Origin of the sequence: Campylobacter aviculae (genome assembly GCF_005406215.1) — a bacterium.
In the GTDB taxonomy this organism is placed as follows: Bacteria; Campylobacterota; Campylobacteria; order Campylobacterales; family Campylobacteraceae; genus Campylobacter_D; species Campylobacter_D aviculae.
On sequence record NZ_NXMA01000002.1, the window covers coordinates 57,672 to 165,025 of the forward strand.

The following is a 107,354-nucleotide window of genomic DNA, read 5'->3' on the forward strand; positions in this document are numbered from 1 at the left end:
TGTAAAACCATTTTTAACATCTTTCCATTTTTTAATTACATAAGAAAATTCATTATCATATCCATCTAAAATTTTATTCATAGATACAAAAGATACATTTACCTCATCATTAATTTTATTTCTAGGATTAATTTCACAAATCTCACCTAGGCTTTTCCATTCCCAACCCTGTGGGAGTTGATAATTTTCTTTAGTATCGTCTTTTAAAGGGTTAAAGGCTTTTTGCAACACACTTTGCATCAATTCATCTAAATTGAGCAAATCTTGCTCTAAAATTTTTATACTCTCATCGATCTTTGCAAAACTCTCATCTAAAATCCCTACTATCCTTTCTTGCTCTTTTAGCAGTGGTATAGGAACTTCAATTTGTCTAAGTTTTTGTTGATTAAGTTTTTTAACAGTTGCCCCTGTAATATATTTTTCTAAATTAGAAAAGTTTAAAAAATAAACCAAAAATCTACTTATCAATATTTCATTGTTTGGCTTTAAAATATGTGCATGATTATTAACCCAATATTTTCCATTTGCGATAAAAGCTGAATTTTCAAAAGCACCCCATTTTGCTCCATCTTCTCCAATTAATACTAACTCTTCATCAAATATATATTTATCAATATAATCAACAATTCCTGAAGCACCATAATAAGGATAAATTCCGCTTATTCTATCTTTTTGTGAAATTGGAACTCTTTTATTATCTAAAATTTCACATACTTTTTCTAATTTATTTATTTTCCAAGTTTTAGTTTTCATTATATCTTAACAGATAGTAAAATCTGAAGCGTATACGCAACCAAGATTTATTGGATTATATTTTATTTTATCAATATTTTTTAAAACATTAGAAGAGGAAATATCTTTACTAAATCTAATATGTTTAGATATAGTGTTAAGACCTATGTTGCATAATTTTGATGCCAAACAAACAGGTCTTCCTAGCCAAATTTCTTTATTTTCACCTCTTTTTCCTGCTTTTTTCACATATACTGTTTCACAATCTATGCCTATCCTAATATTCATATTTAATTTTTTATTGAATAATGTGTTTATCATTGCAGCTGCATATACCCCATTATGTTTAGAATCGTTTCCATCGAATAATGCAAATCCACCATCACCTTGTATATCAATATATTTAGCATTATATAATTGAAAAATTTCTACCAAAGCTCTTATATATGGTATTTGAATATTTAGTGCCTTTTTAATTTCACCTATAGCCATTTTTGTCGAATTTTCCATATCTACAAACACACAAGTAACATTATCTATAATAGCAACTTTATTAGTTTCTAATTGGATATTATCTGTATTTATGGTGTTATATTTTTCAAATTCAATATTTTCAGAATTTCTTATTTTGTTATATAACTCATTTATTTTTTTTTCATAATCTATACCCATTCTTGCTCCTTTTTTAAAACATTTTTATTATGGAAAAAATTTCTATAATTATAATAATAAAAAAACATATAAATAACAGCACTATATAAAAAAGTGAATTTGAAAAGCATTTATGTTTATTTAAGGTAATTAACGATAATACACAAATTTGATTTAGCAAATCATTGATAAATTTATCATTTTGAATTTTTTCTTTTTCTGTGTTATCTTCTAAATCTCTAATAACAATCTCCATTAATTCCTTGCTCTTAATTTTTGCCAAATCTTTAAAGAAATATATATTACATAGTTTGGAGTTATTTCGTGTTTTATTAAAATACTTGTTGTATATGCGAACTAGAAAATTATATTTTTTCTCCTTATTGTTTAAAATTGGCTTAAAAGATAATATTAATTCCCAAGCAGCGCATAATAATATTATTAATATACAAATCATAACCACCTTAATACCTATATTGCCATTATTTGAAGATTGTAAAAATCTAACAATCATAGCTATAAAAGCTACAATAAAGACTAATAAAATATTATTTTTAGTTTCTGCAAATTTTAGTTGTTCAAAGATATGCTTATGAATATCTAAAATTCTTGAATAAATTTCTTTGTGTTCCATTTTCTCTCCCTTAATTTAAATAAATCTCCCTTTGCAAGTCATCAAAACTTTGCTTTAAATTTTCTAAACTTCCAAATTCATCGGCCAATTCTCTAGAGCTACCCAAAGAACTAAGCTCTATAAGCGGTTTTAAACCCTCATCAAAATCTTTTATGCCGTATTCTTGATATCGATTCAGTAAAAATTCTATAAATTTTATAGCCTTTTCTTTTTGAAAGCGTTTCAAAAATTCGCTATTTTCTACTTGCAAAACACGTTCTTGCCTTGTTTTGATCTCGCTATTAAAACTTAAATGCGCCAAAACATCATATATATCACAATCTTTCTTTTCAAAAATTTCACTCAAATCTTTTAAGGCATCCTCATCCACTCCATCTTTTGCAAGAGCTTTTAAAAAATTCTCTCTATTGCTTTGGACACTCCAAATTTCACGTAATTTTTTCTCATCATCATAATACTCACTCAGCTTGCCTATCAAAAATTCCAAAAATTCCTTAGTGCGAAGTGGCTTACCCTCTAATCCCACATAACTTGTCACGATATCTAAAACTTTAAGTTTTGTCCCTACAAGATGCACAGTTACTCTTTTTTTCTCTTTGCTTTCTTCTTTTGTTTTCTTTATCTCTTTGGTGATTTTTCTTTCTTTTTCTTGCTCTTTTTCTTTGATTTCTTCTATTTTTTCACCATCCCATTTTGGATCGTAAAAAAGCTTAGTAGTGCCAACAAAATCAAGTATGGTAAAAAAGTCTTTACCTTCATACACTCTAGTTCCACGCCCAATAATTTGCTTAAATTCCACCATAGAACCTATATTTGCTAGTAAAACGATATTGCGGACATTTTTAGCATCCACGCCTGTTGTAAGCATTTTAGAACTTGTAAGTATGACAGGAAAGCTTTTATCATTGTCTTGAAACTGCTTTAGATAATCAATCCCTATTTTACCTTCATCGCTCGTTACCCTTACACAATAATCATCTTCTTTAACGCTTTTGTATTTATCTATAGCTCTTTTTACTTCACTTGCATGGGCTTGATTGACACAAAAAACGATAGTTTTATCCATAGGATTTATAAGCTCTAAAATTTTCTTAGCGATAAAATCATTATATCTTGGTAAAAATATATTTCTTTCAAATTCACTTTGCTTGTAAAAACCTTTTTCAAGATCCCCTTGTATCAAATCATTAGGATTATAAACATAACCATCACTCAAGCTTGTTTTGATGAGTTTGACTTTATAAGGTGTTAAAAAGCCATCTTCAATACCACTTTTAAGACTATAATCATAAACACTTTCGCCAAAATATTCATAAGTATCTATATTTTCTTCTTTTTTTGGAGTAGCGGTTAAACCGATTTGAGTCGCGTAAGAAAAATACTCAAGCACCGCTCTCCAACTTCCCTCTTCATTGGCTCCACCTCTATGGCATTCATCTATAATGATAAGATCAAAAAAATCTTTTGGATATTGAAGATAAAATTTGCTCTCTTGTTGTTCTTCGGTATTTTCTTGTTCTTTCGAATTTGAAGCTAAACTTTGATAAATTCCAAAAAAGACATTGGCATTTGTTATAATTTTTCCACCATTTTTCTTTATCTCTTCAGCGCTAATTGCCTTGCAATCACCCTCTATAGGATTAAATTCCCCTAAAGCTTGATCTCTTAAGGTAATCCTATCGCATAAAAATAATATTTTAGGTTTTTGATCTTTATTTTCTTTATTCCATTTTGCTTCCAATAAACAATAACATAAAGCAAAAGCTATAGTTGTTTTTCCTGTACCCGTAGCAAGAGTAAGTAAAATTCTATCTTTATCATTTATAATTGCTTCTATGACTTTATCAACCGCTATTTTTTGATAATACCTTAACTCTTTTTCTGGTATATACATCGGTTTTTGCGTTAAAAGTTTGTATTGCCACTCTTTAAGATTGCCATAAATTCGATCAAAAAGCTCTTTTGGAGTTGGAAATTTATCTATGTATTCTCCCTTAGAACTTCTCATATCGTATTCATAAATTTTTTCTCCATTGGTGCTATATACAAAAAATACATTTAAATTTTTTGCATATTCTATGCCTTGAGATAATCCATCTAAAGCATCTTTACTAAGTTTTTTAGCTTCGATTACGGCAAGATTTTTTCCTTCATATGTGAGCAAATAATCCACAAATTTTCTTTCGCCTCTTTTACCACCTAAAAGCTTTCTACCTGTTGTAAAATAATAATTTCTACGAATATCAGCTTCACTCCAAGAACTACTATAAAGCTTAGTATCTATAAATTTTACTCTAGTATCATCTTCTGAAAGAAATTGTCCTTGCATAATATTTTCCTACAAAAATATAAAATTGCAAAATTATAGCAAGACAAAACAAATTTTAATCAATTAATTGCTTTAACTTATCTAAACATTCCTCAATGATTCTATCAATCTCTTCCTTGCTTAACTCTTTTTGTGGTTTGGGGATAAAAACATAATTTTTATTAAAAGTTGGCCATTGCACATCATCCTTATAAGGATATAAACCTATACTTGGAATTTCAAGATTGGTAGCAAGGTGTATCGTTCCTGTGCTAGGACTAATCAGACATTTAGAGTAATTAAGCAAGGCGACTAAATTTAAGATATCTTCATTATTTTTAAAGATAAAAATTTGTTTATTTAACAAAGTATCTAAGCTATTTATTTGCTCCATAAATTCTTGATGGACTGCTTCATAGGTAGGAATGATAACTTTTTTCATCAAACTGGCTTTACAAATTAAAGTGATGTAATCTTGAATGCTTAGATTATATGAAGTTGTGATAGCAAAAGGGTTGATCACGATAAAATCTTTTTCTTTTAACTTGTAAGAATTTAAGAAATTTTGAATAAAAATTTCATTCTCGGCTGAAATTTTGATTCTAGTATCAAAGGATAAATTTTTAATTTTTTCATCAAAAAGTTTTGGATTGATTTTTCTTATACAATATGGCATTCTTGTTTTTATACTTTTATTTCTAAAAAATCGCTTCTTAAAACTAAAAGTGATGCAACGCGGATGAAAAAAACTTATCCATTTAAGCCTAGCAATGATATACTTAGCATTACTTTGCAATAAGAATTTAATTTCAAAAGATCTAGAATGATATGGAATAATATAATCAAAATGATAAGAATTAATTTTTTCTAAAATCGAAGTTAGATTTTCACTTTTAAAAGGATTGATCACTTCAAATCCATCAACAAAATCTAAATTTTCTACAAGAGTTTGGATATTTTTTCTACAAAATATAATCACCTTGGCATTAAAAATTGCTTTGAGTGCATAAAGCATTTTTAAACTTGCAATCATATCTCCTATAGCATAAGGGCAATAATACCCTACGCAAAGTTGCTTATACCCCCCCCCGTAAATCTATACTTTTCATTATTTATCTCCTTTTCTTAATTGATACATTCACATAAAAACATTTCACTTGTATCATCTTTAGCAATTCTTTTGTCAAAAGAAGAATATATAAAAAAGCACTCAAAGTCAAGCTCTTGTAAAATATTTTTTATTTCTTTTAAATCATAAAGATGAATTTTAAAATCCATAGTTTCACTTTTTAAAAGCTTATCTTTATCGTATAATTCATAAATTGAAGGTGAAAATTGAGTCTTTGTAAGCTCATCATAATGATTTTTACTTTTCAAAAACAAGTCAAAATTTTGCTTTGTTTTAACACTAACGCTTATTTTATAATCCTCATCATCTTTACATTTTGTCGCTATAGTATCAAGCGCAAAGACCAATCTTCCACCTTTTACCAAAAAAGATTTTAGTTTTTTTAAAAACTCTTTACACTCATTTACATCACTAATCAAACAAATCGAACCCGAACTTATAAAAATATAATCAAAACGTTCATGAGTAAAAAAATCTAAAACATCACTCTGCATAATCTTTGCGTTTGGCTCTTTTTCTTTTAGTTTTTCCAACATAAAAATAGAATTATCTACCCCGCTAATATCAAAACCGTGCTCTATAAAAGGGAGTAAAAAACGTCCACTTCCGCACATCATTTCTAAAATTTTATACTCTTTTTTAGCATAAGAAAGATAAAAATTTAATTCATCTTCAGGAGCCTTTGTATGCAAAATTTCATACATTTGCGTACATAAAACATCGTAATAATTTGCTTTCACTCTAAAACTATACCTTCATTGATCACAATTTCACCGATGATAAAAGCGTCGCTTGCCTCTAAAACCTTACTTACATTTGATGGATCAACTACCATCACTAAACCAACACCCATATTAAAACTTCTATACATTTCGCTTTCTTCAACTGCCTCGCCTATGGTATAGAAAATTTCAGGGGTTTTTAGATGATGTTTTCGGATAATGGCTCCCATTCCACGCGGTAAAACACGCGGTAAATTTTCAACCAAACCCCCACCGGTAATATGTGCTAAAGCATTGATAAAAGGTTTTAAAGTAAGAAATTCACGCACATAAATTCTTGTAGGCTCCAATAAAACATCGATTAAATTTTTCCCTTCTACTTTATCATCAAACTTCATCTTTAAACTTTCAAAAAGCACTTTCCTAGCTAAAGAATAGCCATTAGAATGAAGTCCAGAACTTGGAAGTGCTAATAAAATATCACCATTTTTTACAAATTTGCTTCGATCGATTTCATCTTCTTCAGCCATACCCACAGCAAAACCAGCAAGATCAAAATCATCTTTTGCATACATTCCAGGCATTTCAGCAGTTTCACCGCCGATTAAAGCACAATTTGCCAACTTACAACCCTTAGCGATCCCTTTAACAACGACTTTTGCAACATCCACTTCTAATTTAGCTGTAGCATAATAATCCAAAAAGAATAAAGGCGTAGCAAAATTGCAAATAAGATCATTCACGCACATTGCAACCAAATCTTGCCCTATGGTGTCGTATTTCTTTGCATCTATAGCTAAGCGAAGTTTAGTCCCAACTCCATCTGTAGCACTTAACATCACAGGCTTTTTAAAGCCACTTGGCATTCTAAAAGCACCTGAAAAAGATCCTATGCCACCGATAACATTTTCATTAAAAGTTTCTTTTACGAGTGGCTTTATAGCTTCAACAAAAGCATTACCATTATCTATACTCACTCCAGCATCTTCGTATGAAATTTTCATTAATTTTCCTTTAAGAAATAAAAAGTTATTTTAACGAAAAAAGTTTTAATAAGGCATAAGATGAAGAATGCTTTTTTTGTAACCGCTTCAATCGCTTGTGGCAAAAGCACTTTTATACAAATTGCAAATTCTATGGGATTTCAAAGCATCAGTGCAGATGAAATCGCTCATGAAATTTTAGATCAGCACTCTTTAGAACTTGCACAAATGTTTTCAAAATTCAATACAAAAAATCAAAAATTATTAAAAGAAAACAAAAAAATCGATAGAAAAGTTCTTGGCGATATTGTCTTTAATAACCAAAAAGCAAAAAAAATATTAGAAGATTTTACCCACCCAAAAATTAGAATGCAAATTTTAGAGCAAATGCAAATTTTAGAAAAACAAAATAAACCCTATTTCATTGAAATTCCACTTTTTTTTGAAAGCAAGGCTTATGAGAATTTAGGCAAAGTGATCTTGATATATTCCCCTAAAGAATTAAGTTTAGAAAGACTTATGAAAAGGGATAATTTAAATTTAAAAGCTGCCAAAGAAAGGCTTTATTCTCAAATGGATATCGAAGAAAAACTTAAAAAAGCGGATTTGATTGTAAAAAATACTGGCTCTTATGCCGATTTTGAAAAAGAATGTATCCAAATGATACAAAAAATATCCAAAGGAATAATTTGAAATTTTATAAATATTGTGCCAATGGTAATGATTTTATCATTACAAATGCTGATAAAAAAGAAAATAGAAGTGAGTTAGCTAAAGAAATTTGCGATCGCTACAAAGGCATAGGTGCGGATGGTTTTATCGTGATTTTACCTCATGAAAAATACGATTTTGAATGGGAATTTTATAACAATGATGGCTCTTATGCGAGTATGTGTGGCAATGGCTCAAGAGCTGCGGCACATTTTGCACATCATATCAATAAAACGCCATCAAAAATGACTTTTTTAACTGGAGCAGGTGCGATCAAAGCTGAAGTTGAAAATGATTTGGTAGAAATTTCATTTGGACAAGTTAAAAATATAAAAAGCCCATTTGAAGAATTTGGAAAAACTTGGCAAATTTGCGATACTGGAGTGCCACATTTGGTGCATTTTTGCAAAAATTTAGATAAATTTGATATCATACTCTGTGAGAAAATGAGAAAAAAATATAATGCAAATGTCAATTTTGCAAAAATTATAAATCAAAATTCTTTAGAAGTTCGCACTTTTGAACGCGGTGTTGAAAATGAAACTTTAGCTTGTGGAACGGGAATGGGAGCTTGTTTTTATCTTGCTTTTTTAGAACAAAAAATTCAAGATAAAGCTAGTGTGATTCCAAAAAGCGGAGAAAAAGTTGATTTTAGATTAGAGCATGAAAAATTGTTTTTTAAAGGAAAGGTAAGATACTGTTTTGAAGCAAATTATAATTTTTCTTAGTCTTTTTTTGAGTCAAATTTTTGCTACATCAAATTTAGAATATGGCTTTGGGGAAGATTATTATAATTTAAGTACAGAAGAAAAAAGGAAAATTTTTTTTGTTAAAATGAATGCAATGTTTGATGAAAGCTTTAAAGAAATTGCCAAAGAGCAAGATTTCATCAATGCATTTTTCAAATATGAATTTCAAAATGGTTTTAGATTGACAAATCAAGAAACTTTAGATAAACTCTTAGAACTTAGAGAAAAATATCGCGTAGAAAATCTCTTTGATTTTCATGAATATAAAAAAAGAATTGCTCTTGTTCCTAAATCTATGGGTATAGCACAGGCTTTAGTCGAAAGTGCAACCGGCACTAGTCGTTTTGCAAGAGAAGCAAATAATCTTTTTGGGGAATGGACTTGGGGAGATAAAGGCTTAATCCCTGATTCAAGACATCCTAATAAAAAACATAAAATTAAAATTTTTGATTCCTTGCAAGATAGTGTCAATTCTTATGTTTTAAATTTAAACAGACATTTTGCTTACGCTGATTTTAGAGAAGCAAGATATAAAGATATGAAGCAAGGTAAAAAAATTCAAGGTTTAGAGGCTATAAAAACATTGCACGCCTATTCTGAACTTAAAGGACATTATATAAAACTCGTTACAAAAATTATAGATAAATACAATCTTGAAAAATATGATAATTTAAATTTCAAACCAAGCTCAGAACTTTTTAAAACTAAAAACTAAGTGCGAATTTATCAAAAGGCAAAATTTCGAATTTAACCCCTTGTTCGAAAAAACTATCTTCACTCGAAAGGGTGATAAATATCACATTATAAATTCCTAATTCTAAAGCCTTGGAAAGAATTTTTCTAGCACGAATTTTAATCAAATCAATATCCAAAGTCGGACTAGAAATATAAGCGATTTTTAATCTTTTATTGAAAAAATGAAAATATTTATTGTAAAAAAAATCTTCTTGAAATTTAAATAACTCATTTAAAATTACATTTTCAAATAAATGTGCAAAATCCTTATAAATACAAAGATTATTCCTTAAACCAAAATCCCTAAAATAAATCTTTTGAAGTTTTTTTTCACCATGTATAATAGGATAAATGATATAGCGATTTTCAAGCTCTTTTATAGTATGATAAACACTATCTTTTGAAGTTTTTATTCTCGTTTTAAGTTCTAAAAATAATTTAGCAATGCTGATTTGCTGCCCTAGATTTTTGGCTAAATATTTTAAAATTTCAAGCTCTAAAAAATTAAAACTTTGTCTTAAAAGCTCATTTTTTTGACTCAATTCACTGCGTCCAGTTTGCAAAAAAAGCCCTACTAAGTGATTGATGGGTAGATTTTTTTTATTGATACTTATAAATTCTTCAAAATCAAAATAATCAAGCCAAAGTTCTTTAAAATCTTTAAAACGCAAATCTTTTTTATCTGTGCTTACTATAATAGGAATTTTGACATCTTGCAAATCCAAAGTAAAATCGATACCATAAAGGCAAAGAATTTTGATTTGATGATGATTTTGTAAAAAAACTCCAAGTTGTTTTAAACTCTCTTTTTCAAAACGTATATCACTTAAATTTAAAAATAAAATTTCTTCGGGTTTAAATTGGGATAGATAATTAAAAATTAAGGTTTTTTTACCTGATTTTTTAGGGCCTTTGGATGATATTGGCTTGTGAAATTTGCACCTTTCTTTCATAGCTTATTTCAAATTTGGGTGCATTTTCATAGAAAAAATTCAATACTTTCATTTTTTTCCTTTTAAAAAGGATATTATAATAATTTTTTCTTCATAAAAGTTTTAAAACTTTATAAATCATCACTAGACAAAGTCTTGGATGATGCAACCTTGTTCCTAAATTTAACACGATCTTATTTCCATTCTTAGAGTGTAAAGCTTGGACAAAATTAAAATGATGCCAAAAAATTTGCTCCTTGGGCAAATGATGCGTATAAAAATGATAAGAATTATTTTTTGTATGTAAGCTGTTATTTTTTATATTTTTAGAAAGTCCAGGAGCTTGAAAGGTATAAATTCTATCTACAGCAAATCCTAAACGTGCTATAAAAATTTGCGCTAAATATCCGCCTAAAGAATGTCCTACTAGAGTGATTTTTTTAAATTGAAATTTTGATTTGAGTTTTTTATAAAAAGAGCAAAGGGATAAATATTGTGCTTTGGGAATTTTATGATTTAAAATTAAAAAATCACTCCAAATATCTCCAAGATCAAATTTAATCGGCCTTAAATCACTCCCAGCAATGGCTAAAATAAATTCTTGAGTGTTTCTATCTTGAAACAAACTCGCTCTAAAACCACCTTTAGATTCTAAGAAATTTTCATTAATATGAGCGAGTAAAACGAAATTTTTTATAAAATAAAATGCTAAAAAGGATCAAATTTTCCTATGGCTATACCATTTTTATAAGAAAAATTTGTTAAAACCCTAAAGAGTTCTTTTTGGCTAACTTTAACAAAGATATCTTTTAAATCTAAATTCAAATAAGCAGCATGAGAAAGCAAAGAATAATGATACATTTGGATTAAATATTCTTTATTTTCTTGAAATTTGGAGTGTAATTTTTCTTTAGAATTTAATTCTTGAAGAGTTAAAGATTTTTGAGATGATAAATTTAAAAAGGTATCAAAATCATAAAGGGGTAAAAACCCCTTTTTAATTACATTTTGCAAGTGTTTTGTAAAGTGGAGCTAAGCATCCAAAGATTTTTTTCATATTTTGCAATATTTTCCTGTGCAAATGCAGCCGTAGTTGTATCTCCTGCTTTTTCTGAAGCCTCATTTAACTTTTTAAATTCAGCCAAAAGATACTCATAATCTTGTTTGATTAACTCGATCACTTCAGTTGGTGTAAAGCAATCTTTACCTACTTTAGGACTTTTAGCATTTTCCATTAAAACTTTTTGGCAAGTGATCGCTTTTTCACCAAGTTGCAAAACCCTTTCAGCACAATCATCAAAAAGCTCTGCCATTTCTTCATAAGCCTTTTCTGTGTATTCGTGGATTGAAAAAAATTGCAAACCTTTTACATTCCAATGATAATTATGGAATTTAATCCATAAGTGATGAGCGTCCGCTTGCATTTGTAATAATTGTTTAACTACTGACATTTTAAACTCCTTTTTTAATTTTTGAAAATTATAACATAAAATTCTTAAATAATAATTATTATTAGTTAAAAATTTATATCATAAATTTATCTAATAACTATTATACTCTTTTTATTTAAAAAATGGTTAGGATTTTAAAATATTTTTTAAAATCAATTTCCCCACTTCAACACCAGGCTGATTGTAGGTATTAATACCTAGCATTATGCCACAAGCTGAGGCAAAAAGCTCATAATAATACATCAAATAACCCGCATGCCAAGCATCAAGTTTTTCCATTTCTATAACATCTACGCTTAAATTTTCAGAAATCAAAGCATGCATTGTCGTATCACATTGTGCGTTTAAAAGATCGTGTAAATTGACTTTATTGCTCAAAGAATCTAAAAATTTAAAATGAATATCAGGAATTATAGGCGATTTTTCATTGTCTTTTACTTTTAAAAAAGTAATGGTTTTATTTTTTGGGCCATCCATGATTAATTGCAAGAAACTATGCTGATCCCTTGCACCTATTAAAGCAATGGGCGTAAGTCCTATGCGTTTATAACCTTGCTTTTTTCCAAGACTTTCTGCGATTAATTGAATATACCACTCATTAAAACCCTTAAAAACATCATCATAGGAAAAAAGTACATTGATATTTGCATTTTTATGCGTGCAATAATGATAAGCCTTTTGTAAAATTTCCTCTTTTTTATGGATAAAAAAATCATCAAAACAAGCCTTAGCACCTTCTAAAAGAGCTTTTACATCATAGCCACAAAAACAAAGTGGCACAATACCAACAGCTGAAAGAACACTAAAGCGTCCTCCAACATTTGAAGGAATAAAAAAACTTTTAATGCCTAAATTTTCACCTTCTTGATGCAATTTAGAATTCTCATCCGTAATAAAAACAAAATATTTTTTTAAATTAGAAATTTCAATCTTAAAATAATCAATGATCAATTTAAAAAGCGAAACAACCTCTATAGTGCTACCTGTTTTACTTGTGATTAAAAATAAACTTTCTTCTAAATTGAGTTTTTCCAGTACAGAAAATAAAGAATAAGTACTTGTATTATCAAGGATAAAAAGCTCTTTATCCTTGCTTTTTTGATTTAAAAGCATATCTTTTAAAGCCTTAACCCCACAACTTGATCCGCCCATTCCAATCAAAATAATATTTCTAACATGATCTTGTTTTTTGATAAATTCTAAACTTTCTTCAATGAGTGGCAAACTCGTATTAAAAAGATGATAATACCCTATTTCACCGCTTTGAACCTCATCATTGATGCGATAAGCATAAGAAGTAATGGTAGAAAATTCTACTTTTTTAAAAAAAATCGAATTTTTTAGCATTTACTCTTCTCATAAAAATAATTTGTCGCCTCGACAAAACCTTCAACACTACCGCAATCAAAACGCCTTCCCTCAAATTTATAAGCCAAAACCATACCATTAGTTGCTTGCGTTAAAAGTGCGTCGGTAAGTTGAATTTCTCCATTTTTACCCGCGTTTGTATTTTCTAAAATTCCAAAAATATCCGGAGTTAAAATATATCTTCCAATGATAGCTAAATTACTCGGAGCTTCATCAGGATCAGGCTTTTCTATCATAGAATTTACCATGATCAAATTCTCCTCTACTGTATTTCCAGCGATCACTCCATAATTACAAACTTGTTCTTTTGGTACCTCCATAACCGCTATAACAGTACAACGATATTTTTCATAAATCTTAACCATTTGTGCCATTACATTTAAGCCGTTTTCATTCACGCATAAATCATCAGCTAAAATAACCCCAAATGCTTCATCTCCGGTTAAAGGTTTTCCTTTAAGCACGGCATCCCCTAAGCCACGCATTTCATTTTGACGTGTAAAAGTAAAGGTACATTGATCGATTAAAGATCGTATGTCTTTAAGTAAGTATTCTTTTTTTGTCCCAGAAATTTGATGTTCTAATTCATAAGAAATATCAAAATAATCCTCTAAAGCTCTCTTACCTCTTCCTGTGACAAAGCCCATATTATCCATTCCAGCTTCTAAAGCCTCATCAACTCCATAATGGATTAAGGGTTTAGTAAGTATAGGCAACATTTCTTTAGGCAGACTTTTTGTAGCAGGTAAAAATCTAGTCCCATAACCAGCCGCGGGAAAAATACAAGTTTGAAGCATAATAATCCTTTAATTTTTAACTAAAAAATCTTTAATATTTAAATTAAAATCGTTTTAATCTTAAAACAATGATTTTACAAAATTTATGTTAATCTAAAAAATAAATAGCATCTTGATTAAACGCAAGAAGAATTTCGTCATACAAATTTAAACCGCTTTGGCTAAATTGATCTTGATTTAAGCCAAATTCTAAAATTTTATCTTGAGTTTTAATACGTACAAAAACAAAATCTTTTCTAGTTCTTAAAGCTATAATTAAACATTTATCAATTATAAAATCAAAAGCATAATCTAAATTATCTTTTTCTTTTGCAAAAGAAATTTTATAAGGATTTATGGCTATTTTGCTTGAATTTTTTTTCATATAAGGGCTAAAATCCATAAAACGATCAAAATAAATTCCCTTATTTTCAAGATCAAAAACATTAGTATTTTCAAATTCCAAAATTTCACCAGAATGCAAATAATATCTTTTTTGCGCTAAAGAATCTAAAAAAACTTTATCATGACTTGCAATTAAAAAGCCACTATTGTAAGTTTTTTGCATAAATAAAATTGCTTTTTTAAACAAAATGGCTGTTTTTTGATCTAAAAAAGCGCTAGGCTCATCCAATAAATAATACTTCGCACGAACACTCAAAGCCAAAGCAAAGGCAAGTTTTTGACTTTGTCCTGAAGAAAGTTCATTGGGATGTTTTTTAAGTAAACTTTTATCAATCTCAAGCAAATTAAAAGTTTCATCGATACGATTTTGACTTTCTTTTAAATCGATTTTATAAGTTTTTAAAAGAAATAAAAAATTTTTTTCAATACTGCGATTGAGAAATATAGGTTCTGGAAAAAGAAGATAAATTTGACGCTTTTCATCTGAATTTAAATGCGTTTTTCCAAAATAAGAAATATTTTCAAAATCCCCTTCAAGAAATTTAAGTATTCTTAAAAGCGTGGATTTTCCACTCCCATTTAAACCCATTAAAATACTGATTTTGCTAGTATCTAAAACTAATTTTTTAATATTTAAAATATTTTTTTGATCATAGCTAAAGCTAAAATTATTAAGCTCTATCACTCAACGCCTTTTAAATTTATAAATGATGCAATTTAAAACAAAAGCAATTGAGATTAAAACCAAAGCAAGGGCAATACCACTGGCAAATTCGCCTTTATTGGTTTCTAAAGAAATTGCCGTTGTAATCGTTCTTGTATCGTATTTGATATTTCCACCTACTATCATAGCCACACCCACTTCAGCTACAATACGCCCATAAACTAAAGCTATAACACTGATAAGAGAAAACCTTAACTCATGGATGATAATCATGATAAGCTTTATAGAATTTAAATGAAACGATTTAATAAGCAATAATTGCTTTTTACTGATATTTTCAACTAAATTCGCAAAAAGAGCTATTGCTATAGGCAAGGCGAGTATAAATTGGCCTAAAATTAAAGCTTTTATGGTAAAAAGTAAGCCAAGCTCCCCTAAAGGCCCACGATTTGAGATCAAAGCGTATAAAATCAAACCCACCGCCACGGTTGGAAAAGAAAGGCTTGTATCGATCATAAGCCTTAAAAAACGTTTAAATTTAAAATTAAAAAATCCCAAAACAAAACCCAAAGGAAAGCCCACCACTAAAGCTAAAACTACAGATATACTAGAACTCAACATGGTTGTTTTTATGGCTGAAATCACACTATCATCAGCGTTTAATAACAATAATAAAGCTTGTTTAAAACCGTCAAAAATATATTCCAAATTCACAAGTCCAGAAAATAAATTAAGAAATTTTAGCATAATTTATGTTAAAATCTTTCTACATTATATTTTGTAAATTTTTTTAAAGGAAAAAGATGAAAAAAACGATATTTCTAGGATTGTTTTTGGCTTTAAACATTCAAGCAGCAGAATTAAGAATGGCAACCACAACAAGCACCGACAATACAGGCTTACTCGATGGCTTACAACCTCTTTATAAGCAAGAAACAGGCAATACTTTAAAATGGGTTGCTGTTGGCACAGGCGCAGCCTTGAAAATGGGTGAAGATTGTGATGCAGATGTGCTTTTTGTGCATTCTCCAAAGGCTGAAAAGGAATTCATCAAAAAAGGTTATGGAATTGATAGAACCCCTGTAATGTATAATGATTTTGTCATTATTGCGGATAAATCTTTAGCGCCAAAATTTAAGGGTAAAAATTTAGAAGAGAGTTTAAAACTTATAAGAGATGAAAAATTAACCTTTATTTCAAGAGGAGATAAATCAGGCACCGATAATAAAGAAAAAAGCTTGTGGAAAAGTATAGGCAAAGTTCCAGAAAAAGAAAGTTGGTATCAACAAAGCGGACAAGGAATGCTTGCAAGTATTAAAATCGCTGAAGAGAAAAAAGGAGTGATTTTAACCGATCGTGGCACTTATATCAAATATGAATTTAATGAAAAAGGAAAACCAAATTTGATCATCGTTAATGAAGGTGATGATAGATTGAAAAATTTTTATTCTGTAATCGCAGTAAATCCAAAACATTGTAAAAATGTTAATTACACTGAAGCAAAAAAATTCATCAATTGGCTTACAAGTGACGATACTTTAAGTTTTATTGGCGGATTTAAACTGCTTTATAAACCTTTATTTAAAGTAGATGCTAAAACAAGAAAAGAATAAAGCAGGAAATTTCCTGCTTTATTTAAAAACCTTTTTCAAATGTACTTCATAATCACTTAGGTATTTTTCAACTTGTGGATTTTTTATGACATCATTGCATATAAAAGTTTCTAAGGCTTTCATACCTAAAAATTCATGAGCTTTGTGCAAGTGCCAATACACCATATCCACGCCCTTACCCTCAAAAAACTCATTTTGATCATTAAAAGCTTCAATAGGTGCATTCCAAGTTAAGCTAAACATATATTTTTTATCTTTAACTAAACCACCTTTTCCATAATTTTTTGTAGGATTTTCATGACTTCTTCCATCGTTAGCATAAAGTTTGCCATGCCCTACAGTAAAAACTTCATCGATGTATTTTTTAACAATCCAAGGCTCACCCATCCACCAAGCTGGCATTTGATAAATAATAACATCAGATTTTAAAAATTTTTCCAATTCTTCTTGTGCATTATAACCTTTATCAATGTGCGTTTGTAAAATTTCAAATCCCAAATCACTTAAAATTTTAGCAGCATGATTGTGCAAAGTAAGATTAAGTTTGCCATTTGAATGTCCAAACTCCTTCGCTCCATTGAGTAATAATATCGTCTTCATCTTCACTCCTTTGATCAATTTTTGTGCTAAAATTATATTTTAACTATAAACAATAGTCAATACGAAAAATAAAGTAATATACTATACTAAAGGAGTGCGTTTGATGATAAAAGATGAAAATTGCAATTTCAATGAATGTGGATTTAATTATACTTTATCCCTTATTGAAGGTAAATACAAAATGAGTATTTTATACTGCCTTTTTCGCAATCAAGTGATAAGGTATAATGAATTAAAAAGAATTTTAAAGCCAATCTCTTTTAAAACACTCACCAACACTTTAAGGAGTTTAGAAAATGATAAACTCATTATACGCAAAGAATATCCTCAAATTCCCCCTAAAGTAGAATACAGCTTATCTAAACGCGGACAAAGTCTCATTCCTATCCTAAAAGCCATGTGCGAATGGGGCGAAAATCACAAAAAGGATAAATTATGATAGAACTTATCGGCGATATTAATTTACAAAATTACATGGGTGAATGGCTTGAAATTGCTAGAAAGCCTAATTTTTTTCAACGGGCTTGTCAAAGCTCAAAAGCCAAATATACATTAAAATATAAAGGTGAAACTCCTTATATAGAAATAGAAAATTTTTGCCAAAAAGAAAATGAAATTTCAAGCATCAAAGGTAAAGCGAAGCTAAATGCTAATCGAAAATTAGCTGTAAGCTTTAATTTTTTTATGAATCTTTTTAACAAAACCAATTATGAAATTATTTTCATCGATACAGAATATCAAGTGGCTATTGTCGGAAGTCCTGATAAAAAATATCTATGGATTTTAGCAAGAAAAAAATTAGATGAAAAAACCTTGCAAGAACTTTTAAAAATAGCCAAAGAAAGAAATTTTGATATCAGCGATCTGATTTTTGATCGCTGATTATTCTTTTGTCATATCGATTACATAACGGAATTTTGCTTTTCCAGAAGTTAAATTTTCATAAGCTTTATCGATTTCTTGCGGGCTGATTAGCTCGGTTTCTGGATAAATTTTATTTTTAAGTGAAAAATCAAGCATTTCTTGAGTTTCAGCTATTCCGCCTATTAAAGATCCATAAACCCTTTTACCTGCTTTATGGATTAAGGTATTGATTTGAATTCCTATTTTATACTCAACCGGCGGAAGTCCTACTATAGCTAATTCTCCTCCAAATTTAAGCAAATCAAGATAAACAGAAGGATCATAAGGTGTTGGAATAGTTGAAATGATCAAGTCAAAACGCTCTTTAACCGCATCTTTATCCGTGCTTGTATAAAAAGAACTTACACCCATTGCCAAAGCGTCACTTTTTTTATTTTCATTTCTCGCAAAAACACTCACTTTTGCACCCATTTTAATCGCATATTTTACTGCCATCATTCCAAGTCCGCCAAAACCTGCTATAGCCACCAAAGAACCTTCTTTGATTTTTGAAAATTTCAAAGGAGAATAAGTGGTGATACCCGCGCAAAGCAAAGGTGCAACCTTTTCAAGAGGTGCATCTTTAGGAACGCAAATGGCAAATTTTTCACTCACGACTATATTGTTAGAATATCCGCCATAAGTGATTTCATTATTATGAAAAATATCCTTACTATTATAAGTGTAAATTGTTTTTCCATTTTCGCAAAATTGCTCTTGAGAGCGTTTACAAGCTTCACATTCTCCGCAAGAATTGACCATACAACCCACACCCGCATAATCACTTACTTTAAATTTACTCACATTTTTACCCACTGCGATAACTTCTCCAGCGATCTCATGACCAGGAACACAAGGATAAGTAGTTGCTCCCCACTCACTTTTTGCAGTATGCACATCACTATGACAAATTCCCGCGTATAAAATTTTTATCAAAATATCATTATCGCCTATGGCATGACGAGAAAATTCAAAAGGGGTAAATTTTGCATCTTTACTAAGCATAGCATAACCTTTGCTATGAATTCTTCCATTGTCTAAAATTTTATAATTCATAACTTCTTCTCCTTGATTTTTATAAGACGTTAAGATATGATTCTATTCTAGCAAAAAATAAGTAAAATTTTTAATAATTTTTGATAAAATAGACCTTACTATAAAAAATAAAATTTAGGAGAAAAATTTGGCAAAAGATGATGTAATAGAAATTGATGGCACAGTACTTGAAGCATTACCTAATGCGAATTTTAAAGTAGAATTAGACAATAAACATGTCATTCTTTGTCACATTGCAGGAAAAATGCGTATGCATTATATAAGAATTATGCCTGGCGATAAAGTCAAAGTAGAACTTACCCCTTATAGTCTTGATAAAGGACGTATCACTTTTAGATATAAATAAGCTATTTAAAAGTTTTTTTTCGATAGAATTAGCGTTTTGCGATATTTGTATCGAACTATGAAAGAAGTATTTTTAAAATCCACCACTTATTTTAAAAATAGTTGGTTGTTCGTAAAACCTGATGCAGTCGCAAATTAAGTGGAATTTACTTAAACAAGGAGACGCTCATGAAAGTGAGACCATCTGTTAAAAAGATGTGCGACAAGTGCAAAGTAGTTCGCCGTAAAGGCGTAGTTCGCATTATTTGCGAAAATCCAAAACATAAACAAAGACAAGGATAAACATGGCTCGTATTGCAGGTGTTGATTTACCAAAGAAAAAAAGAATTGAGTATGGACTGACTTACATTTATGGTATAGGACTCTTTAGTTCAAGAAAAATTCTTGACAAGACAGGAATTTCTTATGATAAAAGAGTGCATGAACTTAGCGAAGATGAAGCAGCAGCAATCAGAAAAGAAATCCAAGAAAACTATATGGTTGAAGGGGATCTTAGAAAACAAGTTGCTATGGATATCAAAGCTCTTATGGATTTGGGAAGTTTTAGAGGTTTAAGACATAGAAAAGGCTTACCTGTTCGTGGTCAAAAAACAAAAACAAATGCTAGAACTCGCAAGGGTAAAAGAAAAACCGTTGGTGCAAAATCATAAGGATAAGAAATGGCTAAAAGAAAAATTGTAAAGAAAAAAGTAGTTAAAAAAAATATAGCAAAAGGTATTGTATATATCAGTGCAACTTTTAACAATACTATGGTAACAGTAACTGATGAAATGGGAAATGCGATTGCTTGGAGCAGTGCGGGTGGTTTAGGATTTAAAGGTTCTAAAAAATCAACCCCTTATGCGGCACAACAAGCTGTAGAGGACGCTTTAAATAAAGCAAAAGAACACGGAATTAAAGAAGTAGGCATAAAAGTACAAGGACCAGGAAGCGGTAGAGAAACTGCTGTAAAAAGTGTAGGTGCTATGGAAGGAATCAAAGTTACTTTCTTAAAAGATATTACTCCATTAGCTCACAATGGTTGTAGACCGCCTAAGCGTCGTCGTGTCTAAAATATAAGAAAAATTTAGGAGATTATTATGGCAAGATATAGAGGACCAGTAGAAAAATTAGAAAGACGCTTTGGTGTTAGCTTGGCATTAAAAGGAGAAAGAAGATTAGCAGGAAAAAGTGCATTAGACAAACGCCCTTATGCACCAGGACAACACGGAGCAAGAAAAGGTAAAATTAGCGAATATGGACTTCAATTAAGAGAAAAACAAAAAGCTAAATTTATGTATGGAGTGAGTGAAAAGCAATTTAGAAGACTTTTCGCAGAAGCAGCTAGAAAAGATGGTAATACAGGGGTTTTACTCATCCAACTTTTAGAGCAAAGATTGGATAATGTGGTTTATAGAATGGGATTTGCAACCACTCGTCGTTTTGCAAGACAACTTGTAACTCACGGACACATTTTGGTTAATGGCAGAAGAGTGGATATTCCAAGCTTTAGAGTAGAAGCAGGTGCTAAAATCGAAATCATCGAAAAAAGCAAAAACAATCCTCAAATCACAAGAGCGATAGATCTTACAGCACAAACTGGAATCGTTGCTTGGGTTGATGTAGAAAAAGATAAGAGATTTGGAATTTTTACAAGAAAACCTGAAAGAGAAGAAGTTGTCATTCCGGTAGAGGAAAGATTTATTGTTGAGCTTTACTCTAAGTAATAGGGGCTAAATATGAGAAAAATTACAACATCTGCTTATACGCCAACAGAATTTACGATAGAAAATATTAGTGATACCGTGGCTAAAATCAGTGCTTGGCCTTTTGAAATTGGCTATGGAATCACTTTAGCACATCCTTTGCGTCGCTTACTTTATACAAGCACCATAGGCTATGCTCCAACTGCCATTCACATAGATGGAATATCTCATGAATTTGATAGTATGCGTGGTATGTTTGAAGATATAGCACTTTTCATTATCAATCTTAAAAAATTACGTTTTAAACTTAAAAGTAATGCTGATAAAGAAGTGGTAGAATTTAGCTTCAAGGGTCCTAAAGAAATTCATGGAAAAGATTTAAATAACAATCAAGTTGAAGTAGTAAATACTGATGCGTATTTGGCAACCATCAATGAAGATGCTGAACTTAAATTCACATTAATTATTGAAAAAGGTATTGGTTATGTACCGAGTGAAGAAATAAAAGAACTCTTAGACGATCCAAAATTTATAGCATTAGATGCCTTCTTCACACCAGTAAGAGAAGCGACTTATGATATTGAGAAAGTTTTATTTGAAGATAATCCCGACTATGAAAAAGTTGTTTTAACTATCACTACAGATGGGCAAATCACTCCAAATGAAGCTTTTCAAAATGCCTTAGAAGCTATGTATAAACAATTATCAGTATTTGATAAGATTACTAATGTTAGAAGCATGATTAAAAATCAAGCCACTAGCAATGAATTAGAAAATACTAAATTATTACAAAACATTACCGATTTAAATTTAAGTGCGAGAAGTTATAATTGTCTTGAAAAAGCAGGAGTTGTCTATATAGGTGAACTCGCTTTAATGAGCGTAAATGAACTTGCAGGACTTAAGAATTTAGGTAAAAAATCACTTGATGAAATTAAAAACATTATGGAAAGTATAGGTTTTCCTGTAGGAACTTCGAAATTAAGTGATAATAGGGACATATTAAGCAAAAAAATTGCTGAATTAAAAGCACAAAATGAAGGATAAAAAATGAGACATAAACACGGATATAGAAAACTTGGCAGAACTTCATCTCATCGTGCTGCTTTGTTAAAAAATTTAACGATAGCTTTAGTTAATAGCGGTAAAATAGAAACAACTTTACCAAAGGCTAAAGAATTAAGAGGGTATATAGAAAGACTTATCACTAGAGCAAGATTAGGTGATTTTAACGCACATAGAGTCGTTTTTGCTTCATTACAAGATAAAAATGCTACCAATAAGTTAGTAACAGAAATCGCTCCAAAATTTAAAGAAAGAAATGGTGGTTACACTAGAATTATCAAAACAAGAATTCGTCGTGGCGATGCTGCTGAAATGGCTTTTATTGAATTTGTAGCTTAATAAAATCCTAGCTTATGCTAGGATTTACTTCCTATCTAAAAAAACAATCCAAAATATTTTTTATTGTTAGAAAATCCCAAGCTAAGCTTGAGAATTTATCTTAATGTAAAGCTTCGTTAAGTTTGACTGCTTTTTTATTTAAAGCAACAATCATAACTCCGGTTGTAGAGTCTTGACGGAAATGAAGTCCGTTTAAGCCTTGAAGTTCTAAACCTTTATAAATCTCTTTATCAAAAGTAAAATTTGGATTAAGTTTTGCGAGTTCTTGAGCATCTTTTAATAAAAATTTAGTTCCTTCTAGCACTGCAATTCCTGCATCAACGATACAATTATCACCCAAAGGAACGCCGGTAACAGAATTAGCGCCTAAAAGACAAGCTTTGCCTATGCTGATCGCATTTCCGCTTGTTCCGCTTAAAACTCCTAATATAGAAGCTCCTCCGCCTATATCAGATCCTTCTCCCACGACTACACTTGAACTTATGCGACCCTCTACCATACAAGCTCCCGTTGTTCCTGCATTGAAATTCACATAAGAAGCGCCTGGCATAATCGTTGTTCCCGCTGCCAAAGAAGCACCCATTCTTACCTTTGAACTTTCTAAAATTCTTGTATTATCTTCAGGTATGATATGCGCTAAAAATCTTGGGAATTTATCAACAAAATCAATTTTTGGATATTGATTAGTCATCTTGAAACGCATTTCATTTTCTCTTAAATAATCAAGCTCTATAGGCTTATCATCACTCCAAGCAACATTGCTTAAAAGTCCAAAGGCGCCATTTAGATTGATACTTCTTAAAGGCACTTTTTTTGTAGAAAGCAAATAAAGTTTAAGATAAACGCTTTCAACACTTAAAGGTTCTTTATCTTCAAAAAGACATACAAAAGCAAATTCATCGTCTTTAAATTTTTCCTTAATCAACTTTAATAAATCGATATTTTTATGCCCTTCTTCTTCTAAAAAAGGTTTAAAACAAGATAAAGCAAAATCGATATCTTCTAGTTTTAAAACCTGTGTGAATTCGCTTTTATTAAAATCAACTTCAATACCCCTTTGCATAAAAGCTTCAAGCATAATCGTTGCTGAAGCAAAATTTTGCTCGTAATTAATCAAAGCAAAACTTGCTTGTAAAATTTTATTTTTATTGATTTGTCCTCTATCAAGCCTTGCTATACCAAAGGCTTTAGGAGTTCTATAGCCACTTTTTTGCTCAATTTGTTTGATTAAAAGTAAAAAATCTTCCTTGGTATTTATAGACATTTGATTCCTTTTTTTATTTTTAATGATTATATCAAAATAAAACTTGAATTCTTATTTTACAATAATTCGATTAAAGTAATTTTTACTACTTAAACAAACTGCTCAAATGCAAATGATATATGGTAGGTTTGCTTACTATGACTTGGCAACACAATATCACCAAAATTTTCATGATGGATTGCATCTGGTAAAATCTGTGCTTCTAAAGCAATTCCTTCATTTTTATTAGCCAAATTACCCTTATCTCGACTGAATGAAATATTTTGCCCTTCAATATTTTCAGGGGTATAAACAACAAGTCCATTACGATCAGAATACACGATAATCTGACGCTTACTTTCCTTATCTCTTAAAATAGCAACCGCTTTAGTCTTATAACCGGATTGATTGACAACATACGCTGTATCTAATCCACGAACTTCCTTAAGCACGGATTCTACATTTTTAAAATGGCGAAAATCATAAGGTGTGTTATCAACAGTGATGAATTTTCCAGTAGGGATTAAATGTTCATCGGTTTCTAAAATATGATCACTATTGATTTGTAATTCATGCGTTGTCAAATCACGATGATTGCTTAAGTTAAAATAAACATGGCACGTTGGATTAAACAAAGTATCTTCTTTGCCACTTGTCGCACTATATGCAATGCTTACTTTATTTTGATTGTCTAAAGTATAAACAATACTAGCTTGTATCTCTCCAAAAAAGCCGTCCATACTTTCATCGATCTTTTTTTGAAAAGTCACACTCATCCCATTTTCATCAACTGAAGTTGAATAATCCCAATTCCAAGTTGAAAAGCCATGTGGGCCCCCATGAAGAGTATTGCCATGATCATTTTGTGGTAATTTATAATGCTTTGCATTTAAATCATATGATGCGTTTTTGATTCTTCCAGCAACCCTACCGATTGATTTACAAATATTTTGAGGATTTGAGTAATAATCGTTGATATCATCAAAACTCAATAATAAATTTTGATGATCCCCGTTCTTAGTGGGAACTAAAAATTGATGCCAAATCGCTCCCATTGTGAGGCAGGAAATTTCTACATTATTATCATTGATTAATCGAATTCGTGTAACTTTTTCATTGTTATAATCACCAAATGCTTCTTGCAATATTTTCATTTTAATCCTTTCAAAAGTAAAGCGTCTTTCTACCTAAACATTTTAGAGACTATACCAAAATCAATCATATAAAAGCCAATGATACAACTCGCCTATAGCTACCTACCAAACAATGATTTCGCTGTTATATAACTTTCAATCTATATTCACACAATTAAAGTTTATTTTTTGTTATATTTAAAAATCAAAATTTTAAATTTCACTCAATGAAACCAAAACTCAAATTTTTCTTAATGCGAACAAGCGCTTTTTCCATTCATGATAGGTTGGATTGCAGAATTATCTGCTCCCCCTTCATTATTGATCTTTTCTATAAAATTCCAAATTTTTTCAGCTGCTATTAAATAACGCTTTGAACTCACGCTCTCAGGATGATAAAAACTCACCGGTTTTCCTTCATCTCCACCTTCCCTAACAATCATTTCAATAGGAATTTGTGCCAAAACTTCGCTTTTGTAAGCCTTAGCCATTTCTTCGGTAGTTCCCTTACCAAAAATATCATATTCTTTGCCATTATCAGGACATAAAAACCCACTCATATTTTCTACAATACCTGCGATTGGAATGTGAAGTTTATCAAACATATCAAGTGCTCTTTTGCTATCATCTAAAGAAACGGTTTGTGGAGTGCTTACACATACACCTGCAGTGATTGGGATGCTTTGTGCGGAAGTGATTTGCGCATCACCTGTTCCTGGAGGCATATCTAAAAATAAAACATCAAGTTCAGGCCAAATCACATCAGCAAGTAATTGCTCCATAGCTTTCATAATCATCGCTCCACGCCACATAAGTCCTTGCCCTTCCTCGATCAAAACTCCCATACTCATCATATAAACTCCATGAGTTAAAATAGGTTTTAGCCTTTGTCCAACCACTTCAGGTTGAGTTTTAGTTTCCCCGAGCATTCTTGGGATATTTGGTCCATAAATATCCGCATCCAAAATTCCTACTTTTTTACCCATTTTTGCCATAGAAATAGCTAAATTTACAGTTGTAGTTGATTTACCTACACCACCTTTACCGCTTGAAATCATGATGAAATTTTTTACTTGAGGAACGATATTTTTACCACTTCTTGAATTGCTTTTTTCATCAGGAATTTTTGGGGTAATGATATTGATTTCTATATTTTTAAAATTTAAAGATGATAAAACTTCACTAACATTTTTGCGAAGTTCATTAGAGACTTCAGGATTAGATGAGGCGATTTCGATATTGATAAAAGCTTCATTATTTTCTACTTTAACTTCTTTTACAAAATTAAAACTGACTATATCTTTTTCAAAACTAGGATATTTAACGCTTTTGAGTTTTTCTAAAATTTGTTCTTTCATAATTCTAACTTTCCTTAAAAAATTAAAAAATTATTTTACTCATAAAAATCTAAAATTTAGCTTTTTGTAAGTGTATAATATGGTAACATTATATTAGCTTATTTTATATAAAAATTACAAAATTTTGCAAGGAATGAAAAGTGCAAGAATTAAGTCTAATTATGCTAGCAGCTGGAAATTCTACACGTTTAAATATGGAAGTTAAAAAGCAATTTTTACGTATAGGAGAAGATCCCTTATGGCTTTATGCGACAAAAAATTTAAGTTCTTTTTATCCATTTAAAAAAATAATTGTTACTTCTGGTAATGTTTCTTATATGAAAAAATTTACAAAAAACTATGAAATCATAGAAGGTGGAGACTCAAGAGCACAATCTTTAAAAAAAGCCTTGGAATTAGTCGAAACAGAATTTGTTATGGTTAGTGATGTCGCAAGAGTTTTTATCAGCAAAAATTTATTCGAACGTTTGCTTGAAAATATCGATAAAGCAGATTGCATCACTCCTGCTTTAAAGGTTTGTGATACCACGCTTTTTGATGGACAGGCCGTACAAAGAGAAAAAATAAAACTGATTCAAACACCGCAAATTTCACGTACAAATTTACTCAAAAAAGCTTTGGAACAAAATTCTGATTTTACAGATGATAGCACTGCCATTGCAGCTGTAGGCGGGAAAATTTGGTTTATAGAAGGCGAGGAAAATGCTAGAAAACTAACCTTCAAAGAAGATTTGATTAAATTAAATCTTCCTAAACCTAGTTGTGAAATTTTTTGCGGAAATGGTTTTGATGTCCATGAATTTGGCCAAACAAGACCTTTGATTTTGGGTGGTATCGAAATTCATCCTAGCATGGGCTTAAAAGCACATTCAGATGGCGATGTTTTAGCGCATTCTTTAACCGATGCGATTTTAGGTGCTGCTAGTTTAGGCGATATAGGCGAACTTTATCCCGATACAGATATGAAATTTAAAAATGCTAATTCTATGGAACTTTTAAAAAAAGCTTATCAAAAAGTCAAAGAAGTCGGCTTTGAGCTTATAAATGCTGATATTTGCGTTATCGCAGAAACTCCAAAACTACACAAATTTAAAGAAGAAATTAGAGCCAACATAGCCTCAACCCTTAATATCAGCGAACACAGGATCAATGTAAAAGCCACCACTACAGAACAATTAGGCTTCATCGGCCGTAAAGAAGGTATAGCGGTTTTAAGTAATGTGAATTTGAAATATTTTGATTGGACAAAATTATGAAAGTTTTAATCATAGAAAATGAAATTTATTTAGCTCAAAGCATTAATGTAAAACTAAATAGTGCTGGATATCATTGCACGATTATAAATTCATTTGACGAATATAGCAATGAAAAGCATTATGATATTATATTGCTTTCTACTAATACAAGTAATTTTTTAAAGGCTGTGGAACATTTTAAACACAACATTATCATCTTATTAATTTCTTATATTAGCACCGATACGGTTTCAAACCCTTTAAAAATGGGTGCGAACGATTACATACAAAAACCTTTTATGATAGAAGAGCTTATAAGAAAAATCAAACATCATCAAGATTTTAGGAAATTTTCTATACTGAATAAATCTTATGAGAATTATATAAAATCTCGATTAAAAATGATTAAAATTCCAGAATATAATTATAAAAAATTAAAGCTTCCCATCATTTTAAAATCCAATATCCAAAGTTCTGCTGATGCATTTGTTTTTAAATATCTGAATGAATGCAATATAATGCTTTTATATATTGATTTAACTATAGCAAACTCTGTTGAAAAAGCTATCAAATCTTATATGGATAATACCTTATTATTTTTAAGCAATTTACAAATCCTAAAACCTTTAGAAAAAGAAAAATTATTTGATTTTATAAAAAATAAGAGTGTGATTTTGCATACGAATTCTAATATAGAAAATACAAAATTTCATTGTATTAATCTCAATGATAGCGAAAAAGATACAATAAGTAATGAAATTTTAACGCTAGATGAATATGCAAAATACATAATTTTGAAATACCAAAATACCTTTTCCGATACTGATCTTTCTAAAAAATTGGGGATCTCTCGTAAATCCTTATGGCAAAAAAGGAAAAAATATGATCTTAAGAAAAAATAAAAATATTGTTATCAATAAAAATGAACTAGGAATTCTTTCTCTTATCCAAGAAGGACTATTAGGAACTTGTACTCATTTGATGGATGAAAATGAAAATAGAGAAATTTTAAAAACTGGAAAATTTAAAGGCGAAAGTTTTCCTTATCCTTTAATTTTTTCTCCAAAAAATGCTAAAAATCTAAAAATAGGAAACAAAATAGAACTCCTTTTAAATGGAAAAATCGTGGGGCATATTGATTTAAAAAAGAAATTTAAAAATGATAAAAATTTCTCTAGTATTTTTAGATCCCATACTTGCTCTTTAGAAAACAATGGAGAAATTTGTATTAGTGGAGAAATAGAAATTTATAATTCTTCCATAAAAACAATAAAAGAAAATTTTAAACTTGTAAAAGAAAATCTTAATGCTCAAAAAATCACAGCTTTAGTTACAAGTCTTGATCCTTTACACAGAGCCCATGAAAGGATGCTTCGTTGGACTATAGATAAAGCGGATTTGGTTGTTATATTTTTAGTAGAATCTTTTGATAATGATGGCTTTGATTTTGATTTAAAAGAAAAATATTTGAAAAAATTTATTCAAAAGTATCTACCGCCAGATAGAATTTTTATTTTTCCTCTAAAAAATATTGATCTTTTTCATTCACACTTAAATCCAGGACTTGAAAGCATCATAGCTAAAAATCTTGGTTGTACTAAACTTGTAGTGGGACAAAATCACACTGGACTTGGAATGTTTTATGATGGAAATCAGCCAAAAACAATATTAGACGAGTTTTCAAAGGATTATGGTATAGAAGTGATTGTTTTACCTGAATTTGTATTTTGTGATATATGTCGTATGATAGTAAGTACTCGTTCTTGTCCGCATGGAAGTCATCATCATTTACATTATAATTCCCAATCTTTAAAAAATTTATTAAGATCAGGAATTATTCCACCAGCAGTTTTTATGCGAAAAGAAATTTCTAGTATGATTTTATCCTCTATTTTTCCAAATCGTTTTAAAAATTTACAAAAAATGTATAATGATCTTTTTGCTACAGATGGTATTTTAGAATATAAAAAAGATGAAGAATTTTATCAAAAGCTTTTAGAAACACATCAAATGTCTTATATAGTTTAAAAGGTAAAAAATGCAAAAAATTTTCTTAACTTTTTTTTATTCAGGTTGCTCTCCCAAAGCACCAGGAACTTTTGGAACCATTGCTGCTTTAATTCCTGCTTTTTTCATCTTAAAATATTTAGAGATTACAACCTTATTATTGTTAAGTTTTTTAATTTTTATTATAAGCATACGCATTATAGACGATTATGAAAACAAAACAGGAATTCATGACGATAAGCATATAGTGATTGATGAAGTTGCTGGGGTATTTTTAGCTTGTGCAATTGCGGCAAGTAGTGCAAATTCTTTGCTTAATTTTCTAATGGCTTTTATATTTTTTCGTTTTTTTGATATCACTAAACCTTCTATTATAGGAAAGATTGATAAAAAGGTTAAGGGCGGCTTGGGCGTAATGCTAGATGATATGTTAGCGGGTTTATTTGCAGGACTTTTAAGTGCGGTAATTTACGGAATTTTGCTTCAATTTAATCTTGTAACTTGGGATATAAATTTAAAAAATTTATTTTGAAATTTTACTTAAATTAATGAAATTTTAAATTTTATTCCTATATAATTAACCCTTAAAATTTCAAAAAAGGAACATTTAATGGCAAACCATAAATCTGCTGAAAAAAGGGCAAGACAAACTATTAAAAAAACAGAAAGAAATAGATTTTATAGAACAAGACTTAAAAATATCACAAAAGCTGTAAGAGAAGCAGCTGCAAAAAATGATAAAAATGCCGCAAATGAAGCTTTTAAAATAGCTAATAAAAGTATTCATGCTATGGTTAGTCGCGGTTTTCTTAAAAAACAAACTGCTTCACGTCGCGTGAGCCGTTTAGCTCTTTTAGTAAATAAAATTGCATAATTTTATTTTTAATGTTAGCTGATAAATTAGAACCTTTTTTAAAACGCTACGAAGAGTTAAATTCTCTTCTTAGCGACTCTGATATCATCAATGATATTGAAAAAATGACTTCTCTTTCAAAAGAACAAAAAAATTTAGAACCTATTGTATCAAAAGCCAAAGAGTATTTAAAAACTTTAGAAAGCATAGAAGAAAACAAAGCTTTACTTAATGATTATGAACTTGGAGAACTTGCTAAAGAAGAATTAAAAATTTTAGAAGAGTTAAAACCAAAGCTTGAAGAAGAACTTAAAATTTTACTTTTGCCTAAAGATCCTAATGATGAGAGAAATATTTTTTTAGAAATTCGTGCAGGCACTGGCGGAGATGAAGCTTCTTTATTTGTGGGAGATCTTGTAAAAGCTTATGCAAGATATGCGGAAAATCGTAATTATAAATTAGAAATAGTCAGCTCTAGTGAAGGAAGTGTGGGAGGATTTAAAGAAATTATAATGCTAGTTAAAGGTATAGGAGCTTATTCTAGACTTAAATACGAAGGGGGTACTCATAGAGTCCAAAGAGTTCCCCAAACAGAATCTCAAGGAAGGGTCCATACCTCAGCCATTACTGTAGCCGTTATGCCAGAAGTTGATGATATTGAAATACAGATTAACCCTAACGATTTAAAAATCGATGTTATGCGTTCTTCAGGACACGGCGGACAAAGTGTTAATACCACTGATTCAGCTGTTCGTATCACTCACATCCCTACTGGCATAGTTGTTGTCAATCAAGATGGAAAAAGTCAGCATAAAAATAAAGAAAGTGCAATGAAAGTTTTAAAAGCTAGACTCTATGAAATGCAAGAAAGCGAAAGACTGGCAAAAGAAAGTGAAGCGAGAAAATCTCAAGTAGGGAGTGGAGATAGAAGCGAACGCATACGCACTTATAATTTTCCTCAAAATCGCATCAGCGATCATCGCATCAATTTGACTTTATATCGCTTGGATTCTATTATGCAAGATGGACTTTTTGATGAAATCATCGAACCTTTAATTGCTCATTATCAAGCAGAATCTTTACAAGAGCAAAATTTATAAATTGCTCTTGTATAAAGTTAGTGTTTATGTGGGAATTTGTGTGGATTTCCATTTGCTCCTGCACTTGCATGGGTAATTTTACCTTGATCAATATCATATGCTTGTCCAAAACCTTTGACAAAGCGTCCTTTTCCAAATTCAAGCTTAACCAAATGAAAATCAAGCATTTTTCTTATAGTTTTTATACCGCCTTCTCCGCCGGTTTGCCTTTCAAATTCATCATAGATTTTATCAAATTGTTCTCCTCTGTCTATAAAACTTGCATTAACTCTATAACGCAATCTTTTACGAAGTATTACAGAAGCCGCCTTGCTTTCATCTTCTAAAAACATAACTTCTATGTTATTTGGATTTTTCTTAATATTGCCAAAATGTTCACTAACTTCACTGATATAGATATAATCTCCCCAATTTGTGGTTACAAAAGGCGCATAAGAACATACAACCTCATTGTTTTCATTTAATGTTGCTAAGCATACAGAATTAAAACTTAATTTAAATTCTTCAATTTCTTTACCAACTCCGTGAAAATTTTCTTCTGCTTTCGCACTCATACAAAGAGATATTATAGTATCTTTTAATGTTTCCTCATTGGCTTTTTTTGGAAATTCTACGCGCAAATTTTCGCTACCATTATAAACTATATCTAAACCTGTAAAATCAACACTTTGCAATCTTACATCTTTTGGATCTTGTATGCCACCAAATTTTTTACATAGATCAATCAAATTTGATTGATGGTGTTCATTCATATGGGAAATAATACTTTCTAAATTCATTTTATTCCTTTTTTTCATAAAAATTTTTATTTAAACATAAAAATGATATCAATTATCAAATTAAAAAAATCTTAAAATTTTATGTATGATATTGAATTTAAAAAATTTATGTATTTTTAAGATAATAAACGATAAATTTCACTTCTAAATTATGATATATATTATCATTATTTATTTAAGGAGTTGAAATTGTATAAAAATTTAAAACTGATAAAAATACCGATATTATTAAGTTCTTTACTTATTGATATAAACGCGGAAGAAATTAATCAAGAAACTGATATAAAGCTCGATAAAGTCATTGTGTCCGCGAGCGGTTTTGAGCAAGATTCTGATAGTAATTTAAGAAATGTTATAGTTATAGAAGGTTCAGAACTGCAAAAAAAAGGTTTTAATTCTGTAGAACAAGCCTTGGAAAGAATTCCTGAAATCAATTTTGTAAATTTCGGACTAGGACGCAATGTCGATATGCGAGGTCAAGGTGATAAATCTAATGTTGCTGTTAAAGTTATGGTAGATGGAAAATCTATAAACATGCTTGATAATTCTCATGGGATAACTCCGATAAATAGTATCAATATTGATAATATCGAACGTATAGAAATCATTCTAGGTGGAGGATCTGTACTTTATGGAAATGGGACTCGTGGAGGAGTGATTAATATCATTACAAAAAAGCAAAAAGAAAATGCATTTTCTATTGGTATAAAAGGGAATGGGTATAATCACCATAAACTTGGCGGAAATTTAGAAATCAACATGGCTAAAAAAATAAATGAAAAACTTGCTTTTAATTTTAATATAGAAGGTTTTAATATAGATGGCTATCAAGAAGGTTATAATGAGAAAGGTTATTTTATCAATACTAAAACCTACATCAATCCAAATGAATATAGTGATTTAATCTTGGGTTATAACTATTTTAAAAGTAAAAATACGGGTAGTGGGTATTTAACAAAGGCACAAATTGAAGATAATCCTAAACAAAAAGGTAACAGTGAAAGTATTAGTTCAATCAATAGACCTGAAATTACTTTAGATTATCACTATTATCTTAACGATCAATGGGAATTTGATCTAGCTAGCTTTTGGCAAAATCAGAAAATAAATTATCTTAAAGATGTTTCTACAATGGGTTTTGGAGGAATGAATATACCTGTATATCAAGATGGAAGCAATTTTGAAGATACAATTACAGGCGTTAATCTTAAAAGTAAATATAATTACAAAAATAACTCTTATCTTGTTTTTGGTTATGAATTTGCAAATCATGATGCAAAAAGAACGAGTATTATCCACTATGATGTAAATATCCCAAATGTGTTTTCAATCAATCACACTATGACAACTCTTATGGATATGAATAAACAAAGTCATTCCATTTTTGCTCTTGACTCTCATGAATTTAATGATATTTTCAGTATTTCTAGCGGGGCTAGATATGAATATAGTCTTTATAAGACCGATAGAAACTACATAAGCAAAATGATCATTTCTCAAGCACCTAAAAATAATACAGAAGCATTTAGCACTGATAATAAAGGGGATAATATTGCTTTTGAAATCACTCCAAATTTTAAATACTCCAATACAGGAAATGTATATCTTAAATACGAAAGAGGATTTATCTCTCCATCTCCTGCACAATTTGTAAATAAAGATCAAAAAACACAAAAATACTATTCTTCAAATTTAGATTCTGAGACTTTTAATACTTTTGAGCTAGGTATGAATGATTTTTGGTGGGATTTTTACGGGATTAATTTAACCCTATTTTACACTTTAAGCAAAAACGAGATCTCATATCTTGGAAATCCGCATTCTGAATCCGGTGCGTTTTGGAAATATTATAACATAGATCAAACAAGTCGTATCGGGGCAGAGCTTAATCTAAGCCAAAGTTTTTTAAATGATGAATTGATTTTTAGACAAAGTTTAGCTTATATAGACGCTAAAATTTCAAAAGGTGTTAATGATGGAAAAAGAATTCCTTATGTATCAAAAATAAAAGCTACAGCCGGAGTTGAATACTTTATCAATTCGAATTTAAGCACTTTTTTGGATCTAGCATATTATTCTCGATCTAAAGACAGTGGAGTTATAGATGAAAATACTGGAAAAATGAGTAAAAATAGTTGGATAAAAGATTATGCACTCACCGATATAGGCTTGGCATATCACTATAAAAAGCTACAAATTTTTGGAGGAATTCGAAACCTTTTTGATAAACAATATTACACCTATCAAGATAGTGTCAATAATCAATACCTAGCTGGAAATGGTAGAAATTATTATTTAGAGTTTAAATATGCTTTCTAAAAATCTTTTTTGGAGTATAGGTATTTTTATAGCTTATTTAAGTATCGCACTTATCTCCCTTTGCTTAGGGGATGAAAATTTAAGTCCAAGCAAACTTATTTCTTATCTTTTTTCAGAAGATGAAATCTTGCGTCAAATTATAATAGATGGACGCTTACCGCGTATTATCATGGCCATTTTAATTGGAATGCTTTTAGCAAGTAGCGGAGCTATCACACAAAATGTCTTTTCAAATCCCATAGCAGATCCTTATATTATCGGTATAGCTTCGGCAGCAACCTTTGGTGCAGTTTTGGCGTATTTGCTAAAATTACCTGATTATTTTTATGGAATTTTAGGATTTTTTTGTTCAGCTTTTTTTACCTTAGCAATCTTTAAAATTTCTTCAAAATCTTCCATAGCCACATTACTCATTATAGGAATAGCTATCTCGTCTTTTTTAGGAGCTTTCACTTCTTTTTTTACCTATCTTATAGGAGAAGATTCTTTTAAGATAGTCGCTTGGTTGATGGGAAACATAGGATCGGTTTCTTGGTTTGAAGTTATGATTTTAATCCCTCCTTTGATTTTTTCTCTATCATATTTTTATATACATAAAAATGAACTCAATATCATTTTAAGTGGAGATGATGAAGCAAGAAATTTAGGAGTGGATGCAAGCAGACTAAAAATCAATCTGCTTATAGTTTCTTCTTTGGCTGTATCTTTTGCTGTGGCCTTTACAGGTCTGATTGCCTTTGTAGGTCTTATTATACCTCATACAGTAAGACTTTTATTTAAAAATTATAACAATATCTTAGTGATACCTTTTTGCACAGCTTTTGGAGGACTTTTTTTACTCATCTGTGATACTTTAGCAAGGACAATTATAGCACCTGTACAAATTCCTATAGGGATTTTAACCGCTTTTATTGGATCACCTATATTTTTATATTTAGCCTTAAAGGTTAGGAGATTTTTATAATGTTAAAAATAAAAAATTTAAATTTTTCCTACAATGAAAAAGCATTACTAAAAAATATCGATATAGATCTTAAAAAACAAGAATTTATAGGAATTTTAGGCCCTAATGGATCAGGGAAAAGCACTCTTTTAAAACTCATGCTTCAAAACTTAACCCCAAAAAGTGGAGAAATAATACTTTTTGATAAAAATATTAAGGATTTTAAACTTAAAGAATTTGCTCAAATTTGTGGATTTGTTCCCCAAAATTCAGAGCTTAGAACACCTTTAAAAGTCATAGATACGCTTTTGATGAGTAAATATATTCACTTAAAAAATACCTTTAAAACTTATTCTAAAAAAGATATTTTAGAGGTCGAAGAACTTGCAAAAACATTAAAATTAGATGGATTTTTACAAAGAGATATATTGTCTTTAAGTGGGGGTGAATTCCAAAAAGTATTGTTAGCAAGAGCCTTGCTTAAAAAACCAAAAATTCTATTTTTAGATGAACCTACCTCAGCACTTGATTTAAATCATGCTATTGAGCTTTTAAGTTTTTGTGAAAATTTAATTAAAAAACAAAAAATTACTATTATAGCTATACTTCATGATCTAAATCTTGCTTCACTATTTTGTGATAAATTACTTTTTTTAAAAAAGGGAAAAGTGCAATATTTTGGCACTACCAAAGAACTTTTTAAAAAAGAAATTTTAAAAGAAATTTACAATTTAAATTGTGAAATCATTTACCAAAACTCAAAACCTTATATTTTAGCTTTAAAGGAAATAAAATGAAAAAAATACTGATTTTATGTATGATGTTGTTAGGAATAATGCAAGCAAAAGAACGCATTATAGTACTTGATCCTGCAAGCGTTGAAACACTTTTTATGTTAAATGCAGATGATCAAATTGTAGGCATTGCTTCTTTACAGCATTCAAACATTTATCCTGAAGACAAAACTTCTAAAATTCCAAGTGTAGGTACTTTTTCAAATCCATCGGTTGAAAAAATCCTCTCTTTAAAACCAAGTTTGGTGATTTTAAGTTCTTATTCTCTGAATTTAAAAGAAAAACTTGACAATTTTGGTATTAAAAATATCAATTTAAAAGCAGAGCGTCTCGATGATATAAAAGATAACATACAAACTCTTTCAAAAATCACACAAAAAGAAGAACAAGGAAAAAAACTTTTACAAAATTTTGAAAACAATTTGAAAAATTTAGAAAAAAATCCTTTAAATAAAAGTGCGATATATCTTTATTCTAGCAAACCTTTAATGGCTTTTAATGATAATTCTCTAATCGCTGACATTTTAAAACTTATTGGGATAAAAAATTTAAGTCCAAAAAGTGATATCGCACGCCCTATAATATCAGCAGAATATATACTCAAACAAAATCCAGATTTGTTAATTCTTGGCATTAATGCAAATCATCAAAGTTTGCTAAATTCTAATACTTTACTAAAAAATACAAAAGCAGCTAAAACAGATCGAATCTATAGCTATAAGAATACGCATATATTATTACGATTAAGCCCCAAAATAACAGATAGAATAAAGGAATTTAAAACCAAACTAGAAACACTAGCCCCCTAATCTTGTTTTAAAAAATTCACAACTTTGACAAAGCCTTTCGATGCGCTTATTTGCCTCGAAAGATTTTTTCATAAATTGCAAACGCTCGGATTTAAGAAGGCTTTGAAAATCTTTTTCAAACACATTGCCCAAATTTATATCCCCTTTTGTGTCTAAACAGCAAGGGACTAAAGTTCCATCACTTAAAATTCCAATCTGTTCTTTTAAAGCATAACATTTTCCATGAAAATATAAAGGAGTGTCGCTTAAATTTGGCCATTTAAAAAGTGTATTTTGGTGAAGGATAATATGTCTTGCTAAATGATTTTTTATTAAAGCATTATCAATATTTTTTTGAAATTCTTTAGATAAAAATTCATAAATAACTAGATTTTCTTTAGGTATTTTAAAATCTGCACCCAAATTCCAAAGTCTAAGATTGATAAAACTAGAATTTTTATTTTTTAAATGTTCTTTACAAAATTCTATAATAGGTTTAAAATATTCTTCTAAAGAAAGTTTATTTTGGCTTAAAAAAGCCATTAAAGAAATATTGATTTGATATATATTATCATAGATTAAAAGCAAATTTTTATTTCGATCGTTAAAATAAAATCCACTTGTGGTAATCTCAAGTTTCATTTTGTATTCTTTAGCAATTTTTAAATAACTCTCTAAATCCGGCAAAAGTAAAGGATCGCCCAAAAGATGCAAAGTAAAAAGCTTGGATTGATTATGAATTTGTTTAGCCAAAATATCAAATTTTTCTATGCTCATAATCCCACGAACTGCTTTTTTTGAAGGGCAAAAATCACATTTTAAACCACAAATATCACTTAATTCTATATAAATTTTTTTAAATTTCATTCTTTGATTCCAAAAAACAGTTATTTTACCAATTTTCAAGTAAAATGGTAACATTATTTATAAAAATTCTTATTTTTTTATTTCTTTGCTTAGGTATTTTAAAGTATTTAAAAAAATCGTGCTACACTTAAATTAAAAACTTATAATATTAAGGATTCGTATGCAAAAATCTACTCATAAAATCCGTTCTATTATAGCTGCAAGTAGTGGAAATTTAGTAGAATGGTTTGATTTTATATCTATGCTTTTACAGCAACATATTTTGCTCATACCTTTTCAACATCAGATAATCCTACAATCCAACAAATCAATGCTTTTGGGGTTTTTGCTGCGGGATTTTTTATGCGCCCTATAGGTTCTTGGCTTTTTGGTTCTTTGGCTGATAAAATGGGTCGCAAGAAATCTATGGTAATATCTGTAATTTTGATGGCTTTAGGTTCTTTTATGATAGCAGCTTTACCAAGCAAAGATACAGTTGGTGATCTTGCTATCATCTTACTTTTAATAGCAAGACTCATACAAGGTCTTAGCGTGGGTGGAGAATATGGCATAGCAGCAACCTATCTTTCAGAACTCGCCACAGAAGGAAAGCGTGGTTTTTACTCTTCTTTTCAATATGTAACTCTAATAGGCGGACAACTTCTAGCTGTTGCGAGTATTAGCATAATGTTTTTATTTTTTAGTATTGATGATATGAAGAAATACGCTTGGAGAATACTTTTTATCATAGGTGGAATTTTAGCACTTGGTTCGCTTTTTGTAAGAAGGATGATGCATGAAAGTGCCGCAAAACTTCATCAACATGAAGATCGTGGAACCTTAAAAGCATTATGTAAATCTTGGAAACCTTTTTTAATAGTACTTGCAATAACTTCTGGAGGTTCTTTGGCTTTTTATACTATTACTACTTATACGAAAACCTTTATAGAAAATGCGGGTATGGATAAAATGCTTGTTAATAATCTTTTTTTGGGTGCTTTATTTATACTTATGATCATCCAACCTGTTTTTGGTTATCTAGGAGATAAAATAGGACATAAAAATTCTTTGATTGCATTTTGTATTTTAGCCCTTGTAGGAATTTATCCTATTTTTACACTGGTAGCTAAAAATGCACAAAATAGTTCTTATTTGATATTTATCTTAGTGGTCTTATTATTTATTATTTTAAGTTTTTATACTTCAGTCGCTGGAATTTTTAAAGCCAAACTTTTTCCTGAACATGTAAGAGCCTTAGGAATAGGTCTAGGTTATGCTATCTCAAATGCTGTTTTTGGAGGTTCTGCTCCTTGGATGGCCTTACAGTTTAAAAATGCAGGTATGGAAAATGGCTTTTTCATCTATATAGCTATTTTTACAATCATTATGCTTATAGCCACTTTATGCTTACCTAAAAAATCAGAACTTAATTAAATTTAGAGCTTTTAAAGAAAGTATTGACAATGGAATGTGTTTTAGTTCTTTAAATTCTTTAAATTCATAATCTTTAGTTTTAATTTTTAAAATTTGATGATAGACCTTAACATTGATTTTATATTTGGTATAACTGTGTTTAAATTCTCCCAAATATTTCATATTTTTTGTGAGTTTAAATTCGCTTTCTTTAAACAAAGGAAAATTATACATACCTTTATAAAGTTTTTCTTGACTTTTTTTAATTGCAATTTGATTTTTATATTCTATAAAAACAAGAAATAAATTCAACTTTTCATAAAGAATTTTTTTATTTTCTGGGTAAGATTCTGGATTAAATTTAGCTTTGCAAAAATCATAAAAAGGACAAACGCCACATTTTGGATTTTTTGGCAAACAAACTAAAGCACCTATATCCAATAAGGCTTGATTGTGGTTAAAAGCATCGTTTAAATTTAAAATTTGATAAGCCTTTGATTCAAGCTCTTTCATATTTGCATTTTTTAAAGCAAAAAGCCTACTTAAAACACGGCGAATATTTCCATCTACAAAGGCGACTTTTTGATCATAAGCAAAACAGGCAATTGCACCCGCTGTATAAGCTCCAATACCGCTTAATTTTTTTAATTTTTCAGGCTCTTTTGGTAAAATACCACCGAATTTTTCTATACACTCTAAAGCTGCTTTTTTTAGATTTCTAACACGACTATAATATCCCAAACCCTGCCAAGCTTTTAACAACTCTTCCTCTTTAGCTTCTGCAAGAGTGAATAAATTTGGAAACTTAGCTAAAAATGGAAAATAAAATCTTTCCAAAACGGATTTTACTTGAGTTTGTTGCAACATAATTTCACTGATATACACACCATAAGCTTTGTCAATATCTTTTAAACGTTCATCACATTTTAAGCTTTTTAAATTCCTCCAAGGTAAGCTTTTGCGTCCATTTTTTTCATACCAAAAAAGTAAATTTTCTTGAAGTTTTTTAATGTTGTGTTTTTGCATGAAGCAAAGTATATCAAAAATTTTAAAATTTTTTTGATAAAATAAATAAAAATAATTTAAAAAGAGGAAAATATGTTAGCTTTTTTCAAAGGTTTAGGTATAGGATTTTTATGTCTTTTGCTTTTTATTGCCGGAGTAGTTTTTAATGTTGAGTTTTTAGAGACAAAAAACTCTAATCAAGCTTTAAATTTTTCAAGAAATATAGAAGTAAATACAAACTTAAAACCTGATGAATTTTATGCAAATATCAATTTTTGGGCAAATGAAAATCTTGATACAAAGATCACTCTAAATGATGAAGAAAAAAGTCAAATTGCCGATACTTTTAATCAAATCACACAACGCATTAAAAAAGATAATTTTTGCAGTGGAGGAAGTTTTTCTTTAGAGCCTAACTTTTCTTATAAAGATGGTATGCAAACCATAAAAGGACAAAGACTGAACGCGAATTTAGAATGTGTTATTAAAGAAAATGAACTTGACAATTTTAATCGCTTTTTAAATGATTTGAATTCTATAATTAAAAAAAGTCCATTTGTAGGAGTTTCTATACCTACTTTAGAACCTAAATTTTCAAAAGAACTTTTAGAAGAAAATAAAGAAAAACTTTACAGCAAACTTTTACAAAAAGCATATTCTTATGAAGAAATTTATTCTAAAGATCTAAATAAATCCTGCATACTACAAACACTCAAAGCAAATTTAGATCCAAATATATCACCAAGAATTTTCGCTGCAAAATCAAACGATATGCAACTGACTTTACCTAATATAAAAGATGCAAAACAAAGCTTAAGCGCGACAGCTTTATTTGATTGTAGGTAGCCAAAATAAACTCTCTTTAAGTTTATTTTGATAAAATTTTGTCTTTAACTTTGCGGGAATAGCTCAGGGGTAGAGCACAACCTTGCCAAGGTTGGGGTCGCGAGTTCGAATCTCGTTTCCCGCTCCATATCACCCGCCCGGGTGGTGGAATTGGTAGACACAAGGGACTTAAAATCCCTCGGAATTTTTCTTCCGTGCCGGTTCAAGTCCGGCCTCGGGCACCACTTCGAATTATCAGGGCGACATAGCCAAGCGGTAAGGCATGGGCCTGCAAAGCCTTGATCTCCGGTTCGAATCCGGATGTCGCCTCCAAAAGGCACAAAAACTATTTATAAACTTATCGGGAGATGGCTGAGTGGTCGAAAGCGGCGGTCTTGAAAACCGTTGAGGGTAACACCTCCAGGGGTTCGAATCCCTTTCTCCCGGCCACTAACTTCTTTAATATACTATACAAAAATATAATAATATTATATAATCATTCTAAAAAGAATTTTAGATGGAAAAAATGAAAGAATTTTATATGCAATTAGCCTTAAATGAGGCTTGGAAATATCAATTTTTAACTTATCCTAATCCAGCAGTAGGCTGTGTGATTTTAGACAAAAATGAAAAAATATTAGCTATAAAAGCACATGAAAAAGCAGGTTTAGCACATGCAGAATTAAATGCGATTAGCTATGCTTTTAAAAAATTAAAACCTGAAATTTCCTTACCTAAGGAAGCTAATGCTTTGCATGATTTTATTTGCAAAAATCATCAAAATATGTTTAAAGGAGCGATTGCCTTTGTTACCTTAGAACCTTGCTCTCATCAAGGAAAAACTCCACCTTGTGCGAAACTTTTTAGTGAGCTTGGTTTTAAAAAAATTTTTATCAGCGTTAAAGATGAAAATGATATCGCAAAAGGCGGAGGAGATTTTTTAAGAAAACATGGCATAGAGGTAGAATTTGGTATACTCGAAAAAGAAGGAAAGGATCTTTTAAAACCTTTTTTAAAATGGCAAAAAGGACAATTTAAACTTTTTAAACTCGCTATTTCCATGAGTGGTTCGCCTCTTGGAAAAATTGTTAGCAATGAGTTAAGCAGAACTTATGCTCATAAAATTCGTTCTGTTATTGATTTATTAGTAGTAGGCGGAGAAACTATCAGGATTGATAAACCAACACTCGATGCAAGACTTTGCCAAGGAAAAGCACCTGATCTTTGTATTTTAAGTCGTAATAAATTAGAAAGTTTTGACCAAAATATCCCTTTATTTAAAATTCCAAATCGAAATATATATACAGAAATTCCTGAAAAAGCTAAATTTATCATGTATGAGGGTGGAGAAAATTTCCTCAAAAATTTTAAAAATGAGATGGATTTATTTTTAATTTTTCAAAGTTCAATTCTAAACAATAAAAAAAATGTTACAATACCTTTAAATTTAAAACCGCTTTATAAAAATTTTTTAGGAAGTGATACTTATGGCATTTATGAATCTGAATAAAATTTTTCGCGTAAAATATGATTTTAATTTGTTTAAAATTGAAAAGAAAAGCGATATTAAAAATATTATTTTAAAAGATTATATTTTAAAAGCTTACAAAGATGAATTTAATCCGAATGGAGAAACTTTTGTTTATCAAGGAATAAAAGATCAAATTTTTAAAGAAAATGATGAAATTCTTATTTTAAATATTAGTGAAAAAATTATATTTTTTAAAAATCTAACCCAAAATTCAGACAACTTTAGTGAAATACAAATGAAACAAAGCTTGCTTTTATCCTTTTTGTTTTTTGTGAGTTTGTTCTTTATAAGCTTGTTTATAATGGAGTTTAGTATTATTGATTTATTTTTTTTAGCTATATGTATCATAATTTTAATCACAAGCTCTATAAGTACCAATTTACTCTTTAAACATATTAGTTTGTTAAAAAAATTTTCAAAAGAAGAAATGAAAGAGTTTTTAAAAAAAAGAAAAAATGTTAAAGCATAAAATGCTTTAACATACGGTTTTTAAATTCGTAGCAAGACCGCCCAAAGAAGTTTCTTTATATTTATAATTCATATCTTTTCCAGTTTCATACATAGTTTCTATTACTTCATCAAGACCTACTCTAGGTGTTGATTGTCTAGTCATTGCCATTCTAGCCGCACTGATGGCTTTAATCGCTCCAAAAGCATTTCTTTCTATACAAGGAATTTGAACAAGACCCATAACAGGATCACAAGTCAATCCTAAATGATGCTCCATTGCCATTTCAGCAGCATTACAAGCTTTAAAAGCATTCGCACCCAAAACTGTAGCCATTGCAGCAGCAGCCATAGAACTAGCACTTCCAATCTCAGCTTGACATCCAGCTTCAGCTCCACTAATACTCGCATTTTTTTTATATAAAGAACCGATCAACATAGCCGTCAATAAAAAATTTATAGCTTGTTCATCATTAAAACCTATAGTATGATTTTTAAGATAAAGCATTACAGCAGGAATAACAGCACAAGCACCATTTGTAGGAGCAGTAACAACTTTTGCTCCACTAGCATTTTCTTCTGCAACTGCAATAGCGTATAAAGAAATAAAATCAATCATTCCCATAGGATCAGCTGTCATAGCAATACGTTCTTTCATACCCTTAGCACGACGTCTTAAATTAAGTTTTCCCGGTAGATACTCTTCGGTAGGATGAGTACCATTATAATATACTTCTTGCATCACTTCCCAAATCTCTAAGCAATAAGATCTAATCTCTTCTTTGGTATGAAATTGCAGTTCATAATGATAAGAAAGTTCGGCTAAGTCCCAACCATTCTTTTCACAAAAATCTAGGGCTTGTTGAGCATTGTTAAGCTCTATATCTAGTTTCGTTGTGCTTTGACTTGAATTTTTGCCTCTTTTTTCTAGTTCTTGGGCTGTTAAAACAAAACCACCACCTACTGAATAATAAGTTTCTTCTTCTATTATTTCACCTTTTGAATCAAAAGCCTTTATTTGCATACCATTTTCGTGCAAAGGTAAAAAATCTTTAGAAAAAATCAAATCTTTTTCATAATTAAAATTCAATTCTTTTTCACCACATAAATTGATTTTTCCTTTATCTAAAGCATTCTTATTGACTTCTTCTTGTATAGGAGCACTTAAATTTCTAGCCTCTAAGCCATTTAGACCCCAAATTACAGCTTTATCGCTTAAATGCCCTTTACCTGTTAAAGATAAAGAACCGTATAAGATTATTTGAATTTTTTCAATTTCATTTAATTTTTTAGCAACTTTTTTACAAAACAAATTCCCAGCAAGCATAGGTCCTAAAGTATGCGATGATGAAGGACCTACTCCAATTTTAAAAATACTAAAATTACTCATCGTATTCTACTTTACAAAATATTCTAAAATAAGATTATGTATAACAGCTGAAATAGCTACAATCCCCATAATAGCAATAAAAATATCTAAAGCTTTACTACGGAATTTTGCCAAAATATCAAAACGATAAATACAATAAATGGGCATTAAGAAAAGCAATATCGCTAAAATAGGACCACCTATAGTCTCAATAATACCTATAACGCTTGGATTTTCATAAGCCACATACCAAGCAATCGCAAAAGTAATAATTGCTGTTAAAGTTTGAGCTAATTTACCTTGAATTTTTCCATTACTTGCTTTATATAAAATACCATTTAAACCTTCTTGGGAGCCAAGATAATGTCCTAAGAAACTCTTACTGATCGCAACAAGAGCAACAATAGGTCCAACATATGTTAAAACGGCTACTTGAGGGAATTTATTTGCAATAAAAGTTAAAATATTAACATTTTGAGCTTTTGCAGAAGCAAATTCTTCAGGAGTGAAGGTTAAAGCACAAGAAAAAATAAAAAACATAACTACAAAAACCATTAAAACAACAGCCCAAGAAATAATTCTTCTAGCACGAAACTCTGCATCATCACCATATTCTTTTTTACAAAAACACGCTAAAGATGAAATAATAGGAGAATGGTTAAAACTAAATACCATCACAGGAATTACAAGCCATAAAGTCACCCAAAAATTACTTGTTTGAAATACTGAAAAATCTATATTTGTAAAAAGAGCTGTATTCCATTGAGGGATTAAAAGTAAGGAAAGAATAAATAAAAATATAATGAAAGGGAAAACAAGAAAACTCATAGCTTTGGTAACAACGTTTTCTCCAAATATAGAAATAAGCACCAAAGCACCAACAATCAATAAACCTATCCACCAACGTGCTCCATGAACTGCATCTGCGTCAAAATTAAATTGATTGATTAAAAATTCAATCAAAGTAGTGGTAAGATTTGCACTATAAACCAATAAAATAGGCAAAATAGCAAAAAAATATAATACAGTGATTAAAAATCCACCACCCTTGCCAAAATAACTCTCTGCAACGAAAGTAATATCATCTCTTGGGTTTGAACTCGAAAGAACAAAACGGCATAAATTTCTATGAGCTAAATAAGTCATAGGAAAAGCTAAAACAAGTATAATCAAAAGCGGAATAAGTCCTCCGAGTCCTGCACTGATTGGAAGCAGAAGAACACCTGCACCAATTGCTGTCCCAAAAAGGGATAGTATCCACCGTATATCATGGCTCGTCCATTTATTATTAGAAGTATCCATCATTTTTTCCTTTTTTAATTTAAAGTGTAAATAAAATATTTATACGATTGTAACAAATTTTTAGTAAATGAAACAATGTCTTAGAGGAAATTTATTCAATATTTTATAAATTAAATCTTAACGAAACGATATGTATAGATAAAAATATAAAGAATTTACCATTAAAAAATCAAATTGAAGTTTAAATTTTTTATTTTACAGAGCATTAAAATATTTGGAAAATTCCAAATATTTTAATATAAACTTTATGAAAATTAATGATCAAATTTTTGCCCTAATATATTGCCTTGAGTATCTGTATAAATTTTCATATAATTATTTGTTTCGAATTTATACCCATTAACTTCTTTACTTACTTCTACAATTTGTGCATTAGAAGTTGCAGTTATTTTAGACATAATATTTGGTAAAATCGTATTAGGCAACGCTTGATACTTGCCATCTACTTCTTTCCAATCCCCATTGATCATAAAATCAATCTCCATTCCATTGCTTAAAGTTACATCGTAAGAATCAATATCCTTTTTAACCAAGGCAATTTGTGTATTTTTAAAATTGCTAGCAATAAAATTTTGTGCATTTTGTGGAAGAGTGTTTGCAGGAACAACAATATCTCTAGCTAAAAGCACTGTAGCACCAAGTAAAGTTACTAAACCTAATTTTATTTTCATTTTTTCTCCTTTTGATTTTGGTTGGAGAAAATTTAACCTAACTTTGTGAAGCAAATGTGAAACTTAAAAACTTATCTTTAAACTTTCTCCCTCAACGCTTATTCCTTCGCTTTTTAAAAATTGGATATTCTTACCATCTTCAAATTTTAAAGTATTTAAATCTTTTGAATCAATGTTGTAAGTTAAAATATGCAATACAATATCATATATAGTAAAAAATAATTCTTTTTCAGTAAGCTTACTATTGATTACCTCAAGCTCTAATTTGTCAAAATTTCTTAATCCATAAGTATAAGCATTGATACCATCTTCACTAGGATAAACGCTTACGTAAATCCAATTATAAACTGGTAAGCGATTTTCTTGTAACATCTTTGCATTTTCAATGTAAAATTTAGGTTCTAAAACAACCCCACCCGTATAAAATCCTAAGGCATTTTGATCTTGCAAACATGCAGATGCAACTTGGGTAAAAAGCTTAGCTTGTTCTAGCTTACTTTCAGTTTGGCTAAGTACAGCTACAAGAAGATGGGCTTTATGTTTTTTAGTCTCTTCTAAAGCATCTTTCCACATAAAATTAAATTTTGCATAATACTCGGCTTCTTCATTAGGTATAGGGTTTTTAATCAAACCTAAAGTAACTAACATATTTTTATGATAAAAAATAACACCATCTTGATTGAAATTTTCTTCCGGAATCAATATACCAAATTCGCTTTTAAGTAAAGAATTTAATTTTAAAAAATCAAATTCACTATCATTTAAAAGGACAAAAGAAGTAAAATTATGATTTTGTTCCATACAACTCCCTTAATTTATTTTTTTATGATTTTTATTATATCTTATAATAGCTTGATTTGAGAAATAATTTTTAAAAATTATGATAATTAATATTAATTATAGTTTTATTTTTGTTGTAGTATAATCGCTCTAAATTTAAACAAAAATTCAACGGAGTTGATATGGAATTTTTAAGAAATTATATTGATTTGATTATCTTTATAATTCTTGGAATTATGGCATTTGTAGCTCTTTGGTGCGTGATCGAAAGAATATTATTTTTTAGAAAAATTGATTTTAAAGATTATAAAAATCAAGAAGAATTTGATGATGCAATCAGCGAAAATTTAACCACTATCTATATTATTTATTCTAATGCTCCTTATATTGGACTTTTAGGAACAGTTATTGGTATTATGGTTACTTTTTATGAAATGGGTTTAGTAGGTAATATAGATGTAAAATCTATAGTTATAGGACTTTCTTTAGCACTTAAAGCTACGGCTTTGGGTCTTTTAGTTGCCATTCCAACTCTTATAGCATACAATGCTTTATTGCGCAAAATTTCGCTTTTAAGCAATAAATACAAGGCAAACAAAGATGCTTAAACTTCCAAAAAACGAAGGTTTAAATATAGTTCCATTCATAGATATTATGCTAGTTTTGCTTGCCATAGTGCTTAGTATTTCAACTTTTATTGCACAGGGTAAAATCCAAATCAATCTTCCTAAAAGTGAAAGCTCTATCAGTCTTAATGAAAATGAAAAAAAACTTCTCATTACAATTGATGAAAAAAATATTTTTTATTTAGACAATAAAATAGCAACTCTAGATCAATTAAAAAATGCTATATCGCAACTTGATGAAAAAACTATAGTAGAATTAAAAAGTGATAAAAATGCCAAATTTGAAAGCTTTGTTCAAATTATTGATCTATTAAAAACTAAAGAGCATGAAAAATTCCAAATTATCACGGAGAAAAGTAAATGAAAAGCTTATTTTTAAATCACAAATATCAAGCTTTTTATATATCCTTTTTAACTTTTTTACCTATATTTTTTCTAGTGTTTCGATCTGCTGACTTTTTTAAAATAGAATTTAAAAATGAAGAAGTTTTTGCCTTATCCATGAAACAATTTGTGGGATCAAATTCTACACCTATACAAGAAAATAAAACTTTAGAAAAAATAATGCCCAAACCTGAGAGAACTAAACCTATAAAAAAAGATGTAACAAAAGTCAAAAAAATAGAACAAAAACAAATCACAACTGTATCAAACCCAGCACCAACAAATCAAACTATAAAAAATCCTTCTCCTCAAATAACACAACTCACACAAGGCAAAGATAAGCATCCACTGCTTGAAGAAATTCAAAAAGCCATTCAAAAAGCTCAAAACTATCCTAAACAAGCTCAAAAAATGCGTATGCAAGGGGTTGTCAAAGTAGAATTTTTATGGAAAGAAAATAAAACTTTAGCAGAATTAAAGATAATCCAAAGCTCTGGATACACTCTTTTAGACAAAAATGCCTTAGAAAGCATCCGTAAAGCTTCGGTGAATTTTCCTTACTATAAAAACGATTTAAGGATCACACTTCCTATAGTATATAGTTTAAAAGGATAAGTTAAGCTAATTTATCTATGATACTTAAACTTCCATAATCCATTTCTTTTTGCAAATCAAGGCTTAAATTTTTGCTCAAATCCTCTAAATCCTTTTGTTTTAACTTCTCATACTCATCAGGATATTTTTGCTTGAATTCTAAAAGTTCTTGCATATTTAAAGCACTTAAACCTTGATCTAAAGCTTTATTTTTGATATCAGAATCTTCTTGCTCATCACTCGCATTATCAATTTCTTCTTGCATTTTCTTTAATTTTTGCAAAAGCGTCTTGCTTACAGAGCTTCCATTATCAAACATAGCTTGTGCGTTAGCCAAAATTCGATCTTTAGAACCTTCTGCTTCCAAAACAGTGATTTTACCATCAGCATTTTTATCAAAATAAAGCAGGGCATTTAAAGCACTTTCTAAATCTCTTTCTTCACCATCATCTCCTGCTATACTTTTACCCCCTGTGGTAATATAAAGTTGTCTGATTAGATCATTGGCTCCACCTTTAGGATTATCAGGAGTATATATAACATTATAAAGATAAAGATTATTATTTTCTTTGCCTTGAATGATTCCATTTTTATCTGCATCTGCTTTTAGATAATTTAAATCGTAAGCTGCATTTTTAAACCAACCTGCTACAAAATTTTGAGCTTTTCCATTTAGTCTAATCGAACCATCTTCTCTTAAGAAATAATCCTCCTTATCGCCAAAATGTTTTAAAATATTTTGAAAATTACTTTTAGTTAAATTCAAACTTACAAATAAAGAACTTTCTTCATCTTCAAATATAACTTTAATACCAGATTTTTCTCTTTCACTTTCAGGATTGAGTTTTACTAAAAAATCTTCTGGATTAAATTCTTCTTGCTTTAAACCTTGAAGATCTTTTTTATCTAAATAGGCTCTTTTAGAATAAGCCATTACATCATTTAATCCGATAATTGTTACATCTTTAGCAATTTTCATCACTTATCCTTAAGGTTTGAAATGAGCAGCTGCCAAACGACACATAGTAGCTTGATAATAAGGCAATCTATCACAATATCTTAGTTTATTGTAATAAATATTCCATTGTTGTCTTTTTGTCTGACATGTTACACCACAATCAGAACTCGCAAAAGCAACATTTGAAAAAGCCAAACTAAAAATAGCAACTAATAATACTTTTTTCATTTTTTCCCTTTCTTTTTAATTTTTAATTACACTTATATACTAACAGAAAAATTATAAAAAACAAATATTTTATATGATAAATTTAAAAGTTACAAAAAATTATGTTACTTTTATTCACACTCTTTTATCGACAAATATGGCTTCATTATCATTGATTTGTTGCATCAAATCTTTGCTTAAGTTCTTAGCTAACTCATCTAAAGATTTGTCTTGAAGTTCTTCAAATTCCTTTGGATTGCTTGCCTTAAGTTTGGCTTGTTCATCAGCGCTTAAAGAACTTAAACCTTTTTCTTGAGCCTTTTGAAGTAAATCTTCATCATCTTTTTCTTTTTCTTTAATCTTAGCTTCATCATCATCTTTTTTTTGCGTTTTTTGTGGATCAACACTTTGCATAGCATTTGCTCCACCTCCTGAAACTTCTTTTAAATCACTCAAAATTTCTCTTAAACTCGGTTCTTTAATATCATTATCATCAATATTTCCATCTTTATTGACATCTTTATCTATGAAAAAATTCAATTTTTCTTCTATGCTCGCATCATCAGATAATGAATCGTTATGTTTTAAACCTAAATTCTGCATACTTTCATGCAAAGTATTTTGGTGAAAACTTATGCTGATTTTTTTATCACTTTGTGTAGATTTAACACTGAAAAATTCATTCTTCGCATTTTCAAACCAATTAGAAACAAATTCATTTGCTTCTCCATTTAATCTTATAGCTCCATCATCTCTAGCAATATAATTTGTATAAGAACTAAAATGATTTTGCAAATTTTTATAATTTTCTTCGCTTAAATTTAAAGATATCAACTCACCTTCTTTATCTTCAAAAATAATTTTCTTGCCAAAATTATTATGATCTGAAAGATCATTAACTTTGAGTTTATCCTTTTCTTCAGTCTTTAATTCTAAAATTTCTTTACGATTTGTAACATTTTGATTGTTTGACAAAGTATTAAAACCATTCATTGTTAATTTATCCATAAATCATCCTTTAAAATTTACAAATTAACATTATTTACAAGATGCAAATAAACCCAAACGGCACATTTTTCTTTGATGCTGCGTTGGTAAAGCATTGCATTTTTTCAATCTTTCTTTATAATCGGGACAGGAATTTTTAGCATACACTACACCCAAAAGTATAAAAATAAAAAATATTTTTCTCATGATTAAAACCCTTAATATTATAAGCTAGTTTTTGATATAATTATAAATTTGATATCGACAAAAAAGAAAAAGATTTTATATAATAAAGAATGTAATAAGGAATACAATGAAAGCATTAGCCCTTTTTAGTGGTGGCCTTGATAGTATGTTAGCAATGAAACTCATCACTTCTCAAGGTATAGAAGTAAAAGCTCTAAATATTAATATAGGTTTTGGAAGCACAAGCGATAAAAGTGAGATCATGAAAAAAAGAGCGGCTATGGTGGGTGCAGATTTTGAAATGATCGATGTAAGAAATTCTTATTTACAAGAAGTTCTTTTTAATCCACAATATGGCTATGGTAAGCATTTTAACCCTTGCATAGATTGCCATGCTTTTATGTTTAAAACTGCTCTTGCTATGCTAAAAGAAGAAAATGCAAGTTTTATCATCACCGGAGAAGTCTTAGGACAAAGACCGATGAGTCAAAGAAATGACGCTATGGCTAAGGTTAAAAAATTAGCCCTTGATGAAGAGGATCTTATCTTGCGTCCTATGTGCGCCAAAAATTTACCTCTAACAAAGCCTGAAAGAGAAGGTTGGGTGGATAGAGAAAAACTAGAAGGCATTAGTGGAAGAAGTCGCAAAAGACAACTGGAACTGGCTGCACAATTTGGACTTGAAGATTTTGAAAGCCCAGGTGGAGGATGTTTATTAACCCTTGATAGTTTTGCTAAAAAAATTCGCGATTTTATACAATTTGATAAAGATATGCAAGTTAATGACGCACAACTTTTAAAATACGGACGTCATTTAAGATTGCCTATGGGCGCTAAAATGATCATAGGACGTAATGAATTAGAAAATGAACTTTTAAGAAATTTAAAAACTCCAAAATATGAAGTTATAAACATAGGAAATTTAATAGGAGCTTATTCTTTGCTTAGCACAAATGCAAGTAATGAGGATATAGAACTTGCTTTAAAAATTGCTTTAACTTACACCAAATGCGATATAAATACCAACTATGAATTAGAATTTAAAAACCAAAAATTTATCACCTCAGCTTTTGAAGATAAAACACAAATTAGCAAATTTTTTATCAGTTAGTATAAACTAATTTCAAAAAAGAACGATATAGTGATTGAATCTTTTCAAAATATTGCTATAAAAGCCCGTTTCAAAACGGGCTTTTTTTTTATTTTAGATTATAAATTTTTTTCAAATTATTTAAATTAGAACTCGCATTTAAAAGCAAACAATCAGCTAAAACTAAACGCACCATAGCATTAACCACAACACTTCCACGTATGCCAACGCAAGGATCGTGTCTGCCTTTTAATTCTAATTTCACATTATTTCCAAATTTATCCATACTTTCTTGTTCTCTAAAAATAGAAGGAGTGGGTTTAAAATAAGTTTTTAAAACAAGATCTTCTCCATTTGAAATTCCACCTAAAATGCCCCCACTATGATTGCTTAAGAATTTATTATCCTTTAAAATATCATTATTTTGAGATCCATACATTTTGCTTGCATTAATCCCCTCACCAATTTCTACTGCCTTAACAGCATTAATCCCCATTAAAGCATGGGCGAGTTTAGAATCTAATTTATCATAAAGAACTTCTCCAAATCCTTTCATCATCCCAGTTACTCTTGTAAAAACCGCTGCGCCTAAACTATCTTTAGATTTTTTTGCATTTAAAATTTCAGCTTTAAAATCATTTTCTAAACTAGGATCAAGACAAAAAATCTCACTTTCTTGTGCCCATTTAAAATCAAATTGATCCTCATTTAAATTTGATTTTAACCTCCCTACTCCAAAAACTCCACTTTGAACACAAATATCAAATTCATTCAAAAGCATCGCACATACAGCACCCCCAGCTACCCTAGCAACACTTTCTCTAGCACTTGATCTTCCACCGCCTCTATAATCTCTTAAGCCATATTTATGAAAATAAGTAAAATCAGCGTGTGCAGGGCGAAATACATCTTTAAAATCATTATAATCCTTAGAACGTGCATTTTCATTAAAAACAACTATGGCAATAGGATGGCCTGTGGTGTATCCCTCAAAAACTCCGCTTAAAACTTGTGCTTTATCGCTTTCTTTTCTTGGGGTTGAAAATTGATTTCCACCTTTGCGTTTATCGAGTTCATTTTGTAAAAATTCCTCATCAAATTTTACACCAGCAGGCATTCCATCTATCACACAACCCACAGCTACTCCGTGAGATTCTCCAAAACTTGTAAATTTTAATCTTGTGCCAAAGGTATTCATGATAAATTTTCCAATTTTTCAAGTGCAATTTTTGCCGCCATTTGTTGTGCCTCTTTTTTGCTTTTTGCAATAGCTCTTGCAATTTCCTTACCCTCTAGCTTTAAAGCAATTTCAAATTGTTTTAAATGATCGGGCCCAAAAGCACGCAGTGTTTCGTATTCTGGAGTTTTTCCTATGGTGCCTTGAGTGATCTCTTGCAGTCTTGTTTTATAATCTTTGATTAAATTTTTTGCATCAATTTTTGGAAAATTATTTTCTATGAGTTTTAAAGCGATATTTCTTGCACATTCAAAGCCTGATTCTAAATGAATAGATCCTATGATCGCTTCTAGGGCATCAGAAAGAATGGAAGGCTTTTGCCTTCCTCCATTATTTTCTTCAGATGCACTCATAAAAATAAAATCACCCAAATTTAAACTATCGGCAATTTTTGCAAAGGATTTTTCATTCACTAAAGCGGCTCTTAATTTTGACAAATCGCCTTCAGCGTCTTTTCCAAATTTATGAAATAAATACTCCCCTACGATCAAATCAAGCACCGCATCCCCTAAAAATTCCAAACGCTCATTATTATAAGATTTTTTACAACTTTTGTGAGTCAGTGCTTGTGTGAGAAGATTTTTATCTTTAAATTGATAACCTAAGTTTTGTTCTAAAAGCTCGATATTTTTCATTGATTTTCCTTTTGCAATTTTAAAGCCGCCTCTCTTGCTAAAATATCACATCTTTCATTTTCCTCATGCCCATTGTGTGCTTTGATCCAAAAAGCTTGAATTTGATGCGATTTTGATACTTGTAAATATTCTTTCCACAAATCTACATTTTTTTTACCTTTAAAATCCTTTTTAATCCAATCATCAAGCCATTCATTAATACTTTGAACCATCAAATTTGAATCAGTAAAAAGTTTGACTTCACAAGGCTCTTTTAAAATTTTTAAAGCTTCAATAATAGCCATTAATTCCATACGATTATTAGTAGTATTTTTTTTCGATCCAAAGCCTTCCTTTTGATGCCCTTTATAACGCACTATATACGCCCATCCTCCAAAACCTGGATTATTAAGACAAGAACCATCGGTATAAATTTCAACACATTTCATCATTTTTCACTTCACAAATAATCTTACAGGTATTAAATTCATAACACATGGGACAATGATAAAAAAATAAAGGCATGATATTTTTGCATTCTGAACAACGATAAGAAAATTCAAGCCTTGCTTTAAAAGAATTTTCACGTAAAATTTTTAACATTTTTAAATTTGAATTTTGAAAAACAAAATGACTTGGAATTTGATCTTTGCTAATATGGCCTAAAGCATAAAAAAATTCTAAAAACTCTTGATTTTCTAGATTAAAAACTTGATCTTGCTTATAAAGCAAATCACAAATATCGTTAAAATTTTGCCCTAAAAATAAAGAATATTTTTCAAAAATAAAACGCCCTAGCATAGGATTATTTTTTATTTTAAGCTTTAAAAGTTTTTCTTTCTTTTCCTCATCATTTGAATTTAAAGCTTGTAAATTTAAAGCCTTGATGAATTCTTGCTCCTTTTCTACATCCTCTCCAAGTTCAAATAAACATTCCAAAATCTCTAAATTTTCTTTATAAGCTTTTAATTTCAAATACACAATTTTAAGAAGTTTTAAAGCTTCTTTATTTCTTGGACGAAGTTTTAAAGCTTGAAGTAAAACCTCTTTGGCTCGTTCTAAAAATCCTGCTTTAAAATAAATATTTGCCAAAGCAATAAAAATAAATTCTTGTTCATTTTTATCCTTGCTTTTTTCAAGTGCAATCAAATAAATTTGAGTTGCTTTCTCAAATTCTCCACTTTTTGTAAAAATATCAGCCAAAAAACTCAAATTTCCAAAACTCAATCTCTCGTTTCTCAATAAGTCTTTATGTGCATTATCCATTTCGAATTTTTTAATAAATTTTTCAAGCTTTTGCTCTTCATCCTTATTTGAAAAAGCTTTCCAAACATAATTTGCTACAGCAACAACAAAGATTAAAATCGTTAAAATGATGAGTCCTACCAAAGGATCTCTATATTCAACAAAGAAAAAATCCATAAACTCTCTTTAAAATTTTATGCCAAATTATAGCTAAATCTTTGTATAATTTTATTTAAGGTTTTTAAAATGATATCTAAAGAAAGTATAGAAAATTTATCCCAAAGACTTAATATTGTTGATATTATTGAAAATTACATTGAAGTAAAAAAACAAGGCTCTAGCTTTGTTTGCGTGTGTCCATTTCATGCAGATAAAAATCCTTCTATGCATATTAACGCCCAAAAAGGTTTTTATCATTGTTTTGCCTGTAAAGCAGGAGGAGATGCTTTTAAATTTGTAATGGACTATGAAAAATTAAATTTTTCTGATGCAGTAGAAAAAGTCGCCAGCCTTTGCAATTTTACTCTAAGTTATACTAAAGAAAAAAATGAAAGCAAGAAAGATCTAAAAAATATTTTACCTAAATTAAATGCTTATTTTAAAAATAATCTTTCTCATCATAAAGAAATTTTAGACTATCTTTACTCAAGAAAATTAGACGATAAGGACATTGCTAAATTTGAATTAGGTTTTGCAAAATCAAGCGAAGAAAGCGTGAGATTACTGCAAAATGAAAATATATCCATCGAGGATGCTTTAGCGGTTGGAGCTTTAAAGAAAGATGAAAAAGGCGAGATTTATGCGAGTTTTATATGGCGCATCACTTTTCCAATTTATGATCAAAAAAATACACTTGTAGGTTTTGGTGGAAGAACTATAAATCCAAACGTAATGGCAAAATATGTTAATTCTCCTCAAAATATGCTTTTTGATAAAAGTAGAATTTTTTACGCTTTTCATTTGGCTAAAGATGCTATCAATGCAAAAAAGGAAATGATTGTTTGCGAAGGCTATATGGATGCGATTGCTTTTCATAAAGCAGGTTTTAATAATGCAGTGGCCGTTCTTGGCACCGCACTAACCGAACATCATTTGCCTTTAATCCGTCGCTATGAAGCCAAAGTGATACTTTGCTTTGATAACGATGAAGCAGGATTAAGAGCGGCTACTAGATCAGCTTTTTTGCTTAGCACTCATAAAATTGATGGTAAAGTCGCCATTTTAGAAGGTGGAAAAGATCCTGCGGAATTAGTCGCTAACAATCAAAATGCGAAACTTTATGATATGCTTGAAAAAGGTGTGGAACTTGGAGAATTTTATATCAGACGCATCATAGCAGATTTTACGCTTGATTCAGCACTTGATAAACAAAAAGCCTTAGAGAGTGTGCAAAAATATACTTTCACTCTTGAACCTCTAATTGCTAATTCTTACACACAACTCGTTTCTAAACTTTTAGGCGTGGAAGAAAAGCTGATCATTTTAACAAAGAATTTCAGATCTTATAAAAATTTAAATTCCACTCCTTTAGAAATTCCAAACACAAAAACACACATTACAGAACTTGAAATTCTCAATTTTTTAAAAAATAATTCCAATATGCACGAACTTTTTAAACAAATTAGCGATAGTGTTTGTTTTAAGCATAAAATTTTATTAGAAAAAATTTTAGAAAAAAAGGGTTATGAAGATAGTGATATAAGAGAACTGGAACAAAAAAATATCCGAAAAAATTTAAGCGAAAATGAATTTTTATTTGGAATTTGTAAGGTCAATTTAGCCTTTTTAAACCATATTGATATTACAAACTCGACTTTGGCTTTAAAAAAACAACTTTTCACTTTAATCGATAAAAGCTCTTATATTTTAAATAAAAATTTATCAGAAGAAGGATGCCTGATTTTTTTAAAGGAGTATTTACCGATTTTAAAAAATGAAAAAAATGAAACAAAATTGGAACAATTATTTAAAAATTTAAATAAAATTCTGACGCTTAAAAAATTCAATGTGGAAGAATTAAAGACTGATTTTGCAAAAGAATCTAACAATGAACCTTTTTAGAAGATTTAAGAAAAAACATTTAATTTACCTTTTTTTAAACACAATCACGCTAAAGTATAGAAATTTTTTTAAGGATTGATTTGATGATGCCTTTTAGTGATGAAGAACTTATAAATCCAGTAAAATCAAGCTTAGAAAAAAGCATTCCTATGTTAGAACGCGATGGGGGTGGGCTTGAATTTTTAGGGATTAAAAATGGAGTAGTTTATGTGCATTTAATCGGTGCTTGCAAAGGTTGTGCATCAAGCGGAACAACTTTAAAATACGGACTTGAAAGACAACTTAAAATTGATATTCATCCTGAAATTACGATAGTAAATCTAAATGGTGGGGCAGAAGAATTTGCAAAATTATAAAAAACTCGGTATTGAACATTTTCTAAAAAAAGATTTTCAAACAGCAAAAATATATTTTTCTCTGGCTTATGAAAAACGTAAAAATAAACGTTTATTTAATTTTATTCTGCTTTGTGATCTGGCTTTAAAATTTCCTAAAGAAGCAATTTTGCTTTTTGAATTTTATCTAGAGCATTATTCTGTAAATAAAATTGATAAAGATTTTGAAGAAATTTTTAAAACCATAGAAACTCAAAATGAGAAAAAACTACACAATAAAAATGAGCTTGAGGATGGCTATGCCTTAAATTATCAAGATTTTTTGAAAAGTGAACAGCAAATTGGTTTTAAAAAGAGTTTTGAAAATATTATAAATAGTACCAAGCTAGTTATTGACAATCGTGATGATTTTTTAGATTTTTTAGAAAAATTGGTAGATAATGGCTATAAGGATATGACTTTAAATTATATAGAAAATGTTATAGCTCATTTTTGGGCTAATGAAAAATTTATAAAAATTCAAGAAAAGCTTATAGGATTTAAAAGTGAAAATAAAGCTTGAAAATTCATTTATCACAGACAATACTTTAGAATGTGAAAAAGATTGTTTTTTCTTAAAAACAGAACAAAATAAACAATTTGAAAATGAAGCCTTAGGAAAAGGATGTAAAATTATTGATGTTAAAGAGTGTAAAAAATTACTCAACATTGATGAAAAGATAAAAATCATTGGCATCACAGGAACAAACGGGAAAACTACAACTGCAGCTGCAATTTATTCTATGCTACTTGATTTAGGATACAAGTGTGGTCTTTGTGGAACTCGTGGTGCTTTTATAAATGATGAACAAATCGATAAAAAATCTCTTACAACTTCTGCGATTTTAAAAACCTTAGAATACTTAAAAATAGCCACGGAAAAAAAATGCGAGTTTTTTGTTATGGAAGTAAGCTCTCATGCCTTAATACAAAATAGAATCGAGGGTTTGAAATTTGCAGCAAAAATTTTTACTAACATCACTCAAGATCATTTAGATTTTCATAAAACCTTTGAAAATTACAAACAAACTAAAGAACTTTTTTTTACCGATGAAAGTTTAAAATTTATCAATAAAGACGCTTTAGCAATTAAATTTAATGTAAAAAATGCTTTTACCTATGGCATAGAAAACCCTTCTTTGTATCAAATCAAAGCTTATTCTTTAGAAAATGGGATTGAAGCAATTGTTATGATTAAAAATATAAGTTTTCATATAGAATCGCCTATGTTAGGACTATTTAATCTTTATAATCTTTTAGCTGCAAGTGCCTGTGTGAATGAACTTGTTAAGCCAAATTTGGACGATTTAGAAAAAGCAATCAGTCATTTTGGAGGGGTTTGTGGAAGAGTTGAACAAGTTGCTAATGGAGTGATTGTGGATTTTGCCCACACTCCTGATGGTATAGAAAAAGTGCTTGATGCTCTTAAAAATAAAAAGCTTATCGTGGTTTTTGGAGCAGGGGGTAATAGAGATCGCACTAAACGACCCTTAATGGGTAAAATTGTAGAACACTTTGCAAAAACTGCTATCATTACAAGCGATAATCCACGTGATGAGGATCCAAAAACTATAATCGAAGAAATTGCAAGCGGTTTTAAAGAACCCGATAAAGCTTTAATGATCGAAGATAGAAAAGAAGCCATTAAAAAAGCTTTAGAGCTCAAAGAAAAAGACGATTTAGTAGTCATACTAGGAAAAGGTGATGAAGATACTCAGGAAATTAAAGGTATAAAATATCCTTTTAGTGACAAACTTGTTGTAAATGAAATTTTAAGGATAAATAATGTTTGAAAATATAGATTTTTCCAAAATGGGAGAGCTTTTAAATCAAGTGCAAGAAAAAGCAAAAAATATAGAATCAGAGCTTGCTAATAAAGAATTCAGTGCAAAAAGCGGGGCGGGGCTTGTTAAAGTCAGTGCAAATGGTAAAGGAGAAATTATTGATGTTAGCATTGATGATTCCTTGCTTGAAGATAAAGAGTCATTACAAATTTTACTTATATCGGCTATTAATGATGTTTTAGCTATGGTTGCACAAAATCGCAATCATATAACTAACGATGTTTTAGGAGGCTTTGGAAAATTATGAGATTTTTATTTTGTATTATTACTTTTTTAATGATTGGGCAAGCTATAGAACGCCCTACTTTTGAAGATTTTGTCGCTGGTTATCAAAGGAATAAAGCAAGTATGTTTAACTATGAGGGACTTCCTGCTTTTGTATTGAGTGAAAATTTACTTGCTGTTTTAAAACAACCTAATGCAAAATTAAATAAATACGTAAAATACGATCCTTTTTTAAATCTTTACCTTGTTCGAACCGACTTTTCACTCATTCCTGCACCTATGGGAGATGAAGAAAAATTAACTCGTAATGATTGGGTAGGAGTTTGGGATCCAAATAAACCTTACATAGGACATATCAAGTACCTAGCTCAAAATATTAACGAAAGAGATCAGCTTGACTTTAATACAAAAATAGGGCTTTTAGGAACTGCATGTTGTGAAATGATGGGTATTGCTTTAAATGATAACTCTTTTATAGGAAATCGTTATTTGAAACATTTCATGAAATATAATGATGTTTATTGGGGAGATATAGGTGTAGATTTTATATTGAGAGAAAATAAAATTTATGTTAATAAAATTCGCAAAAATGGTCAATTTTTGATCAATGATGAAGTAGTAAGTGTAGATGGAAAGCCTGTAAAAGATTTAAGAAAATTGAATGAAAAAATTCTTTTTGCAGATCGTGGAAGCACTCTTTATTTTCAAGTATTAAGAGATAATGTAGATTTAAATATTTCAACTGAGGTTTTTGCAAAAGATTTAAGTATGTTTAATCTTCCAAATACTAAGCCAAAAGTAAAACCGACAAATTTTAGAAGCAATTTAGGCTTGAGTGTAAATTCATCATTAATCGTTACAAAAGTTGATCCAAAATCTAAAGCTGCTTTAGCTGGATTTATGGTGGGTGATAAAATTTTACGCGTTAATAATACCATAGTCAAAGATTTTAAAAACTTACAAACCATACTAGCTAGTGGAAACGATTTTAATATTTTAATTCAAAGAAAAAGCTCTAAGCTGCCTTTACATAATTTTAATGATAATTTGCTTGGCAATATCAACGCCAATGGGGATGGAAATTTCCAATTTTTTATTAGGCTTAAAAAGTGAAAGAACTTTTCATCAAGTATTTAAATGAAAATTTACCCTATATAAAAAGCTTTCATCCTTTTTTTAATGAAGCCTTACAAGCAATGTTAAAAGCAGGAGGGAAACATTTTCGTGCACAATTGCTTTTAGGGGTTGTTGAGTGCAAGGCACCACAACTCGTTTCAAACGCCTTAGGTGCAGCTTTGGCTTTAGAATTTATCCATACTTATTCTCTCATTCATGATGATTTACCTGCTATGGATAATGCTGATTTTAGACGAGGTACTCCTACTTTACATAAAAATTACGATGAAACCACGGCTATTTTAGTTGGAGATGCTTTAAATACTGAAGCTTTTTTATTATTAAGTAACCTAAATTTAAAAGAAAAGATCAAAATCAATTTAATCCGCACTTTAGCCTATAATGCAGGTATTAATGGGATGATTATAGGTCAGGCGATTGATTGTTATTTTGAAGATAAAAAACTCAATTTAGATGAACTTAAATTTTTACATATTCATAAAACCGCAAAACTCATAGCTGCATCTTTAAAAATGGGTTGTGAAATTTGCGAATTAGACAAAAAAGAAAGTGAAAAAATTTATGATATTGGTTTAAAATTAGGTTTAATCTTTCAAATCAACGATGATATTATAGATGCAACCATGAGTGAAGAGCAAAGTGGAAAACCTGCTAATCATGATACGCATAAAAATTCTTTTGTGAATTTATTAGGACTTCAAGAAGCCATAAATTGCAAAAATGATTTGATACAAAATTGCAAAAATGATTTGATTGATTTAGATGAAAAAATATCAAAAATGATCGAAAATCTTATGATACAATATTTATAAAGGTTGAGAATGGATACAAAATTTTTAAAAATTCAAGCAGATACTTTAAGATTTTTAAGTGCAGATATGATCCAAAAAGCAAATTCTGGCCATCCTGGTGCTCCTTTGGGTTTAGCTGATATCTTAAGTGTTTTAAGTTATCATTTAAAACATAATCCTAAAAATCCAAACTGGCTAAATCGCGATAGATTAGTTTTTTCAGGCGGTCATGCAAGTGCTTTAATCTATAGTTTTCTGCATTTAAGCGGCTATGACTTAAGCTTGGATGATTTAAAAAATTTTAGACAACTTCATTCTAAAACCCCTGGTCATCCAGAGATCACAACAGCAGGCATTGAAATTGCAACAGGTCCTTTAGGACAAGGTGTGGCTAATGCTGTTGGATTTGCTATGGCTGCTAAAAAAGCTCAAAAAATGCTTGGAGAAGATCTAATCGATCATAAAATTTATTGTCTTTGTGGTGATGGAGATTTACAAGAAGGAATTTCTTATGAAGCTTGTTCTTTAGCAGGACTTCATAAACTTGATAATTTAATACTTATTTATGATAGCAATAATATCTCTATAGAAGGAGATGTAGGCCTTGCATTTAATGAAGATGTTGCTTTGCGTTTTAAATCCCAAGGTTTTGAAGTTCAAGATATCGATGGACACAATTTTGAAGAGATTGATAAAGCTTTAGAAAAAGCAAAAAATTCTAAACAACCAAGCCTTATTATTGCAAGAACAACCATCGCCAAAGGCGCTGGAAAACTTGAAGGAAGCCATAAAAGTCATGGTGCTCCTTTGGGTGAAGATATCATCAAAGAAGCTAAAGAAAAAATAGGTTTTGATAAAAATTTAACCTTTCAAATTCCACCAGAAGCAAAAATTCGTTTTGAAAGTGCTATAGAAATTGGAGATTTAGAAGAAGCAAAATGGAAAGAAAAACTTCAAAATTCAAATAAAAAAGAACTCTTAGAAAAGCTTTTAAAACCTGATTTTAGCAAAATACAATATCCTGATTTTAAAGGTAAAGATCTTGCTACAAGAGATAGCAATGGAGAAATTTTAAACATTTTAGCTAAAAATTTAGAAGGCTTTTTAGGCGGAAGTGCAGATTTAGGTCCTTCAAATAAAACCGAACTTCACGAAATGGGAGATTTTGTAGAAGGGAAAAATATCCATTTTGGCATAAGAGAACATGCAATGGTAGCTATCAATAATGCCTTTGCTAGGTATGGCTTATTTTTACCTTTTTCAGCAACCTTTTTCATTTTTAGCGAATATTTAAAACCGGCTGCTAGAATTGCTGCTTTGATGAAAATTAAACACTTTTTTATTTTCACTCACGATAGTATTGGGGTTGGAGAAGATGGTCCTACTCACCAGCCTATTGAACAATTAAGCACTTTTAGAGCTATGCCTGATTGCTTAACTTTTAGACCTGCGGATGGGGTTGAAAATGTCAAAGCTTGGAAAATAGCCTTAAATAAACAAATGCCAAGTGCTTTTGTCCTTTCACGTCAAAAACTTAAAGCTCTAAGCGAACCTGTTTTTGGAGATGTTGAAAATGGAGCTTATTTGCTTAAAGAAAATAACAATCCTAAATTCACTTTACTTTCTAGCGGTAGCGAAGTTTCGCTTTGCTTAGATGTTGCCAATGAGCTTGAAAAACAAAATATTACTTGTAATGTTGTTTCAATGCCTTGTTTTGAACTCTTTAATCAGCAAGAAAACGACTATAAAAAAAGAATTTTAAAAGGTGAAGTTATAGGGATTGAAGCAGCAAATTCTAATGAGCTTTATAAATTTTGTCATAAAGTTTATGGTATAGAAAGTTTTGGAGAAAGTGGAAAAGATAAGGATGTGTTTGAACACTTTGGTTTTAGCGTTTCTAAACTTTTAAATTTTATACTCGATAAATAAAATGACTGCGAATTTCAAATTTCAAAAAGATAAAATTTTGATTTTTGGAATTTGGAATAAAACAAGCATTGCAAGATTAAAAACTCACGATTTTTTATCTCAAATTTCAATCACACAATGTATTTTTGATTTTAGCAATTTAGAAGAAATTGATATGGCCGGAGTGAGATTTTTTCTTGCCCTAGAATTTGATCTTAAAAAAAATAATATTTCTATATTAAAACAGGGATTAAATTCTCGTTTTGAAAAACTATTTCAACTTTGTGAAAAAAATTATCAAAGAATAGAAAATGATACACAAAAAAATAAGCTTGATTTTAAAAAATTATTCATATCTTTAGGGATATTTAGTGTTAATTTTCTTGCAATTTTAAAAGATTTTATCAATTTTGTAGGTGCTTTTTTTATTGCTCTTTTGCTATGTTTTAAAAATCCTAAAAATTTTCGCTTTATATCTTTTTTATATCATATAGAAAATTCAGCATTTAATGCCTTACCTATTATCATTTTAACTGCTCTTTTAATAGGAATCGTCCTTGCTTATCAAGCGGCTTATCAACTGGCTCAATTTGGAGCTAATATTTTTATCGTTGATCTTATGGGAATTTCAGCTACTAGAGAACTGGCTCCTTTAATTACAGCTATTATTATAGCTGGGAGAAGTGCAAGTGCTTATACAGCACAAATTGGAGTGATGAAAATTACAGATGAAATTGCTGCGATGAATACCATGGGTTTTAGATCTTTTGATTTTATTATCATTCCTCGCGTAATGGCCTTAATCATCTCTATGCCCCTAGTAGTCGCATTAAGTGATGCTATCAGTATTTTAGGAGGAATGATAGTTGCGAAAATAAGCCTTGACATTTCTTTTTTAGAATTTATAAGGCGTTTTAAGGAAGCGGTTGAATTAAAGCATATCATCATAGGTCTTGCAAAAGCTCCAATGTTCGGATTTTTAATTGGTGCGATTGCTTGTTTTAATGGTTTTAAGGTAAAAAACACTACTCAAAGCATAGGAATTTATACCACAAAAAGTGTTGTAAATACTATTTTTTGGGTAATAGCATTTGATGCTTTATTTTCAATTATTTTAACTATGGCTGGAATTTAATGGTTATAAAAGCACAAAATATTGTAACAAAATTTGGAGAAAAATTAATTCATGATAAAATTAATTTTGAAGTAAAAGAAAATGAAATTTTTGGAATTTTAGGTGGAAGTGGGAGTGGAAAATCTGTTTTACTCAAACAAATGTTGCTTTTGGAACATTTTGATGAGGGTGAATATGAAATTCTAGGATTTAAGATTAAAAATATCAATGAAAAAAATGCTCTAAATTTACAAAAACAATGGGGAGTAGTTTTTCAATTTGCTGCTCTTTTTAGTTTTTTTAGCGTTTATGAAAATATAGCTATTCCCTTAAAAGAATACACAAAATTGGATGAAATTTCAATCAAAGAACTAGTTATGATGAAACTTAAAATGGTTGGTTTAAATGAAAGCGTTTTAAAACAATTTCCAAGTCAATTAAGCGGAGGTATGCAAAAAAGAGTGGCTATTGCTAGAGCTTTGGCATTAGATAGTAAATTACTTTTTCTTGATGAGCCAACTTCCGGCCTAGATCCTTATAGTAGCCGTGAATTTGATGAGCTTATCTTAGAATTGCAACAAATTTTTAACCTTAGTATTGTATTAGTAACACATGATAAAGATAGTATGAAAGCTTTACTTAATCGTTTTATTATTTTAGAAGATAAAAAAGTAGGTTTTTATGGAACTTATGAGGAACTTAAAATGCAAAATGAAAAACTTTTCAAAAGATTTATGGAGTAAAAGTGGAAAATAGAGCTAATTATTTTTTTGTGGGAATTTTTGTTTTTGGATTATTTTTTGCCAGCCTAGCATTTATACTTTGGCTTGGAGGATATGCTAAGGATGAAAGCTTTGAGTATTATGAAATACGAACACAAGAATCTGTAGCAGGACTCGGGATTAAAGCACCAGTAAGACTTTTAGGTGTAGAAGTTGGAAGTGTAGAAAATATAAGTATTGAAACACAAGATAATTTAGGAGTAAAAATACTCATTAAGGTAAAAAAAGACACTCCTATAAAACAAGATACTTTTGCAACCTTGCAACTCCAAGGTATTACAGGTCTTAAATTCGTCCAATTACAAGGCGGAACAAAAGATAGTCCAAAATTAACAAGCAAAAATGCAAATACACCACCCGTAATTCGATTTAAAGAAAGTTTTTTAGCCGCCATAGATAAACAAAGTGAGCATATTTTCTCTTTAGTTAAAACAGCAGATGATAAAACTAAAGAACTTTTAAGCGATCAAAATTTAAAAAATTTAGAACTCATTTTAAAAAATTTAGCCCAAATAAGTATTAATCTTAATGAAAATTCAAAAAAAATGAGTCAAAATATTACAAATGCAAGCTTTAAACTAGGACAAATGGCAGATAATATAAGTCTTACAGCTAAAAATTTTAATGAAATTTTAAAAAATATTAAAGAAGGAGCATATGATGATTTAAAACAAGATATCGAACAGAATTTAGAACTCTTAAAAAAAGTTTTATTAGAAAGTGATCTCTTGATACAAAATTTACAAAAAAGCCCATCTGATCTTTTATTTAAACAAGAAAAACCTCAACTAGGACCTGGAGAAAGATAATGAAAAAGTATTTATTTATATTTGTTTTAAGTTTCATTTTTTATGGATGCTCTATTAATCATCAAATTGATCAAACTCAAATGTTTATTTTAAAAAACGATGAAATTTCTTCTAGCACTCTTTTTAAAAAAACGACTAAGATTTTAAAAATCAAAAACGCCTCTTTGCCTTTATATCTTAATTCAAAATCGATTGTATATATAGAAAATAATATGGGCAATTCTTATGCTTACCATTTTTGGGCAGACTTACCAAGTAGTTTTTATCGATCTTTACTTTTATCTAAATTAGAACAGGTCAAAATATTTAAAACGGTAATTTTTCAAGGAAGTTCTTTAAAGCCTGATTACATTCTTGAAAGCAGAATTGATTCTTTTGAACAAATCATCAATTCTAAACAAAACTATACACAAATTATTGCAAGTGTTAATCTTATCAATGCAAAAGAAAATAAGATCATTTCTCATCGACTTTTTGATTCTAGAGAAAATATTAATCAAAATGATATCCAAAATATTTATCAATCTTTTGAAAAAAATTTAAATTCCTTAACTAAAGATATCGTTATATGGATTAATTCTAACGTTAATTAAAAAGTAGGAACACTTTTTGCTTTTAAAGATTTAGTGATAATTTTTTGAAAGGCAAAAAAATGAAAAATGAATTAGATGTATTAAAAAAACATTTAGGAGAGGTGCAAGGAATGAGCGAATTTAAAGCTACACAAATTTGCTCACAGATTAACGATGCTAATGATTTTATTGGCGCCTTGCAAGTCTTAGAACTCGCTCTTAAAAAAATCGAACAAAGCATTGCACAAAGACTCGATGATCAAATAGATGATTTACAAAAACGTACTTTAGATGCGACTACTTCTCAACTTATTCAAAATTGTTCTTTTATGGGAACAGCACTTTTTGGAAATATTTTTAATGTATATGTTGGCAAAAAACTTTTTGAATTTGAAATTTCAAATCCTCTTTTAATCTTAGAAAAAGCTGGATATGAAGGTGTTTTAGCTTATATCCAAGATAAAAGAGATGAAATCAAAAATATTCTAGCTGATCTAGCCAGTGCTATTGTAATGAGTCAAGGTATGGATAATGCCCAAATGTATGATTCAACTACAGATTTTAAAAATCTTTTTAGATAATTAATCATTTCACAAAGCAGAAAGAATATCTGCTCGTCCATTAATAATCGCTACACAATGTTCATAATGGGCAGTATTTAACTCATCAATACTGCCCGCATCCCATTTTCCATTAAAATGCTTTGGGGTTCCATCTTTTTGACATATCATAGGTTCTATACAAAAAACCATTCCATTTTTTATCTTAGGTCCGCTTTTAGCATTAGCTCCTTTTTCTAAATAATTTAAAATCTCAGGCTCTCCATGAGGTTTTTGACCTATTCCATGCCCACAATATCCACGAAGTGGAACAAAACCTCTTGAAGTAATAAATTCACCCAATGCAGCTGAAAGCTCCTTAAAACGCATTCCATCTTTAATAATATCAATTGCATAATACAAAGCATCTTTAGCACAAGCAATCAAAGCTTCATCCTTAGAAGAAACTTTACCAATAGCAATAGTTCTAGCAGCATCCCCATAATATCCATTAAGCATTGTGCCAACATCTATGCCTAAGATATCACCTTCTTTAAGAATTTTATCATCAGGAATTCCATGAATACAAACTTGATTTAAAGAAGTGCAAATTGCGCCTGGAAAGCCGTAAAGCCCTTTGAATGAAGGTTTGGCACCTAAGCTTAATATATATTCTTCTGCCATTTCATCAATTTGCTTTAAACTCATTCCAATTTTTATCTCTTTTTCTAAAAAATCTAAAGTTTTTGCAACCATTTGATTTGCAATTCTAAGTTTTTCTATTTCTGCAGGTTTTTTTAGTTCTATCATTATTTATCCTTATAAATTAAGCCAAATTTTAGCAGTATTTTTTAACGATTGCACATCGCTTGATGCATAAAAATGCAAAATGGCTTTATTTTCTTTAAAGATTAGCTTTTGCTTTTCTTTTAAAAATTCCACTATAGCATCACCAGAATGAATCAGTTTTGTATTTTTACCAAAATAATTACCTAAAGATTTCATCAAAAAAGGAAAATGGGTGCAAGCAAGAATTAAAGCATCGGGAGTTTGAACTTTTTCGAAATAATATTTCATAGCACTTTGCAAAAATTCTCCCTCAAAAATACCTTCTTCGACTATAGGAACAAAAAGTCCAGTTGCTAAAGCTTCAACTCTAGTAAAACCTTGATCAATTAAACGTTTTTGGTATTCTTGTGAATTGATAGTCGCTTTTGTTGCAATTACTAAAATTCTTTCATCCTTACTCTTTAATGCTTTTTTTGTGGCCTCCACTCCAGCATCTATTACTCCATATATTGGGATATTGGCATTTTTACGCAATATATCCAAAGCATAGGCACTTGCTGTGTTGCACGCAATGATAAGCATTTCAATTTGAAATTTTTCAAAAAAATCTAAAGCTTCTAAACAAAACTTTATAATTGTATCTTTATCTTTCACTCCATAAGGAACTCGTGCAGTATCCCCATAGTATATTATTTCATCGAATAAATTTGCCTCATAAAGAGACTTTAGGACACTGAGCCCTCCTATACCACTATCAAAAACGCCAATTTTCATCTTATATATCTTCTAGCGCCTATATAACGGGATTTCCAGTAAGAATTACTCAAACTAACTTCTTTAACTCCACCCTTGGAAGAAAGATGGATAAAATTACCTTTACTTGTATAAATTCCTACGTGCATACCATTTGGTCCTCTACCTGTTCTAAAAAAAACTAAATCTCCTGTTTTTAAATTAGATTTGGAAACTTTTATACCTGAATTTAATTGCGTAACAGTTGTTCTTGGAATTCTTGTATTTAATTCCAATAAAGCTTTCTGAGTAAAACCTGAACAATCTGCACCTCTTTTTGTAGTGCCTCCTAAAACATAAGGAGTTTTTCTCCACTCATAAGCAATGGATTTTAGCTTTGATTCTGCATTTGAATAGTGATAATTCGATTTTCCTATAAACGCAAAGTTAGGATAAAAACTACATCCAGTAATAAAAAATAAAGCTAAAAAAATAAAAAAAATTTGTCTCATTAAACTCCTTTTTTAGAATGATGAGTAAAGAATTTAAGATATATAAAGCCCCAAACTCCAGAACAAAATGAAGCGATCAAAATAGCAAGATTATCTGCATAATGAAATATATCACTTACCTCGTAAGCTAAACCATCGATAAACAAACTCATGGTAAAACCTATACCTGTTAAAATAGAGACTCCATAAAGCTGTTTTAAATTCGAACCTTGAGGCAAATCGGTCAATTTAAATTTGATGGCAAAATATGAAAATGCAAATACTCCCAATTGTTTTCCTATAAAAAGTCCCAAAAATATACCTATGCTTACGCCTGAAAAAATTGTATTTAGATCTATATTTGATAAATTTACTCCTGCATTTGCAAAGGCAAATAAAGGCAAAATCACGAAAGTAAGCCAAAATTTTAAACTCTCATAAATATCTTCTAAAAAAGGTTTTCCTTCTTTGGTGGTCATAGGAATAAAAAAAGCAGTGATAATCCCTGCTAAAGTAGCATGAACTCCACTTTTTAAAACACTAATCCAAAGAATTATAGAACAAATAAAATAAAAGGACTTTCTTGTAATTCTAAAAATATTTAAAATAAACATTATAAAAATGGCTATACCTGCAACCACAAAAGCAAATATAGAAAGTTTAGTGGTATAAAAAATTGCAATAATTAAAATAGCGCCCACATCATCAAAAATTGCCAAAGAAAGTAAAAAAGTCTTAAGACTTGCTGGAATATGTTTTCCACACATCATTAAAATGGCTAAAGCAAAAGCTGTATCTGTAGCAGTTGGAATTGCCCATCCTTTAAGAGTATAAAGATCTCCTATATTAATGAAGGTAAAAAACAAAGCGGGGATTAATATACCTCCCAAAGCTGCTATAAAAGGTAATATTATATTTTTAGGATTTCTAAAATCCCCGTGTAAAAATTCTTTTTTAAGCTCAAGTCCTATTGCGAAGAAAAAAATCGATATAAGCCCATCATTTATCCAAAGTAAAAAAGGCTTATTAAGCTCAAATTCACCTACACTAAAACCTACTTTTAAATTAAGAAAATTGCGATAATACTCACTTAAAAATCCATTTTGCACAAGTAAAGCAAATAAAGTACAAATAATGAGCAAAATTCCACCAAAAGCTTCACTCAAAATTAAAGTTTTTAATTTATGAAATACGCCATTCATTTGATTATCTTAAGATATATAAAACCAACCAATGCACTCAAAAAACTTGCCAATAAAATAGCTAATTTATCCGCATGCTCAAAAAGATTACTATTTTTATAAGCTAAACCATCGATAAACAAACTCATGGTAAAACCTATACCTGTTAGAATACATACTCCGTAGAATTTAGAATATTTTATATTCTCTGGAAGTTTTGCAAGTTTTAATTTAATCGCAATATAGCAAAAAGAAAAAACTCCCAATTGTTTGCCCAAAAATAAGCCTAACATAATCCCAAGACTTACAGGTGAAAATACAGCCCCTAGTTCCATGTCTTTAACATCGATACCTGCATTAGCAAAAGCAAATAAAGGCAAGATGAAATAAATTACCCAAGGATTTAAATCTTTTAAAACTTCATGTAAATAAGGTTTTTTGTCAGGTGTATCCAAAGGTATAAATAAAGCTATAATAACTCCTGCTAAAGTAGCATGAACTCCACTTTTAAGCATGGATATCCATAAAATCACTCCAATTAAAACATACAAAGACAAATGTGTTACATGAAAATAATTTAATGCAAATAAAGTCAAAATACATAAAAAGCAAATAATTATCGCTAAAAATGAAAGCTGGTCGGTATAAAATAAAGCAATGATAATAATCGCACCCAAATCATCAAAAATAGCTAAAGAAAGTAAAAATAATTTTAGGCTAGATGGAATTTTATTGCCTAAAAGCATTAAAATTCCTACAGCAAATGCTATATCTGTAGCAGTTGGAATTGCCCATCCTTTCATAGCAAATTCGTGAGAATGATTGATTAAAGTAAAAATCAAAGCAGGAAATATCATACCCCCTAAAGCTCCAAATAAAGGCAAAGAAACAGATTTTATATTTTTAAGTTGTCCGCGTAAAACTTCATATTTTAACTCAAGCCCAATGCAAAGAAAAAATATGGCTATTAAACCATCATTTATCCATAAATCTAAGGATTTTGAGATTTTAAAATGATCTAGTCCTATTGTAAAATTGGCGTGAAAAAAATCTGTATAAATGGAGCTTAAAAAAGAATTTTTAAATAATAATGCCAAAAAAGTAAAAAATATAAGCAAAATTCCAGGAAAAGTCTCACTTAAAACTATTTTCTTTATAATATGCATCAATACTCCTAAAGGAATTTTGTTTTTACGAAATTTAAATTTGGATTATAGCTAAAAAATACTAAAGAAATAATTATTTTAAAGAATTAAGGGTGTAAAGCCACACCCTTAATTTAAGATATCTAAGCGTAAATATCTAAACCACCAGAACTAGAAGTCTGTGGAGCGGAGGCTTCAGAGACATTCTCCATACCTTCGATAAGCTTACCCATTAATGTTTCATTTGTATCCATAGATTTTTTTAATACCGAAGTATTAACCGCTGTTAATAAGTTCGCATTACTCATGGTTGCATCTGAAATCATAATACCCTCCTTATTTTGATATAGTCTTAACAAAGAAAAGACACTTAAACAATATCGGAAATTTTTCTTAAAAATTAATACTTTTGAAAAATTTTATAAAAAATACAATCTTTAGGTAAAAATTACATTATTTTAGTCTTATTTAAGATTATTGATATTATACTTTATATTGATAATAAATATTATTTTTATAAAATTGTTTCATTATGCAAAACAAAAGTTAAGGAAATTAAATTAATGAAAATTTTTAAGATTGTATTTTTTACTCTTGTATTATTTTTAGCAAGTTCTGTATTTGCAAAAATTGATGATTATGTAGCTGAATCTAATACTATTAAAGAGATATTAAAACAAAGTTTTACTTTATATAAACAAGGTGATAACCAAGGTGCAAAAAAATTAAGCGAAGATGCTTATTTTCAACATTTTGAAAATATGGAAGGTCCTATAGGTAGAAATATAGGTCGCAAAGCCATCACTATGGAGCGTAAATTTGTTAATTTGCGTCGTATGTATAAGGAAAAAGCTCCTTTAGAACAAATCAACGCACTCATTGAAAGTCTTCATTATGACTTAGATGAAGTGACTCCTATTTTGCAAAATGGATACAGACTAAAAGCAGAGGCTAGTCAAACCAATTACGATAAAGCCGCGGCTAAAAAATCAAGTTTAGAGGCTAATGCTAAAAGAGAAGCTGAAGCTGAAGCTTTAATTGCCCAAATTACAGGTGTTAAACCCAGATCAAACAATAATTCTAATATCCAAAATAATCCATCAAATTTAAAAACCAATGATATCAATTCTGATCTTCAAGCGGCAGCTTCTATGGATGCAAGATTGCAATTTATTCTTGATAATATTTCGACTAAATTTACCCTTGCTGCAAATGCTTTTAAAAATGGAAATTATGATGAGAGTAAAAATTTATTAAATGATGCTTTATTTAATGATTATCGTAATACAAAAGTTGAAATTCTAATCAATAAATTTACCAAAGCTGGAAATGATCAAAAATTCCAACAAGCTTTAAGAACCTTGATACGTGAAATTGATGATAAAAAACTTGATGAAAAAAAATTAAGAGATGGTTTAGATGGTATAGAACAACAGCTTTTTGATACATTTTTACAAATTCCAAATTCAGAACTTTCAAAATTAAAACTAAAAGGTTTTAATGATGAAAATCAAGGAAAAGATTACGCTAAAGTCGGAGATGATATCAAACTTGCCTTAAATGAAATTTTAAATAATTACGATGGTTTTAATATTTCAGCTATCAATGATTTACAAAATACCTATTTGGATATTTTTGAAGCCAGTGGGATGGAAAATAAAATAGGTGCTGTTGATAGCAATTTGAAATTAAAAATCGAAAGTTTATTTTCTCAAAGTGTTGCATTAATCAAAAATAGTGCCGATAAAAAAGAACTTAAAGCTACTTTTGATGAATTAGAAAAATTCATCCAACAAGGTATAGATAAAATTCAAAATTCTACGCCTTATTCTCTTTTTATATGGGCTTTAGGAATTATCATACGCGAAGGTTTAGAAGCTTTAATTATCGTTGTTGCTATCGTATCTTATCTTGTGCAAAGTGGCAATAAAAATCGCCTCAATATAGCCTATAGCGCACTTTTTACTGGAGTTATACTCAGCTTTATCACCGCTTTTGCTGTCTCTTGGCTTTTCAAAGAAAATGCGGGGCAAAGTAGAGAACTTATAGAAGGTATTACTATGCTTATAGCAGTTCTTTTATTATTTTATGTTGGATTTTGGTTGCTTTCAAACGCACAAAATAAAAAATGGGCTAGTTTTATCAAGCAAGGAGCCATTGATGCTATTTCAAACAATAGCGCAAAAACACTTTGGATTACCGTTTTTCTAGCTGTTTATAGAGAAGGTGCAGAAACGGTTCTTTTTTATCAAGCTTTGCTTTTTGATGCAAAAACCAGTACGGATTTAAGTGCTATATTTGGGGGACTTGGACTTGGAATTTTAATTTTAATTGTTTTATATTTTCTTTTAAAAGCAGGAGCTATTCGCATCCCTGTTAAACAATTTTTTTATATTACCTCTTATATAATCTTTTATATGGTATTTGTTTTTACAGGTAAAGGTATAGCAGAGCTTATAGAAGGAAAAATCATCCTTCCTAGTTTAGTTCCTATGAATTTTGAACCTATATTATGGCTTGGAATTTATCCTTACTATGAAACTTTAATCCCTCAATTTATAATTTTAATTTTATTAATTATTGGTATTTTAATCACAAAACAAATTTCAAAAAAAGGAGTCAAATAATGAAAAAAATTTTATCAAGTGCTGTTATAGCAGCTATTACAAGCATAAATCTTTTTGCCGGTGAAGTACCGATTGGGGATCCAAAAGAATTAAATGGGATGGAAATAGCCGCTGTTTATCTCCAACCAATCGAAATGGAACCAAGAGGAATTGATCTTGCAGCATCTTTAGCGGATATTCACTTAGAAGCAGATATTCACGCAACTAAAAACAATCCTAATGGCTTTCCTGAAGGATTTTGGATGCCTTATCTAACCATAGCTTATGAACTTAAAAATACGGATACTGGAGCCATTAAACGCGGAACTTTAATGCCTATGGTTGCGGATGATGGTCCTCATTATGGTGCTAATATCGCTATGGAAAAAGACAAAAAAGGTGGTTTTGGAGTGGGTAATTATGAGCTTACTTTTTACATTTCAAATCCTGAAAAACAAGGATTTGGACGCCATGTTGATGAAGAAACAGGCGTGGGTAAATGGTTTGAGCCCTTTAAAGTTGATTATAAATTTAAATATACTGGCACACCAAAATAATCAAGCATCTAGAAATTCTAAGAATTTCTAGATATCTTTTTTAAAAATTTATCTGAATAAAATTTAGGTTTTATAAGACTGATTTGATTTTATACTTCTTAAAGTTTTTTATGTAATAATAACTCTTATCAATATAAAAAAGTGAAAGATTATGAGCATATATTTTGTCAATTTTATTTCCAATATTTTACCCTTAAGCGTTTTAATAGCTTTTATAAATCCTGACAAAAAATACATTATAAAAAGCTTTATAGCGGTTTTTTTAGGATTTTTATTTGGGTATTTTGCGTTTTTTATATCCGCACAATTTTTAAAAACTGATAATTTGATATTTAATCTCAATTTTATTTTTATAGCTTCTTTACTTGCAAGTTTTATATTTTATTTTTGGGAAAAAGTTAAAATTTTAAACTTAGTTTTATCGACCATTTTAAGTTTTTGCATAGCTTTAAATTATTATTACATCAATCAAGATTTGCCTATATTTAGTAATTCTTTATTGGATAGTCAAACAATTGCATCTTTAGGTTTTATATTCTTAGCTTTCATTATTTGTATTTTAATCTTTTTCTTTTTAAGATGGCAAAAAACAATCAATAAAAAAGCAAGTTTTATTGTCTTTTGTATCGTTATCTTTATAGAAATGGATCGTGCTTTAGCTAATATTTTACTCACTCTAATGAGAAATTCAATTATCGATACTGAAACTTTTTTGGTTAGCTTTGTTGGAAAAAGCAATTATTTTAGCACTTTTAAAATTTATCTTTATATCATTTTAATCCTCATCCTTACTTTTTTAAGTTTAAGAATTCGCCAAAACAATATCAATAAACGCACGATTTTAGATATTGAGTATCGCAAAAATAAGGCAAAAAATCATCTAATCAATTCTTATTTTTCAAGCGTTTTTGTAAGTTGTATAGTTAGTTTTTGTATCGTTTTATATTTTTTTATGATCAGTTCTAAACCTTTAGTTATAGATGAACCTAAAGAAATTTTACCTAACGCTGAGGGTAAATTTATCTTTGATGTGGCACTTTTAAGGGATAATAAACTTCATAGGTTTGCTTATGTAACAGCTGAAGGTAAGGTTGTGAGATTTTTTCTAATCAATAAAAGAGAAGACAGAGACTCTCCTGTTGCTGTTTTTGATGCTTGTATGATTTGCGGAGATATGGGCTATATTAAAAAAGACGGGGAATTAATCTGCATTTCTTGCAATGTCCGTATTTTTCTACCAAGCGTAGGAAAATCTGGTGGTTGCAATCCTATTCCTTTAAAATATACTTATGATGGCAAAAATATTATTATTGATGTAAAAGATGTCATTGCCGGATCTAATTATTTTAATCAAATCAAAGAAATTCAAGTTAGTGACCCTGTTTCAAAAGATAAACTCATCAACATAAAAGCACCTTTTTCTTATAGCTATAAAGGAATTACTTATTATTTTATCAATGAAAAAAACTATGAAGAATTTAAAAAAGATCCTTTAAAATTTATTAAAGATACAGAAGCTAAGTTTTTAATCCAAAGGAGAAGCGATGTTAGCTAAAATAATCCTTAATTCTATTTTTAAAAATAAAATTCAAAAATTCTTAGCCTTTCTTACTTGTTTTTTAGCCACTCTTTTGCTTTGTATTATGCTAAATATTACTTTAAGTATAGGCAATGAAGTCACGGAACAATTAAAAAGCTATGGATCAAATATACTGGTTTTACCTAAAGGTTCTAACCTAAACATTGAAATAGGCAATGAAATTTATAAACCCTTAAAAAATAAAAACTATCTTGAAGAAAAAAATTTATATATGATTAAAGATATTTATTGGCGCAATAACATCACTGCCCTAGCCCCATTTTTAGATGGTAAAATCACTGTTAAAAATGATGATAAGGCTATAAAAGCTCTATTATATGGAACTTATTTTAGTAAAGCAATTAAAATAAAAGATAGTGATGATTTTGTAACAGGAATTCAAACCCTTTATCCTTATCTTAAAGTAGAAGGAAGCTGGGCAAAAGATGATAGCAATGAAATCATGCTTGGTGAAGATTTGGCTAAAAATTCCAAACTAAAAATAGGACAAAATATAACACTCCTTGGAGAAAATAATATTTCAAAAGAAGTTAAGATTGTAGGAATTTTATTGCATACAAATCCTAAAATGTCAAATAAAATCATCACTCCTTTAAATCTTGCTCAAGAATTACTTAATAAACAAGGGTTTTATTCAAGCGCTGAAGTTAGGGCTTTTACTATACCAGAATCTGCACTTTCTGAAAAAGTACGCCGCTTAGGAGAAGAAAAACTCGATCAGGTTGAATACGATAAATGGTATTGTTCTGCTTATGTAGGTTCTATTGCTAGTCAAATCAAAGATGGACTTCCAGGATCTGATGTAAAAGTGCTAAATGCTATAAGCGATGCTCAAAATTTAATCGTTAAAAAAATTCAATCTTTAATGTCAATCACCTGCATTATTTGTATTATCATTTCAAGCATAGCTATTTCAAGCCTTATGAATTCAGAAATTCATCGTAGAAAAAAAGAAATAGGTCTTTTAAAAGTCCTTGGAGCTAATACTTTTCAAATTTATTTGATCTTTTCAAGCGAAAATTTAATTGTAGCCTTTATCGCTGCAATTTTTGGATTTGTATTTGGCATAGGAATTTCAGAAATCATCAGTCTTAATATTTTTGGTTATTTTATCAATATTGCTTTTATCGCTTTACCTTTAAGTCTTATTTTTGCTGGCTTAATAGCTATAATTGGCTGCTTAATCCCTATAAGAAATATTTCTAATCTCTCTCCAGTAGAGGTGCTTTATGGAAAATAGATTTTTTCTAAATGAACTTTTTAAAAGTCTTAGTTTTTCTTATCAAAGACTTTTTATCATCATTTTATCCATTTTCATAGGTGCCTTAACTTGTTCAGCATTTTTAAATATCTATTTTGACATAGATACAAAACTTTCTAAAGAACTCAAAGCCTACGGGGCAAATGTGATTATAAGCTCTAAAAATATAGATGAAAATTTTATCTCTAACGCTAAATATGAGGAAATCAAACAGAAATTAAAAGCTAGGGCTTTAACTCCATTTTTATACGAATTTTTAAATTTAGGCAGCACAAGTGCGGTTGTTTTAGGAACAGATTTTAAAGCCTTAAAGATCGCTAAACCTTTTTTAGAGATAAAAAGTGGAAGTTTTTCTTTAAGAGATTTTAGTGATAATTCTGTTTTTTTAGGTATCGATCTAGCCAAACAATTAGACCTTAAAGTAGGAAATGAACTGCAAATTTATAATCCAAATAATGGAAAAAGTGTTAAATTAACCATAAAAGCTATATTTTCAAGCAATGATGAATTCGATGGTATAGCCTTGGCATCTTTAAATGTGATTCAAAATTTAAGCGACACTCAAGGTATTAATTATGCTAATGCTATAGTCGATGGTGATTTTCAAAGCGTTTGGGATAAAACTCAAGCTATTAGCGATCATATCATCAACGCTAAACCTATATCATCGGTATCTTTAAGTGAAAATTTGGTTCTTAAAAAAATAAAAACCTTAATGTTTTTAATCGTCATTATTGTTTTAATCATAGTCACAACCAGTGTTAATACCACGCTAAGCTCTATTATATTTTCTAGAAAAAAAGAAATTGCTTTGCGTTTAGCTTTAGGAGCTAAAAAGAGCGAAATTTTTAAACTTTTTGCAAGTGAGTGTTTTATTGTGAGCTTAATAGCAAGCATTATAGGGGCATTTTGTGGAATATTTTTAGCCAATATTTTTGGTTATTTAATTTTTAATTCCAGTATTGACTTTAGATTTAAAGCGGTATCAATATCTATCATTATTTCTTTGGCTTTTGCTTTTTTTGCCGCTTTTTTACCTATAAAAAAGGCTTTAAAAATTAATATTTGTGATAATTTGAAAGGTGATTAAAATGAAAGAATTAATAAAAATAACAAATCTCAGTAAAAATTTTGGCAAAGTCAAGGCTTTAAATAATATTAATTTAAATGTTTATCAAGGAGAATGGCTTGCCATTATGGGTCCATCAGGAAGTGGCAAATCCACACTTTTAAATATTTTATCTCTAATGGATACTCCAAGCAATGGTCAATATATCCTAGATGGGCAAAATTTAGAACAAATTCAAGAAGAGCAAAAAATACAATTACGCAGAGAGAAAATAGGACTTATATTTCAGCAATTTCATCTTATCCCTTATCTAAATGCCTTAGAAAATGTAATGCTTTCTCAATATTATCACTCTTGCATTGATGAAGAAGATGCAAAAATGATGCTTGAAAAAGTCGGTCTTTCACATCGTTTAAATCACCTTCCTAATCAACTAAGCGGAGGGGAGCAACAAAGAGTTTGTATCGCAAGATCTTTAATCAATAATCCTGAAATTTTACTTGCGGATGAACCCACAGGAAATTTAGATGAAGCCAATGAAGAAATCGTTCTTCAAACCCTAAAAAAACTTAAAAATGAAGGAAAAACCATTGTTTTAATCACGCACAATCCAGATTTAGCTAAATTTGCTGATAGAACTATATGCTTACATCATGGGGTTTTAAAATGAAATTTTTATGTATTTTTATTGCTTTATTGTTGTTTAATGCTTGCTCTTTGGAAAATAAAAAAAGCACAAAAATAGGAGAAGTGGCTGCAGAAATTTCAGCTAAAAATCTTTTAGGAGATGATATTAAATTAAACAATGATAAAAATCCTTTAAAAGTATTAGTTTTTTTTCAAAATGGTTGCTCCTCATGCTTAAAGGAATTGCCTTATCTAGATGAATTTGCGCAAAATTATCCAGATAAAATTAGCATTTATGCGATCAATTCAGCCAATGATATACAAACTATACAATCTTTAGCAAAAAAATTTGATTTTAAAAAGGTTAAAATTTTAAAAGATGATCTTAAAATAACACAGGATAGGTACGCTATATTTGCAACGCCAACAACTATAATCATTAAAAATGGAATTATAAAAGATAGAATTTTAGGAGAAACACCTTGGAAAAATTTAAAGTCCAAGCTTATTTCATCGCTTTAATCACAGCTTTATTTTTTATAGCTTGCAGTGATGGAGAAAATTTTAAAAGCTTAGATCATAAAAATTATAATTTTTCCTATAATGGTTTTAAAAAAACATTAAAACTTAATCAAAAGGATGAAAATTTTGCTTTAGTATTTTTTACCAAAGATTGCGGAGTGTGCAAAGAACAAATCAAAATTTTACAACAATTAATCCAAAATTATAATTTTAATGTTTTTGTGATTTTAGGAGATGCAAAGAATTTAGATGATGCAAAAAATTGGGCAAAAGAAAAAGGTTTAACTCAATTAACTTTATTTTATGAAAAAAATGCAGCTAAGTATCTTTCAGATTCCATAGGCGGTATTTATGGAGTTCCTGTAATTAGTTTTTTTGAGTCAGGAAAAATGAATAAAAAATTTATAGGATTGACACCTTATCATATACTTGAAAATGAAATTAAAAGGATAAAAAATTAATCTTATCCTTTTAAATAATTAAAGTTTTTGATCTCCTAAAAAATAGCCATAAATTTCATAACTTCCATCTTTTTTCATTAAAATCACAGGATATTTTTCATTGTAGCCTTGTTCCATTCCAGGGCTTCCTTGCGGCATTCCAGGAGCTGAAATTCCTATAACGTCTTTTGGTTTGTTTTCAAGAAGCCAAGCTACAGCACTTTCAGGAACATGTCCTTCGATAGCATAACCTTCAATGATTCCCGTATGGCAGCTTTGATATTCGTTTTTGATACCATATTGATCTTTGATTTTTAGAAAATCATCTGTCTTATGCACATTAACATTATAGCCTTTTTTCTTCATATAAGCTGCCCAATAATCACAACACATACAAGTAGGACTTTCATAAATTTCTAAATTTTTAGCTTGCGCAATAGAAGCGGTTGCAACTATAGCAAAAGCTGAAATTATTTTTTTCATTTTAACTCCTAAATTTTATTATTTTTTTATGATTTTTGTTAATTTAAATCAACAATATATCAAATTTGCTTTTAAAAAAGGTAAATATTTTTATAAAATCAATTTTTTATTTAGTTAAATTTTATAATTAATATTGAAAAAATTAACTATACTTTTAAAACCGATCAATAAAATCAAATGGATATTGATTTTATCAACAATTATAGCGAAACAATAAGTTGCCATTTAGACTTTTCAACATTATTATCTCCCTCTCAATTTTTTAATCTCCTCTAAAAGCATAAATTTAAGCTCTTTAAGCCCTGTTTTTTCAAGACTTGAAACCTCGATTAAGAAACTTTGCGGATTTTCTATACTTTTTAAATAATCTTTTAAATTTACTACATTCTCTGCAATCGCTTCTGCAAAATCAACACCTAAATTCACACTATCGCTTTTTGAAATCATGATACCAAATTCGCGTCCAAAAAGCTCTTTAGAAAATTTTTCAAGCTCATTTCTTAGCACTATAAATTGCTCTTTTAAAGGCATTTCTCTTAAAGGATCCAATACAAAAAGTAAAAAAGATGTTCTTTCTATATGTTTTAAAAAAGCAAGTCCTAAACCTTTGCCTCCGCTTGCACCCTCAATAATACCAGGAATATCCGCCATCACAAAAGAATTATACTCATCCACATCAACAAGACCAAGTTTTGGCGTCAATGTGGTAAATTCATAATTTGCAATTTCAGGTTTTGCGTTTGAAACTACACTAATAAGAGTTGATTTTCCCACGTTTGGAAAGCCCACAAGCCCCACATCAGCGATCAATTTAAGCTCAAGTCTTACTAAACGACTCTCTCCTTTTATACCAGGTTGTGCATAATCGGGACGCTGATTGGTTGCGTGTTTAAAATGAGTATTTCCAAGCCCACCTTTACCACCTTTTAAAAATACTTCTCTTTGTCCTTCTTTGGTTAAATCAAGTAAAATTTCATTGGTTTGTGCGTCAATTACTTGTGTGCCTTCAGGAACGATGAGTTCTAAATTTTCACCCTTTTTTCCATTTTTATTACGCCCCATACCCGCTGCACCATTTTGTGCGCGAAGTTCTTTTTTGCCTTTAAAATTAACAAGGGTATGAGTATTGTTATCACATATAAAAATGATATCTCCGCCATTTCCACCATCGCCACCATCAGGACCACCCAATGGAACGTGCTTTTCACGACGAAAACTCACAGCACCTTTGCCTCCATCACCTGAAGCTAAAGTAATCTTAACACTATCAATAAACATTTACAACCTTAAAAATTTTAAAAAGAAGTATATCAAAAGAAAATAAAATTCAAAATAATTTTTAACGACTTAAAAGCCCTAGTTGTCTATTTTACCAATAATTTAAAATTAAATTTTCTTACAATTAACCACTAAAACTATTAAAATTACAAATTATTTAAAATATTACAATACTCAAAAATATTTTTTCTATAGGCATAAATCTTAAAACCATTCTTTTTGGCCACAAACTGATTTGTCTTAAAAAAGAGCTTTTCTAAATTTTTTCTTGATCTTCGTATTTGCTTTAATGAAGTATTATCGAAAGAATTTAAAATGATTTTTATCTCTTTTTGTTTTAAAAATTTTAAAATATAAGTATTTTCCTTACCTAGCCAAATTTTAAAAGTAAATTTTAAACCTATCTTAAAACTAAGCATGTCAAAAAGCACCTTACGCATAGAGCCCAATAAACAATTTGCCAAAATCAACTGCTTTCTCAAAAGAGCTTTTTCTAAATTGCCATAAAGCCAATAAAATTCATTACGCACCTCATCAAAATCCTTTTGTGTAGGCTTTTTTATACAAAAGGCGGTATCATTTTTTACTTTAACAAATTTTTTATCTTTATCTATAAGCACCTTGCTTAAAGGCTCAAACTCATAATAATTTTTCAATTCTTTCAAAGGGATAAATTTAAAATCTATTCTTATCCCATTTTTAAAAACCACCAAAAAGCTTAGCCAGTTTTTAGGTAAATCTCCCTTGTAAAATTCAAAACTTTCAGGTGCTTGATAAAATAAAATTTCACCAAAATTTCTAATAAATTGAGGTAATTTTGCTTTTTTGATCTCTTCATTTTTATTTATATTTAGTAGTTTTCTTAAATTTTTAATTTTTAGAAAAAAAAGAAATGTCATAATCTTGATATTTATCCTTTTTAGCTCTTTTATTTACCCTTGAACCTTCAAGTGTAACAAGACGAATTTTTTTATGGGAAAGTGCAAATTGTTTTATTTTTTTAAGAATTTTTTCTTGATTTTGCATACTAATTAAAAACTATGATTCCTGTATTTTAAATAACAAGATATTGTTATCGCATATTACTAACTGCCGCTGAATCGAATTTTAACACAAATCTCTCAGCACTCTTACCGCCATAGTTAAAATAATTGTTAACATTATCAATAAATATTTATAAAGATTTTTTAAAAAGAAGTATAACAAAAAAATTAAAAGAAATTCAAAAGAGCTAAAACTCTTTTGAATTTAAGGATTATTTACCCTTTGGGGTATTTCCTCTACCGCCACCACTAGGGTTTCCAGTAGTAGAAGGATAATTTGGATTTGTTTTATCTCCTCCCATGTTAGCCTCCTTATATATTTTAAACAATGGTATTATACCCCCCCCCATTATAAATTAAAACTTAAAATAAATAAAAAGTTTAAAACTAATTTTAATGATTAATTTTGATTTAGAAATTCAAAAACAAGAATAATTATAGTTAGGAATTAAAAACGTTGGAGAAAATTTAAAATTTTCTAGGCAGAAGCCTAGAAATTAAGCAGGATAAACAGAAACTTTTTTTCTATCTTTATCTTTTCTTTCAAATTTAACAAAACCATCAATCAAAGCAAAGATAGTATGATCTTTTCCTATGCCTACGTTATTGCCTGCATGAGTTGCAGTTCCTCTTTGGCGAATGATGATATTTCCAGCTCTAACAAATTCGCCACCAAATTTTTTAACACCTAAACGACGACCAATAGAATCGCGGTTATTTTGAGTTGAACCTTGACCTTTCTTGTGTGCCATTCTTTACTCCTTAAGCTTTAATATCTTTAACTACAACGCGAGTAAATTGTCTTCTAAAACCGCGTTTGAGTTTAGAATCCTTTCTGCGTCTTTTTTTATAAATTATTACTTTCCTATCTTTTCCGTGATTGATCACTTCCAAAACAACCTTTGCACCTGCTACGAAAGGCGCCCCTACCTTAATATCTTTATCGCAAATTGCAAGTACTTCATTCACTTCAATACTAGCTTTACTCTCAGCCTCAAAGTGATCTAGTTTTAGCTCATCGCCAACACTAACTTTATACTGCTTTCCGCTGTGTTTCATAATAGCATACATTGCTTTTCCTTAATAATTTGGTAAGTACCACAAAGCACCGATTCGGATTTAAAAGCTTTAATGGTTTAGAAAAACTCTGATTTTACAGAATTTTTCTTTAATTTTTGATGAATTTAAAGTTTGTAATTAAAAAATTAAGTTTTAAATAAAGCTAAAACCCAAGATCAACTCCACCACCTTCGTGAAGCTTATAAGTAGGATTTTTGCCTTTTTCTTCTTTGTTTTCCTCTGATGTATTAGCATTAAAAAGAGAATTTTGTATATATTTTTGCATCATTAAAGCAATATTTTCCCAATATTTTTGCTCCTTTTGGACATCATGAGTAAGCATAAAATTCGCACTTAAAGTTTTTGACAATACTATCTCTCTTGTGGGATAAAATATAAGTTTAAAAGATATATTAATCTTTAATTTATTATTGTTTTGATAAGCAACTGAACTATTTTGTTTAGATGTGTCTAAAATTTTATATTCTAAAATATAATCAGCACCTAAAACATTCCCCAACTTAGAACTTTCATCGCTAGAGCTTTGATTGCTTTCAATAAGCTTATCCTCACTTTTAAAATCATTTTTCCTTTCCAAAAGAGTAAAATAAGTATCATTAGAAAAAATATCATTTAAAGCTTGAGTTAAATTTTCCCCTGCTTTTCCATAATTTCCATCAAAAAGCACCAACTTTGGCTTTTGATCATTTTGATAAAGATATTTGTAGGCTAAAAGACCAACTTGCCAATTTGTTCCATTATTTTCAACTGAAGTGATTTCGTAGCTATCAATACGCCCATTACTCACATTTTGAAGTGTATTTTTTGAATTTTGAACAATCTGTCCTAAGGCCGAAAATTTAAAATCAATGCTTTTGGTTTCTTGTCTTAAATTGATCTTTGATACACCTTTAAGCTTGGATAAAGCATCGATTAAAGCATTATTGACCGCTTCTTCTCTTGTTTGGCCTGTTCCTACACCCTGTGTGATTTTTTGAAATTTAGATCTTTGATGAGGAAGTGTTTTTAAGCTTTGAATATTACTAAAATTAACATCTTCAGGGGGTGAATAATCATAAATAATCACATTTTTTTCATTTTGAGCTTTTATAATATTTTGATTTTCAGCCCAAAGTAAAGATAAAAAGGCTATTAAAATAAAAAAATTTCTCATTTTACCAAGTCACCGATTTGCTACTTCCAGTTTTATCAATTGTTTTTTCATCTTCCCAATAAGCAAGTCCTGAATTTAGATCCGTAAGCGTTAAATGAAAAAAATACTCCGCTTGTATATCGCCATTTCTAAGTTTGACATTATCTTGACGAATTTTTCCACTCAAAGAAAAATCAGGAGCTACTAAGGTTCCTTTTTTGGAAATGGTATTTTGATTGAATTCTTCATTATCACGCAGTTCTCTTACAGCTTCACTCATCTCATCACGAGCACCCCCTGCTGCAACAGCTGTAGTGAGGACAAATTTACCTGATTTTCGAAGTGCTATAGTAATTTTACTTATAAGCTTGTCTGTATCAATTCTTTGCGGTGTATCATTAATGATTTTTCCAATAGCAATCACTTTTCTCTGACCTTGTGAAATATTAGCAAAAGCAAGATCTTTTAACATGCTCTCAATCATTTCTTGTGCTGTTTTTTCAAAATCCTCCCTATCAAGGCCTAAAGTTAAAGCATCCCCTTGTTCTTTTTGACTCGCATAACCATCAGTATAAACAGGTGCTCCACAAGCCACTAAAAAAAGAGTTAAAAAAGCATAACAAGCTACTAACAATAAATTTCTCATTCTACTTCCTTTTTTAAATTAATTATACTTTATTTAATTTTCAATTTTGTAAATTTGACTTGGAATGATTGGATTAAAAGATCTAACTAAAATCAATATACTTTTATTTTGATCTAAAAAATCAGAATAAATTAAATTGCCACTATCATCTTGAATTTTAATAAGACCTTCATTTTTTATCATTGAAATTTGGATATTCTTAGGTAAAAAATTCCAAATTCTCAAATCACTTCTTGTAGTTACAACTCCAAAAACATTTGTCGCAAGACTTAAAATTCCACTCTCGTCATTTTTGGCTACTGCTACATTTAAACTTGCTTTAAAAATGCTTGAAAGTAAAGATTTTGTGATCTTAGCAGTCAATTCTTCCTTAAATTCACTTGCAACCACCTCATCAAAATCAAAAATATTCGACGTTTTCATAGAGTCTGTATTGTTTGAGATATTTAAATAAACATAAGATTCATCTCTTTTTTTCAAAGTTGGCAAAGCCACACTCGCTGTTGCGATATATCCATCAAAAATAAAAGGTAGGGTTAAAGAAAACTCATCTAAAGCAGGACTCAAGCCATTTTCATAAATTACAAAAATATACTTTTCTAATTTTTTTGGATTGAGTGCATTAGAATATCGATTAAAAACTTTAAATTCTTTTTGTATTTCTTCGTTATCATTATAGGCTGCATACACTTCCTTAAGAAGATCATTGGCCTTTCTATAATCTTTATCTATGAAAAAAAATATTGAAGAAATATAAGTTACATAAGCATTTGTGTAATTTTTTTGCGCGCGGAATTCTTTGAAAAGATTTTCATATTGATTTGAAATAAGCTTAATATTATTTTCAATATTCTGTTTAAAATTCTCTTCTTTTTCAGCTTTTTTTCTCATCTGTTCAATTTGACTAGCAAAATATTCTTTTGCCATCTCTTGCCTTATCAAAGCACGATTGAATTCTACTCTAGCGTTTTCAAAGTCTTTAAGACTCATAAAATTTAAACCCTTATAAACATTTACCATGGTGCGTTCATACCAAGCACCTTGATAATCATTTATTCCATCATTTATTAGTGTAGAAGTTATCAGCTCTGCATTTTTATGAATGGTGCTTTTTAAATCAACATCAAACTTATAAGAATTCTCAACCTGATCAAAAATAGCATTGCTTAAATTAAAATCCTTACAATCTCTAGCAATATATCCTGTATTTAAACCCTTAAAAATCGTATCATTGCTATGGTTAATTTTTTCTAATTGCTTTTCAAAAAAATTGCGATCACATTTTTTAGAAAACAATTCTTGTTGATAAAATAAATTTTGATCTTGATAAGTTGAGCAAGCACTTAAAATAAATACAATAAAAAATAATATTACTCGATACATTTAAAATAATTCCGAATACAAAAATTTATTTTAAACTATATCAAAAAAACAATAATAGCCAAAAAAGGCTATTATTGTTTATAAGAAAAGACCGGCGGCTGCAAAACCTAAAGCTACCGAAATAGCGATAGCTAACACACCCGGTATAAAGAAAGAGTGATTGAAGATAAATTTACCTATTCTTGTTGTTCCTGTATCATCCATTTGTACAGCACCCAATAAGGTAGGATAAGTTGGCAAAACAAAGAGTGCAGAAACCGCAGCAAAACAAGCCACTAGCATATAAGAATCATGCGGACTTGCAGCAGTGATACCTAAAGAAGTAATCACCACAGGAACGATAGCTTTAGCAGTAGCTGCTTGAGAATATAAAAGCATACTAGCAAAGAAAAATGCAACCGCAAGTGTTGCTGGAATTTGTTTTACCCAATCACTAGCTAAAGTTGTAATTTCTTGTGTATGACCTGAAACAAAAGTATTTCCAAGCCAAGCAACACCAAAAACACAAACACAAGCTGTCATACCACTTTTAAAAACGCTTGTATCTAAAATTTTTGCTGGATCTACTTTGCAAAACCAAGTGATCAAAGTCGCCGCAGTCAATAAAAAGCTCATGATAGCAGAATCTCTTGGGATAATAACAGGATCTATCCATCTGATATTACTAGAAATTGCCGTTGCATATAAAACCACACATAAAACTGTTATTAAAAAAATCGCAACTGAAAGCTTAGCACCTGGTTTATCCTCTGCTTGTAAAACCTCATTAGCATCTTTTACAAGTCCTGCTTTTAAACGCTCTTGATAAATTTTACTTTTACTAAGATCTAAAGGAGTAATGATGCTAACTATAAACGCTGTTAAAATACAAGCAATAAAAGTTGTACTGATCCAAATTCCTAATAGTGTTGGGTAACTCCATCCAAATCCCTCTAAAACTCCACTCATATAAACAACAGCAGCACTCACAGGAGATGCGGTGATACCTATTTGAGAAGCAACCACCATCAAAGAAAGTGGAACTGAAGGCTTGATATTTTGAGATTTTGCAACATCTACAACGACAGGCATTAAAGAAAATACAGCATTACCTGTTCCTGCTAAAAGAGTTAAGAGCCATCCACAAATTGGAGCTAAATAATTAATAAATTTTGGATGCCTTCTTAAAAATCTCTCGGTTAATCTTACCATATAATCAAGACCACCAGCTTGCTGCATTGCAGAAATTGCTGCAATAGCTGCAGCAATGATTAAAATAACATCCCAAGGAATACTGCCTGGTTTCATACCTAAAGCAAGCCCCAAAATAACAACTCCTATACCTCCTGCATAACCTATAGCTATACCTCCTAAACGAATTCCTATAAATATAGAACCCAAAAAGACAATAATTTGTAAAATTAACTCTAAACTCATAATAAAGCCTTTTTATTTCTCAATACGCGGATTTAGCATATTTTCAGGAGTTAAATACTCATCTAATTTTTCCTTAGTCAATAAGCCTCTTTCTAAAACTATATCAGCCACGCTTTTTCCAGTTTGCAAAGCCTCTTTTGCAACTGATGCTGAATTTTCATATCCTATGTAAGGATTTAAAGCAGTAACCAAACAAACAGAATTTAACATAGTTTTTTTACAATTTTCAGGATTAGCTGTTAAATGCTTGATTGCTTTATTTGCTAAAGTTAGCATCGCATTTTCTAAAAGAACTAAAGAATTAAATAAAGCATAAGCAATCCCTGGTTCAAATGCATTAAGCTCAAATTCTCCTCTTTCTGAACAAAGTGCTATAGTTACATCATTTCCTATAACCTCATAACAAGCTTCTCCAACTACTTCAGGAATTACAGGATTGACTTTACCTGGCATGATAGAACTGCCTGGTTGCATTTGAGGTAAATTAACTTCACCCAAACCACATCTTGGACCTGAATTCATCAATCTTATATCATTAGCAATTTTAGAAAGCCTAACCGCAGCAGTTTTTAAAGCCCCGCTTACATGAACAAAATCAGCTGTATCTTGAGTCGCCGCTATAAAATCCTCTGCTGGTCTAAAGGTACTACCTGTTATATCACTTAAATATTTTTCAACCAAATCTTTATAATCAGGATGACAACAAATTCCAGTACCTATAGCAGTAGCTCCTAAATTTAAATAAGTCATTGATTCTCTTGCTTTGGTGATTTTTTCTATATCGCTTTTTAAATAGCTTGCAAAAGCATTAAAAGTATTTCCTAAGGTTGTAGGAACAGCATCTTCAAGTTCTGTTCTACCTATTTTTAATATATCTTTCCATTCTCTTGCTTTAATTTCTAATTCATTTTTCAATATTTCCATAGCTTTAAGCAAATCGCCCATTTTAGCATGAACTGCGACTTTGATAGAACTTGGATAAGCATCATTGGTTGATTGACCAAAATTGGTATTATCATTTGGATGAAGGTATTGATATTCGCCTTTTTTATGGCCCATCATTTCAAGGGCGACATTAGTAATCACTTCATTAGCATTCATATTTGTGCTTGTTCCAGCACCGCCTTGAACCATATCTACCACAAACTGATCTAAAAACTCACCATTGATAATTCTATCACAAGCTTTAACGATATAATCAGCCCTATCAGCAGGCACCATCCCTAAATCTTTATTAGTCAAAGCTGCCGCTTTTTTAACTTGTGCAAAAGCTTTTACAAAGAATGGATATTCTTTTAAAGTTCTGCCACTCATTTTAAAATTTTCTAAAGCTCTAAAAGTTTGTACTCCATAATACACATCATCTGGAATTTCTAATTCTCCTATAAAGTCGTGTTCTCTTCTTGTTCCCATTGTTAAGCCTTTCTTATATTTTAGATATGGTTAATTTTCAATGTAAATTTTAAAATCTACATCATAATATTAACTAAAAATTAAGCATATTCCTATTTTATTAATAATTAGTTAATATTAATAATATTTATTTAGTAAAAATAACTCAAATCTATGATTTTAAATAAGATTGTTTTTCTTTTTTTAAATTTAATTTCTATTTGTCTTAAAACAAACTAAGTATGATTTCATTAGTCTTGTGCTAAAATATATTTTACTTTATTATTCTGGATTAAGTTAATGCAAGAGACTACAATAAAACTTGAAAATATTAAAATGAAAGAAGACTGGAAAGACTTTTTAAAAGAAGAATTTACAAAACCTTATTTTTTAGAAATTAAAAAAAAATATATCTACGCCTTAGAAAATAAAAAAACAATCTATCCGCCAGCAAATTTAACTTTCAATGCCTTTAATCTTACTTCTTTAAAAGATTTAAAGATAATCATCTTAGGACAAGATCCTTATCATCAACCTAAACAAGCAATGGGACTTAGTTTTTCAGTTCCTTGTGAAGTGGCTATACCTCCTAGTCTTTTAAATATTTATAAAGAACTAAAAACGGATTTAAATATAGAACCCTGCAAACACGGAAACTTATCTTCTTGGGCTGAACAAGGAGTTTTGCTTTTAAATTCTATTCTTAGCGTAGAAGCTGGAAAACCTGCAAGTCACAGCTCTTGGGGATGGCAAAAATTTACTGATGCGGTCATTTCAAAATTAAGTTTAGAAAAATCAGGACTTATTTTTCTACTTTGGGGAAATTTTGCAAAATCAAAAAAAAATTTAATAGATGAAAAAAAACATTTTATATTAGAAGCAGCTCATCCTAGTCCGTTAGCCAGAACAGGTTTTTTGGGTTGTAAGCATTTTTCAAAAGCAAATGAAATTTTAAAGAATCTAGGAAAAAATCCTATCAATTGGAATTTAACAAAATAACCAAAATCAAGTCTTAGGAAAACTACAAACTTTAAGCATTTATTGAAGTTTTATAGTCCGCAAAAGCGGACTAATTTGCAATATTTTTAAAAGATTCAAATCCTATATCGACTTATTTTTGAAATACTTTAGTTTTTTATAAAAATTATTAAAAATTTAATTTATTAAAATACCTATTGAATTTGTAACCAACAATCTAAATTAACGATAATTTAAACCTTAAATATCTTAATTCTAAAAAATAGCCAAATTTTATATCATTAATATTTCATTAAAATTAAAAAAATAAATCTGTTACCAAAATACACAAATTTTTAACAATATTGCAAATATTTTTTTACTCTCTATAAAATTATTTTGCATTCTTTTTAAATTTTCGTTAAAATGTCTCTCGGAAATTAATATTTAATAAAAATTTATATTTTAAAAGGAGAAAATATCTAATGTGGGAACAAGTTTATGATCCGATGGGAAATATTTGGTTAAGTGCTTTCTTTGCGTTTTTACCTATATTTTGTTTTTTGGTTTGTTTAGTTTTTTTTAAGCTTAAAGGCTTTCAGGCTGGGTTTTTAACCGTTATAGCTGCTTCTTTAGTGGGATTATTTGTATATAAAATGCCTTGGAATTTGGTTGGTGCAAGCTTTATACAAGGTTTTATAAATGGTATGTGGCCTATTGCTTGGATTATCATAGCAGCAATTTTTCTTTATAAACTTTCTATTAAATCAGGTTCTTTTGAAGTGATCAAACAAAGTGTAATGAGTATCACTCCCGATCATAGAATGCAAGTGATTTTGATTGGATTTTGTTTTGGTTCTTTTTTAGAAGGTGCTATAGGTTTTGGAGGTCCAATTGCTATTACAGCAGCACTTTTAGTTGGGCTTGGTTTTAAACCATTGCAAGCAGCAGGACTTTGCCTTATAGCAAACACTGCACCTGTAGCTTTTGGAGCAGTTGGAATTCCTGTAATTGCAATGTGTGATTTAGTTAAAATTGAAAGCCAATCTGTTTCAGCTATGATAGGTAGAATGTTAATACCTCTTAGTTTTATTGTTCCATTTTTTGTTGTATTTTTAATGAATGGCTTTAAAGGCATTAAAGAAACTTTCCCTGCTGTATTTGTTGCTGCAGCGAGTTTTACATTGACTCAATATCTAAGCTCAAACTACTTAGGTGCCGAACTTCCAAGTATTATTTCAGCCGTATCTTCCTTAGCAATAACTACAGTATTTTTAAAATTTTGGAAAATAAAAAATGTTTATCGTGTAGATGGTAAAACAGATTTTCAAACAAATACAAACTTAAGTCTTGGAGAAATTTTAAAAGCTTGGACTCCTTTTATTTTACTCATTATTTGTATTATTTTTTGGACTCAACCTTGGTTTAAAAATCTTTTTGGAAAAGATGGAATTTTTGCTTTTACTAGTATCACCATTGCATTTAACAATATTACTCAAGGAATACTTAGTCCTTCTATTGTGGATGCAAGCGTTTTAAAACCAGTAAGTTTAAATTTAGGCATAGACTTTATTAATGGAAAAACCGTAGCTCAAGCAGGAACTGCTATTTTATTTGCAGCATTTTTGACTATTTTTATTTTGAAAATCAAAGCAAGCGATGCTGCTGAATGTTTTGGAGCGACTTTAAAAGAGATGGCTATTCCTTGTCTTACCATAGGTCTTGTTGTGGCTTTTGCATTTATTTCTAAAAATAGTGGTATGAGTGCGACTTTAGGTCTTGCTTTTGCACACACAGGCGATGTTTTTTCATTCTTCTCCCCAGTCATAGGTTGGATAGGAGTATTTTTAACAGGATCTGACACAAGTGCTAATCTGCTTTTTGGAACCTTACAACAAGCAACAGCACAAAAGCTTGGAGTTAATGAAGTTTTATTTTTAGCAGCAAACTCTGTAGGTGGTGTTGTAGGAAAAATGATCAGCCCTCAAAGTATAGCCGTAGCTTGTGCAGCCGTTGGGCTAGTAGGAAGAGAATCTGAACTTTTCAAATTCACGCTTAAATATTCTATAGCTTTTATTATTTTAGTAGGAATTTGGACTTGTTTCATTGCTTTCTTCTTACAAGGTATCATTCCTAGTCCTATTTTAAAATAAGATATTTCATAAGAAAGGTAAAAATTGATGAAAAAAGTATATTTTTATGCAACTTGCTTAGGTACAGCAGCTATGCAAGATACAATTTTAAATGCTTTAAAACTTTTGCGCTTAGAAGGCGTGGAAGTCATCTTTAAGAAAAAGCAAACTTGCTGCTCTCAACCTTCTTTTAATTCAGGCTATTTTAAAGAAAGTAAAGAAATTGCAATGTATAATGTAAATCTATTTGATGAACCTTACCCTATCGTTGTACCGAGTGGATCTTGTGCTGGAATGATGAGTCATGATTATTTAGAACTTTTTAAAGACGATCCACAATTTGAAAAAGTGAAAAATTTTAGCGAAAGAGTGATAGAGCTTTCTCAATATCTTGATAAAGTTTTAAATGTAAATTATGAAGATAAAGGAGAGCCTGTAAAAATAACTTGGCATTCAAATTGTCACGCTTTAAGAGTTCAAAAAAGTATCGATGCAAATAAAAATTTGATTAAAAGACTTAAAAATGTTGAACTTGTGCCTTTAACTTATGAAGAAGAATGCTGTGGATTTGGTGGAACTTTTTGTATTAAAGAACCTGAAATTTCAAATGCTATGGCGCAAAGCAAAATCAAAGATATCCAAAATACTGGAGCAAAATACCTAGTCAGTGCCGATGGAGGTTGTCTTTTAAATATAGGTGGAACTATGCAAAAAATGGGGCTTGATATCAAGCCTATCCATTTATATGACTTTTTAATCAAACGCTTGCAAGGAGAAAGACTATGAATGCTAAGATGCCTCATGATCAAATCGTTCATTTAAAACTAAACGATAAACAAATGCAAGAAAACCTTGTCAATGCTATGCATACTTTACAAACCAATCGTTTTAAAGTGATCGATGCTAAATTTCAAGATTGGCAAGGTTTAAGATCAAAAGCAAAACAAGCTAAAAACAATGCTTTAATGAGTTTAAAAGATCGTTTATTAGAATTTGAAAAAAATGCAACAGCTAATGGTATGATAGTGCATTGGGCAGATACCAAAGAAGATGCCTGTGAGCTTATCTATGAACTTATGATAGAAAAAAATATTACCAAAGTTCTTAAAGGTAAATCTATGGCTAGTGAAGAAATAGGCCTAAATCACTATTTAGAAAGTAAAGGGATGAAAGCCATTGAAACCGATTTGGGCGAACTCATTTTGCAATTAAACGATGAAGCGCCTGTGCATATCGTAGTTCCAGCCATCCATAGAAATCGCTATGAAATAGGAAAAATATTCAAAGAAAAACTAAATTCGGAACTAGAAAGCGAACCAGAAAAACTTAATGCCATAGCAAGAAAGCATCTAAGAGATGAATTTGAGGGCTTAAAATTGGGTTTAAGCGGAGTTAATTTTGCCATGTCTAAAGAAGGAGCTTTTTGGCTTATAGAAAATGAAGGTAATGGTAGGATGTGTACCACAGCTCCTGATATCCATATAGCACTTTGTGGTATAGAAAAAGTGATGGAAACTTTTGAAGATGCAGCTACGATGGTATCTTTACTCACCCCATCAGCAACGGGACAATTTATACCAACTTACAATAACATTATCACAGGACCAAGGAAAAATGGAGAATTGGATGGTCCTAAAGAAGTGCATGTGGTATTGTTTAACAACAACCGCACTAATATGCTTGCTAATGAAGATTATTATGAAGCCTTAAGATGTATAAGATGTGGTGCTTGTATGAATTTTTGCCCTGTTTATGATCAAATAGGCGGACACACTTACCAAACAACCTACCCAGGACCTATAGGAGAAGTGATCAGTCCAAATATTTTTGGTATAGATCATACAGGTGATATTTTAACTTTTTGCTCACTTTGCGGACGTTGTTCAGAAGTTTGTCCTGTAAAAATTCCTTTAGCTGATTTGATTAGAAAATTAAGACGCGATAAAGTCGGACAAGGGGATAATCCTCCTATAGGAGCCAATTTAGTTCATCACAATGCTATGGAAGCCTTTACTTTTGCAAGATTTAAAAATTTAGCCACAAATGGTAATTTATGGAGGTTTTCGCTTTCAAAAGCTCATTATTTTAATTCTTTATTGCATAACCTTAAAGACTCTTTACCAGTGATTAAAAACTGGAGTGCTTTTAAAGAATTACCACAAATAAAAAAAGATTTATATAAAGAAGTAGAAAAACTTGAAGGAGTTACTTATGAGTAAAATTGCACAAATTTCTTCAAAAAGCAAAGAAAATATTTTAAAAAAACTTGAAAATTATTATTGCGATAAAGAATTCTCCCGTACTCCAAGCATAGATCCTGTAGAACATATCTGTACTACAGAAGATATGCTTAGTGAGTTAAAACAAAAAATGAGTGATAATAGATATATTGTCGAAGAAAGTACTCAAGACAAACTTGAGGAAAAAATCAATGAAATTGCTTCGAGTTATGGTTATACTAAGCTTATATATCCTCAAAATTTAAATTTGGATTTAGCAAAAATCAATGCTGAACAAAAAGTCTGCTTTGATAAAAACATAGAAGATTTAAGATCTGAAGTTTTTCATAGTGATTTTTCTATTATCCATGCAAGGGTTGGAGTAAGTTCTCATGGTGTTGCTTTAGTGCTTTCTTCAAAAGAACAACCTAGAATGCTTTCTTTAGCCCCAAAACTTTGTATTGTTTTACTTAAAAAAGAAAATGTGGTAAAAAGCATCAGCGAGGCTTTAAATTTAACCAAAAAAGAAAATGAGAATTTACCAAGTAATATTTTGTTTATTGCCGGACCTTCAAGAACTGCTGATATAGAATTAATAACTGTTTTTGGTGTCCATGGGCCACAACAAGCACATATTATTATTTATTAAGCTTGAAATGGATTATTCTAAGTCATAGCTGACTTAGAATAAATATAAAAACAACCCTAAAATTAATGTTCTTGATTATAATACATTAAATTATATTTATTGAATAAATCAATATTATCTCAATATAAGACTTGTTTATATAGATTTTCAATTTTTTATTAAACACATTTATTCTTAAGTTAATTTATTAAAATATATTTAAATATTTTTCAAACCATTTTAATTAATCAAAAAAACATTTAATTCTGATATCGTATTATTACGAAAGAAATTTTTGAATTTATACCAAAACAAGAAAATAAAACCATTGATGAAATTTTAAAAATATAATGATTTTCATTAATCGTAGATATTAATTGTTTAATAAACCCCATAAAATATACAGGGTTTTATATTGTTAATTTAAAAATTTTTATTATTTTAAAATATAAAATTTCTACTTAGTATTTAAAAAGCCAACATTTATTTTATAAACAATCTCGCTAATACCTTGAGTGATCAAACTTGAAGTTTTGTTTTCTAAACGATTCAAAAATTTATCGATTTTATCTTCTTCTTTCCAAGTAGGATTTTTAACCTTGCTAAGTTTTTCAAGTTCTTTTTTAGCGCTTTCATAATTACTAAGATTGTCAATTAAACGCAATTCTTTAGCCTTTTGTGCCAAAAATACCCTTGCATTTGCCCAAGTATTTTTTTGAGTTTTATCCAATTTTCTTTCTTTGGCTACAAAGTTGATAAATAAATCGTAGCTTTGATCAATCAAATCTTGCAAATATTGTTTTTCTTTATCACTCCAAGCCCTTGCAAAAGTACCCGCACTCTTAAATTCTCCTGCTTGTATAGTTTGTTCTTTAATGCCTAATTTATTAGCTAACTCACTAATATCAGCCCCCTGCATAATTACACCAATAGAACCAATAAAACTTGCAGGATTGGCTAAAATTTTATCAGCCCCCACACCTGCTAAATAACTCCCGCTTGCCATAGTACCACTCGCATATACAACCACAGGTTTTTTAGCCCTTAAATCCTTTATAGCTAAAGCAAGTTCCATACTTGGAGCAAATGCGCCTCCAGGTGAATCAATCACAAAAAGCACTCCTTTAATTTGATTGTCGTTTTTAGCGTTAATTATTTTTTCCAAAACAGGAGAGCTATCAAAAATTTCGCCCTTTAAATCAATGCGTTCTAAATTAGCAAAATGCGAATTTGAACTTTGATCTGAAGAAAAAATCCAAATCATTATTAATAATAAAACAAAAGTTTTGAAATAGGTATTGATAAATTTTATACCATTCCCTAGAGTTTTAAAAAATAATTTTATAAGCTGCATTCTTTTCCTTTTATAAAAATTTTTTCCACTTCTTTAGAGTTTAAAATAAATTGTAAAGGAGCTTGTTTTTTTTCACATTCCCCAAGATTAAAAATACTAAAATCTGCATTTTTTCCTACTTTAATCTCTCCTGCGTTTAAATTTAAAGCTTTTGCGGGATAAAGCGTTGCCATTTGTAAAAGTCTAGAAGCTAACTTTAATAAATCCTCATTTTGATGGGTAAGCAGATTCGCACGCATTTCATCGAGTATTGATAAAGAAATATTAGAGCTAAGTCCGTCAGTTCCAAGATGGATATTTAAACCGCTTTGTAAAGCTTTTTTTAAATTAAAAGTTTTTTGGCTTAAAAGACGATTTGAAAAAGCGCAATGAGTTATAGAATGATAATTTTTATCCAGCCATTCATATTCTTTTAAATACACACAATGTGTAAAAAGAGTTTTTATATTTTTAAAAAGTTTTACATAATCTTTTGGGGTATAAAATGGCTTAGGATTGGCTATAAAATTTTCCAACCATTTTTTAAATCCACCCTTTGCTTTTCTTAGCCAAATATTTTCAACCTTGCTTTCTAAAAAATGCGTACTCACTAATAAATCATATTTTCTTGCCAAATCAAGAGCAAAACAAGCAAGTTTCGGATGGGTAGAATAAGCAGAATGCACAGAAATTGCAGGAATGAAAAATTCACTCTTATATTTTAAAGAATTTTCAAATCTTTGTAAAAATTCAGCTTTTTTTTCTTCAATTTGCTTTTCATTTGTGCCTAAAATTTCATTAAAAAATACTACACGCATTCCATTTTCACTTGCTTTTAAACAAGCCTGTAAATCGCTTCCAAAACTTGAAATTTCACCTATAGTTCCCACTCCGCTTTTTTGCATTCTCTTTATATTTTGGATGATCAATTCTTCTTTTGCCTTAGCACTTAAAAAAGAACGAGATTCAATCACGCTTTTAAGCCAAAGCAAAAACTCTCCAAAATGTAAAGTAGTAGAATTGGCACTGAATTCTAAATGAGTGTGCGGATTAATAAAAGCCGGGAGAATGATCGAATTTTGATCTGTTTTTATCCATTGGGCCTTAGGATATTTTTTTAATAAATCCTCAGATTTTCCAAATTCTAAAATTTGCTCTTTAAAAATAAAGGCTTGATTTTCTAAAATAGTAAAGTTCTCGTCACATAAAAAAAGATATTTTGCACTTACAATATACACAAATTTTTCCTTAAATAAAATTATGATTGTAGCAAAAATTTATTTTAAAATGTTATAATATAAAGTAAAAATTAATTTTTAAGGTGAATTTTATGAAAATAATGGTCATCCAAGGTCCAAATATCAATATGCTAGGTGTAAGAGAAGTCAATATTTATGGTGCAATGAAAATGGATGATATCCACGAACAAATGAAAATTGCAGCATCTCAAAATAATGTTGAACTTGATTTTTTTCAAAGTAATTTTGAAGGTGAAATTATAGACAAAATTCAAGAGTGTTTAGGAACAAAAGATGGGATTATTATAAACGCTGGTGCTTATACCCATACTTCTATAGCCATTCGTGATGCCATAGCAGCAGTGGCTTTACCGACTATTGAAGTGCATATTTCTAATACTCATCGCAGAGAAGAATTTCGCCAAAAAAGTTTAATTGCTCCAGTTTGTGCTGGATCAATTGTAGGTTTTGGACCTTTTGGTTATCATTTAGCACTTATGGGCGTGATACAAATTTGTGATCAGGTTAATAACATACGTGCAATGCAGGCACAAGCTCAAAATAAACAATAATGCTAAAAATTCAAGGAGCAAGACGGCTAGAAAAAAGTCGTTTTTTTCCTTATTTTAGCCAATATAAAAGGGAGTTTAAATATTTTGCTGTTTTAGGGCTAGGAAGTAATATAGCACCTGAAAAAAAACGTTTTGATGCTTTATTTAGAAAATTCATGGATGATAAAAGAATAAAAGTTTTAGAAACTTCACCTTATCTCATCAATGAAGCTTTTGGATTTAAGGCGCAAAAAGATTTTACCAATGCAATCATGTTAATACAAACGAATTTACATGCGAGAGCTTTTTTGAAAGTTTTACTTTTTTATGAGTTAAAATTTAAACGCAAAAGAACTTTCAAAAACGCTCCTAGAACGCTTGATTTGGATCTTTTATATTTTTCTAGAAAAGTCAAGCGTGATGCGTGGTGTGAGGTGCCTCATCGTGGGGCTAAAGAAAGAATAAGTGTAATTTTACCTTTGGGCTTGATAAAAGGATTGTAAATGGGACAACTTATCCATACCTTTACCGTTGAAGATACTGAACAAATCATACCTAAAGTCAAAGAAGACTATGGTGATAAAGCATTGATTATTACCAACAAACAAATTCGCCCAAAAACTCTTAATCGTAGTGCTCTTTATGAAGTTATGGTTGCTATTGAAGAAGCTGATTATCACGAACATCTTAAAAAAATGGGGAAAAGTTTACCGCCTAAAAAACCCGTTCAAAAAAATATTCCAAATCCTGATATTTTGGAAAAACCAAAAGCTAAAACCACAAGTATAAGCGAAGATGAAGATGTTATTCTTGATTTTTCAAATGCAAAAGCAAGCTTAAATCTAGGTGCATCCAGAGTTGATAATAAAAATTACCAAAACTTTCCGCAAAGCAAAATAAATCCTAACGCGACAATGGATTTTAGTGATTTTAAAGAACGCTTGAGTGAAGTTAGTAGTGAAATCTCTAAGGTAACCAATACGCCTTTAGAGGATTATACACCTCAGCCGAGTTATAATAAAAAAATAGAACATGTTGAAAAACAAATCAATAAACTCAATGATAAAATAGATCTTTTAGCTGATATGATGTGGGATGAAAAAGCAGAAGCACGTAACAATCTTATCATTCCTCCAGAATTTGCAACTATTTACAAACAAGCCAAAGAAAGCGGAATGCTTGAGAAGCATTTAGAAGCTATTATGAAAGCAACCATTGAAAATATGCCAACATCTATGAAAACCAATAAAGAAGCGGTGCAAAGATATTTTTATTCTCTTTTGAGAAATATTTTACCTTGTCGCGTTGAAAGCGATATCAAAAAGCAAAAAATTATGATGCTAGTTGGTCCAACAGGAGTAGGAAAAACTACAACTTTAGCAAAATTAGCTTTCAGATATGCTTATGGGGATAAACGTTATAAAACAGGCATTATAACGCTTGATACTTATAGAATTGGAGCGGTTGAACAACTTTTTCAATATGCTAAAATGATGAAACTTCCTATCATTGATAGCATAGAGCCAAAAGATCTTGATGAAGCGATTAAAAGTTTGAATAATTGCGAAATCATTTTAGTTGATACTATAGGAAATTCACAATATGATCAAACCAAACTCGCTAAAACGAAAGAATTTTTAATGCATTCTAATGCAGAAATTGATGTTAATTTGGTCGTTTCTGCCAATACCAAACATGAAGATTTGATGGAAATTTATAAAAATTTTTCATTTTTAGATATTGACACTTTAATCATCACAAAATTTGATGAAACAAAAGTTTTTGGAAATATTTTTTCTCTTATTTATGAAACCAATATACCTCTTAGCTTTTTTTCAATTGGACAAGAAGTTCCTGATGATATAGAAGTAGCAAATAGCGACTTTTTAGTCCGTTGTATTCTAGAAGGCTTTAATAAAGGACAAAATAATGGATAATCAAGCCAATAAGCTTCGCTCTCTTATGAGTCAAGATGGTAGTAAGAAATCTCAAAATACCCATTTTATAGCTATCACGAGTGGTAAGGGTGGAGTAGGCAAAAGCACTATCAGTGCAAATTTAGCCAACGTTCTATCAAATAATGGTTATAAAGTAGGTCTTTTTGATGCGGATATTGGCTTGGCAAATTTAGATGTAATCCTAAATGTTCGTATTCAAAAAAATCTTTTACATGTTTTACGCGGGGAATGCTCTTTGGAAGACATCTTAATAGAAGTTAAACCTAATCTATGGCTTATACCGGGCGAAAGCGGGGATGAAATTTTAAAATATAATGATAAAAATATCTATGAAAGATTTTTAAATCAAGCAAGTATCTTAGATGAACTTGATTTTCTTATTATAGATACAGGGGCGGGCATTGGTGGAAATATCTTAAATTTTTTAGAAATGGCAGATGAAGTTATCATAGTTACAGTTCCTGATCCTGCTGCAATTACAGATGCTTACGCTACTATAAAAACTACTTCAAAAACTAAAGAAAATTTACTTATGTTATTTAATGTTGTTAAAAATGAAAATGAAGCTTTAAGAGTTTTTGAAAATATAAAAAAAGTTGCAGATGCAAATATAAAAAATCCTTTAAATTTAGAATTTTTAGGACATTTAAGTGCTTCTAAAGATGTAAGCTCAAGCATAAAAAAACGAACCCTATTTACAGACGAAAATACTAATGCAAGTGATGAGTTAAAATCCCTAGCATCTAAGCTTTTATATAGGTTGGAACGGAAAATGCTTGATAATGTTTCAAATCGAAGTTTTTCAAATTTCTTTAGAAAGATTATCGAGAGATTTTAGCAATTAAAGAAGGAATTATGAGACCAGAAAATTACGTAGCTTTTTTTACAGTTTGTGGATTTTTTATAGGACTTGCCTTTAGTGTTATTAGTATAGATGAAGCTTTTGATATTTTAATCTTTACTTGTTTTATCACTTTTATGTTTTATGTATGCATTCATATTGCTATTATGACCTTTATTGATGTTAAAAAAATTAGCGGAAGAATTTTTAATAAACACGAATACGAAAAAACGAGTAATAATATAATTAACGATCTTGTAATCAGAGAAAAGAAAATTGATATAATTTTAGAAAAATTAAACGAAGAAAGAGAAGAATTAAAGAAAAACGAATCTAAAGAAAGACGAAAACATGCAAAAAGAGCCGCCTAAAGCTTACGCTCAAACATTAAAAAACGAACAAGATGAATTGGTTTTATCTTATATGCCAGCACTTCGTGCAATGGCCTTTCGTTTAAAAGAACGTTTGCCTTCTAGCATCGATGTTAATGATCTTATCAGTGTGGGTGTTGAAGAAATGATAAAACTATCTCGTCGTTATGATAAAGATCAAAATGATAGTTTTTGGGGTTTTGCTAGAAAACGCGTCAATGGTTCTATGCTTGATTTTTTACGTTCTTTAGATGTTATGAGTCGCAATAATCGCAAAATTATAAAAGATATTGATAATTTAATTGATGAGTATTTTAGAGAAAATGAAAAAGAACCAGATGATGAGTATTTAGCCCAAAAACTTGATTTAGATATAGAAAAAATCAAAGAAGTGCGTACAGCACACGCAATCAGCTATACTTTACCTATTGATGAACAAATAGAGCTTTATAATGAAGATGATACCTTAGAAAAGCTTGAAAAAGAACAATTTTTAGAAAAAATTCAAGAGATTCTTGAAGGATTAAAAGAGCGTGATCAACTCATTATTCAACTTTATTACTATGAAGAATTAAGTCTTAAAGAAATTAGTGAGATCTTAGAAATTAGTGAGAGTAGAATTTCTCAAATTCACAAAAAACTTCTTAAAAAACTTAGAGAAAGGCTGACTTAATGGCAGAAATACTTTCCCAAGAAGAAATTGACGCCTTACTTGAAGTTGTTGATGATACAGAAGCACCTGCGGCTTCAAATTCTCAAGACGAAAAAGATGAAAGAAATATAGTTGTATATGATTTTAAGCGTCCAAATAGGGTTTCTAAAGAACAACTAAGAACGATCAAAAGCATACACGATAAACTTGCAAGAAATTTAGCTTCTCAAATTTCATCTATGATGAGAAGTATTGTTGAAACAAAATTACACTCCGTAGATCAAATGACTTATGGAGAATTTTTAATGTCTCTACCAAGCCCTACAAGTTTTAACGTATTTTCTATTAAGCCTTTGGATGGAAATTGTGTTTTAGAAATCAATCCAAGCATAGCTTTTCCTATGATTGATAGACTTTTAGGAGGTCAGGGTGAAAGCTATGAAGCCTCGAGAGAGCTTACAGATATAGAGCTTAACCTACTTGATTCTATTTTGCGTATTATTATGCAAAGACTTAAAGAAAGCTGGGGAGGAGTTACAGAAATTTATCCGAGTGTAGAAGCTAAAGAATCAAGTCCTAATGTTGTTCAAATTGTATCACAAAATGAAATTGTGATCATGGTTGTTATGGAAATCATCATAGGAAATTCGAGTGGAATGGTTAATATTTGCTATCCTGTTGTACATTTAGAAAGTATTTTGAGTCGTTTAGCAAATCGTGATATTATGATGGGTGAAACTTCGGCAAAAAAATCAAGAAACAAAGAACTTAAAACTTTGATCGGTCGTGCAGAAGTTGTTTATGAAGCCATTTTAGGAAAAACTTTAATCAGTGTAAATGAATTCTTAGAATTAAAACAAGGAGATATTTTAAAACTTGATAGAGAAGCCGATGACAAAGCTATTGTAAGCATAGACAAAAAAGACGTATTTATAGCACAAATTGGATTGCACCGCTTTAGAAAATCTATTAAAATTATTGAACTTGTACGTACAGACAAAGATGAAATTAAAGAAATCTTGGAAAAATATGAAGAAGAACGTAAAGCAAAAGCAAACGCTTATGATGAAGTTGAAGATTTGGAAGAAGAAGAATAAAAAGGAGTAATTGTGATTAATGATTTTTTAAAATTATTTACAAATGAGTGTACAAGCACAATAGAAGGACTTACTGGAAAAAGTGCCGAGTTTAGCGAATATAAAGAATTTGATGTTTCATCTCAAGACACTCTTAAAACACCTTTGGTTTATGCTATATTTAATATAAATAGTGGAGGTAAAATAGGAGTTTTAGCAAGTGCTGTTCTTATGAGTGCTATTGGCGAATGGATGATGGGCGAAGAAGAAATTTCTAAAAATGATCAGCTTGGTTCAGATGAGATGGACGCAGCAAAAGAAGCTATACAAAATATCATTTCCGCTTTTTCTACTACTTTAGGCGCACAAAAAGATATTCCTAAAATGGAATTTGAACTTAGCTCTTGCGATTTTGCAGCAGATAGTGTTGATTTTAAAGATTTTATAAAGCTTTATTTCTTTGATGTTAAAATAGAAAGTCTAGAAGAACAAATTTCTCTCGTTATGGATGAAACAATACATAATGTTTTAACTGGAAAATCGACAGAATCTTCAAGTAATCAAGCTGAAAATGGGGAAGAAAAAGCTTTCGTAATGAGTGAAGAACTTAAAAATATCAATCTAATTATGGACGTGCGTTTGCCAGTTCGCGTTCGTATAGGTAATAAAAAGATGCTTTTAAAAGATGTTTTAACTATGGATATTGGTTCTGTTGTAGAGCTTAATCAACTTGCTAACGATCCTCTTGAAATTTTAATCGGCGAAAAAAGGGTTGCCTATGGAGAAGTGGTAATCGTGGATGGAAATTTTGGAGTGCAAATTACCGAAATAGGCTCTAAAAAAGAAAGGTTGGAGCAATTAAGATAAATTGCTATGAAGTCTATTTAGATCGTTATAAACAAAAGAAGAGTTATAATGAATGTGAGTGAAATTAAAAATATTGATGTTTTAGATAATAGTAAAAGAACATCAAATCAAACTCAAAGTAATTTTGATGATATTTTAAAGCAAAATCTAAATAAAAATTCTTCAAATCAAAATTTGAACTATTTGGGTAATGTAAGTAAGAAAGAATTTAAAGAAGTTATAGACAATATTTTAAGTAAAATGGATCAGATAATAAATTCTTCAAAAAACAAAGATCCTCATTTGATTGAATTGCAGGAGCATTTTAAAGCACAAGTAGGAATTTATAATCTTGTATTAAATGAAGCTCAAAAAGCAAGTGAAAATTTAAATACTTCAGATTCCGAGGAATTGATCAAAAATTCAAAAGAATTAAATAATGACATGTTTTTACAATATTCTTTTGGATATGGCATAGCCGAACAAGCAAAAGCATTTTTTCAGGCTGCTGGCGTGAATGATGAAAATATACAAACAGATATAGCGAAAATTGCAAAATATATAAATGATACTCAAAATAAAATTGAACTCGATAATGGCAAAGTTCTAAGAAATATGAGCGAAATAATAAAAGATAAAAATTCAACTTACATATCTTATGCGGAATTCAATAATAAAAATAAATTATTAGAATCTTTACTGCAAATAAGCGATAAATAAATCTCTCATTTCTACCGATATAGAAATGATAAATATTATCTACTACTATAAATACTTTAATATAAAAATTTAAAAAATAATATTACCAATTTACACAATTATATTAAAACATATTAAAAAAATAAAAAACTCCTAAAGCACTAAAAATTCACCACGAACATTACTAAAATATCCATAAAATAGAACTTTTAAAAATTTAATTAAAATTATCATTTATGATAAAATAATTTATGTTATATTTTTACATAGAAGGAGTGAATTATGTTCAAGAAACTATTTAGTGTTACAGCTTTAGGTGCTTTATTAGCAAGTTCTGCTTTTGCAGACGATTTTCTAGCTAAAGTCAGTAATGGTGCACTCAGTGATAATAGTGTGGGTGTTAAAGTTCTTAGTCTGAATGAGATGAAAGATGTTAAGGGTGGGTATCAAGTTCAATTACATTCTGGTTCTCAATGGGGTAATAATGATGAATACTATGCTGTAGCATTATATACAGAAGGAGAACTTCAATATATAGTGAATTATCTTAAACAAGATGACAAAGCACCACAAGGACTTTGTGGTATAGATCAAGCTTCATGCTCGAATCCTAGCAAATCAAGAATTGTATCATATTTAGATGTAACATTGGGTGAGATTACTTTTTTCCCTGTTTACAAAGTCAAAAGACAAGTAAAAGTATCTGATCTTGGACAACCTTATGTTTTATTTACATATGGAACTGGAGTTATTGATAAAAATGGACAGCTTTATAAATTTGACTCAACTACTTCAAGTGCTCATTTAAATAATAACATGATAATCAAAGAAATAGCTAACAAATATAAAGAACAAATGGAAAGCAATCTTGGTGGTTGGTACCCATATCGATCTAAAAGATAAAATATAAACTTCTCATCATTTCTACCGATATATAAGGTAGAAATGATCAATATACCAAAAGGCAGTAAAATGATAAACAGTATAACTTCTTACTCAAATTATAATTACTATACAAATACTTTAAATTCTAAAAAGAATTCTAAAACAAATGATTTGGTAGATAACAATAAAGAAATAAACAACAATACAAATTTAAATAACAATACCTCATTAAAACAAATAAATTCAAATTTAGTAAGTGATAAATCTAAGGCAGTTAATAAAATACTAGGTTATGGTGTAGATGAAGATGGTTTTTTCACCAGTGATTTCAATGAAGCTGCAGGAATACCAAAAGATTATAAGATTTATGCTAAAGATATGGAAAGTTTTGTGAATTTTCAAGAAAATGATAATTTTTTATCCATGTATCATAAAATAGACATAGCTAAAGCCATAGGAAATGCTTACAAAGTTCTTTCACAACTTATGCCTCAAACTTCAAATTCAAGTCTTA

General features: G+C 29.8%; 120 protein-coding genes, 4 tRNA genes and 2 pseudogenes (1 of these 126 only partly in view). 72 read left to right on the forward strand and 54 right to left on the reverse strand.

From position 1 onward, the window contains the following. The 7 genes from CQA76_RS01110 to purM all read right to left on the reverse strand — a co-directional run. A protein-coding gene (locus CQA76_RS01110) for a restriction endonuclease subunit S (RefSeq protein ID WP_137621618.1) crosses the window boundary here: on the reverse strand, nucleotides 1-753 show its 5' portion. The gene continues 423 nt to the left of window position 1, outside the view; only the first 753 of its 1,176 coding nucleotides appear in the window; its start codon is at nucleotides 751-753; its stop codon lies off the left edge, out of view. A 6-nt stretch (nucleotides 754-759) separates the two neighbouring features. Beyond that, entirely contained in the window at nucleotides 760-1,404 is a 645-nt protein-coding gene (locus CQA76_RS01115) for a hypothetical protein (protein WP_170999696.1), read from the reverse strand. Nucleotides 1,405-1,417: 13 nt separating this feature from the next. Continuing rightward, complete coding sequence (locus tag CQA76_RS01120; RefSeq protein ID WP_137621619.1) at nucleotides 1,418-2,017, reverse strand: hypothetical protein; 600 nt, start codon at nucleotides 2,015-2,017, stop codon at nucleotides 1,418-1,420. Nucleotides 2,018-2,027: 10 nt separating this feature from the next. Next, on the reverse strand, nucleotides 2,028-4,346 hold the full coding sequence (gene hsdR / locus CQA76_RS01125) for an EcoAI/FtnUII family type I restriction enzme subunit R (protein ID WP_137621620.1): 2,319 nt from the start codon (nucleotides 4,344-4,346) through the stop codon (nucleotides 2,028-2,030). A gap of 55 nt (nucleotides 4,347-4,401) precedes the next feature. Further along, on the reverse strand, nucleotides 4,402-5,358 hold the full coding sequence (locus CQA76_RS01130; RefSeq protein WP_137621621.1) for a glycosyltransferase family 9 protein: 957 nt from the start codon (nucleotides 5,356-5,358) through the stop codon (nucleotides 4,402-4,404). A gap of 92 nt (nucleotides 5,359-5,450) precedes the next feature. Then, nucleotides 5,451-6,194: a class I SAM-dependent methyltransferase gene (locus tag CQA76_RS01135; RefSeq protein ID WP_212741541.1), complete on the reverse strand. Its 744-nt coding sequence runs from the start codon at nucleotides 6,192-6,194 to the stop codon at nucleotides 5,451-5,453. Then, nucleotides 6,191-7,180 (reverse strand): phosphoribosylformylglycinamidine cyclo-ligase, encoded by a 990-nt coding sequence (purM, locus tag CQA76_RS01140; protein WP_137621622.1) that lies wholly within the window; start codon nucleotides 7,178-7,180, stop codon nucleotides 6,191-6,193. Before purM ends, CQA76_RS01135 begins: the two co-directional genes overlap by 4 nt. 60 nt (nucleotides 7,181-7,240) lie before the next feature. On the opposite strand from purM, the gene coaE reads away from it, so the two are divergent. The 3 genes from coaE to CQA76_RS01155 are packed head-to-tail and all read left to right on the forward strand — an operon-like array spanning nucleotide 7,241 to nucleotide 9,334. After that, entirely contained in the window at nucleotides 7,241-7,852 is a 612-nt protein-coding gene (gene coaE, locus CQA76_RS01145) for a dephospho-CoA kinase (protein ID WP_137621623.1), read from the forward strand. Further along, nucleotides 7,849-8,598, forward strand: a complete 750-nt coding sequence (gene dapF / locus CQA76_RS01150) for a diaminopimelate epimerase (protein ID WP_137621624.1) — start codon at nucleotides 7,849-7,851, stop codon at nucleotides 8,596-8,598. Before coaE ends, dapF begins: the two co-directional genes overlap by 4 nt. Next, nucleotides 8,573-9,334: a glucosaminidase domain-containing protein gene (locus CQA76_RS01155; protein WP_137621625.1), complete on the forward strand. Its 762-nt coding sequence runs from the start codon at nucleotides 8,573-8,575 to the stop codon at nucleotides 9,332-9,334. Before dapF ends, CQA76_RS01155 begins: the two co-directional genes overlap by 26 nt. Here CQA76_RS01155 and CQA76_RS01160 read toward each other — a convergent pair. The 8 genes and pseudogenes from CQA76_RS01160 to tupB all read right to left on the reverse strand — a co-directional run bounded on the left by CQA76_RS01160 (nucleotide 9,324) and on the right by tupB (nucleotide 15,658). After that, nucleotides 9,324-10,359: pseudogene (locus CQA76_RS01160) on the reverse strand (DUF4143 domain-containing protein). The gene CQA76_RS01155 and the pseudogene CQA76_RS01160 overlap by 11 nt on opposite strands. A 39-nt stretch (nucleotides 10,360-10,398) precedes the next feature. Then, nucleotides 10,399-10,911, reverse strand: a complete 513-nt coding sequence (locus CQA76_RS01165; RefSeq protein WP_232364879.1) for a lipase family protein — start codon at nucleotides 10,909-10,911, stop codon at nucleotides 10,399-10,401. An 83-nt stretch (nucleotides 10,912-10,994) separates the two neighbouring features. Beyond that, the gene (locus tag CQA76_RS09165; RefSeq protein WP_232364880.1) at nucleotides 10,995-11,300 is read right to left on the reverse strand and encodes a hypothetical protein; all 306 of its coding nucleotides are present in this window, start codon (nucleotides 11,298-11,300) and stop codon (nucleotides 10,995-10,997) included. Next, nucleotides 11,288-11,737 (reverse strand): Dps family protein, encoded by a 450-nt coding sequence (locus tag CQA76_RS01170; protein ID WP_137621626.1) that lies wholly within the window; start codon nucleotides 11,735-11,737, stop codon nucleotides 11,288-11,290. Before CQA76_RS01170 ends, CQA76_RS09165 begins: the two co-directional genes overlap by 13 nt. A gap of 126 nt (nucleotides 11,738-11,863) precedes the next feature. Next, nucleotides 11,864-13,084: a glucose-6-phosphate isomerase gene (locus CQA76_RS01175; protein WP_137621627.1), complete on the reverse strand. Its 1,221-nt coding sequence runs from the start codon at nucleotides 13,082-13,084 to the stop codon at nucleotides 11,864-11,866. After that, nucleotides 13,078-13,902 carry a UTP--glucose-1-phosphate uridylyltransferase GalU gene (gene galU, locus CQA76_RS01180; protein WP_137621628.1) on the reverse strand — a complete coding sequence of 275 codons (825 nt, stop codon included), beginning with the start codon at nucleotides 13,900-13,902 and terminating at the stop codon, nucleotides 13,078-13,080. The genes CQA76_RS01175 and galU overlap by 7 nt, the downstream gene beginning before the upstream one ends. An 88-nt stretch (nucleotides 13,903-13,990) precedes the next feature. Beyond that, the gene (gene tupC / locus CQA76_RS01185) at nucleotides 13,991-14,971 is read right to left on the reverse strand and encodes a tungstate ABC transporter ATP-binding protein TupC (protein ID WP_137621629.1); all 981 of its coding nucleotides are present in this window, start codon (nucleotides 14,969-14,971) and stop codon (nucleotides 13,991-13,993) included. After that, nucleotides 14,972-15,658 (reverse strand): tungstate ABC transporter permease TupB, encoded by a 687-nt coding sequence (tupB, locus tag CQA76_RS01190; RefSeq protein WP_170999698.1) that lies wholly within the window; start codon nucleotides 15,656-15,658, stop codon nucleotides 14,972-14,974. It lies immediately after the preceding gene. Between the two features lie 95 nt (nucleotides 15,659-15,753). On the opposite strand from tupB, the gene tupA reads away from it, so the two are divergent. Next, nucleotides 15,754-16,563: a tungstate ABC transporter substrate-binding protein TupA gene (gene tupA / locus CQA76_RS01195; RefSeq protein WP_137621631.1), complete on the forward strand. Its 810-nt coding sequence runs from the start codon at nucleotides 15,754-15,756 to the stop codon at nucleotides 16,561-16,563. A gap of 18 nt (nucleotides 16,564-16,581) precedes the next feature. Here tupA and CQA76_RS01200 read toward each other — a convergent pair whose 3' ends face one another. Beyond that, complete coding sequence (locus CQA76_RS01200; protein ID WP_137621632.1) at nucleotides 16,582-17,163, reverse strand: NAD(P)H-dependent oxidoreductase; 582 nt, start codon at nucleotides 17,161-17,163, stop codon at nucleotides 16,582-16,584. Between the two features lie 103 nt (nucleotides 17,164-17,266). Between CQA76_RS01200 and rrpA the strand changes: the two genes are divergently transcribed. Both rrpA and CQA76_RS01210 read left to right on the forward strand, forming a co-directional pair. Beyond that, nucleotides 17,267-17,602, forward strand: a complete 336-nt coding sequence (gene rrpA, locus CQA76_RS01205) for a MarR family transcription factor RrpA (RefSeq protein ID WP_137621633.1) — start codon at nucleotides 17,267-17,269, stop codon at nucleotides 17,600-17,602. After that, nucleotides 17,599-18,045 (forward strand): lipocalin family protein, encoded by a 447-nt coding sequence (locus CQA76_RS01210; RefSeq protein WP_137621634.1) that lies wholly within the window; start codon nucleotides 17,599-17,601, stop codon nucleotides 18,043-18,045. Before rrpA ends, CQA76_RS01210 begins: the two co-directional genes overlap by 4 nt. Here the strand turns inward: CQA76_RS01210 and CQA76_RS01215 are convergent, their stop codons facing one another. After that, nucleotides 18,046-19,122: an NAD(P)-dependent alcohol dehydrogenase gene (locus CQA76_RS01215; protein WP_137621635.1), complete on the reverse strand. Its 1,077-nt coding sequence runs from the start codon at nucleotides 19,120-19,122 to the stop codon at nucleotides 18,046-18,048. Nucleotides 19,123-19,249: 127 nt separating this feature from the next. Here CQA76_RS01215 and infA point away from each other — a divergent pair, with 127 nt between their 5' ends. From infA to rplQ, 7 genes are all read left to right on the forward strand, one after another. After that, the gene (infA, locus tag CQA76_RS01220; protein ID WP_002781436.1) at nucleotides 19,250-19,468 is read left to right on the forward strand and encodes a translation initiation factor IF-1; all 219 of its coding nucleotides are present in this window, start codon (nucleotides 19,250-19,252) and stop codon (nucleotides 19,466-19,468) included. A 167-nt stretch (nucleotides 19,469-19,635) separates the two neighbouring features. After that, the gene (gene rpmJ, locus CQA76_RS01225; protein WP_002781429.1) at nucleotides 19,636-19,749 is read left to right on the forward strand and encodes a 50S ribosomal protein L36; all 114 of its coding nucleotides are present in this window, start codon (nucleotides 19,636-19,638) and stop codon (nucleotides 19,747-19,749) included. A 2-nt stretch (nucleotides 19,750-19,751) separates the two neighbouring features. Beyond that, on the forward strand, nucleotides 19,752-20,117 hold the full coding sequence (gene rpsM, locus CQA76_RS01230; protein WP_137621636.1) for a 30S ribosomal protein S13: 366 nt from the start codon (nucleotides 19,752-19,754) through the stop codon (nucleotides 20,115-20,117). Nucleotides 20,118-20,126: 9 nt separating this feature from the next. After that, a complete protein-coding gene (gene rpsK / locus CQA76_RS01235) occupies nucleotides 20,127-20,519 on the forward strand; it encodes a 30S ribosomal protein S11 (protein ID WP_002779544.1) in 393 nt (130 codons plus the stop codon). 27 nt (nucleotides 20,520-20,546) lie between these two features. Continuing rightward, nucleotides 20,547-21,173, forward strand: a complete 627-nt coding sequence (gene rpsD, locus CQA76_RS01240) for a 30S ribosomal protein S4 (RefSeq protein ID WP_137621637.1) — start codon at nucleotides 20,547-20,549, stop codon at nucleotides 21,171-21,173. A 12-nt stretch (nucleotides 21,174-21,185) separates the two neighbouring features. Next, nucleotides 21,186-22,199 (forward strand): DNA-directed RNA polymerase subunit alpha, encoded by a 1,014-nt coding sequence (locus CQA76_RS01245; RefSeq protein ID WP_137621638.1) that lies wholly within the window; start codon nucleotides 21,186-21,188, stop codon nucleotides 22,197-22,199. 3 nt (nucleotides 22,200-22,202) lie between these two features. Beyond that, complete coding sequence (rplQ, locus tag CQA76_RS01250; protein WP_137621639.1) at nucleotides 22,203-22,556, forward strand: 50S ribosomal protein L17; 354 nt, start codon at nucleotides 22,203-22,205, stop codon at nucleotides 22,554-22,556. A 100-nt stretch (nucleotides 22,557-22,656) separates the two neighbouring features. On the opposite strand, the gene CQA76_RS01255 is transcribed toward rplQ, so the two are convergent. From CQA76_RS01255 to CQA76_RS01265, 3 genes are all read right to left on the reverse strand, one after another. Next, nucleotides 22,657-23,820: a tetrahydrodipicolinate N-succinyltransferase N-terminal domain-containing protein gene (locus tag CQA76_RS01255; protein WP_137621640.1), complete on the reverse strand. Its 1,164-nt coding sequence runs from the start codon at nucleotides 23,818-23,820 to the stop codon at nucleotides 22,657-22,659. Nucleotides 23,821-23,909: 89 nt separating this feature from the next. After that, nucleotides 23,910-24,953 (reverse strand): aldose epimerase family protein, encoded by a 1,044-nt coding sequence (locus CQA76_RS01260; protein WP_137621641.1) that lies wholly within the window; start codon nucleotides 24,951-24,953, stop codon nucleotides 23,910-23,912. Between the two features lie 230 nt (nucleotides 24,954-25,183). Next, on the reverse strand, nucleotides 25,184-26,290 hold the full coding sequence (locus CQA76_RS01265; protein WP_137621642.1) for an Mrp/NBP35 family ATP-binding protein: 1,107 nt from the start codon (nucleotides 26,288-26,290) through the stop codon (nucleotides 25,184-25,186). A gap of 140 nt (nucleotides 26,291-26,430) precedes the next feature. On the opposite strand from CQA76_RS01265, the gene CQA76_RS01270 reads away from it, so the two are divergent. From CQA76_RS01270 to prfA, 6 genes are all read left to right on the forward strand, one after another. Then, nucleotides 26,431-27,546 (forward strand): bifunctional 2-C-methyl-D-erythritol 4-phosphate cytidylyltransferase/2-C-methyl-D-erythritol 2,4-cyclodiphosphate synthase, encoded by a 1,116-nt coding sequence (locus CQA76_RS01270; RefSeq protein ID WP_137621643.1) that lies wholly within the window; start codon nucleotides 26,431-26,433, stop codon nucleotides 27,544-27,546. Further along, complete coding sequence (locus CQA76_RS01275; protein WP_137621644.1) at nucleotides 27,543-28,427, forward strand: DNA-binding transcriptional response regulator; 885 nt, start codon at nucleotides 27,543-27,545, stop codon at nucleotides 28,425-28,427. Before CQA76_RS01270 ends, CQA76_RS01275 begins: the two co-directional genes overlap by 4 nt. Beyond that, complete coding sequence (locus tag CQA76_RS01280) at nucleotides 28,408-29,553, forward strand: sulfate adenylyltransferase (protein WP_137621645.1); 1,146 nt, start codon at nucleotides 28,408-28,410, stop codon at nucleotides 29,551-29,553. Before CQA76_RS01275 ends, CQA76_RS01280 begins: the two co-directional genes overlap by 20 nt. Nucleotides 29,554-29,563: 10 nt before the next feature. After that, nucleotides 29,564-30,064, forward strand: a complete 501-nt coding sequence (locus CQA76_RS01285) for a phosphatidylglycerophosphatase A family protein (RefSeq protein ID WP_137621646.1) — start codon at nucleotides 29,564-29,566, stop codon at nucleotides 30,062-30,064. A 78-nt stretch (nucleotides 30,065-30,142) separates the two neighbouring features. Beyond that, nucleotides 30,143-30,406 (forward strand): 30S ribosomal protein S20, encoded by a 264-nt coding sequence (gene rpsT, locus CQA76_RS01290; protein ID WP_137621647.1) that lies wholly within the window; start codon nucleotides 30,143-30,145, stop codon nucleotides 30,404-30,406. An 11-nt stretch (nucleotides 30,407-30,417) separates the two neighbouring features. Then, nucleotides 30,418-31,485, forward strand: coding sequence for a peptide chain release factor 1 (prfA, locus tag CQA76_RS01295; protein ID WP_137621648.1), 1,068 nt, complete (start codon nucleotides 30,418-30,420; stop codon nucleotides 31,483-31,485). A 17-nt stretch (nucleotides 31,486-31,502) separates the two neighbouring features. Here prfA and CQA76_RS01300 read toward each other — a convergent pair whose 3' ends face one another. Continuing rightward, nucleotides 31,503-32,264: a HugZ family heme oxygenase gene (locus CQA76_RS01300; RefSeq protein ID WP_137621649.1), complete on the reverse strand. Its 762-nt coding sequence runs from the start codon at nucleotides 32,262-32,264 to the stop codon at nucleotides 31,503-31,505. A 222-nt stretch (nucleotides 32,265-32,486) separates the two neighbouring features. Here CQA76_RS01300 and CQA76_RS01305 point away from each other — a divergent pair, with 222 nt between their 5' ends. The 4 genes from CQA76_RS01305 to CQA76_RS01320 are packed head-to-tail and all read left to right on the forward strand — an operon-like array spanning nucleotide 32,487 to nucleotide 37,129. Beyond that, entirely contained in the window at nucleotides 32,487-34,583 is a 2,097-nt protein-coding gene (locus CQA76_RS01305; protein WP_408608965.1) for a TonB-dependent receptor, read from the forward strand. Further along, nucleotides 34,573-35,547 (forward strand): FecCD family ABC transporter permease, encoded by a 975-nt coding sequence (locus tag CQA76_RS01310; protein WP_137621651.1) that lies wholly within the window; start codon nucleotides 34,573-34,575, stop codon nucleotides 35,545-35,547. The genes CQA76_RS01305 and CQA76_RS01310 overlap by 11 nt, the downstream gene beginning before the upstream one ends. Beyond that, nucleotides 35,547-36,323, forward strand: coding sequence for an ABC transporter ATP-binding protein (locus CQA76_RS01315; protein WP_137621652.1), 777 nt, complete (start codon nucleotides 35,547-35,549; stop codon nucleotides 36,321-36,323). Before CQA76_RS01310 ends, CQA76_RS01315 begins: the two co-directional genes overlap by 1 nt. Then, nucleotides 36,320-37,129, forward strand: a complete 810-nt coding sequence (locus tag CQA76_RS01320) for a helical backbone metal receptor (RefSeq protein ID WP_137621653.1) — start codon at nucleotides 36,320-36,322, stop codon at nucleotides 37,127-37,129. The genes CQA76_RS01315 and CQA76_RS01320 overlap by 4 nt, the downstream gene beginning before the upstream one ends. On the opposite strand, the gene CQA76_RS01325 is transcribed toward CQA76_RS01320, so the two are convergent. Further along, complete coding sequence (locus CQA76_RS01325; RefSeq protein ID WP_137621654.1) at nucleotides 37,118-37,975, reverse strand: SPASM domain-containing protein; 858 nt, start codon at nucleotides 37,973-37,975, stop codon at nucleotides 37,118-37,120. The genes CQA76_RS01320 and CQA76_RS01325 overlap by 12 nt on opposite strands. A gap of 160 nt (nucleotides 37,976-38,135) precedes the next feature. On the opposite strand from CQA76_RS01325, the pseudogene CQA76_RS01330 reads away from it, so the two are divergent. After that, nucleotides 38,136-39,388: pseudogene (locus CQA76_RS01330) on the forward strand (MFS transporter). Here the strand turns inward: CQA76_RS01330 and mutY are convergent. Beyond that, nucleotides 39,374-40,393, reverse strand: a complete 1,020-nt coding sequence (mutY, locus tag CQA76_RS01335) for an A/G-specific adenine glycosylase (RefSeq protein WP_137621655.1) — start codon at nucleotides 40,391-40,393, stop codon at nucleotides 39,374-39,376. The pseudogene CQA76_RS01330 and the gene mutY overlap by 15 nt on opposite strands. Nucleotides 40,394-40,465: 72 nt before the next feature. Between mutY and CQA76_RS01340 the strand changes: the two genes are divergently transcribed. From CQA76_RS01340 to CQA76_RS01370, 7 genes are all read left to right on the forward strand, one after another. Continuing rightward, nucleotides 40,466-41,218, forward strand: coding sequence for a hypothetical protein (locus tag CQA76_RS01340; RefSeq protein ID WP_137621656.1), 753 nt, complete (start codon nucleotides 40,466-40,468; stop codon nucleotides 41,216-41,218). Nucleotides 41,219-41,270: 52 nt separating this feature from the next. Beyond that, nucleotides 41,271-41,345, forward strand: a tRNA-Gly gene (locus CQA76_RS01345). Nucleotides 41,346-41,353: 8 nt separating this feature from the next. Further along, nucleotides 41,354-41,442 (forward strand) — tRNA-Leu (locus CQA76_RS01350). A gap of 14 nt (nucleotides 41,443-41,456) precedes the next feature. Beyond that, a tRNA-Cys gene (locus tag CQA76_RS01355) sits at nucleotides 41,457-41,530 on the forward strand. 29 nt (nucleotides 41,531-41,559) lie between these two features. Next, nucleotides 41,560-41,647 (forward strand) — tRNA-Ser (locus CQA76_RS01360). 76 nt (nucleotides 41,648-41,723) lie between these two features. Then, nucleotides 41,724-42,707: a bifunctional diaminohydroxyphosphoribosylaminopyrimidine deaminase/5-amino-6-(5-phosphoribosylamino)uracil reductase RibD gene (gene ribD / locus CQA76_RS01365; RefSeq protein ID WP_137621727.1), complete on the forward strand. Its 984-nt coding sequence runs from the start codon at nucleotides 41,724-41,726 to the stop codon at nucleotides 42,705-42,707. Further along, the gene (locus CQA76_RS01370) at nucleotides 42,685-43,197 is read left to right on the forward strand and encodes a hypothetical protein (RefSeq protein ID WP_137621657.1); all 513 of its coding nucleotides are present in this window, start codon (nucleotides 42,685-42,687) and stop codon (nucleotides 43,195-43,197) included. Before ribD ends, CQA76_RS01370 begins: the two co-directional genes overlap by 23 nt. Nucleotides 43,198-43,203: 6 nt before the next feature. Here the strand turns inward: CQA76_RS01370 and CQA76_RS01375 are convergent, their stop codons facing one another. The 4 genes from CQA76_RS01375 to CQA76_RS01390 form a co-directional block, all read right to left on the reverse strand. Then, nucleotides 43,204-44,565 (reverse strand): L-serine ammonia-lyase, encoded by a 1,362-nt coding sequence (locus CQA76_RS01375; protein ID WP_137621658.1) that lies wholly within the window; start codon nucleotides 44,563-44,565, stop codon nucleotides 43,204-43,206. A gap of 6 nt (nucleotides 44,566-44,571) precedes the next feature. Continuing rightward, nucleotides 44,572-45,846, reverse strand: coding sequence for an SLC5/6 family protein (locus CQA76_RS01380; protein WP_137621659.1), 1,275 nt, complete (start codon nucleotides 45,844-45,846; stop codon nucleotides 44,572-44,574). Between the two features lie 254 nt (nucleotides 45,847-46,100). Further along, nucleotides 46,101-46,517, reverse strand: coding sequence for a PepSY-like domain-containing protein (locus CQA76_RS01385; RefSeq protein ID WP_137621660.1), 417 nt, complete (start codon nucleotides 46,515-46,517; stop codon nucleotides 46,101-46,103). 63 nt (nucleotides 46,518-46,580) lie between these two features. Next, the gene (locus CQA76_RS01390; RefSeq protein WP_137621661.1) at nucleotides 46,581-47,318 is read right to left on the reverse strand and encodes a DUF4261 domain-containing protein; all 738 of its coding nucleotides are present in this window, start codon (nucleotides 47,316-47,318) and stop codon (nucleotides 46,581-46,583) included. A gap of 161 nt (nucleotides 47,319-47,479) precedes the next feature. Between CQA76_RS01390 and exbB the strand changes: the two genes are divergently transcribed. Genes exbB through CQA76_RS01405 form a run of 3 tightly spaced genes read left to right on the forward strand, consistent with a single transcriptional unit; the run spans nucleotide 47,480 to nucleotide 48,922 of the window. Then, nucleotides 47,480-47,905: a TonB-system energizer ExbB gene (gene exbB, locus CQA76_RS01395; protein WP_137621662.1), complete on the forward strand. Its 426-nt coding sequence runs from the start codon at nucleotides 47,480-47,482 to the stop codon at nucleotides 47,903-47,905. Continuing rightward, complete coding sequence (gene exbD / locus CQA76_RS01400) at nucleotides 47,898-48,287, forward strand: TonB system transport protein ExbD (RefSeq protein WP_137621663.1); 390 nt, start codon at nucleotides 47,898-47,900, stop codon at nucleotides 48,285-48,287. Before exbB ends, exbD begins: the two co-directional genes overlap by 8 nt. Next, complete coding sequence (locus CQA76_RS01405) at nucleotides 48,284-48,922, forward strand: energy transducer TonB (protein WP_137621664.1); 639 nt, start codon at nucleotides 48,284-48,286, stop codon at nucleotides 48,920-48,922. The genes exbD and CQA76_RS01405 overlap by 4 nt, the downstream gene beginning before the upstream one ends. A 1-nt stretch (nucleotide 48,923) precedes the next feature. On the opposite strand, the gene CQA76_RS01410 is transcribed toward CQA76_RS01405, so the two are convergent. The 4 genes from CQA76_RS01410 to CQA76_RS08975 all read right to left on the reverse strand — a co-directional run bounded on the left by CQA76_RS01410 (nucleotide 48,924) and on the right by CQA76_RS08975 (nucleotide 51,260). After that, the gene (locus CQA76_RS01410) at nucleotides 48,924-49,880 is read right to left on the reverse strand and encodes a hypothetical protein (RefSeq protein WP_137621665.1); all 957 of its coding nucleotides are present in this window, start codon (nucleotides 49,878-49,880) and stop codon (nucleotides 48,924-48,926) included. A 9-nt stretch (nucleotides 49,881-49,889) separates the two neighbouring features. Beyond that, nucleotides 49,890-50,087: a hypothetical protein gene (locus CQA76_RS01415; protein WP_137621666.1), complete on the reverse strand. Its 198-nt coding sequence runs from the start codon at nucleotides 50,085-50,087 to the stop codon at nucleotides 49,890-49,892. A gap of 114 nt (nucleotides 50,088-50,201) precedes the next feature. Beyond that, nucleotides 50,202-51,074, reverse strand: a complete 873-nt coding sequence (locus tag CQA76_RS01420; protein WP_137621667.1) for a hypothetical protein — start codon at nucleotides 51,072-51,074, stop codon at nucleotides 50,202-50,204. Nucleotides 51,075-51,104: 30 nt separating this feature from the next. Next, nucleotides 51,105-51,260: a hypothetical protein gene (locus CQA76_RS08975; protein ID WP_170999697.1), complete on the reverse strand. Its 156-nt coding sequence runs from the start codon at nucleotides 51,258-51,260 to the stop codon at nucleotides 51,105-51,107. Nucleotides 51,261-51,366: 106 nt separating this feature from the next. Here CQA76_RS08975 and CQA76_RS01425 point away from each other — a divergent pair, with 106 nt between their 5' ends. After that, a complete protein-coding gene (locus CQA76_RS01425) occupies nucleotides 51,367-52,350 on the forward strand; it encodes an MnmA/TRMU family protein (protein WP_137621668.1) in 984 nt (327 codons plus the stop codon). 88 nt (nucleotides 52,351-52,438) lie between these two features. On the opposite strand, the gene aroC is transcribed toward CQA76_RS01425, so the two are convergent. From aroC to CQA76_RS01445, 4 genes are read right to left on the reverse strand one after another with little or no spacing between them, the layout of a single operon-like run. Beyond that, nucleotides 52,439-53,527, reverse strand: coding sequence for a chorismate synthase (gene aroC, locus CQA76_RS01430; RefSeq protein WP_137621669.1), 1,089 nt, complete (start codon nucleotides 53,525-53,527; stop codon nucleotides 52,439-52,441). Further along, complete coding sequence (gene rnc, locus CQA76_RS01435) at nucleotides 53,524-54,201, reverse strand: ribonuclease III (RefSeq protein ID WP_137621670.1); 678 nt, start codon at nucleotides 54,199-54,201, stop codon at nucleotides 53,524-53,526. Before rnc ends, aroC begins: the two co-directional genes overlap by 4 nt. Beyond that, on the reverse strand, nucleotides 54,198-54,629 hold the full coding sequence (gene rnhA / locus CQA76_RS01440) for a ribonuclease HI (RefSeq protein WP_137621728.1): 432 nt from the start codon (nucleotides 54,627-54,629) through the stop codon (nucleotides 54,198-54,200). Before rnhA ends, rnc begins: the two co-directional genes overlap by 4 nt. Continuing rightward, nucleotides 54,616-55,602 carry a hypothetical protein gene (locus CQA76_RS01445; RefSeq protein ID WP_137621671.1) on the reverse strand — a complete coding sequence of 329 codons (987 nt, stop codon included), beginning with the start codon at nucleotides 55,600-55,602 and terminating at the stop codon, nucleotides 54,616-54,618. The genes rnhA and CQA76_RS01445 overlap by 14 nt, the downstream gene beginning before the upstream one ends. A 69-nt stretch (nucleotides 55,603-55,671) precedes the next feature. On the opposite strand from CQA76_RS01445, the gene dnaG reads away from it, so the two are divergent. From dnaG to CQA76_RS01510, 13 genes are all read left to right on the forward strand, one after another. Further along, the gene (gene dnaG / locus CQA76_RS01450) at nucleotides 55,672-57,486 is read left to right on the forward strand and encodes a DNA primase (RefSeq protein ID WP_137621672.1); all 1,815 of its coding nucleotides are present in this window, start codon (nucleotides 55,672-55,674) and stop codon (nucleotides 57,484-57,486) included. Nucleotides 57,487-57,569: 83 nt separating this feature from the next. Continuing rightward, nucleotides 57,570-57,842: a NifU family protein gene (locus CQA76_RS01455; RefSeq protein WP_137621673.1), complete on the forward strand. Its 273-nt coding sequence runs from the start codon at nucleotides 57,570-57,572 to the stop codon at nucleotides 57,840-57,842. Continuing rightward, nucleotides 57,829-58,383 (forward strand): histidine kinase, encoded by a 555-nt coding sequence (locus CQA76_RS01460; RefSeq protein WP_137621674.1) that lies wholly within the window; start codon nucleotides 57,829-57,831, stop codon nucleotides 58,381-58,383. Before CQA76_RS01455 ends, CQA76_RS01460 begins: the two co-directional genes overlap by 14 nt. Continuing rightward, nucleotides 58,367-59,653 carry a UDP-N-acetylmuramoyl-L-alanyl-D-glutamate--2,6-diaminopimelate ligase gene (locus CQA76_RS01465; protein ID WP_137621675.1) on the forward strand — a complete coding sequence of 429 codons (1,287 nt, stop codon included), beginning with the start codon at nucleotides 58,367-58,369 and terminating at the stop codon, nucleotides 59,651-59,653. The genes CQA76_RS01460 and CQA76_RS01465 overlap by 17 nt, the downstream gene beginning before the upstream one ends. Beyond that, nucleotides 59,646-59,951: a YbaB/EbfC family nucleoid-associated protein gene (locus CQA76_RS01470; protein WP_137621676.1), complete on the forward strand. Its 306-nt coding sequence runs from the start codon at nucleotides 59,646-59,648 to the stop codon at nucleotides 59,949-59,951. Before CQA76_RS01465 ends, CQA76_RS01470 begins: the two co-directional genes overlap by 8 nt. Then, the gene (locus CQA76_RS01475) at nucleotides 59,948-61,042 is read left to right on the forward strand and encodes a PDZ domain-containing protein (RefSeq protein WP_137621677.1); all 1,095 of its coding nucleotides are present in this window, start codon (nucleotides 59,948-59,950) and stop codon (nucleotides 61,040-61,042) included. Before CQA76_RS01470 ends, CQA76_RS01475 begins: the two co-directional genes overlap by 4 nt. Further along, nucleotides 61,039-61,878, forward strand: coding sequence for a polyprenyl synthetase family protein (locus CQA76_RS01480; RefSeq protein ID WP_137621678.1), 840 nt, complete (start codon nucleotides 61,039-61,041; stop codon nucleotides 61,876-61,878). Before CQA76_RS01475 ends, CQA76_RS01480 begins: the two co-directional genes overlap by 4 nt. A 9-nt stretch (nucleotides 61,879-61,887) precedes the next feature. Then, nucleotides 61,888-63,786: a transketolase gene (tkt, locus tag CQA76_RS01485; RefSeq protein WP_137621679.1), complete on the forward strand. Its 1,899-nt coding sequence runs from the start codon at nucleotides 61,888-61,890 to the stop codon at nucleotides 63,784-63,786. Between the two features lies 1 nt (nucleotide 63,787). Continuing rightward, nucleotides 63,788-64,900 carry an ABC transporter permease gene (locus CQA76_RS01490; RefSeq protein ID WP_137621680.1) on the forward strand — a complete coding sequence of 371 codons (1,113 nt, stop codon included), beginning with the start codon at nucleotides 63,788-63,790 and terminating at the stop codon, nucleotides 64,898-64,900. After that, nucleotides 64,900-65,622, forward strand: a complete 723-nt coding sequence (locus CQA76_RS01495) for an ABC transporter ATP-binding protein (protein ID WP_137621681.1) — start codon at nucleotides 64,900-64,902, stop codon at nucleotides 65,620-65,622. The genes CQA76_RS01490 and CQA76_RS01495 overlap by 1 nt, the downstream gene beginning before the upstream one ends. 2 nt (nucleotides 65,623-65,624) lie before the next feature. Beyond that, nucleotides 65,625-66,470, forward strand: a complete 846-nt coding sequence (locus tag CQA76_RS01500) for an MlaD family protein (RefSeq protein WP_137621682.1) — start codon at nucleotides 65,625-65,627, stop codon at nucleotides 66,468-66,470. Beyond that, nucleotides 66,470-67,063, forward strand: coding sequence for an ABC-type transport auxiliary lipoprotein family protein (locus tag CQA76_RS01505; RefSeq protein ID WP_137621683.1), 594 nt, complete (start codon nucleotides 66,470-66,472; stop codon nucleotides 67,061-67,063). The genes CQA76_RS01500 and CQA76_RS01505 overlap by 1 nt, the downstream gene beginning before the upstream one ends. Before the next feature lie 59 nt (nucleotides 67,064-67,122). After that, nucleotides 67,123-67,623, forward strand: a complete 501-nt coding sequence (locus tag CQA76_RS01510; protein ID WP_137621684.1) for a flagellar FLiS export co-chaperone — start codon at nucleotides 67,123-67,125, stop codon at nucleotides 67,621-67,623. A 9-nt stretch (nucleotides 67,624-67,632) separates the two neighbouring features. On the opposite strand, the gene map is transcribed toward CQA76_RS01510, so the two are convergent. From map to CQA76_RS01540, 6 genes are all read right to left on the reverse strand, one after another. Further along, complete coding sequence (gene map / locus CQA76_RS01515; protein WP_137621685.1) at nucleotides 67,633-68,391, reverse strand: type I methionyl aminopeptidase; 759 nt, start codon at nucleotides 68,389-68,391, stop codon at nucleotides 67,633-67,635. 9 nt (nucleotides 68,392-68,400) lie between these two features. After that, nucleotides 68,401-69,144, reverse strand: a complete 744-nt coding sequence (gene murI / locus CQA76_RS01520; RefSeq protein ID WP_137621686.1) for a glutamate racemase — start codon at nucleotides 69,142-69,144, stop codon at nucleotides 68,401-68,403. Further along, the gene (locus CQA76_RS01525; RefSeq protein ID WP_137621687.1) at nucleotides 69,141-69,614 is read right to left on the reverse strand and encodes a C40 family peptidase; all 474 of its coding nucleotides are present in this window, start codon (nucleotides 69,612-69,614) and stop codon (nucleotides 69,141-69,143) included. The genes murI and CQA76_RS01525 overlap by 4 nt, the downstream gene beginning before the upstream one ends. Beyond that, nucleotides 69,614-70,795: a Na+/H+ antiporter NhaA gene (gene nhaA, locus CQA76_RS01530; RefSeq protein WP_137621688.1), complete on the reverse strand. Its 1,182-nt coding sequence runs from the start codon at nucleotides 70,793-70,795 to the stop codon at nucleotides 69,614-69,616. Before nhaA (CQA76_RS01530) ends, CQA76_RS01525 begins: the two co-directional genes overlap by 1 nt. Continuing rightward, nucleotides 70,792-71,940: a Na+/H+ antiporter NhaA gene (gene nhaA / locus CQA76_RS01535; protein WP_137621689.1), complete on the reverse strand. Its 1,149-nt coding sequence runs from the start codon at nucleotides 71,938-71,940 to the stop codon at nucleotides 70,792-70,794. Before nhaA (CQA76_RS01535) ends, nhaA (CQA76_RS01530) begins: the two co-directional genes overlap by 4 nt. Nucleotides 71,941-72,062: 122 nt before the next feature. Further along, a complete protein-coding gene (locus tag CQA76_RS01540; protein ID WP_137621690.1) occupies nucleotides 72,063-72,245 on the reverse strand; it encodes a YjfB family protein in 183 nt (60 codons plus the stop codon). Between the two features lie 237 nt (nucleotides 72,246-72,482). On the opposite strand from CQA76_RS01540, the gene CQA76_RS01545 reads away from it, so the two are divergent. The 8 genes from CQA76_RS01545 to CQA76_RS01580 all read left to right on the forward strand — a co-directional run bounded on the left by CQA76_RS01545 (nucleotide 72,483) and on the right by CQA76_RS01580 (nucleotide 80,622). Continuing rightward, nucleotides 72,483-74,546, forward strand: coding sequence for an FTR1 family iron permease (locus tag CQA76_RS01545; protein WP_137621691.1), 2,064 nt, complete (start codon nucleotides 72,483-72,485; stop codon nucleotides 74,544-74,546). Beyond that, complete coding sequence (locus CQA76_RS01550) at nucleotides 74,543-75,082, forward strand: iron transporter (RefSeq protein ID WP_137621692.1); 540 nt, start codon at nucleotides 74,543-74,545, stop codon at nucleotides 75,080-75,082. Before CQA76_RS01545 ends, CQA76_RS01550 begins: the two co-directional genes overlap by 4 nt. Nucleotides 75,083-75,233: 151 nt before the next feature. Continuing rightward, nucleotides 75,234-76,637: a Fe-S-containing protein gene (locus CQA76_RS01555; protein WP_137621693.1), complete on the forward strand. Its 1,404-nt coding sequence runs from the start codon at nucleotides 75,234-75,236 to the stop codon at nucleotides 76,635-76,637. After that, a complete protein-coding gene (locus CQA76_RS01560; protein WP_137621694.1) occupies nucleotides 76,627-77,922 on the forward strand; it encodes an ABC transporter permease in 1,296 nt (431 codons plus the stop codon). The genes CQA76_RS01555 and CQA76_RS01560 overlap by 11 nt, the downstream gene beginning before the upstream one ends. Next, nucleotides 77,912-79,033: an ABC transporter permease gene (locus CQA76_RS01565; protein WP_137621695.1), complete on the forward strand. Its 1,122-nt coding sequence runs from the start codon at nucleotides 77,912-77,914 to the stop codon at nucleotides 79,031-79,033. The genes CQA76_RS01560 and CQA76_RS01565 overlap by 11 nt, the downstream gene beginning before the upstream one ends. Beyond that, complete coding sequence (locus CQA76_RS01570) at nucleotides 79,029-79,682, forward strand: ABC transporter ATP-binding protein (protein WP_137621729.1); 654 nt, start codon at nucleotides 79,029-79,031, stop codon at nucleotides 79,680-79,682. Before CQA76_RS01565 ends, CQA76_RS01570 begins: the two co-directional genes overlap by 5 nt. Then, complete coding sequence (locus CQA76_RS01575; protein ID WP_137621696.1) at nucleotides 79,679-80,161, forward strand: TlpA family protein disulfide reductase; 483 nt, start codon at nucleotides 79,679-79,681, stop codon at nucleotides 80,159-80,161. Before CQA76_RS01570 ends, CQA76_RS01575 begins: the two co-directional genes overlap by 4 nt. After that, nucleotides 80,122-80,622: a TlpA family protein disulfide reductase gene (locus tag CQA76_RS01580; RefSeq protein ID WP_137621697.1), complete on the forward strand. Its 501-nt coding sequence runs from the start codon at nucleotides 80,122-80,124 to the stop codon at nucleotides 80,620-80,622. The genes CQA76_RS01575 and CQA76_RS01580 overlap by 40 nt, the downstream gene beginning before the upstream one ends. Nucleotides 80,623-80,640: 18 nt before the next feature. Here the strand turns inward: CQA76_RS01580 and CQA76_RS01585 are convergent, their stop codons facing one another. The 11 genes from CQA76_RS01585 to CQA76_RS01630 form a co-directional block, all read right to left on the reverse strand. Next, on the reverse strand, nucleotides 80,641-81,084 hold the full coding sequence (locus CQA76_RS01585; RefSeq protein WP_137621698.1) for a DUF411 domain-containing protein: 444 nt from the start codon (nucleotides 81,082-81,084) through the stop codon (nucleotides 80,641-80,643). 243 nt (nucleotides 81,085-81,327) lie between these two features. After that, entirely contained in the window at nucleotides 81,328-82,362 is a 1,035-nt protein-coding gene (gene obgE, locus CQA76_RS01590; protein WP_137621699.1) for a GTPase ObgE, read from the reverse strand. Nucleotides 82,363-82,508: 146 nt separating this feature from the next. Beyond that, entirely contained in the window at nucleotides 82,509-83,261 is a 753-nt protein-coding gene (locus CQA76_RS01595; RefSeq protein WP_232364881.1) for an aminoglycoside 6-adenylyltransferase, read from the reverse strand. Further along, entirely contained in the window at nucleotides 83,233-83,388 is a 156-nt protein-coding gene (locus tag CQA76_RS09290; RefSeq protein WP_269747318.1) for an aminoglycoside 6-adenylyltransferase, read from the reverse strand. Before CQA76_RS09290 ends, CQA76_RS01595 begins: the two co-directional genes overlap by 29 nt. Before the next feature lie 514 nt (nucleotides 83,389-83,902). Further along, the gene (rpmA, locus tag CQA76_RS01600; RefSeq protein WP_002778821.1) at nucleotides 83,903-84,157 is read right to left on the reverse strand and encodes a 50S ribosomal protein L27; all 255 of its coding nucleotides are present in this window, start codon (nucleotides 84,155-84,157) and stop codon (nucleotides 83,903-83,905) included. 10 nt (nucleotides 84,158-84,167) lie between these two features. After that, the gene (gene rplU, locus CQA76_RS01605) at nucleotides 84,168-84,476 is read right to left on the reverse strand and encodes a 50S ribosomal protein L21 (protein ID WP_137621700.1); all 309 of its coding nucleotides are present in this window, start codon (nucleotides 84,474-84,476) and stop codon (nucleotides 84,168-84,170) included. A gap of 151 nt (nucleotides 84,477-84,627) precedes the next feature. Then, on the reverse strand, nucleotides 84,628-85,638 hold the full coding sequence (locus CQA76_RS01610) for a CsgG/HfaB family protein (RefSeq protein WP_137621701.1): 1,011 nt from the start codon (nucleotides 85,636-85,638) through the stop codon (nucleotides 84,628-84,630). Nucleotide 85,639: 1 nt separating this feature from the next. After that, nucleotides 85,640-86,263 (reverse strand): penicillin-binding protein activator LpoB, encoded by a 624-nt coding sequence (gene lpoB, locus CQA76_RS01615; protein ID WP_137621702.1) that lies wholly within the window; start codon nucleotides 86,261-86,263, stop codon nucleotides 85,640-85,642. A 33-nt stretch (nucleotides 86,264-86,296) separates the two neighbouring features. Then, nucleotides 86,297-87,646, reverse strand: coding sequence for a COG3014 family protein (locus CQA76_RS01620; protein WP_137621703.1), 1,350 nt, complete (start codon nucleotides 87,644-87,646; stop codon nucleotides 86,297-86,299). A 78-nt stretch (nucleotides 87,647-87,724) separates the two neighbouring features. Then, the gene (locus CQA76_RS01625; protein WP_137621704.1) at nucleotides 87,725-89,062 is read right to left on the reverse strand and encodes an anaerobic C4-dicarboxylate transporter; all 1,338 of its coding nucleotides are present in this window, start codon (nucleotides 89,060-89,062) and stop codon (nucleotides 87,725-87,727) included. 12 nt (nucleotides 89,063-89,074) lie between these two features. Then, a complete protein-coding gene (locus tag CQA76_RS01630) occupies nucleotides 89,075-90,475 on the reverse strand; it encodes an aspartate ammonia-lyase (RefSeq protein WP_137621705.1) in 1,401 nt (466 codons plus the stop codon). A 279-nt stretch (nucleotides 90,476-90,754) separates the two neighbouring features. On the opposite strand from CQA76_RS01630, the gene ung reads away from it, so the two are divergent. The 5 genes from ung (at nucleotide 90,755) to CQA76_RS01655 (ending at nucleotide 96,411) form a co-directional block, all read left to right on the forward strand. Next, nucleotides 90,755-91,453 carry a uracil-DNA glycosylase gene (gene ung, locus CQA76_RS01635; protein WP_137621706.1) on the forward strand — a complete coding sequence of 233 codons (699 nt, stop codon included), beginning with the start codon at nucleotides 90,755-90,757 and terminating at the stop codon, nucleotides 91,451-91,453. A 443-nt stretch (nucleotides 91,454-91,896) separates the two neighbouring features. Further along, complete coding sequence (locus tag CQA76_RS01640; RefSeq protein WP_137621707.1) at nucleotides 91,897-93,564, forward strand: L-lactate permease; 1,668 nt, start codon at nucleotides 91,897-91,899, stop codon at nucleotides 93,562-93,564. Between the two features lie 24 nt (nucleotides 93,565-93,588). Continuing rightward, nucleotides 93,589-94,329 (forward strand): (Fe-S)-binding protein, encoded by a 741-nt coding sequence (locus CQA76_RS01645; protein WP_137621708.1) that lies wholly within the window; start codon nucleotides 93,589-93,591, stop codon nucleotides 94,327-94,329. Continuing rightward, nucleotides 94,326-95,762, forward strand: a complete 1,437-nt coding sequence (locus CQA76_RS01650) for a LutB/LldF family L-lactate oxidation iron-sulfur protein (RefSeq protein ID WP_137621709.1) — start codon at nucleotides 94,326-94,328, stop codon at nucleotides 95,760-95,762. Before CQA76_RS01645 ends, CQA76_RS01650 begins: the two co-directional genes overlap by 4 nt. After that, entirely contained in the window at nucleotides 95,755-96,411 is a 657-nt protein-coding gene (locus CQA76_RS01655; RefSeq protein WP_137621710.1) for a LutC/YkgG family protein, read from the forward strand. The genes CQA76_RS01650 and CQA76_RS01655 overlap by 8 nt, the downstream gene beginning before the upstream one ends. A 436-nt stretch (nucleotides 96,412-96,847) precedes the next feature. Here CQA76_RS01655 and sppA read toward each other — a convergent pair whose 3' ends face one another. Beyond that, nucleotides 96,848-97,744: a signal peptide peptidase SppA gene (gene sppA, locus CQA76_RS01660; protein ID WP_137621711.1), complete on the reverse strand. Its 897-nt coding sequence runs from the start codon at nucleotides 97,742-97,744 to the stop codon at nucleotides 96,848-96,850. Beyond that, nucleotides 97,732-98,961: an aminofutalosine deaminase family hydrolase gene (gene mqnF / locus CQA76_RS01665; RefSeq protein WP_137621712.1), complete on the reverse strand. Its 1,230-nt coding sequence runs from the start codon at nucleotides 98,959-98,961 to the stop codon at nucleotides 97,732-97,734. Before mqnF ends, sppA begins: the two co-directional genes overlap by 13 nt. Nucleotides 98,962-99,053: 92 nt before the next feature. On the opposite strand from mqnF, the gene aroQ reads away from it, so the two are divergent. The 11 genes from aroQ to CQA76_RS01720 form a co-directional block, all read left to right on the forward strand. Continuing rightward, the gene (gene aroQ / locus CQA76_RS01670) at nucleotides 99,054-99,533 is read left to right on the forward strand and encodes a type II 3-dehydroquinate dehydratase (RefSeq protein WP_137621713.1); all 480 of its coding nucleotides are present in this window, start codon (nucleotides 99,054-99,056) and stop codon (nucleotides 99,531-99,533) included. Next, on the forward strand, nucleotides 99,533-100,015 hold the full coding sequence (folK, locus tag CQA76_RS01675) for a 2-amino-4-hydroxy-6-hydroxymethyldihydropteridine diphosphokinase (protein WP_137621714.1): 483 nt from the start codon (nucleotides 99,533-99,535) through the stop codon (nucleotides 100,013-100,015). The genes aroQ and folK overlap by 1 nt, the downstream gene beginning before the upstream one ends. Continuing rightward, nucleotides 100,016-101,449, forward strand: a complete 1,434-nt coding sequence (gene flhF / locus CQA76_RS01680) for a flagellar biosynthesis protein FlhF (protein ID WP_137621715.1) — start codon at nucleotides 100,016-100,018, stop codon at nucleotides 101,447-101,449. Then, a complete protein-coding gene (flhG, locus tag CQA76_RS01685; RefSeq protein ID WP_137621716.1) occupies nucleotides 101,442-102,308 on the forward strand; it encodes a flagella biosynthesis ATPase FlhG in 867 nt (288 codons plus the stop codon). Before flhF ends, flhG begins: the two co-directional genes overlap by 8 nt. Before the next feature lie 17 nt (nucleotides 102,309-102,325). Next, complete coding sequence (locus tag CQA76_RS01690) at nucleotides 102,326-102,682, forward strand: hypothetical protein (RefSeq protein ID WP_137621717.1); 357 nt, start codon at nucleotides 102,326-102,328, stop codon at nucleotides 102,680-102,682. After that, nucleotides 102,663-103,355: an RNA polymerase sigma factor FliA gene (locus CQA76_RS01695; protein ID WP_137621718.1), complete on the forward strand. Its 693-nt coding sequence runs from the start codon at nucleotides 102,663-102,665 to the stop codon at nucleotides 103,353-103,355. Before CQA76_RS01690 ends, CQA76_RS01695 begins: the two co-directional genes overlap by 20 nt. Next, nucleotides 103,355-104,431 carry a flagellar motor switch protein FliM gene (fliM, locus tag CQA76_RS01700; protein WP_137621719.1) on the forward strand — a complete coding sequence of 359 codons (1,077 nt, stop codon included), beginning with the start codon at nucleotides 103,355-103,357 and terminating at the stop codon, nucleotides 104,429-104,431. Before CQA76_RS01695 ends, fliM begins: the two co-directional genes overlap by 1 nt. 12 nt (nucleotides 104,432-104,443) lie before the next feature. After that, nucleotides 104,444-105,277 (forward strand): flagellar motor switch protein FliY, encoded by an 834-nt coding sequence (gene fliY / locus CQA76_RS01705; protein WP_137621720.1) that lies wholly within the window; start codon nucleotides 104,444-104,446, stop codon nucleotides 105,275-105,277. 48 nt (nucleotides 105,278-105,325) lie between these two features. Further along, on the forward strand, nucleotides 105,326-105,976 hold the full coding sequence (locus CQA76_RS01710) for a hypothetical protein (protein ID WP_137621721.1): 651 nt from the start codon (nucleotides 105,326-105,328) through the stop codon (nucleotides 105,974-105,976). A 261-nt stretch (nucleotides 105,977-106,237) separates the two neighbouring features. Next, nucleotides 106,238-106,858, forward strand: a complete 621-nt coding sequence (locus tag CQA76_RS01715) for a bacteriocin (RefSeq protein ID WP_137621722.1) — start codon at nucleotides 106,238-106,240, stop codon at nucleotides 106,856-106,858. Between the two features lie 69 nt (nucleotides 106,859-106,927). Continuing rightward, on the forward strand, nucleotides 106,928-107,354 hold a 427-nt coding region (locus tag CQA76_RS01720; RefSeq protein WP_408608963.1), incomplete at its 3' end, for a Cj0814 family flagellar-dependent secreted protein.

Bases quoted from the DNA above. Each gene is read 5' to 3' on its own strand.
- nhaA (WP_137621689.1), bottom strand. From the start codon at position 71,940: ATGCATATTATAAAGAAAATAGTTTTAAGTGAGACTTTTCCTGGAATT.
- CQA76_RS01310 (WP_137621651.1), top strand. From the start codon at position 34,573: ATGCTTTCTAAAAATCTTTTTTGGAGTATAGGTATTTTTATAGCTTAT.
- ung (WP_137621706.1), top strand. From the start codon at position 90,755: ATGCAAGAGACTACAATAAAACTTGAAAATATTAAAATGAAAGAAGAC.
- rpsK (WP_002779544.1), top strand. From the start codon at position 20,127: ATGGCTAAAAGAAAAATTGTAAAGAAAAAAGTAGTTAAAAAAAATATA.
- CQA76_RS01300 (WP_137621649.1), bottom strand. From the start codon at position 32,264: ATGAATTTAGAAAGTATTATTTCCCATATGAATGAACACCATCAATCA.
- folK (WP_137621714.1), top strand. From the start codon at position 99,533: ATGCTAAAAATTCAAGGAGCAAGACGGCTAGAAAAAAGTCGTTTTTTT.
- rpsT (WP_137621647.1), top strand. From the start codon at position 30,143: ATGGCAAACCATAAATCTGCTGAAAAAAGGGCAAGACAAACTATTAAA.
- CQA76_RS01120 (WP_137621619.1), bottom strand. From the start codon at position 2,017: ATGGAACACAAAGAAATTTATTCAAGAATTTTAGATATTCATAAGCAT.
- CQA76_RS01410 (WP_137621665.1), bottom strand. From the start codon at position 49,880: ATGAAAATTGCTAAAGATGTAACAATTATCGGATTAAATGATGTAATG.
- CQA76_RS01260 (WP_137621641.1), bottom strand. From the start codon at position 24,953: ATGAAAATATTGCAAGAAGCATTTGGTGATTATAACAATGAAAAAGTT.
- CQA76_RS01445 (WP_137621671.1), bottom strand. From the start codon at position 55,602: ATGGATTTTTTCTTTGTTGAATATAGAGATCCTTTGGTAGGACTCATC.
- CQA76_RS01210 (WP_137621634.1), top strand. From the start codon at position 17,599: ATGATAGAACTTATCGGCGATATTAATTTACAAAATTACATGGGTGAA.
- rnhA (WP_137621728.1), bottom strand. From the start codon at position 54,629: ATGAAATGTGTTGAAATTTATACCGATGGTTCTTGTCTTAATAATCCA.
- exbD (WP_137621663.1), top strand. From the start codon at position 47,898: ATGCTTAAACTTCCAAAAAACGAAGGTTTAAATATAGTTCCATTCATA.
- CQA76_RS09290 (WP_269747318.1), bottom strand. From the start codon at position 83,388: ATGCAAAATCAAGAAAAAATTCTTAAAAAAATAAAACAATTTGCACTT.
- CQA76_RS01280 (WP_137621645.1), top strand. From the start codon at position 28,408: ATGATCTTAAGAAAAAATAAAAATATTGTTATCAATAAAAATGAACTA.
- CQA76_RS01405 (WP_137621664.1), top strand. From the start codon at position 48,284: ATGAAAAGCTTATTTTTAAATCACAAATATCAAGCTTTTTATATATCC.
- CQA76_RS01710 (WP_137621721.1), top strand. From the start codon at position 105,326: ATGAATGTGAGTGAAATTAAAAATATTGATGTTTTAGATAATAGTAAA.
- CQA76_RS01545 (WP_137621691.1), top strand. From the start codon at position 72,483: ATGAAAATTTTTAAGATTGTATTTTTTACTCTTGTATTATTTTTAGCA.
- CQA76_RS01380 (WP_137621659.1), bottom strand. From the start codon at position 45,846: ATGGATACTTCTAATAATAAATGGACGAGCCATGATATACGGTGGATA.
- aroQ (WP_137621713.1), top strand. From the start codon at position 99,054: ATGAAAATAATGGTCATCCAAGGTCCAAATATCAATATGCTAGGTGTA.
- hsdR (WP_137621620.1), bottom strand. From the start codon at position 4,346: ATGCAAGGACAATTTCTTTCAGAAGATGATACTAGAGTAAAATTTATA.
- flhG (WP_137621716.1), top strand. From the start codon at position 101,442: ATGGATAATCAAGCCAATAAGCTTCGCTCTCTTATGAGTCAAGATGGT.
- rplU (WP_137621700.1), bottom strand. From the start codon at position 84,476: ATGTATGCTATTATGAAACACAGCGGAAAGCAGTATAAAGTTAGTGTT.
- purM (WP_137621622.1), bottom strand. From the start codon at position 7,180: ATGAAAATTTCATACGAAGATGCTGGAGTGAGTATAGATAATGGTAAT.
- tkt (WP_137621679.1), top strand. From the start codon at position 61,888: ATGGATACAAAATTTTTAAAAATTCAAGCAGATACTTTAAGATTTTTA.
- CQA76_RS01370 (WP_137621657.1), top strand. From the start codon at position 42,685: ATGGCATTTATGAATCTGAATAAAATTTTTCGCGTAAAATATGATTTT.
- rpmA (WP_002778821.1), bottom strand. From the start codon at position 84,157: ATGGCACACAAGAAAGGTCAAGGTTCAACTCAAAATAACCGCGATTCT.
- dnaG (WP_137621672.1), top strand. From the start codon at position 55,672: ATGATATCTAAAGAAAGTATAGAAAATTTATCCCAAAGACTTAATATT.
- CQA76_RS01385 (WP_137621660.1), bottom strand. From the start codon at position 46,517: ATGAAAATAAAATTAGGTTTAGTAACTTTACTTGGTGCTACAGTGCTT.
- CQA76_RS01390 (WP_137621661.1), bottom strand. From the start codon at position 47,318: ATGGAACAAAATCATAATTTTACTTCTTTTGTCCTTTTAAATGATAGT.
- galU (WP_137621628.1), bottom strand. From the start codon at position 13,902: ATGCTTCAAACTTGTATTTTTCCCGCGGCTGGTTATGGGACTAGATTT.
- CQA76_RS01475 (WP_137621677.1), top strand. From the start codon at position 59,948: ATGAGATTTTTATTTTGTATTATTACTTTTTTAATGATTGGGCAAGCT.
- CQA76_RS01510 (WP_137621684.1), top strand. From the start codon at position 67,123: ATGAAAAATGAATTAGATGTATTAAAAAAACATTTAGGAGAGGTGCAA.
- rpsM (WP_137621636.1), top strand. From the start codon at position 19,752: ATGGCTCGTATTGCAGGTGTTGATTTACCAAAGAAAAAAAGAATTGAG.
- CQA76_RS01325 (WP_137621654.1), bottom strand. From the start codon at position 37,975: ATGAAATTTAAAAAAATTTATATAGAATTAAGTGATATTTGTGGTTTA.
- CQA76_RS01650 (WP_137621709.1), top strand. From the start codon at position 94,326: ATGAATGCTAAGATGCCTCATGATCAAATCGTTCATTTAAAACTAAAC.
- CQA76_RS01425 (WP_137621668.1), top strand. From the start codon at position 51,367: ATGAAAGCATTAGCCCTTTTTAGTGGTGGCCTTGATAGTATGTTAGCA.
- CQA76_RS01620 (WP_137621703.1), bottom strand. From the start codon at position 87,646: ATGTATCGAGTAATATTATTTTTTATTGTATTTATTTTAAGTGCTTGC.
- obgE (WP_137621699.1), bottom strand. From the start codon at position 82,362: ATGTTTATTGATAGTGTTAAGATTACTTTAGCTTCAGGTGATGGAGGC.
- nhaA (WP_137621688.1), bottom strand. From the start codon at position 70,795: ATGAATGGCGTATTTCATAAATTAAAAACTTTAATTTTGAGTGAAGCT.
- CQA76_RS01640 (WP_137621707.1), top strand. From the start codon at position 91,897: ATGTGGGAACAAGTTTATGATCCGATGGGAAATATTTGGTTAAGTGCT.
- CQA76_RS01255 (WP_137621640.1), bottom strand. From the start codon at position 23,820: ATGTCTATAAATACCAAGGAAGATTTTTTACTTTTAATCAAACAAATT.
- CQA76_RS01625 (WP_137621704.1), bottom strand. From the start codon at position 89,062: ATGAGTTTAGAGTTAATTTTACAAATTATTGTCTTTTTGGGTTCTATA.
- CQA76_RS01610 (WP_137621701.1), bottom strand. From the start codon at position 85,638: ATGAGAAATTTTTTTATTTTAATAGCCTTTTTATCTTTACTTTGGGCT.
- CQA76_RS01200 (WP_137621632.1), bottom strand. From the start codon at position 17,163: ATGAAGACGATATTATTACTCAATGGAGCGAAGGAGTTTGGACATTCA.
- tupA (WP_137621631.1), top strand. From the start codon at position 15,754: ATGAAAAAAACGATATTTCTAGGATTGTTTTTGGCTTTAAACATTCAA.
- map (WP_137621685.1), bottom strand. From the start codon at position 68,391: ATGATAGAACTAAAAAAACCTGCAGAAATAGAAAAACTTAGAATTGCA.
- rrpA (WP_137621633.1), top strand. From the start codon at position 17,267: ATGATAAAAGATGAAAATTGCAATTTCAATGAATGTGGATTTAATTAT.
- CQA76_RS01315 (WP_137621652.1), top strand. From the start codon at position 35,547: ATGTTAAAAATAAAAAATTTAAATTTTTCCTACAATGAAAAAGCATTA.
- CQA76_RS01115 (WP_170999696.1), bottom strand. From the start codon at position 1,404: ATGGGTATAGATTATGAAAAAAAAATAAATGAGTTATATAACAAAATA.
- CQA76_RS01375 (WP_137621658.1), bottom strand. From the start codon at position 44,565: ATGAGTAATTTTAGTATTTTTAAAATTGGAGTAGGTCCTTCATCATCG.
- CQA76_RS01285 (WP_137621646.1), top strand. From the start codon at position 29,564: ATGCAAAAAATTTTCTTAACTTTTTTTTATTCAGGTTGCTCTCCCAAA.
- CQA76_RS01585 (WP_137621698.1), bottom strand. From the start codon at position 81,084: ATGAAAAAAATAATTTCAGCTTTTGCTATAGTTGCAACCGCTTCTATT.
- CQA76_RS01525 (WP_137621687.1), bottom strand. From the start codon at position 69,614: ATGAGACAAATTTTTTTTATTTTTTTAGCTTTATTTTTTATTACTGGA.
- rpsD (WP_137621637.1), top strand. From the start codon at position 20,547: ATGGCAAGATATAGAGGACCAGTAGAAAAATTAGAAAGACGCTTTGGT.
- CQA76_RS01690 (WP_137621717.1), top strand. From the start codon at position 102,326: ATGAGACCAGAAAATTACGTAGCTTTTTTTACAGTTTGTGGATTTTTT.
- CQA76_RS01490 (WP_137621680.1), top strand. From the start codon at position 63,788: ATGACTGCGAATTTCAAATTTCAAAAAGATAAAATTTTGATTTTTGGA.
- CQA76_RS01540 (WP_137621690.1), bottom strand. From the start codon at position 72,245: ATGATTTCAGATGCAACCATGAGTAATGCGAACTTATTAACAGCGGTT.
- CQA76_RS01560 (WP_137621694.1), top strand. From the start codon at position 76,627: ATGTTAGCTAAAATAATCCTTAATTCTATTTTTAAAAATAAAATTCAA.
- murI (WP_137621686.1), bottom strand. From the start codon at position 69,144: ATGAAAATTGGCGTTTTTGATAGTGGTATAGGAGGGCTCAGTGTCCTA.
- aroC (WP_137621669.1), bottom strand. From the start codon at position 53,527: ATGAATACCTTTGGCACAAGATTAAAATTTACAAGTTTTGGAGAATCT.
- CQA76_RS01595 (WP_232364881.1), bottom strand. From the start codon at position 83,261: ATGACATTTCTTTTTTTTCTAAAAATTAAAAATTTAAGAAAACTACTA.
- CQA76_RS01320 (WP_137621653.1), top strand. From the start codon at position 36,320: ATGAAAAAAATACTGATTTTATGTATGATGTTGTTAGGAATAATGCAA.
- rplQ (WP_137621639.1), top strand. From the start codon at position 22,203: ATGAGACATAAACACGGATATAGAAAACTTGGCAGAACTTCATCTCAT.
- CQA76_RS01630 (WP_137621705.1), bottom strand. From the start codon at position 90,475: ATGGGAACAAGAAGAGAACACGACTTTATAGGAGAATTAGAAATTCCA.
- coaE (WP_137621623.1), top strand. From the start codon at position 7,241: ATGAAGAATGCTTTTTTTGTAACCGCTTCAATCGCTTGTGGCAAAAGC.
- CQA76_RS01415 (WP_137621666.1), bottom strand. From the start codon at position 50,087: ATGAAAAAAGTATTATTAGTTGCTATTTTTAGTTTGGCTTTTTCAAAT.
- exbB (WP_137621662.1), top strand. From the start codon at position 47,480: ATGGAATTTTTAAGAAATTATATTGATTTGATTATCTTTATAATTCTT.
- CQA76_RS01420 (WP_137621667.1), bottom strand. From the start codon at position 51,074: ATGGATAAATTAACAATGAATGGTTTTAATACTTTGTCAAACAATCAA.
- CQA76_RS01175 (WP_137621627.1), bottom strand. From the start codon at position 13,084: ATGCTAAAAAATTCGATTTTTTTTAAAAAAGTAGAATTTTCTACCATT.
- CQA76_RS01245 (WP_137621638.1), top strand. From the start codon at position 21,186: ATGAGAAAAATTACAACATCTGCTTATACGCCAACAGAATTTACGATA.
- CQA76_RS01505 (WP_137621683.1), top strand. From the start codon at position 66,470: ATGAAAAAGTATTTATTTATATTTGTTTTAAGTTTCATTTTTTATGGA.
- CQA76_RS01275 (WP_137621644.1), top strand. From the start codon at position 27,543: ATGAAAGTTTTAATCATAGAAAATGAAATTTATTTAGCTCAAAGCATT.
- CQA76_RS01170 (WP_137621626.1), bottom strand. From the start codon at position 11,737: ATGTCAGTAGTTAAACAATTATTACAAATGCAAGCGGACGCTCATCAC.
- mutY (WP_137621655.1), bottom strand. From the start codon at position 40,393: ATGCAAAAACACAACATTAAAAAACTTCAAGAAAATTTACTTTTTTGG.
- CQA76_RS01715 (WP_137621722.1), top strand. From the start codon at position 106,238: ATGTTCAAGAAACTATTTAGTGTTACAGCTTTAGGTGCTTTATTAGCA.
- CQA76_RS01575 (WP_137621696.1), top strand. From the start codon at position 79,679: ATGAAATTTTTATGTATTTTTATTGCTTTATTGTTGTTTAATGCTTGC.
- CQA76_RS01340 (WP_137621656.1), top strand. From the start codon at position 40,466: ATGTTAGCTTTTTTCAAAGGTTTAGGTATAGGATTTTTATGTCTTTTG.
- CQA76_RS01495 (WP_137621681.1), top strand. From the start codon at position 64,900: ATGGTTATAAAAGCACAAAATATTGTAACAAAATTTGGAGAAAAATTA.
- prfA (WP_137621648.1), top strand. From the start codon at position 30,418: ATGTTAGCTGATAAATTAGAACCTTTTTTAAAACGCTACGAAGAGTTA.
- rnc (WP_137621670.1), bottom strand. From the start codon at position 54,201: ATGAAAAATATCGAGCTTTTAGAACAAAACTTAGGTTATCAATTTAAA.
- rpmJ (WP_002781429.1), top strand. From the start codon at position 19,636: ATGAAAGTGAGACCATCTGTTAAAAAGATGTGCGACAAGTGCAAAGTA.
- lpoB (WP_137621702.1), bottom strand. From the start codon at position 86,263: ATGAGAAATTTATTGTTAGTAGCTTGTTATGCTTTTTTAACTCTTTTT.
- CQA76_RS01130 (WP_137621621.1), bottom strand. From the start codon at position 5,358: ATGATTGCAAGTTTAAAAATGCTTTATGCACTCAAAGCAATTTTTAAT.
- CQA76_RS01215 (WP_137621635.1), bottom strand. From the start codon at position 19,122: ATGAATTATAAAATTTTAGACAATGGAAGAATTCATAGCAAAGGTTAT.
- flhF (WP_137621715.1), top strand. From the start codon at position 100,016: ATGGGACAACTTATCCATACCTTTACCGTTGAAGATACTGAACAAATC.
- fliM (WP_137621719.1), top strand. From the start codon at position 103,355: ATGGCAGAAATACTTTCCCAAGAAGAAATTGACGCCTTACTTGAAGTT.
- CQA76_RS01655 (WP_137621710.1), top strand. From the start codon at position 95,755: ATGAGTAAAATTGCACAAATTTCTTCAAAAAGCAAAGAAAATATTTTA.
- CQA76_RS01470 (WP_137621676.1), top strand. From the start codon at position 59,646: ATGTTTGAAAATATAGATTTTTCCAAAATGGGAGAGCTTTTAAATCAA.
- CQA76_RS08975 (WP_170999697.1), bottom strand. From the start codon at position 51,260: ATGAGAAAAATATTTTTTATTTTTATACTTTTGGGTGTAGTGTATGCT.
- CQA76_RS01695 (WP_137621718.1), top strand. From the start codon at position 102,663: ATGCAAAAAGAGCCGCCTAAAGCTTACGCTCAAACATTAAAAAACGAA.
- CQA76_RS01455 (WP_137621673.1), top strand. From the start codon at position 57,570: ATGATGCCTTTTAGTGATGAAGAACTTATAAATCCAGTAAAATCAAGC.
- CQA76_RS01555 (WP_137621693.1), top strand. From the start codon at position 75,234: ATGAGCATATATTTTGTCAATTTTATTTCCAATATTTTACCCTTAAGC.
- CQA76_RS01265 (WP_137621642.1), bottom strand. From the start codon at position 26,290: ATGAAAGAACAAATTTTAGAAAAACTCAAAAGCGTTAAATATCCTAGT.
- CQA76_RS01565 (WP_137621695.1), top strand. From the start codon at position 77,912: ATGGAAAATAGATTTTTTCTAAATGAACTTTTTAAAAGTCTTAGTTTT.
- sppA (WP_137621711.1), bottom strand. From the start codon at position 97,744: ATGCAGCTTATAAAATTATTTTTTAAAACTCTAGGGAATGGTATAAAA.
- ribD (WP_137621727.1), top strand. From the start codon at position 41,724: ATGAAAGAATTTTATATGCAATTAGCCTTAAATGAGGCTTGGAAATAT.